We start from the raw sequence: 115,343 nt of genomic DNA, 5'->3' as shown, positions 1-115,343 counted from the left end.
TACGACCAGACGCCGCCAGCCGCCGCTCTCCGCCGAGCCGATCGTGAACGCCGCCTCCGCAGGGTCGCTCGGCCCGGCGCATTCCCCCGTGGTGCCCGGCATCTGGTACGTCGCCCGCAGCAGGTACCGCCCCGGTTCGTGTACCGGCCACCGGGCCGCCACCGCAGCGCCGTCAGCCGTCGCGGCCATCGTCTCGAAGGCGGGGCCGGCAGAGCCGCTCTCGGTCACCAACTCGAAGTCGAGGGTCGCGCCCGTCGCCAGCTCGCGCGAGTCGGCACTCAGGGCCGCGGCGTAACCTTCGCCGAACGTGACGAGCGCGAAGCCCGCTGACCCGACCGGCTTCCCGTCCCGGGTGAGCGTCATCGACACCGTACCGTCAGGTGTCGACGCCAGCCGGCACGACCGGGCGGCCTGATTTGTCACCGACAGTGCGAGCCGAACCGGTTCGCCGGGCGAGAAGTGCGGCTTGGCCGCATTGATCGTCAACGTCGTCGCCGGCCGGCGGGGCTCTGCCGATGGCACCCCCTCCGGCGCCGCGACGGCCATCTGGGCGGCCGGAGCCATCGCGAGCAAACTGAATCCGACGACGGTTCCCGCCCGCCGCAAGAACCGCAGAACTGATCGAGGAAACACCACAACTCCCGAAAAGTCTAGACCTGAACCACCTGCACCGATGCGGATTCACTGGGCACGGGCATAACGGTAGACAGCGACGGCTCTCGGGTAATCACGGTTCTGTGCCAATCCGGCGCGACCCTGGCCAATGTTGAACCTGCTTCCACCTCCCCTTGCGGTCGGGCGGACCGCAAGGTCGGACGCGGCGCGTGTGCGCCGTGCGGTTCAGGCCGAAAAGGTTCAGTGCACCGGGTGCGGTCACACCAGGCGGGATGTCCCTGGTCAGGGGGTTGCAGCGCTGGTTCGTGAACCCCTATGCCATTCGTCGTGCACTGACTTCGGCGAAGTGGCAGGCCGACGGGTGCGGCTCGACGGCCCGGAGCACGAGCTGCGGCTCCTGGGTGGCGCAGACCTCCTGCGCCTTCCAGCACCGGGTGCGGAACCGGCAGCCCGACGGCGGGTTGGCCGGCGACGGTACGTCCCCGTCGAGCCGGATGACCTCGCGGTGCGCCCGCGCCTTCGGGTCCGGCACCGGCACCGCCGAGAGCAGCGCCTGGGTGTACGGGTGGGTCGGCCGCTCGTAGATCTCGTCCTCGGTACCGATCTCCACGATCTTGCCCAGGTACATCACCGCGACCCGGTCCGCGATGTGCCGGACCACCGACAGGTCGTGCGCGATGAAGATGTAGGAGAGGCCCAGTTCGTCCTGGAGGCTCTCCAGCAGGTTGATCACCTGGGCCTGGATCGACACGTCCAGCGCCGACACCGGCTCGTCGCAGACGATCACCTCGGGCTTCAGCGCGAGGGCCCGGGCGATCCCGATCCGCTGCCGCTGCCCGCCGGAGAACTGGTGCGGGTACCGGTTGATGTGCTCCGGGTTCAGCCCGACCAGCTCCAGCAGCTCCTGCACCCGCTGCCGGCGGGCGCCACGCGGCGCCGCGTCCGGGTGGATGTCGAACGGCTCGCCGATGATGTCGCCGACCGTCATCCGCGGGTTCAACGAGGTGTACGGGTCCTGCATGACCATCTGCACGTTCCGGCGCATCCGGCGCAGCGCCGCGCCGGAGAGCTTGAACATGTCCCGGCCCTCCAGCATCGCCCGGCCGGCGGTCGGCGTCTCCAGCCGCATCAGCAGCTTGGCCAGGGTCGACTTGCCACAGCCGGACTCGCCGACGATCCCGAGGGTCTCGCCCCGGCGCAGTTCGAAGCTGACCCCGTCGACCGCCTTGACCGCGCCGATCTGCCGTTTGAAGACGATGCCCTGGGAGATCGGGAAGTGCTTGACGACGTTCTCGACCCGCAGCACCGTCTCGCCGCGCGGCTTGACCGGTGCGGTCGGCCCGGTGCCGCCGGAGCCGTACCGCGGGTTCGTCGGATCAGATGCGGCCATCGAGGACCTCCTGGGCGAGGTGACAGGCGCTGGTCCGGCCGTCGCCGAGCGACCGGACGGCCGGTACGACGTCGACGCACTCCTGCCGGGCGTACGGGCAGCGCGGGTGGAAGGGGCATCCGCTGGGGATCCGCATCAGGTTGGGCGGCAGGCCCTTGATGGTGGTCAGCCGCTGCCCCTTGTGGTCGAGCCGCGGAATCGACTCCAGCAACCCCTTGGTGTACGGGTGCGCCGGTGCCTCGTACAGCGAGTGCACGTCGGCGTGCTCGACGATCCGGCCGGCGTACATCACGGCGATCCGGTCGGCCACGTCGGCGACGACCCCGAGGTCGTGGGTGATCAGGATCATCGCCATGTCCAGGTCCCGGCGGAGTTCGCCGAGCAGATCCATGATCTGGGCCTGCACGGTCACGTCCAGCGCGGTGGTGGGCTCGTCGGCGATCAGCACCGCCGGGTCGAGCGCCAGCGACATCGCGATCATGACCCGCTGGCGCATGCCGCCGGAGAACTGGTGCGGGTAGTCGCCGATCCGCTGTTTCGCGGCCGGGATCTTGACCAGTTCCATCAGCTCGATCGCCCGGCGCTTGGCCTGGGCCCGGGACAGCCCCTCGCGCAGCCGCAGCATCTCGCCGATCTGCCAGCCGACCGGGAAGACCGGGTTCAGCGCGGAGAGCGCGTCCTGGAAGATCATCGAGATCTGTTTTCCGCGTACCTTCCGGCGCTCCTCCTCGGGGAGCTTCAGCAGGTCGGTACCGCGGTAGAGGATCTGCCCGCCCGGGATGACCGCCGGTGGCATGTCCAGGATGCCCATGATCGCCTGGGCGGTCACCGACTTGCCGGAGCCGGACTCGCCGAGTACCGCCAGGGTCTCCCCGGCGTCCAGGTGGTACGAGACGCCGTTGATCACCTTGGCCACACCGTCCCGGGTGCGGAACTCGACGAAGAGGTCCCGTACCTCCAGCAGGTGCCCGCCGTCGCCACCGGCCGCCGCCGTCGCGACGGCACCCTGCCGGCCGAATTGGTCGCTCATCTGATTCACCGCAGCTTCGGGTCGAAGGCGTCGCGGATCGCGTCGCCGAGCATGATGAAGGCCAGTACGGTCAGCGCCAGGAAGGTCGACGGCACCACCAGCGGGATCGCCGACTCCCGCATGTGCGTCCGGCCGGCGTCGATGTCGATGCCCCAGGAGATGGTCGGCGCCCTCAGGCCGATGCCGAGGAACGAGAGCGTCGCCTCGGCGGCGATGAACGAGCCGAGCGCGATGGTCAGTACCACGATCACCGGGGCCAGCGAGTTGGGCAGGATGTGCCGCCACATGGTCCGGCCGTTGCCGGCGCCGAGCATCCGGGCCGCCGCCACGTAGTCCTGCTGCTTGGCGCTGATCACCGAGGAGCGGATCACCCGGGCGGCGGTGGTCCAGCCGAGGATCGAGAGTACGAAGATCACCGCGATGATCCGGACGTTCGGGCTGTCGCTGCTGATCCGCTTGAGCATCACGATCGCGGCGAGCAGCAGCGGGATGCCGAGTACCACGTCGATCACCCGGGACAGCGCCGCGTCGATCCACCGGCCGAAGTAGCCGGCGAGCATGCCGACGGTGATCGCGATCAGCCCGGTGACCAGCGCGGAGAACGCGCCGACCAGCAGCGATGCCCGAGCACCGAAAACCGAACGGGCGTAGATGTCGCAGCCCTGGAAGTCGTACCCGAAGGGGGCGCCGCCGCCGGGGCCGGCGTGCTGCCGGGCCAGCGTGCAGTCGTGCGGGTCGTTCGAGGTGAACAGGCCGGGGAAGGCCGCCATCGCGGTGACCGCCAGGACCAGTACCAGCGAGATCCAGAAGATCGGGTTGCGGCGCAGGTCGCGCCAGGCGTCGCCGGCCAGGCTGCGCGGCCGGGCGGCCGGGTCGGCCTTGCCGCCGCTCATCTCCGCCGCCGCGACGGTTTCCAGCTCACTCATCCCAGTTCCTCACTCGTACCGGATGCGGGGGTCGAGGACGGCGTAGAGGACGTCCACCACGAGGTTCGACACCAGATAGACCACGACCAGCACGCTGACCAGGCCGACCACCAGCGGGCCGTCCTCGGTCTTGATGCCGCGGAAGAGGTTGAACCCGACTCCCGGGATGTTGAAGACGCCCTCGGTGATGATCGCGCCGCTCATCAGGTTGCCGAGTTCGACGCCGAGGAAGGTGATCACCGGGATCAGCGAGTTCCGGAGTACGTGCACGCTGACGATGCGCCGGATCGGCAGCCCCTTGGCCTTCGCGGTCCGTACGTAGTCCGAGCGCAGGTTCTCGGCCACCGAGGTACGGGTCAGTCGCAGCGCGGTGGCCAGCGACAGGGAGCCGAGCACGATGCCGGGTAGCAGTAGGGCGTAGATGCTGGGCTCCGAGCCGGCGGTCGGCGGGAAGAGCGGCAGCTTGACGCCGAGGAAGTACTGGGCGAGCGGCGCCAGCACGATGGTGGGGATGCCCAGCACCAGCAGGGTCAGCGCCAGGGTGGCGTTGTCGAAGATGCCGCCCCTGCGGAGCCCGGCGATGATCCCGGCGGTGACGCCGACCAGGATCGCCACCAGCAGCCCGATGATCGCCAGTTTCACCGTGACCGGCCACGCCTGGGCCAGCATGTCGCTGATCTTCCGGCCGGTGAGCGAGTCGCCGAGGTCGCCCCGGAGCAGGTTGCCGACGTAGTCGACATAGCGGTAGAAGAAGCCGCCGACGCCGGTCTGGTCGAGGTGGAACTTCTCGGTCAGGTACGCCCGCTGCGCCTCGCTGACCGGGCGCTCACCGGCGAGTGCCTGGATGGGATCACCCTGTCCGGCGAACATCAGCGCGTAGACGATCAGAGTGGTCCCGAAGAAGGCCAGGACCATCTGAAGCAGGCGCCGCACGAGGTAGCGGAACATGCTTGCCTACTCTCCGTGGGAATGGCTGGGGCGCGGTGCGTGCGGGAGAAACGGTCCGGGCCACCCGAGGAGTTACCGGGTGGCCCGGAGCGGCCGTGCGGTCAGCTCAGCTGACGACCTCGATCTTGGTCATGTCGACGACCTGGAAGAGGTCGACCTCGACGTTCTTGACCCGGGTCGAGTGCGCGTAGACGTTCTGGCCGAACCGGAGCGGGATCACCGGCATCTCGGCGGCCAGGATGTCCTCGGCCTGCTGGTACTTCTTGACCGCCTCGTCCGGGGTCGCGGCGGCCGTACCCTCCTGCACCAGCCGGTCGAAGTCCGGGTTGCTGTACCCGTAGTAGTTCGACGAGCCGTTGGTGGTGTACAGCGGGCCGAGGTAGTTCTCCATCGACGGGTAGTCCATCAGCCAGCCCAGCCGGATCAGGCCGACCGGCTGCTTGTTGTCGACCTTGGTCAGCAGGTCCGAGAACTTCGGCTCGGCCGCACCGACGCACTCCACGCCCAGGTTGGCCTTGAGCTGGTTGCAGGTCGCGTCGACCCAGTCCTTGTGCCCACCGTCACCGTTGTAGGTGATCTTCAGCTCGGCAGGCCCACCGGCGGCCTGGTACAGCTCCTTGGCCTTGGCCGGGTTGAACTCGCAGGACTCGCCGCAGGTGTCGTCGCGGTAGCCGGCGACCACCGGGGAGACGAACGAGCGCGCCGAGATCTGCGACTCCTTGAAGATCGACCTGGTGATCTCGTCCCGGTCGATCGCCATGGAGACCGCCTTGCGCACGTCCGGCTTGCTGAACTCCTTCTGGAACGTGGGGAAGGCCACGAACTGGAAGGACGAGGCGGGGCTCTGCTGGAACCGGTCGCCCAGGTCCGTCGCCGCGGTGCTCAGGCTCTCGGTCGGTACGGTCACGTCCACGTCGAGGTTGTCCGACAGCACGTCCGCGTACGCCGCGGTGAGCTGCTGGTAGATCCGGAACTCGGCGCCGGCGATCTTCGGCTTCTCACCCGGGTACGCGTCGTAGCGCTCGACCTCGACCTTGGCGTCGTGCTGCCAGGTGCCCTTCATCTTGAAGGGGCCGTTGCCGATCGGGGCGTCCTCGAAGCCGTCCTTGATCACGCCGGGCGCCGAGAAGGCCGCCGCCGGCAGCGGGTAGAACGCCGTGTAGCCGAGCACCGTCTTGAACTCGGCGTACGGCTTCGCCAGCGTCACGGTGAAGGTCAGGTCGTCGACCTTCTTCAGCCCGGTCAGCGTGTCGCTCTTCGGCTCCGGCGCCTTCTGCGGGCCGTCGCCGTCCGGGTCGGTCGACTGGAGGTCCTCGTAGCCGGCGATCTTCTCGAAGAAGTAGCTGTTGCCCTGGCCGTTCGGCGCGTAGGCACCGTAGTTCCAGGCGTTGAGGTAGCTGTCCGCGGTCACCTTCTCGCCGTCGTGGAAGGTGTAGCCGTCCTTCAGCTTGATCGTCCAGGTCACGTTGTCGGTCGACGTCACGGACTCCGCGGCGACCTCGTACGGCTTGTTCTGCTCGTCGTAGTCGACCAGCGGGGTGAACAGGGCGGACAGCACCTGGTTACCGCTCGAGTCGTTGGTGTTGGTGGAAATCAGGTGCTGTGGTTCCGCGATCTGGACCGAAACCGTCGCATTCGGGTCGCTCTCCCCCGAGTCGCCGCCACTGCCACAGGCCGCGAGGCCGAGGGTCGCGGCAAGGGGGAGGGCGGTCCAGGCGGCGAGCCTACGAACCTGCATTGAGCCTCCTTGTCTCCTTACGCTGAGCAGTCGTCACCACACAGAGGTAACGCTGTGCAACGCTTGGCAAAGGTAGGTCGTAGCGGTACGCCTGGCCAAACTGGATGATTACAAATCAGTAACACAAGGTGTCGGCAAGACTTGCGCGCATCCGCTCTGAGCTGCTAACGCGCCTTCGGCTCGGTTGATGGGCCGATTCGGTCATCTAGAACTTTTAGCCACGATTAGCCTTGCGGGAACACGCTGAGTGCGATGATTTGGCGGCGAAGATTGGTCCGCATTCGCCTAGATCGGCCCTTCCATAATGTGGACAACTCCACAAGATCTTACTTAGCGTGACCAAGGACACGGTTACTTATAGTTAACGCGAGGTGTCGGACGCCCGGCCGACCGGGCCTTGGCCGAGTGGCCGATCCCGGTACCGGCCAGCCGGGTGCCGGGGCGTCCGGCCGGATCGCGTGAGACGATCTGGCTGTGACGGCCACCCTTCTCGACGGCAAAGCGACCGCGGCACACATCAAGGACGAACTGCGCGACCGGGTGAAGGCGCTGGCCGAGCGAGGCGTCGTGCCGGGGCTGGGTACGGTGCTGGTCGGCGAGGACCCCGGCTCCCAGGCGTACGTCAACGGCAAGCACCGGGACTGCGCCGAGGTGGGGATCGCCTCGATCCGCCGTGAGCTGCCGGCCGACGCCACTCAGGAACAGGTCGACGCCACGGTCGCCGAACTCAACGCCGACCCGGCCTGCCACGGCTACATCGTGCAGCTCCCGCTCCCGGCCCACCTGGACACCCAGCGGGTACTGGAGATGATCGACCCGGACAAGGACGCCGACGGGCTGCACCCGGTCAACCTCGGCCGGCTCGTACTCGGTTATCCCGGCCCGCTGCCCTGCACCCCGCGCGGCATCGTCGAGCTGCTCCGCCGGCACGAGGTGCCGCTGCGCGGCGCCGAGGTGGCGGTGGTCGGCCGGGGCAACACGGTCGGCCGGCCACTCGGGCTGCTGCTGACCCGGCGCAGCGAGAACGCGACAGTGACGCTCTGCCACACCGGCACCCTCGACCTGGCCGCGCACACCCGGGCCGCCGACATCGTGATCGTGGCGGCCGGAGTGCCGGGCCTGCTCACCGCCGACATGGTGCGCCCCGGCGCGGTGGTGGTCGACGTCGGGATCACCCGGGTGATCGGCGCGGACGGCAAGGGCCGCTACACCGGCGACGTCGGCCCCGACGTCGCCGAGGTGGCCGGCAAGCTGGTGCCGATGCCGGGCGGAGTCGGTCCGATGACCCGGGCGATGCTGCTGACCAACGTGGTGGAACGGGCCGAAGCCGAGCTGGAGCCGGCCGAACAGGGCTGACCCGGACTGGCAGCGCCCGGCCCGTCGATCCGTGACCGGGAAGGGCTGTCCCGGACTGGCCGGTCCGGCCCGCCGATCCGGGCGGGGCAGCCGCACCACCTTGTCGTCGCCGAGCCGGGATTCGGACCAGGGCGGGGTTGTGGACCCGGGCGGGTGCCGGCCGGTGCGGGTGTGAGCGACGGCAGGCAATTCCGCCCCTGGCCAGAACCGAACACTCCTGGCTGATACCGTCCGGAAATAACCAGACGGGTAGCAGGGAGTGGGACGACCATGGGCAAAAAGGTCACCGTAGTCGGTGCCGGCTTCTACGGCTCGACGACCGCGCAGCGCCTGGCGGAGTACGACGTCTTCGACACTGTCGTGATCACCGACATCATCGAGGGCAAGCCCGAGGGCATCGCGCTGGACCTCAACCAGTCGCGCCCGGTGGAGGGCTTCGAGACCAGGGTCGTCGGTGTGACGACCGGCAAGAACGGCGAGGGCTACGAGCAGCTCGAGGGCTCCGACGTCGTCGTGATCACCGCCGGGCTGCCCCGCAAGCCGGGGATGAGCCGGATGGACCTGCTGGAGACCAACGCCCGGATCGTCCGGCAGGTCGCCGAGAACGTCGCCAAGTACGCCCCGAACGCCGTGGTCATCGTCGTCTCCAACCCGCTGGACGAGATGACCGCGCTGGCCCAGATCGCCACCCAGTTCCCGCGCAACCGGGTGCTCGGCCAGGCCGGCATGCTCGACACCGCCCGGTTCACCAACTTCGTCGCCGAGGCGCTCGGCGTGCAGGTCGGCTCGGTGCGGACCCTCACCCTCGGCTCGCACGGCGACACGATGGTGCCGGTGCCGTCCCGCAGCACCGTCGACGGCAAGCCGCTGCGCGACGTGATGCCGGCGGAGCAGATCGAGGAGCTGGTGGTACGCACCCGCAACGGTGGGGCCGAGGTGGTCGCGCTGCTCAAGACCGGTTCGGCGTACTACGCCCCGTCGGCCGCCGCCGCCCGGATGGCGCGGGCCGTGGCGACCGACTCCGGCGAGGTGATGCCGGTCTGCGCCTGGGTCGACGGCGAGTTCGGCATCTCCGGTGTCTACCTGGGCGTCGAGGCCGAGATCGGCCGGGAGGGCGTACGCCGGATCGTGGAGACGCCGCTGGACGCCGACGAGATCGACAGCCTGAAGGCCGCCGCCGAGGCGGTCCGGGCCAAGCAGGGCGACATCGCCAACATGTGAGCTGTCAGCGGCGAAGCGCGGGGCCCGGCGTGCGGTGGTACGCCGGGCCCCGCGCTTTCCGCTCTCCCGCCGACCCGGGTCGGGTGTCAGCGCAGGGGGAAGGAGTCCTGGTGCTCGGTCACCTGGTAGGTCGGTCCGGCGGTCGCCCGGGTGTGCGCGGCGGCGGTGGCGGCCGGGGTCTCCTGGCTGAGTACGGAGATGCCCGGCTCACCGGCGAGCACGACGAACTCGGCGGCGGTCCGTACCGTGGCGGTGGGCGCCCAGACGGTGTCGACCAGCCGCAGCGAGCTGAGCATCCGCTCCGGGGTCACGTCGCAGACCACGTAACCGCGCTGGTTGTCGATGTACTTCCAGTGCGGGCTCTCCGCCATGATCGGGTCGTACGTGCGGTGGAAGGCGGCGGTGTCGGAGTTGCCGCCAGAGGTGATCGACGTACCGGTGATCTCGGCGCCGACCACCGGTGAGGCCGGGTCGTCGAAGTCCGGCTTCAGGTCGCAGACCCAGGTGCAGTGCCGGTCTCCGGTGAGTACCACCGGGTTGTCCACCTGGCCGGAGCCGAAGAACTCCAGCAACCGGCGGCGCTGTGCCCGGTAGCCGTCCCAGTTGTCCAGGTCGAAGGTCTGCCCGGGACCGGCCTGGCGGTCGTTGGACGCCCACATCACCTGGTTGGCCAGCAGGTTCCACCGGCTGCCGGACGACCGCAGCCCGTGCACCAGCCAGCGCTCCTGCTCCGGCCCGGTCATCGACAGTTCGGGGTTCTGCGCGTCGGCCAGCGTTGCCGGCTGGTCGCTGCGGTACTGCCGGGTGTCCAGCACGTGCACGCTGGCGAGGTCACCGAAGCGCAGCCGCCGGTAGAGCCGCAGGTCGAGGCCGCGCGGCAGGGCCGACCGGCGCAGCGGCATGTGCTCGTAGTACGCCTGGAAGGCCGCCTTTCGCCGGGCCCGGAACGCCTCCGGGGTCTGTAGCGCCGGGTCCTGCGGGATCTCGTCGGCCCAGTTGTTGTCCAGCTCGTGGTCGTCGAAGGTGACGATCCACGGCACCGCCCCGTGCGCCCGTTGCAGATCCGGGTCGGTCTTGTACTGCGCGTGCTGGTTGCGGTAGTCGGTCAGCGAGTACGGCTCGTCGGTGCCCTGGTGCACCCGGTACGCCGCCGGGTTCGGCCGGTTCTCGTAGATGTAGTCGCCGAGGAACGCGACGAAGGCCAGATCCTCCTCGGCCAGGTGCTGGTGCGCGGTGTACGCCCCGGCCTGGTAGTCCTGGCAGCTCGCGAACGCGAACCGCAGCCGCCGGGGCCGGGCGTGCGCGCTCGGTGCGGTCCGGGTCCGGCCGACCGGGGAGACCTCCTGACCGGCCCGGAACCGGTAGTGGTATTCGGTGTCCGCGCGCAGCCCGGAGACCTCGACGTGCACCGAGTGGGCCAGCTCGGCGGAGGCCAGCGCGGTGCCCTTGCGGCGGATCCGGCGGAACCGCTCGTCCTCGGCGACCTCCCAGTGCACCGGCACCGGCCGGTCCGGCATGCCGCCGCCGAGCAGCGGCTGTGGGGCGAGGCGGGTCCAGAGCACCACGCCGTCCGGCAGCGGATCGCCGGAGGCGACCCCGAGGGTGAAGAGGCCGGTCGGCAGCGGCCCGCCCGCGCTGGACGGGATGTGCGCGGCGGCGCCGTCCGAGTTGAGCAGCATCGGTCCGACCACGAGGCCGGCGGTCGCGGCACCGGCCGCCGAGACGAAGCGTCGGCGGTTGAACGGGTACGGAGAAGTCATGCCATCGATGCTGCTGAGCTGGTGCGAAGCACGCCACCCCCGACAATCGACCTGAAGCAGTACTACAGCGGAACGAAGGGTGTACTCAGGTGCGGAGTGCCCAGCGTGGCGGACGGTCGGGCGGCCAGTTCGGTGAGCATCCGCTCCCGCGAGGCCCGGGCGGTGACCGGGTCGTCCTCGTGCGCGTACGGCAGTTCGGGGGCGAGCAGTTGCACCGCGTGTACCAGCAGGTCGCCGGTGAGCAGTAGGGAGTGGTCGGCGTGTTCGACCAGTACCGACTGGTGCCCGGGGGTGTGGCCGGGGGTGGCCAGGATTCGGATTCCGGGTCCGAGCCGGGTGTCGCCGTCGAGCGGGTCGAGCTGGCCGGCGGCGGTGAGCGGGTCGAGCAGGTAGCCGGTCACCCCGGACGGGTCGTACCGGCGGAACGCGGCGATCTCGGCCCGTTGCAGCAGGTAGCGGGCGTTGCGGAAGTACGGCGTACCGGCCGGGCCGGTGACCGCCCAGCCGATGTGGTCGGTGTGCAGGTGGGTGAGTACCACCGTGTCGACCTGCTCGGGTGCGATGCCGGCGGCGGCGAGTTCGGCCGGCAGCCGGCCCGGCACCGGCGCCCAGCTCCGGGCGGGGGCGTCGGCGGGGCCGATGCCGGCGTCGATCATGATCACTCGGCCGGCGGCCGGGCCGTCGTCGACGCGGAGCGCGAAGCAGCGGAACGGCAGCCGCCACTGCCCGTCGGCGGTCACCGCGCCCGGGTCGCGTTCGTCGGCCAGCCGCCAGTGTGCGGCGGTCGCGGTCGGGAACGCCTCGGTGCGGGGCTGGAAGAACAATCCCTCGGCGTCCGGCAGCGCGACGACGGTGATCGGACCCACGGAACGACTGAGCATGGCAGGCAGTGTAGGGGTCCCCGACGCTCTCCAGTACGCTCGTACTGCTAGAGCAGATGTCCCGGAGAGGAGCGCCGGCCGATGGCGAAGATCAAGGTTACGAACCCCGTGGTTGAAATCGACGGCGACGAGATGACCCGGATCATCTGGAAGCAGATCCGCGACCAGTTGATCCTGCCGTACCTCGACGTCGACCTGCACTACTACGACCTGTCGATCCAGTACCGCGACGAGACCGACGACCAGGTGACGGTCGACGCGGCGAACGCGATCAAGCAGCATGGCGTCGGCGTCAAGTGCGCCACCATCACCCCGGACGAGGCCCGGGTCGAGGAGTTCGGCCTCAAGAAGATGTGGCGGTCGCCGAACGGCACGATCCGGAACATCCTCGGCGGCGTGGTCTTCCGCGAGCCGATCATCATGTCCAACGTGCCGCGGCTGGTACCGGGCTGGACCAAGCCGATCATCATCGGCCGGCACGCGCACGGCGACCAGTACAAGGCGACCGACTTCGTGGTGCCGGGGCCGGGCACGGTCACCATCACGTACACCCCGACCGACGGCGGCGCCCCGGTCGAGATGGAGGTCGCGAACTTCCCGGGTGGCGGCGTCACGATGGGGATGTACAACTTCGACGACTCGATTCGGGACTTCGCCCGGGCCTCCTTCCGGTACGGCCTGGACCGTGGCTACCCGGTCTACCTGTCCACCAAGAACACCATCCTCAAGGCGTACGACGGCCGGTTCAAGGACCTCTTCGCCGAGGTCTTCGAGGCGGAGTTCTCGGCGGAGTTCGCCGCCGCCGGGATCACCTACGAGCACCGGCTGATCGACGACATGGTCGCCGCCGCGCTGAAGTGGGAGGGCGGCTTCGTCTGGGCCTGCAAGAACTACGACGGTGACGTGCAGTCCGACACCGTGGCGCAGGGCTTCGGCTCGCTGGGCCTGATGACCTCGGTGCTGATGACCCCGGACGGCCGTACGGTCGAGGCCGAGGCGGCGCACGGCACGGTCACCCGGCACTACCGGCAGTGGCAGAAGGGCGAGAAGACCTCGACCAACCCGATCGCGTCGATCTTCGCCTGGACCCGTGGCCTGGCGCACCGGGGCAAGCTGGACGGTACCCCCGAGGTGGCCCGGTTCGCCGAGGCCCTGGAGCAGGTCTGCGTGCAGACCGTCGAGGGTGGCCAGATGACCAAGGACCTGGCCCTGCTCATCTCCCGCGACGCCCCCTGGCTCACCACCGACGAGTTCATGTCCGCCCTGGACCACAACCTGGCCCGCAAACTCGCCGCCTGACGACGCCCTCTGTCGATCTTGACGACTTGTCGTCGTTCCCGCGACGACAAGTCGTCAACATCCACCCGGCAATCCCGCGTACTGCGTCCAAGATCGGTCGGTTTGTGCCGTTACCGGTGGGTGGGCGCTCTCGTTGGACAGGGTGGACGTGATGCCAGTCGCGTCCAGGAAGACCGGCCCGGTCGAGGCCGCCGCGAGAGGTCCGTACCGGATGGAACGGTCTTCCCGGCTGTTGCGCACAGCCGGCCGTCCCTTCCCTGCGGGGGGCCCTGTCCCGGGCCCCCCGCGCCCTCATTTCCGGGCGGCTCCGGCACCGCTCACTCCTCGGGCGGGCCGAGCGTCACCCGGCCGTCCTCGGCCACCTGCCAGTCCGGATTGTGCGCGACCTCCCAGAGCAGGTCGTTCGGGTCCGCGAAGTGCCCGTGGTAGCCGCCGAAGGCGGCGTGCTGGCCGGACTTGACCACCGTCGCCCCGGCGGCGGCGGCCTGCGCCAGTATCCGGTCCACCTCCGCCGGGCTCTCGACGTTGTGCGACAGGGTGAAGCCGGTCGGCGCGGGCAGCAGCGGCGTCCCGGCACCGAGGTCGGCGGCGAACGCCTCCGCCTCGAAGAGCCCGAGCATCACTCCCGGGGCCACCTGGAAGAAGAGGATCTCGTCCGGTACGTCCAGGGTCGGCGTCCAGCCCAGCCCGTCCACGTAGAAGTCCCGGGCCCGGTCCAGGTCCCGGGTGGCCACCGTGACGAAGTGCACGCGTTGCTCCATGACCCATCATTGTCCGACCCGTCGGCGGCCGGCGGTACCGGGTTCGTCGAGTTGCCCGGCCGAGCCCGAGCAATCGCCCGGCCGAGCCCGAGCGATTACCCGGCCCGTCGAACCCGGCCCGTCGAACCCGGTACCGCCGGCCCGGCCGGGGTGGGGTCAACCCTGGCTGTCGGTGCGCTGGCCCCCCTCCGCCCCGCCCGACGGCTCCGGGCGGTGCCCCGCGCACGCCTGCTCGGCGGCCTTGAAACTCTCCGACTGCGGGTCGAGGTCGGACCCGCCCTCGATCCGGATCCCGCCGTCCGCCCCCGGATCCGGGAACCTCGGGACGCCGTTCTCCCGCATGCAGCGGGCGTACTCCCGCATCTTCTGCTGCGCCTGCGGGTCCAGTTTCGGCGGCTCACCCCCGTTGGGCAGGTACTCCTTGCACTTCTGCTGTGCCGCCTCCATCTTCGCCCGGTCCGCGCCCTCCGGCGCCCGCATCCGGATCGCCCCGCCCTCGATCTCCGGATCGGGGAAGTCCGGTACCCCGTTGTCCCGCATGCACTGGCCGAAGCGGCGAGCCCGCTCGGCCTCGTCGACCGGTGCCGGTCCCGCGCTACCGCTGGCGCTGGCGGCGGGACCGCCGGCCGTGGCGATCTCCGGGTCCTGGTCGGCCCCGCCGCACCCGGCCACGCCACCCAGTAGCAGCAGACCGAGCAGCAGACCGGTCCTGATCCGCATCGTGGTACACCTCCGTTCGGCCGGACGGTCGCCGGCCGTACCGAGTAGAGCCGGCGGCACCTTTCCCGGGCGTCACGGAAAGCGTTGACACCCCGGTTACCTGGCCCGGGTCACCATGGGCGGATGCGGATCCTGCTGGTCGAGGACGAACGGCTGCTCGCCGACACGGTGGCCCAGGGGCTGCGCCGGGACGCCCACGCGGTCGACGTGGTGCACGACGGCGGTGCCGCGCTGGAGCGGGTCGGCGTGCACGACTACGACGTGGTGGTGCTCGACCGTGACCTGCCGGTGGTGCACGGCGACGAGGTCTGCCGGGCGATCGTCCGGCACGACTCCCCGGTCCGGGTGCTGATGCTGACCGCCGCCGCCGGGATCGACGACCGGGTCACCGGGCTGGCCCTGGGCGCGGACGACTACCTGCCGAAGCCGTTCGCGTTCCGGGAACTGGCCGCCCGGGTGGCGGCGCTCGGCCGCCGGGCCCGGTCGGCCGCGCCGCCGGTGCTGGAACGTGCCGGGGTACGCCTCGACCCGTACCGCCGCGAGGTCTACCGGGACGGCCGGTACGTCCCGCTGTCCCGCAAGGAGTTCGCGGTACTCGCCGAGCTGCTCCGCGCCGACGGTGCCGCGGTCTCCGCCGAACAACTGCTGGAGAAGGCCTGGGACGAGCACGCCGACCCGTTCACCCACGCGGTACGGATGGCGATCCTCAAGCTGCGCCGCAAGCTCGGCGACCCGCCGATCGTGCTGACCGAGCCGGGAGTGGGGTACCGGATCCCGTGAGACGCCTCTCGCCGGCCAGGCTGACCATCCGGGCCCGGCTCACCCTGGTCTACGGCGGGTTGTTCCTGCTCGCCGGCCTGCTGCTGCTCGGCGTGACGTACGCCCTGATGTCGCAGCGGCTGCCGCAGAACTCCACCTTCACCTTCAACCGGGTCGGACCGCCCTCCGGGAGTCCGACGCCGTCGCCCGAGATGGGGGTCGACGCCATCGCCCCGGCCCGGGACGGCGAGGTCGGGCTGCCGTCGGCGGACGAGATGGAGCAGGTGACCCGGGCAACCGGCCAGGCCCGACAGGACGCCCTGGAGGCGCTGCTCACCCAGGGCGGGATCGCGCTGGTGGTGGTCGGTGCCGCCGCGACCGCCTTCGGCTGGTTGATCGCCGGCCGGCTGCTCCAGCCGCTGCACCGGGTCACCGAGACGGCCCGGCGGATCGCCAGCGCGCCGGACGCCGACCGTGGCCTGCACGAACGGATCGCGCTGACCGGTCCGCCGGACGAGATCAGGGAACTCGCCGACACCTTCGACCTGATGCTGGCCCGGCTGGACCACGCGTTCGACAGCCAACGGCGGTTCATCGGCAACGCGTCGCACGAACTGCGTACCCCGCTGACGTTGAACCGGACCCTGCTGGAGGTGCTGGTCGTCCCCGACTCGGCCTCGCCCGAGTTGCGCCAGCTCGGCAGTACGCTGCTGGCGGTCAACGCCCGGCACGAACGGCTGATCGACGGACTCCTGCTGCTGGCCCGATCGGAGCACGAGGTGGCCGAACGCTCCTATGTGGATCTGGCGGACGTGGTGGAACACGTCGTCGCGCAGGTGCCCCCCGGCCCGGTGACCGTACGCGCCGAGGCGGCCGAGGCGCCCACCACCGGCAGTTCGGTGCTGCTGGAACGACTGGTGCAGAACCTGGTCGAGAACGGCGTCCGGCACAACGTCCCCGAGCACGGCTGGGTACGGGTCGGCAGCGGTACCGGCCCGGACGGCACGGTGTGGGTCCGGGTGGAGAACACCGGGCCGGTGGTGGCCCGGTATGAGATAGCGAGCCTCTTCGAACCGTTCCGGCGGCTCGGCGGCGACCGGCTCGCCGGCAACCCGCCCGGCGCAGGGCTGGGGCTGTCGATCGTACGGGCGGTCGCCCGGGCGCACGGCGGCACGGTGGACGCCGAACCTCGCCCCGGCGGCGGCCTGGTGGTCACGGTCACCCTGCCCACGGCCGGCTGACCGGCTCCGCCGCCGCCGGATCACCGCGTCGGTTACCAGCGTGTGTGGTGCCGGCCAGCGAGCGCAGCCCGTCGGCCAGGCCACCCGCCTGGCGTGGCGACAGCACGAGTACGGCACAGGGCTCGTTCGGGTCATCGGCGTCGTCGTAGGCCTCCACGAGGACCGTGGCGGGCGTACCCTGCGGCAGGCTCGGACCGCTGACGAACGCGGCGAGCCGAAGCGGCTCGTGACCCACGGGTTCGATGGTGTGCACGCGGGACATGTGCAGACCGGTGGGGTTGGCCGAGGTGACCGGGCAGGACGCCGAACACCAGGGCGGATGTGCCACGGAGTTGGTGATCACTTCTCCTCCATCTGGTTCGGGCCATCCGCTCGCCCGACGTCGGGTGGTGCGGGTGGCCATGCGATGTGTCCATTTGAGGGTGCGACCTGCGGACGGGCGGGCCTGTGTCGAGCGGAGTATGCGTGACATGTATTCGCGGCATCGTCGTATGCACGTAGAGTGATAGACCATCCGTAGATGTAACGGAGTCACGTCCACGATGAGCCGGGCAGAGCGATGACGAACCGAACCGTGCGCTACTGCCGTTGCGGGACCCGCCTCGCCCGAGACAACCGGCAACACCAGTGCGCGGCCTGCCAGTCGAAGACGCGCGGTCTCGCGGCCGGCCCGCCAGACGTACCCGTCAACTTCTGGGACACCGATGAGATGCGGGATGCCCTCGCAACCTGGAACATGGGGCAGGTCATCGCCGCCTATCGGCATCATCGCTTCCACGGTCGAACCATCCGACAGGAGATTGTCGCCGGCTGGGTGGGCATCACCCAGGCTCAGTTGAGCCGGATCGAGGGTGGATCGGCGATGAAGGACCTGGACAGGCTGGCGCGGTGGGCGAGGACGCTCGGCATCCCGGCCGGCCTACTCTGGTTCAAGCTGCCGGAGCAGTCTGCGCGCGAGGCCGACGAGCAGATCGGGCGCCATCCCGAGGCAGGCGGGAGTGGAGATGGGCAGGAGCATGCCCGTGGGACATCATCATCGGGGGTCGAGGATATGCACCGCCGCGAGCTGCTGCGCCTGCTGAGCCTTGCCGCACCGGCCCTGACGGCGGCTGACCTGGAGGATCGGCTCGACCTGGACCGGCTGGAGTACGTCGCCGCCGACCCGCGACGGCTGGACGCGGCAGCCCTGGACGCGTACGGCGCGGTGAATCGTCAACTATGGACGGTGTTCAGCTCGGCAAAGCGCAAGAGCACCGTCTTGCCGCTGGTCTCGCAGCAGCTAGACACCTTGTTCGGCGCGTTGTATGAGGCGCGCGGGACCGCGACCCGCAGCCGCCTCTGCGGGCTGAGTGGCGACCTTCTCCAGCTTGCCGGAGAGGTGCTTTTCGACGGCAACCACTATGTCGACGCCGCCAACTATTACGTCTCGGCGGCCGTCGCCGGTCGGGAGGCGACCGACTTCGACCTGTGGGCCTGTGCCATGACCCGGCATGCCTTCATCAGCGTCTACGAGCGACAGCCGGCGCACGCTCTTTCGATGCTGGACGTCGCCGGCCGACTGGCGTCGCGCGGTGACGCGGGGCTCTCCACGAGGTACTGGATCGACGCCGTCCTCGCGGAAGCTGCTGCTGGTGTCGGTGATCTGGACTCGTGTGCCCGTGCTCTCGACCGGGCGGAACGCGTGGCCGGGCTGGGCGGCCAGTTCCAGAACGGCGGGTGGCTCCGGTTCGACGGCTCACGCCTGGCAGAGCAACGAGGTACCTGTTACGTCCAACTCCGGCGGCCGGATCTCGCGGAGCCCGCTCTCCTGGAAGCCCTCGACAAGGATCTTTCCCTTCGTCGTCACGGCGGCGTACTCGTCGATCTCGCCCATGTCGGGGTGCAGCTTCGGGACCCTGATCGCCTGGTCATGTACGCGGACGCGGCCCTCGTCGTCGCCCGACAGACCGGATCAGGTGTCCTCACCCGTAGGCTCCACGGGTTGCGGAGACAGCTGGGATTACTTACCACCGATCGACATGTCGGTCGGATCGACCGTGAGATCGGCCAGTTCGCCGAGCCCGACAGTGAGGAGCAGCGCATGCCAGACGAGCCGGGGCGGGCCTTCCGGGAGGCGTGGATCGCCGGTGTCCACCGGCACTACCCGGGGGAGCCGAAGCCGGGGTACGTCGCGCCATGGGCGGAAACCCCCGACTGGGAGCGGGCAAGCGCGGCGGCTGTCGAGGAGCAGGTGCGTGCCTTCGTCGCTGCCACGGACGGTCGTACCGCGAGGTTGAGCCGGGAGCAGAAGAGCCGGTTCGTCGCGCTCTGCTGGATCGGCCAGATCTTCAGACACTTCCCCGACCCGAAGCCGGCGTACGTGGCGGACTGGCCGGATCTGCCGCCGTGGCAGCGGGAGACCGACGCCGACATCTTCGAGAGCATCGAGCAGCGCCGAGGTTGAGAAAGACCCGCGCGCTATCGAACGCTCGTTGAATCACGGCATTGCTGGTGCCAACTCGGCAGTGGCGCAGACCACGGCTCGCGCCTCGCGACTCACCTGAGGCGAATCCTCGTCACGGGCCGGCTCAGGCCAGTTTCCGGAACTCGGCCAGCCCGCCGTCGAACAGGAAGTCGGTGGTCTGGGTCAACACGATCGCGATCAGGTCCCGGTCTGGGTCGGTGAACCAGGAGGTGCCGTAGCCACCGGTCCAGCCGTAGCCGCCGGGGACCGGGGACGCCTCGTCGGGGGTGACGGCGACGGAGACGCAGTAGCCCCAGCCGTAGCCGTCGAGCACCGGGCCACCGGCGGCGATCTGCTCCGGTGTCAGGTGGTTGCTGGTGATCAGCTCGACCGAGTGCTCCGACAGCAGCCGCCGGCCCTGGTGCACCCCCTTGCGCAGCAGCAGGCGGGCGAAGGCCAGATAGTCCGGCGCGGTCGAGACCAGCCCGTTCGCGCCGGACGGAAAGGCCGGCGGCGCCGCCCACTCGCCCGGACCGGAGACCTCTTGCTCGGCCGGGGCGCCGGTCGCCGGATCGCCCGCGTAGAGCCCGGCGAGCCGGTCGGCGTGCGCGGCGGGCACCGTGAAACCGGTGTCGACCATGCCGAGCGGTGCGAAGATCCGGTCGGCGAGGAACTCCGGCAGGGACCGGCCGGCGGCCCGGGCCACCAGCACGCCCAGCACCTCGGCGGCCGAGTCGTATTGCCAGTGCTCGCCGGGCTGGTGCATCAGCGGCAGGGTGCCGAAGCGTCGGAGCCACTCGTCCGGTCCGTGCGGGGTGCGCGGATCGGGCGGCCCGATCGCCAGCCCCAGCGCGTCGGTGGCGGTGACGATCGGGTACCCCGGTTGGAAGCTCGGCTCGAAGAGCAGGCCGTGCCCCATCCGGAAGGTCAGCAGGTCCTCGACGGTGCTCGGCCGCGCGGCCGGCGCGGTGTCGTCGAGCGGGCCGTCGAGCCGGCGCAGCACTCCCCGCCCGGCCAACTCGGGCAGCAGCCGGTCGACCGGCTCGTCCAGCGCCAGCCGACCCTCCTCGACCAGCATCATGGTGGCGACCCCGAGTACCGGCTTGGTCATCGAGGTGATCCGGAAAATGGTGTCGGGGCGCATCGGGGCGGTGCCGCCGAGCGTCAGCGTGCCGATCGGGTCGATCCGCGCCTGGTCGCCCCGGGCCACCACCGTGACCAGGCCGGGCAGGTCGGCACGGGCGACCCGGGCCGCCATCGCCGCGTGCAGCCGGTCCGGCGTGGTCGAGTCGGTCATGGCGGGCAGCCTACGACCCGGCACCGACAAAAAGCGGATGGGCGTACCGGGTTCAGCCGGCGTTGCGCAGCAGTTGGGCGGCCCGCTCCGGTGGGATGTCGTTGACGAAGACCCCCATCGCCGACTCCGAACCGGCCAGGTATTTCAGCTTGTCCGCCGCCCGCCGGATGCTGAACACCTGGAGGTGCAGGTGTGCCAGGGCCGGGTCGGCGTGCACCGGTGCCTGGTGCCAGGCCGAGATGTACGGCAGCGGCCGGTCGAAGAGCCGGTCGAGCCGGCGCAGCAGGTCCAGGTAGAGCGGTCCGAAGGCGTCCCGCTCGGCGTCGTCCAGCGCCGGGATGTCCGGTACCGGCCGGTGCGGCGCGACGTGCACCTCGAACGGCCAGCGGGCGGCGGCCGGCACGTACGCCGTCCAGTGCTCGTTGGCCAGCACCACCCGCTCTCCGGCGGCCCGTTCGGCGGCGAGTACGTCGGCGTAGAGGTTGCGCCCGCCGGTGCGTTCCGCGTGCCGCCGCGCGGCGGTCAGCATCGCCCGGCTGCGCGGCGGCAGGAACGGGTACGCGTAGATCTGGCCGTGCGGGTGGTGCAGGGTCACCCCGATCTCCACCCCCCGGTTCTCGAAGCAGAACACCTGCTCCACCCCGGGTAGCCCGGACAGCGCGGCGGTACGGTCGGCGAGCGCCTCCAGCACGGTACGCACCCGGCGCGGCGGCAGGGTGCCGAACGAGGCGGAGTGGTCGGCGGTGAAACAGACCACCTCGCACCGCCCCGTCCCCGGCCGAACCGCCGTGTACGGGGTGATCTGGCCGGGCGGGTCACCGGGCCGGTCACTGAAGGACGGGAAGCGGTTCTCGAAGACCACCACGTCGTAGTCGTACGCCGGGATCTCGCTGGATCGCTCCGGAGTGGACGGACACAGCGGGCACTGGTCGCTCGGCGGCAGGAAGATCCGGCCCTGCCGGTGCGCGGCGACCGCGACCCACTCGTCGACCAGTGGGTCGTACCGGAGCTGCGAGGCGGGTGGCGGCGGCGGCAGGTCCCGCCGGTCCGGCCCCTCCCGGACCGCGTCCGGGCGCTCGTCGAAGTAGATCAGCTCGCGTCCGTCGGCCAGCTCGACCGCCATCCGCCTCACAGCGCAGCCTCACAGCACAGCTTCACGGCGCCACCTCACAGCACAGCCTCACAACGCCACCTCACAGCACGGCCTCACGGCGCCACCTCAGACAGCAGGCTCACGGGGTTACCTCACAGAGCAGTAGTTCTGATACGTGTGCCCGGACGGTCTCGCGGGCCGGGTCGGGCAGGCCGGTGTCGGAGACCACGGTGTGCGCCTCGGCCAGTTCGGCGAAGGAAGAGATGCCGACCGTCGCCCACTTGGTGGAGTCGGCCAGCACCACCAGTCGGTCGGCCGCGGCCAGCAGTGCCCGGTTGGTCTCCGCCTCCAGCAGGTTCGGGGTGCTGAACCCGGCCCGCTCGCTCATCCCGTGCACGCCGAGGAAGACCAGGTCGAGGTGGAGCGAGCGGATGGTGGCCACCGCCACCGGCCCGACCAGCGCGTCGGACGGGGTCCGGATCCCGCCGGTGAGCACCACCGTCTGGTCGGGTCGGCCGGACCGGTGCAGGACCTCGGCGACCGGGATCGAGTTGGTCACCACGGTCAGCGCCGGTACCCCGGCCAGCCGGCGGGCGAGTTCGGCGGTGGTCGTACCCGCGGAGAGCGCGATCGCCATCCCGGGGGTGACCAGCCGGGCGGCCTCGGCCGCGATGGCGGCCTTCTCGGTGCGCTGCCGCACCGACTTGGCCGCGAAGCCCGGCTCGTCGGTCGAGCCGGGCCGGGCGGTGGTCGCCCCGCCGTGCACCTTGGCCAGCAGGCCGCGTTCGGCCAGCGCCTCCAGGTCGCGCCGGATGGTCATGTCGGAGACGCCGAACTCGCCGGCCAGCTCGGTCACCCGGACCCCGCCGGCGGTGCGGACCCGGTCGAGGATCGCCTCCTGGCGCTGCTGGGCCAGCATCAGGCCGCCCCGTCCGCCAGCACCGCCTCGGTCAGCACCGCGACGCCGTGTGGCTCGGCCTCGGCCAGCACCGCGACATCGCGCGGCTCGGCCTCGGCCAGCACCGCGACGCCATGCGGCTCGACCTGGGTCGGCCCGGACCATCGGGTGCCGGTCAGCAGGTCGGTCCCGGCCGCGTCGACCTCCGCCGGCCGGTCGGAGCGGTTGAGCAGGAAGAGGTACGACCGCCCGTCCGGGTGCCGTCGCCGGATCTGCTCCACCCCGGGTACGGCCGGTCCGGCTGGCCCGGCACCGGCCTCGTCCGCGACCCGGGCCAGCAGCCGGCCGAGGGCGGTCTGCTCCAGCCGGGTGCCCAGATACCAGGCGGTGCCGCCGCCGTCCCCGGCCCGGCGGGTGATCGCCGGACCGCCGGTGACCGGCCCGTTGTCGTACCTGACCAGCACCTCGGCGTCCGGTGCGGCCAGCGCCTCGGTCCAGACCGCTGCCGAGGTGCCGTCGTCCAGGCGTACCGTGCCGGCGGTGGGGAGCGGGAAGAACTCCTCGACCCGGATGCCGAGCAGCTCGGCGAAGGCACCGGGCAGGGGCGCCGGGCGGACCCGGTCGCACTCGTCGACCAGCCCGCTGTACGGGCCGACCACCAGGGTGCCGCCGGAGTGGACGTACCCGGACAGGTTGGCGGTCGCGGCGTCGTCGACCAGGTAGAGCGCGGGGGCGAGTACCAGCTTGTAGCCGGTCAGGTCGGCGTCCGGCCGGGCCAGGTCGGCGGTGATCCCGGCCCGCCACAGCGCGCTGTGCCAGCGGCGGATCTCGTCGAAGGCCACCATGTCGGTGCTCGGCTGGTTGGCCGCCTCCTGGGCCCAGACGCTGGAATAGTCCAGCAGTACCGCGACCTCGGCCTCGGTGCGGGAGCCCTCGATCTCGGCCAGCGCCCGCAGGTGTCGGCCGAGCTGCGCCACCTCGCGCCAGATCTTCGAGTCGGTGCCGGCGTGCGGCAGCATCGCCGAGTGCCACTTCTCCGAGCCGGCCCGGCTGGCCCGCCACTGGAAGAAGAGCGCCCCCTCGGAGCCCCGGGCAACGTGCGCCAGCGCGTCCCGGACGAGCTGCCCGGCCGGCTTGGCCAGGTTGCGCGGCTGCCAGTTGACCGCGCTGGTGGAGTGCTCCATCAACAGCCACGGGCCGCCGGCCAGCGACCGGCTCAGGTCGGCGGCGAAGGCGATCTGGGCCGGCGGTTCGAGCGGGTACTCGCCGAGCAGGTAGTGGTCGTTGGAGAGCAGCCGGTCCGGGCCGGTCAGTTCCCGGCCCCAGGCCCAGTAGTCCAGGTTGACGCAGCTCGCGGTCATCAGGTTGGTGGTGACCGGTACGCCGGGGGAGAGTCGGTGCAGCGCGTCCCGTTCGGCGGCGAAGCAGGCCAGGTGCTCGTCCGAGCTGAACCGCTTGAAGTCCAGCACCTGAGCGGGGTTGGCCGAGGTCGGGGTGGCCCGGGGCGGCTGCACCTGCGCCCAGTCGGTGTACGTCTGCGACCAGAACGCCGTACCCCAGGCCGCGTTGAGGCCGTCGAGGTCGGCGTACCGGTGCCGGAGCCAGCCGCGGAACGCCTCGGCCGAGGTGTCGCAGTAGCAGTGCGCGTTGTGGCAGGCGTACTCGTTGTGTACGTGCCAGACCGCCAGGGCCGGGTGCGCGGCGTAGCGCCGGGCGAGCCGCTCGGTCAGCGCCAGCGCGGCCTGCCGGTAGACCGGTGAACTGGCGCAGATCGCCTGCCGGCTGCCGTACGTCAGCCGCCGCCCGTCCGGGTCCACCGGCAGCGTCTCCGGGTGGGCGTGGGAGAACCAGGGCGGTGGCGAGGCGGTGGCGGTGGCCAGGCAGACCCTGATCCCGCCGGCGTGCAGCAGGTCCATGATCCGGTCCAGCCGGTCGAAGTCGTACCGCCCGGGGGCCGGTTCGAGCCAGGCCCAGGCGAAGACGCCGACGGTGACCAGGTTGACCCCGGCCTCCCGCATCAGCGCCACGTCCTGCGGCCAGACCTCCTCGGGCCACTGTTCCGGGTTGTAGTCCCCGCCGTAGCTCAGGCCCTCGACGTTCGGCACCAGAGCGCCCACACCGCCTCCAACGCGCTCGCACGCAATCCAACAGATACGCACACTAGCGCCCGGGCGAGTACCCGCGTAAGTGGTGTACCTGCGGCGGGGCGGCGGGGTAGGGGGTAGCGGCGCGTCAGGCGGGTTGCATGCGGGACTCGACCCAGCCGGTCTCGGTCAGGTGTGCGAGCAGCAGTCGTACGCACTCCTCCACCGTCAGGTCGGTGGTGTCGAGCACCAGGTCGGCGTCGGTCGGCTCCTCGTACGGGTCGTCGATGCCGGTCATCCCGGTGAGCTGGCCGGCCCGGGCGCGCGCGTACAGGCCCTTGCGGTCCCGCCGCTCGCAGACCGCCAGCGGGGTGGCCACGTGCACCAGTACGAATCCGGCCCCGGCCGACCGGGCCATCTCCCGGGCGATCGACCGGGCCCGGTGGTAGGGCGCGATCGGGCAGCAGATGGCGAGACCCCGGTGCCGGGCGACCTCGGCGGCGACCCAGCCGATCCGGCGTACGTTCAGATCCCGGTCCGCCCGGCTGAAGCCCAGCCCGGCGGAGAGTTCCCGGCGGACCACGTCACCGTCGAGCAGGGTGATCGTGCGGTCCCCGCTCTCCCGCAGCGCGTCCGCCAGCCCCCGGGCGATGGTCGACTTGCCCGAGCCGGAGAGCCCGGTGAAGAAGACCACCAGACCCCGGTGCCGGCGGGGCGGCCGGGCCCGGGTCAGCTCCTTGGCGACCGTAGGCGGGGTGTGCCACTCCGGCAGCGGGAAGCCCCGGTCGAGCAGGTCCTCGATCTCCTCCTGGGCCAGCGGCAGCCGCCGGTTGCGCGGCGGGATGTCGTCCCGCCACCGCCACTGGCCGTCCCGGTTGTCGTAGGCCAGCTCACGGGGGACCAGCATGCGCAGCCCGCCACCGGTGAGCATCTCGGTGGTGGAGAGCACGTGGGTCACGCCGTACGCCCGGGCCACCCGGGCCCGGAGCAGCGCGTCCCAGATGTCGTCGCCGCGCCGGGCGATCGGCACCGCGACGATGGTGGCCGGGGGCATCCGGTCCCGGGCCCCGAAGATGCTCCGGACCAGGACCTCCGGCGGCAGCCCGTCCGGGCTGGTGTTGGCGACCGGGATCAGGATGAGCAGGTGGGCGGCGAGCGTCCGGACCGCGTGGGCGATCTGCGCGAGCTGCGGCCGGTGCAGCGGGCGGTCGGCGATCACCCCGAGCACCCGGCCCGGCGGCAGCAGCTCCCGGACCTCGGCCGGGGCCCGGCGGAGCCGCTGGAACGGGCCGTGCCCGCCGTCGCCGATCCGGCGTACCGGGCCGCCGACGCCGAACCAGCCCTGGGTGGTGGGCCAGAGGTCGGCGACCTCCAGCAGCGCGGTCGGCGCCCCCTCCGGGTCGGTGAGGACCAGGCCACGCTCCACCGGGTTGTTCAGGTCGAGGCCGCTGACCAGGTCGGCCGGGACCTGGAGGGTCACCGGTACCGGCCAGGAGGAGCCGTCGGCGAGCCGGCCGCGCCGGGCCACCGAGGTCAGGTCGGCCCGGCCCATGAAACCGGCGAGCGGGGCGTACGCTCCGGAGAGCAGCAACTCCAGGTCGGCCAGCTCATACGGGCGCGGCGTGTACGCCGGAGCGTCACGCAGCAACTCATCGGGCAGCACCCACCCGTTGCTCATCCGCACCCCCAACTCCCGGCCGGCCGGCACACAGTTTCTCAGCCGGCTGCCGATCGGTCGAGACCGCCACTCCCGTTTGGACGCCTGGATCGGTCGCGCCCTGTTCGGTCGGTGGCCATCAGGAGGTTACCCAACCGGGCGTGGCCCGGCGGCGCTGGACGAAGGTCCCACCCCGGCCCCTAGGGGAAGCGGCTGCCGGCGCCCGCCGATTCAGGGTACTTCCAGGGTGGTTTCCGGACCTCCGAGGTGTGCCTCCGGCCCTACCCTGGCACCGTGACACTGATCGCGACCCAGTCGCTGACCAAGACGTACGGCAATCGGGTGACCGCGTTGTCCGACCTGACGGTCACCGTCGAGCCGGGCATCGTCGGTCTGGTCGGAGCCAACGGTGCGGGCAAGTCGACCTTTATCAAGATCATGCTCGGCCTGCTGGAGCCGACCGGCGGAGAGGCCCGGGTACTCGGCCTCGATCCGACGGTGGACGGGCACCAGGTCCGGGCCCGGGTCGGCTACATGCCCGAGCACGACTGCCTGCCGCCGGACCTGTCGGCCGCGGAGTTCGTCACGCATATGGGACGAATGAGCGGGCTGCCCAAGACGACCGCCCGGGAGCGGGCCTCCGAGACGCTGCGGCACGTCGGCCTCTACGAGGAGCGCTACCGCCAGGTCGGCGGCTACTCCACCGGCATGAAACAGCGGGTCAAGCTGGCCCAGGCGCTGGTGCACGACCCGGACCTGCTGCTGCTCGACGAGCCGACCAACGGGCTGGACCCGGCCGGCCGGGACGCCATGCTCGGGCTGATCGAGCGGATCGGCACCGAGTTCGGCATCTCGGTGCTGGTCTGCTCGCACCTGCTCGGCGAGGTCGAACGGATCTGCGACGCGCTCGTCGCGATCGAGGGCGGCCGGCTGCTCCGGTCGGCACAACTCTCCGACATGACCGCGGTGACCGAGGTGCTCTCGGTGGAGGTGAGCGAGGGCACCGACGAGTTGGCCGCCCGGCTCGCCGCCGTCGGCCTGCCCGTCCGCCGGGACAACCGGCTGCTGCTGGTACCCGTACTCGACCCGGATTCCGCCGGTGTCGGGGCGGGGGACTCGGCACTCGACAAGACGTACGACCTGATTCTGGCCGCGGTGGCCGAGCTGGACCTGCCGCTGCACCGGCTCGACCAGCGGCGGCACCGGGTCGTCGAACTCTTCGCCACCGACCCGGCCCGGGTTTCCGAGTCGACCGGTGCCGGCACCGCCCTGGAGGGCGCCAGATGACCACGCTCGACGCTCCGCAGACCGACCGCCCGGCCGGGGTCATCCACGACATCGGCTACCAGCGGTACGACGGCGCCCGGCTCGGCCGGCGGCACCTGGTCGGCGCGCTCTACCTGCACAGCCTGCGTACCGCCTTCGGCCTCGGCCGCACCATCAAGGCGAAGATCTTCCCCTGGCTGATCGTCGGGGTGGTCGGGATGATCGCCGCGGTGCTGACCGCGATCCGGGCCCAGACCGGTGAGGCGGCGCTGGGCTACGCGGAGTTCCCCGAGATGCTCAGCGTGCTGATCATCTTCTTCACCGCCATCGTCGCGCCCGAACTCGCCTCCCGGGACCTGCACAGCGGGGTACTGCCGCTGTACTTCGCCCGACCGCTGCACCGTTCGGACTACGCGCTGGTCAAGCTGGCCGCGCTGACCTCGGCGACGTTCCTGCTGCTCGGCGTACCGCTGACGGTGATGTTCGCGGGTGCCGCGTTCATGGTCGACGGCATCGGGGCGGTCTGGGACGAACTCGGTGACTTCCTGCCGGCGCTCGGCTATGTCGCCGTACACGCGATCGTCTACTCCGTGCTGGCACTGCTGGTCGCCTCCCTGGTCCGGCGCCGGGCCGTCGCGGCCGGGGCGATCGTCGGGGCGTTCCTGCTGACCAGCCCGGTGGTCGTGGTGCTGTCGGTGCTGCCGTACGAGGCGGCGAGCCAGCTCGGCGGACTGGCCAGCCCGGTCACCCTGGTCAGCGGGATCGGGGACTGGGCGTTCGAGCGGAGCGGTGAGGTCGGGGTCGGCCCGTACGGCCCGCTGTACGGCCTGGTCGCGCTCGGCCTGGTCGTCGCCGGAGCCCTGCTGCTGCTCGCCCGCTACCGGAAGGTCGCCGCTAAATGAGTAACGTGGAACTGGCCGGGGTCTCCCGCTGGTACGGCAACGTGGTGGCCGTCAACGACGTGTCGATGAACCTCGGCTCCGGCGTGACCGGGCTGCTCGGGCCGAACGGTGCCGGCAAGACCACCGTGCTGCACATGATGGCCGGGTTCCTGGCCCCCTCCAAGGGCACGGTGACCCTCGACGGCGAACCCACCTGGGGCAACCCGGCGGTCTACCGGCGACTCGGCCTGGTCACCGAGCGGGAGTCGGTCTACGACTTCCTCAGCGCGTACGAGTTCGCGCTGGCCAGTGCCCAGTTGCACCGGCTGGCCCAGCCGGAGGCGGCGGCCCGGCGGGCGCTCGAACTGGTCGAGCTGACCGATGCGCAGGACCGCCGGATCGGCACGTACTCCAAGGGCATGCGCCAGCGGGCCCGGGTCGCCGCCGCCCTGGTGCACGACCCGGAGGTACTGCTGCTGGACGAGCCGTTCAACGGGATGGACCCGAGGCAGCGGCTGCACATGATGGAGCTGCTGCACTCGCTCGGCGAGCAGGGTCGGACGATCCTGTTCAGCTCGCACATCCTGGAGGAGGTCGAGCAGGTCTCCGGCACCGTCCAGGTGATCGTCTCGGGCCGGCTGGCCGCCTCCGGCGACTTCCGGACCATCCGGCGGCTGATGACCAACCGGCCGCACGTCTTCGCGGTGCAGTCCAGCGACGACCGGCGGCTGGCAGTGGAGTTGATCGGCCAGCCCTCGGTGAACGGGGTGGACGTCACCCGGGACGGGTTGACCGTCCGGGCCGGCGACTACGGCAGCTTCACCCGGGCGCTACCGAAGATCGCGCTGGCCTCCGGCATCCGGGTACGCCGGCTGCTGCCCTCGGACGAGTCCCTGGAGAGCGTGTTCTCCTACCTGGTGGAGGCGTGAGGGCCGTGAGCGCGAGGAGTGAGCCGGTTTTGCGAGCCCCGCAGTCGCGAACGAAGGAGTGACATGTCGACTGTTACCTGGATCACCGCGCGTGGGCTCTTCGGGCGGCGCCGGTTCCTGCTGCTCTTCCCGTTGCCGGTGCTGCTGGTCGGGCTGGCCGTGCTGGCCCGGTCGGCCGGCGTCGACCCGGGCCAGTGGGGCCAACCGGTCGTGTACGGGCTGGGGCTGGGCGTCCTGCTCCCGGTCACCGCGCTGATCGTCGGTACCGGGGTGCTCGGTTCCGAGATCGACGACGGCACACTGCTGCACATCCTGACCAAGCCGCTGCCCCGGTGGCAGATCGTACTGCCGAAGCTGGCCGTGGCGACCGGGGTCACCGCGCTGACCGTGGCCGTACCGCTCTACGTCGCCGGGGTGCTGGTCGACTCCGTACGCTTCGGGCTCGGGCTGGCTGCCGCGAGCGCGGTCGGCGCGCTGGCGTACTCGGCGTTCTTCCTGGCCCTGAGCCTGCTGACCCGGCGTCCGGTGCTGCTCGGCCTGGTGTACGTGCTGATCTGGGAGGGCCTGCTCAACAGCATCGTCAGCGGTACCAGGGTGCTGTCGGTGCAGCACTACGTGGTGACCCTGACCGACCGGATCGCGCCGACGGCGCTGCTGGACGGGTCGGTGTCGCTGCCGGTGGCGATCGTGATGAGTGCGGTCTTCACGGTCGGCTTCACGCTGCTGGCGATCCGCCGGCTGCGTACGTTCAGCGTGGCCGGCGAGACGAGCTGAGCCGGCCGGGGTGGCGGTCCCGCACTCAGGACCGCCACCCCGGCCAGTTCCGGCGATCGGCGAAGCCCGCCCGCCGATAGATCCCGACGCGGCTAGGCGAGGCCGAAGAAGCGGGCGATTCCCCGGGCGTGCCCGACGGCGACCGCCTGCCGGAAGTCCGCGCGGGCGAGCAGGGCGGCGTCGGCGGCGCGGTCGATGAAGAGGTTCTCGGTGAGCATCGCCGACATCGCGGTCTCCCGGAGGACCTGGAAGTTCGCCGTCTTCTGGCCACGATCCGTGATCGATCCGAGGGTCCGCATGTTGCTCAGCACGGCCGCGTGTACGTCGTCCTGGAGCCGCTGGGTCGCGGCGCCGGCAGTGGGGTAGATGTAGCTCTCGAAGCCGGTGCCGCCACCGGCGTTGATGTGGATGCTGACGAAGATGTTGGCGCCCCAGGAGTTGGCGTCGCTGCTCCGATAGCTCAGGCTGCGGGTGATGTCCGTGGTGCGGGACATCCGGATCGAGACGTCCCAACTGCTCTCCAGGACGGTGCGGGTGCGCAGCGCGATGTCGAGGGTCAGGGCCTTCTCCTGTAGGCCGTTTCCTACCGCGCCGGCGTCGGTCCCGCCGTGTCCGGGGTCGAGATAGATCTTGGGCGGTGCCGCCTGGGCGGGGCTGGCGAGCAGGGGTGCGGCGGCGATCCCGGCGGCCGCGGCCAACAGGGTTCGTCTGCGCATGAGGGGTGTGCCGGACATGGGTTCCTCCCCGGGGGTGTGTGGGTGGACGATGCCGAACCACGGGTGATGGAGAACGGATGGGTGGTGCCGTTCGGTCGCGCGTCCGGATAGAAACGCCACGGCCCGTTACCCGGTAGGCAACGAGCCGATAATTTTCAGCGAGCGCCGCGATGGCGTAGATTTTCGACATCAAACGGCGTCGATGTCAAGACCGACCTTCGGCGGACACGCCGTTGTCGGGTCGTGGCCGGGCGTCAGCCGTACGCTTCGGGCTCGGGGTGGCTGCCGCGAGTGCGGTCGGCGCGCTGGCGTACTCGGCGTTCTTCCTGGCCCTGAGCCTGCTGACCCGGCGTCCGGTGCTGCTCGGCCTGGTGTACGTGCTGATCTGGGAGGGCCTGCTCGGCAACATCGTCTCCGGCACCAGGGTGCTGTCGGTGCAGCACTACGTGGTGACCCTGACCGACCGGATCGCGCCGACGGCGTTGCTGGACGGGTCGGTGTCGCTGCCGGTGGCGATCGTGATGAGCGCGGTCTTCACGGTCGGCTTCACCCCGCTGGCGATCCGCCGGCTGCGTACGTTCAGCGTGGCCGGCGAGACGAGCTGAGGCCGCTTCCGCACCGAGGGCGCGGGTCGGATCCACCTTCGTCGTACCCGTCGAATAGCGTGCCTTTCGATGGACGACAGAGTGGACGTGTGGACCGCCGCGGCCGGGCCGGTGAGCCGTGAGTGACGAACTGGTCGCCCTGCTCGGTTCGGCTCCGCCGGCCGTGCTGGCGTCGTTGCTGAGCCGCAGTACCCGGGCCCGGGAGGCGATCGAGTCGACCCTGGAGCTGCCGGCGGCGTTCGCCCAGGCGGTGCTCGCCAGCGGTGCCGGGGAGGCGCTGGCGGCCCTGGTCCGGAACTCGGCATTCGTCCGACAGCACCGGGACAGCGCGCTGCGGGTGGCGGCCAGCGGCGACGCACGGCTCTGCGTCGAGCTGCTGCGGCACACCGACGACGAGGAGATCCGGAGGACCGTGCTCGACAATGCCGATCCGGCCGATCCGGGTTGGCAGGTTCCGGACAGCCCGGTCAGGTTCGCGGAGTCCCTGAGCTGGCGCAGGGTCGATGCGCTTGCCGGGCATACCCCGGATCCCGAGATCGACCGCGAGTACCTTCGCAGGATCCACCACTGGCAGGCGCAGGTGCCGGTGGTGACCAACCTGTGGCGGTGGCACGGCCGGGTGGAGGCAGCGGCGGCGCTCGGCGCTGGCATCCTCTCCCCGATCGTGGCCGAGCTGGTCGGCGCCGCCCTGGCGGAGCCCACCGACGAGCAGGGCGGCGCCGAGCAGTCCGGCGACGGGCCGCGTGGCGGCGAGCGGAATGGCGACGACGACACGTACCCGACGACAGCCTGGGATCGCCAGGTCGCTGCTATACGAGATCCACAGTGGTCGGTACGGCTGCTCCGCGAACTCGACGACTGGGCCGACGAACGCCGGTTGCCGGCCGAGCACCGGATCGACTGGCCCGCCGTCCTGGCCGAGCACGTCGACACGCCGTTCGGCGAGAACGCGACCAGATCGCTGCTCGGCCGCAGCGACTGTCCGGACGAGTTCCTGGTCGGCGTGGGTGGGCGGCCGTTGCTGCCGTACCTCGCCGAACGTCGGCGCGGGGTCGGTCCGGCGGTGCTCGCTGCCTTCATCCGCGGCCCCCGGGGAAGCGGGCAGACCGATCCGGATCTGGCCCGGGTGGTGCGGACCGGTCTCGACCAGGGGACGGTCACCGTCGACGAGATATTGGAGATCGTCACCCCGATGGCCACCCTGTGCGCCGTCATCGACGACGATCCCGACCAGGGGCCGGGGTCGGTCGCCCTCCGGGATGCGGTGGGTGCCCGGATCGCCGCCGTACTCGGCACCGATCCGGGGGCGTGGCGGGCGCTCTGGAAGCTGCTGCCCCGTTGGCGCCGGACCCTGGACCGGTTGCTCGACGCGTCGGTCAGGCAGGCGGACCGGACCGCCGAGTGGGCCGACGCCGAGCCGGCGCCGGTGCCGTCCGCACAGCTCGGGGCCGACCCGCCACGGATGAGCGCTGCCCGAGCCATGTTGCGCGCCCTGGTCGCCGCCTGCCCCGTCGAGGTACGCGTCGACGTACTGCCGGTGCTGGACGACCGGGCGGTGTTCGACCTGCTCGCCGCCGGGTCGGTGGAGCCCGAGCTGGTCAGCGCCCTGCTCGACCGCCGGGACCTGCGGTGTCTGCGGTTGCTGGCCTGCGCCCGTGACCTGCCGGTCGCGCAGCGGGAGCGGCTGCTGGCCCTCGGCGACCCGGAGGTGCACGCCGCGCTCTTCTTCCAGCTTGACGAGGCGGATCTGGGGCGGCGCCGGCAGATCGTCGTCGGGTCGCGCCGGTTCGACCGCGACGACTCCAGCCGGGTACCACTCGGCGCCCCGCTCCGCGACCTCTGCTTCGGCCGTGGCCCGTTCGCGGGGAAGGGCCGATCGTGGCGGAGGCTCGCCCCGTTGGTCGACTCGGGGGACGAGGACGTCGCCATCGAGCTGCTGCGGTCCGTCAGGATACCGACCGAGCTGCTGCAACTGCGGCTGCTCCTCGCGGTGGCCGAGCGCGACGGCGTCGCCGCGGCGCGGCGGGTGCTCGCCGCCGACCTCGGCGAGCGCGGCACGCGGGCGGCTCCGTGGCTGGTCGGGGCCCGTGCCGCCGCCGAGTCGGCGCTGTCGCCGACCGAGCAGGACGGTGGTGACGCCGCCGCCCTGGGCCGGTTGTCGGCGGCGGTCGCCGACCGGAGCGGTCCAGACGCCTGGATCCGCCGCCTGCGCGCCCTGGCCACGGTGAGCGCGGCCGAGGAACTCAACCTGACGGTGGAGCGCCACACCGTCGACGATGAGCTGCTCCGCAGGGAGCAGGCGCGCGAGCCGTTCCCGGTGTACGTGGTCAGGTACCTGCGCGAGCTGCCCGACTGCCGGTTGCCGCTCGACTCGGTGCTGACCGCCACCCACCCGGCGGCCGACGTCCTGCGAGCCGGCGCGGGCGCCGGATGGTGGCGGGAGTCCGACAACCCACTGCCCCAGATGTGCCAGGACACCCTCGGCGACAACGCGGACGCCTGGCAGCTCGCCGTCGAACTCGTCGAGGACTTTGCCGGCACGGTCCCCGAACTCCTGTCCACCGCCGCCGCGACTGTCTCGGTGACCGGGGCCGGGGCACCGGCGGCCGGTCGGTGAGGGCGCCGTCAGCCGGTGTTGCGCATCCCGGCGGCGATGCCGTTGACGGTGGTGAGCAGGGCGCGTTCCAGCGCCGTACCGTCGCCGGGGGCGCGTCGGCCGCCCGGAGCGGTGGCCACGGCCCGGCCGGCGGCGCCCGAGTCGCGGTACTGCCGCAGCAGCGCCACCTGGAGGTGGTGCAGCGGTTCCAGGTAGGTGTCCCGGACGGCGAGGGTGCGTTGCAGCACCGGGGAGTTCTCCAGCAGCGCGGGGGAGGCGGTGATCGCCAGCACCTCCTGCTTGGTCAGCTCGTACTCCGCCTCGATCATGTGGAAGATCGGGTGCAGCGGCTCCGGCACCAGGGTCTCGACGTACCGGCGGGCGATGTTCAGGTCGGTCTTGCTCAGCATCATCTCGACGTTCGACAGGAACGTGCCGAAGAAGTGCCACGCCCGGTGCATCTCGGCCAGCACGTCGGCCATCCCGGCCTCGCGGGCGGCGGCCAGCCCCGAGCCGACCCCGAACCAGCCGGGGACGATCTGCCGGGTCTGGGTCCAGCCGAAGACCCACGGGATGGCGCGCAGCCCGGCCAGTCCCGCCCCGGTGTTCGGCCGCTTCGCCGGCCGGGAGCCGATGTTGAGCGCGCCGAGCAGCTCGGTCGGGGTGGAGGCCCAGAAGTAGGCCGGCAGGTCCGGATTTTCCACCAGCGAGCGGTAGCGCCGGTAGGCGGCGCCGGAGACCACGTCCATGGTGGCGTCCCAGCGGTCCAGCGCCTCGGCGGGCTGCCGGGGCGTGGTGTGCAGCAGCGTGCTCTGCAACACCGCCGCCAGGGTCAGCTCCAGGTTCTCCCGGGCCAGCGAGGGCAGGGTGTACTTGTCGGAGATGACCTCACCCTGCTCGGTCACCTTGATCTCGCCGTCCAGCGTCCCGTACGGCTGGGCGAGGATCGCCTCGTGGGTGGGGCCGCCGCCCCGGCCGACCGTACCGCCCCGGCCGTGGAAGAGCCGCAGCCGTACGTTGTGTCGGGCGGCCACGTCCCGCAGCGCCCGCTGGGCCCGGTGGATGGACCACTGCGAGGTGGTGATCCCGGCCTCCTTGTTGGAGTCGGAGTAGCCGAGCATCACCTCCTGCACGTCGCCCCGGGCCGCCACGATCGCCCGGTACGCCGGCAGCGACAGCATCTCGTCCAGCAGCTCGCCCCCGGCGTCCAGCTCGGCGGGGGTCTCCAGCAGCGGCACGAAGCCGATCCGGGCCCGCCCGGTGTGCACGTCGACCAGCCCGGCCTCCCGGGCCAGCACCACGGCGGCGAGTACGTCGTCCACGCCCAGCGTCATCGAGATGATGTACGACTCGATCACCTCGACGCCGAACCGCTCCTGCACCTCACGGACGGTGCCGAAGACGTCGAAGGTCTTCCGGGCCGGCTCGGTCAGCGGAGTGTCCATGGTGGAGAGCGGGCGCCGGCCGGTCAGCTCCTCGGCGAGCAACTTGGTCCGCTCGGTCCGGCTCAGCGAAGCGTAGTCCGGCACCTCGCCGACCTGGGTGTAGAACTGGGAGAGCACCACGTGGTGTGCCTCGGCGTGCTCCCGGATGTCCATCGTCGCCAGGTGCGGCCCGAAGGCGGCGACAGTACGGATCGCCGAGGCGAGCCGGCCGACGGCGGTGAGCTGGCCGGAGTTGCGGGCCAGCGAGGCGCGCATCAACTCCAGGTCGGCGAGCAGGTCGGCGGAGCCCCGGTAGTCCCGCCCCGGCACGTGCGCGGTGCCCTGGTTGAGCCGGCGGCGGGTGTTGGCCAGCTTGGCCCGTACGCAGCGCGCCTTGAGCCGGTACGGCTCCTCGGCGTTCACCCGGCGGAACCGGGCCGCCACCTCGGGGAGCGCGTCCAGGTCCTTGGCGAGGCTGGCGGAGAGGTCGAGGCTGACCCCGCGCAGCCGGCGGGAGACCGAGATCTCGTTGATCAGCGCCTCCATCGCCGCCTCGGTCGCCTGGATGCCGTGCTCGTACTGGATCAGCAGCACGTCCCGGGTGACCTGCGGGGTGACGAACGGGTTGCCGTCCCGGTCACCGCCGATCCAGGTGCCGAAGGTCAGCGGCCGGGCCGTCGGCGCGGTCTCCACGCCCAGCCCGCGCAGCGTGTCGGCCAGGTCGTCGAGCACCTGCGGCGCCGCCTCGGCAAAGAGGTCGCGCAGGTAGTAGATGGCGTTGCGGGCCTCGTCGGTCGGGTCCGGCCGGTCGAGCCGCAGCTCGTCGGTCTGCCATAGCAGGTCGAGCAGTTCGGCGAGGCGCCGGCTGGCCGGGCCCTCGTCGCTGGCGCCGTAGAGGATCGCGGCGGCGGCCTCGGCGTCGAGTTCGTCGGCGACGGCGCGCAGCTTGGAGAGGATCGATCGGCGGGCCGCCTCGGTGGGGTGGGCGGTGAAGACCGGCCGGACGGAGAGCCGGCGGGCGACCGAGGCGATCTCCTCGGGTGCCACCCCGCGTTCCCGGATCAGCCGGGCGGCCTGGTCGAGCCAGCCGCCGTGCGCGGCCCGCTGCCGGCGCAGGTCCCGCGACCGGTGCACCTGTTCGGTGATGTTGGCCAGGTGGAAGTAGGTGGAGAAGGCCCGGGCCAGCTTGGTGCCGGTGGTCACGTCCATCGCGCCGAGCCGCTGGGCGGCCGCCTCCGCGTCGTGCCGGACCAGGGCGCGGACCTCCTCGACCAGGTCGAGCAGGGGCGGGCCCTCCTGGCGGGCGAGGGTCTGGCCGAGGAGCTTGCCGAGCCGGCGGATGTCGGCCCGCAACGCGGCGTCGGGCCCGTCGTGATCATGCTGGTCGGTCACCGTGCGCTCCTTGATCGAGTACGGAGGACAGCGTTGTCCGACACAGTGGATGTTATCGGCGGCCGGTCCCGGAACGCTAACGAGGCTCGTGCCGTACTGGTCGGCCACGGATACTGGTAGAGCCTATCCGGCGGCGACAAAACGTACGTTATGTCGAGTCCCGGGGCGAAGTCGCCGGTGATCGTTAGCTTGCTCACGCGGCGGCGAGCAACGGCCAGCGGCGGATCCCGGTCCGGATCTCCCCCGTCGGAGTGCTGGTCGAACGCACTCCGCCAGATCCGAGCCGGGACCCGCCCGCGCAGGAGGGGCCGGGCGGCCACCGCACCCGCCCGTCGCCGGCACGTACCTCCGGAGAACCGGAGGTCGCGCCCCCTCCCCGGAATGAGACGCCCGAGCGGAGCGGCGGGGTTGTCGTCCCGGTCCTGCCGAAAACGGCAGCCGGCTCGGGTACCGGGCGTGGCCCGGGGTTTGTCGGGCTCAGGGGATAGGCTTGACAGCGGCGTTGAGGAGGGGCACTTCCGGCACGGCAACGCCCCGGTTCCTGCCTCACCCCGCACCCCCCGCCCGCACCGGGCGTGGGGCACTTTCCGCGTGCCCATCTGCAAGGTTGTGATCTGCGTGCTCACCGGTCTGCTCACCGCCGCGCTCCGCGATCCCGCGCTCGCCCGGGCCCGCTCGTTGGCCCGCACCGGCGGCGCGGACGCCGACGGGCTCGACCTCACCGCCCCGCCCGCGCTGCGGCCGTTCCTGGTCGCCGCCGTGGCGGCCGGTGAGCAGGCGGGTGGCGCCGGGCGTCCGGTGCTGGCGGTCACCGCCACCACCCGGGAGGCCGACGACCTGGCCGCCGCGCTGGGCAGCCTGCTGCCGCCGGAGCAGGTCATGGTCTATCCGGCCTGGGAGACGCTGCCGCACGAGCGGCTCTCGCCCCGGTCCGACACCGTCGGGCGGCGACTCGGTGTGCTGCGCCGGCTGGCCCACCCCGAGCTGGACGAGCACGACGGGCCGGTACGTGTCGTCGTCGCGCCGGTCCGCTCGGTGCTGCAACCGCAGCTCAAGGGGCTGGGCGACCTGGAGCCGGTACGGCTGGCCGTCGGCGCCGGGGCCGGGCTGGAGCAGACCGCCCGCCGGCTCACCGACCTGGCGTACGCCCGGGTGGACCTGGTCACCAAGCGGGGCGAGTACGCCGTCCGGGGCGGCATCCTCGACGTCTTCCCGCCCACCGACGAGCACCCGTCCCGGGTCGAGTTCTGGGGCGACGAGGTGGAGGAGATCCGCACCTTCGCCGTCGCCGACCAGCGGACCATCGAGGCGGTGCCGGCGCTCTGGGCGCCGCCCTGTCGGGAGCTGCTGCTCACCGACGCGGTTCGGCACCGGGCCGCCGAGCTGGCCGAGGAGCATCCGGAGCTGGCCGAGATCCTGGACAAGCTCGCCGAGGGGATCCCGGTCGAGGGGATGGAGTCGCTCGCCCCGGCCCTGATCGGTGCGGACTCGCTCGAACTCGTGCTGCACTGCATGCCGGCCGGCAGCCACGTACTGCTCTGTGACCCGGAGCGGATCCGGACCCGGGCGCACGACCTGGTGCGTACCTCGGCGGAGTTCCTGGAGGCGAGCTGGGCCGCAGCCGCCGTCGGCGGCCAGGCCCCGGTGGACCTCGGCGCCGCCGCCTTCAAGACCCTGGCCGAGGTACGCGCCACCGCCGCGACCCTGGGCCAGCCCTGGTGGTCGGCGTCGCCGTTCGGCCTGGTCGAGGCCGCCCCCGGGCCGGCGGCCACGATCGAACCGTGGGCGGTGGAGCCGGAGCCCGAGGTGACGGTGACCCCGGACGCGGGCGAGTCGGTGGCGCTGGCGGCCCAGCCGGTGCCGCTCTACCACGGCGAGACCGCCCGGGTGGTCGACGACCTGAAGCGCTGGGTCGGTGACGGCTGGGGGGTGGCGCTGGTCTTCGAGGGGCACGGGCCGGCGCAGCGCGCCGTCGAGGTGCTCCGGGACGCCGGGCTCGGTGCCGCGCTGACCGAGACCGTGCCGACCCCGCCCGCCGCCGGTGAGCTGGTGGTGGCCTGCGGCTCGCTCAACCACGGCTTCCTGGACACCGCCTCCCGGGTCGCGGTGGTGACCGGCAACGACATCACCGGCGGCCGGGGCTCGTCGACCCGGGACATGCGCAAGATGCCGAGCCGGCGGCGCAACACCATCGACCCGCTGGAGCTGCGGGCCGGCGACTACGTGGTGCACGAGCAGCACGGCATCGGCCGGTACGTCGAGCTGGTTCAGCGCACCGTCAACGGCGCCGACCGGGAGTACCTGGTCATCGAGTACGCGGCCAGCAAGCGCGGCCAGCCCGGTGACCGGCTCTTCGTCCCCACCGACCAGCTCGACCAGCTCTCCCGTTACGTCGGAGGCGAGGCGCCCACCCTGCACAAGATGGGCGGCAGCGAGTGGCAGAAGGCCAAGGCGCGGGCCCGCAAGGCGGTACGCGAGATCGCCGCCCAGCTCGTCCAGCTCTACGCCGCCCGCAAGGCGTCCAAGGGGCACGCCTTCGCCCCGGACACTCCGTGGCAGCGGGAGTTGGAGGACGCTTTTCCGTACACCGAGACGCCGGACCAGCTCGCGGCGATCGAGGAGGTCAAGCGGGACATGGAGCAGTCGGTGCCGATGGACCGGCTGATCTGCGGCGACGTGGGCTACGGCAAGACCGAGATCGCGGTCCGGGCCGCCTTCAAGGCGGTGCAGGACGGCAAGCAGGTGGCCGTACTGGTCCCGACCACGCTGCTGGCCCAGCAGCACTACAACACCTTCGCCGAGCGGATGGGGCAGTTCCCGGTGCAGATCCGGCAACTGTCCCGGTTCCAGACCCCGAAGGAGGCCGAGCGGACCCTGGAGGCAGCCGCCGACGGCAGCGCGGACATCGTGATCGGTACCCACCGGCTGCTCCAGTCGGCGACCCGGTTCAAGCAGCTCGGCATGGTGGTGGTGGACGAGGAGCAGCGGTTCGGGGTGGAGCACAAGGAGCACCTGAAGACGCTGCGTACCGCCGTGGACGTGTTGACCATGTCGGCGACGCCGATCCCGCGCACCCTGGAGATGGCGATCACCGGCATCCGGGAGATGTCGACCATCGCCACCCCGCCGGAGGAGCGGCACCCGGTGTTGACCTTCGTCGGGGCGTACGACGACAAGCAGGTCGCCGCCGCGATCCACCGGGAGCTGCTCCGCGACGGCCAGGTCTTCTACCTGCACAACCGGGTCGAGTCGATCGACCGGGCGGCCCGGCGGATCCGCGAACTCGTTCCCGAGGCGAGAGTCGCCGTCGCGCACGGCCAGATGGGCGAGGACGCCCTGGAGAAGGTCATGGTCGGCTTCTGGGAGAAGGAATACGACGTCCTGGTCTGCACCACGATCGTGGAGTCCGGCATCGACATCCCGAACGCCAACACGCTGATCGTGGAGCGGGCCGACCTGCTCGGGCTGGCCCAGTTGCACCAGATCCGGGGCCGGGTCGGCCGGGGACGGGAGCGGGCGTACGCCTATTTCCTCTACCCGCCGGAGAAGCCGCTGACCGAGCACGCGCACGAGCGGCTGGCCACCATCGCCCAGCACACCGAGCTGGGCGCCGGGATGTACGTGGCGATGAAGGACCTGGAGATCCGGGGCGCTGGCAACCTGCTCGGCGGCGAGCAGTCCGGGCACATCGAAGGGGTGGGTTTCGACCTCTACGTCCGGATGGTCGGCGAGGCGGTGCAGGCGTTCAAGGGCGAGCGGCCGGAGGAGGAGGTCGACATCAAGATCGACCTGCCGGTCGACGCGCACCTGCCGCACGACTACATCGGGGTGGAGCGGCTGCGCCTGGAGATGTACCGCAAGCTCGCCGAGTCCCGCGACGCCACCCGGCTGGCCGAGGTGGTCGCCGAGATGACCGACCGGTACGGCGAGCCGCCCGAGCAGGTCGGCAACCTGGTGGCGGTGGCCCGGTTCCGGCTGCTGGCCCGGGCGTACGGGCTCACCGACGTCTCGGCCCAGGGGCGGCACCTGCGGTTCTCCCCGCTGCCGCTGCCGGACTCGAAGCAGCTCCGGCTCAAGCGCTACCACCCGGACGCGGTCTACAAGTCGGCGACCGACCAGGTCAGCGTGCCGCGCCCGGCGACCCGCCGGATCGGCGGCGAGCCGCTGCGCGACCAGGCGCTGCTGGACTGGTGCGCCCAACTCCTCCGCGACGTGCTGGGTGAGCGCGAGGAGTGAGCCGGTTTTGCGAGCCCCGCAGTCGTGAGCGAAGAGGGCAGGGTGATCCCGTGCCGGCATCGGGAAGGTGATCCGGCGCCGGCAGTGGGAAGGTGACCCCGTGCCGGCAGCGGTTAGCGGTGCGTGAGAGAGTGTCGAGCATGCAGCGTGCCCGTCGTCTGGCTTCGATCGCGGTCATTGCCGTGCTCGGCACCACCGTTCTCTCCGCCTGCCGGTCCGACTCCAGCGTCGCCGTCTACCTCGGGGATAAGAAGATCACCGAGGACGAGGTGACCTCGGTGCTCGACGACGTCCGGAGCAAGGTGCCGCCGGGTGGGCACGAGCCGGGCGCCACGCCCGCGCCGGACGCTCCCGAGGTGAAGGCGCCGGCCCGGGCCCAGGTGGTCGGCACCCTGGTGATGCGGGAGGTCTGCCTCAAGCTCGCCGCCGACAAGGGCTTCACGCCGTCCGAGCAGGCCCCGATCGAGCAGGTCGCCCAGGCGACCGGGCTGCCGGCGGACTCGCGCTACGTGCGACTCTTCTCCGAGCTGGACGCCTGCCGGGCCGGCATTCCGGTGGCCCAGCCGGTCGCGCCGACCCAGGAGGAGCTGATGGACGTGGTGGCCCGGGGCCGGGTCGCCGGGGTGATCCCGGAGGAGGCCAAGGACGCCGAGGCCGGGCAGCAGCTCGACGGCGACGTGCTGCGCCGCGCGCTGGCCATGCGGAACACCCTGGTCGAGGCGCTGGAGAACTCCGACCTGACGGTCAACCCGCGCTACCGGCCGCTGGAATACCCGGTGCTGACCTTCTCGGACGGCAGCCCGGCGCTGGTCATCCCGATCGGCCAGTCCGGCGCCGACACCGTGATCGACGCCCGCTGAGCGGCGCCCGACCCACCGCGCGAACCACCGGCCGTGCCGCGATTGACCCCGCCCTCGACCAAGAACCTGCCGTCGACCAGTTCCCCCGGCCGATGACCGGCGTACTGCCCGGTCCGGCCGGTCGGATCGTGCTGCTGGTCACCTCGCCCCGGCTGCCGGCCGGGCTGCTGACCGCGCCCGCCTGGGACGTCGTACGCGGCTTTCCGGTGCTGGCCGGCGCGGAGAGCGAACTGGCCACGGCGGTACGCGCGGCCGGCGCCGAGGTGACGGTCACCGGGACTCCGGTACCGGACCTGCTCGGCACGGTCGCCTCGCACGGTACGGCGGTCTGGCTGGCCGGTCCGGCCGGCGACGAGGAACTGGCCCGGGAGCTGGGGCTGCGGCTGGCCCGCCAACCCGGGCTGGCCGAGCTGGAGCTGATGTACGGCTCCTGGGACCCACCCGGCGCCCGGCTGCTCGACGCGGTCGCGGTGATGGACCGGCTCGCCTCGCCCGGCGGTGACCCGTGGAAGCGGGCCCAGACCCACGCCTCCCTGGCGCAATATCTGCTGGAGGAGTGCTACGAGGCGTACGACGCGATTGCCGCGAACGATCTCGTCGCGCTCCGCGAGGAGTTGGGGGACGTGCTGTTGCAGGTGGTGCTGCACGCCCGGCTGGCGGAGAACCTGCCCGAGGACGAGCGCTGGTCGATCGACGACGTGGCCGGTGGCCTGGTGGCGAAGATGGTCCGGCGCAACCCGCACGTCTTCGCGGGTACCGAGGTCGGCGGCATCGACGAGATCATCGAGAACTGGGAGCGGATCAAGCGGGCCGAGAAGCCCCGGGCCTCCGCGCTGGACGGGGTGGCGCTCTCCCAGCCGGCGCTGGCGCTGGCGGCGAAGATACTGCACCGGGTCGACCGGTCCGGGCTCGACCTGCCGCCGCCGAAGCCGCCGGCCGGGGCGGACGAGACGGTCCGGCTGGGCGCGAACCTGCTGGAGACGGTGGCCCGGGCCCAGGCGGCGGGGCTGGACGCCGAGGCGGCGCTGCGCCAGGCGACCCTGGACTACGCGGCCACGGTCCGCGCGGCCGAACAGGATTCCGTACCGCCGTCCTGATCTCGGGGCGGGCATGCCTCGGGGGCAGCGGGTGGGTGGTCAGCGCTTGGGGCGGAGCGTGTCGACCCGGGCCACCGACTCGTCGATCCGCGCCTCGGTGAGCCGGCCGGAGCGGACCAGCCGGACGACGTTGTCGAGGGTCTGGCCGACGACGTTCGGGTCGTACTCCTGCTGGTTGCCGAAGACCAGCAGGTCGACGCCGGCCTCCAGGGCCAGCGCGACCGCCTCGTCCCGGCCGAACCGGCTGCTGATCGCCACGGCCTGCATGTCGTCGCTGACCACCGGGCCGCGCCAGCCGAGCCGGCCGCGCAGCAGGTCGGTGACGACCGCCCGGGACAGCGAGGCCGGCCGGTCCGGGTCGAGCTTCCGGTTGAGTACGTGGCCGACCAGCACCGAGTCGGCCGCGCCCTTGGCGATCAGCTTCTGGAACGGTTCGAGTTCGGTCTCCCGCCAGGAGTCGCTGACGTCCACGACGGCGAAGTCGGTGTTCCCGGTCGCGCTGCCCAGCCCCGGAAAGTGCTTCAGCGACGTCCGTACTCCGGCGGCCCGGTGCACCCGTACCTCCTCGGCCGCGTTCCGGACCACCACGTCGGGGTTGGCGGAGAAGCTGCGTTCGAGCTTGCCGACGGCGGGACTGTCCGGACGGACGTCCAGGTCGACCACTGGTGCGTAGTTGAGGTTGACCCCGATCGAGTTGAGGCTCCGCACGAGTCCGTCCGCCCAGGCCCGGGTGGTCGGGATCGAGTCCGCCCGGCCGATCTCCGCCTCCGACTGGGTGGCCGGGAAGCCGTTCTCGGGGTTGAGCCGGGCGACCTGGCCGCCCTCCTGGTCGATCGAGACGAGCAGCCGGCCGGGCGACGCCTGTTTCAGGGCCTTCACCAGCGCGGTCACCTGGCCCGGCGAGCTGATGTTGCGGACGGCGTCGGTCTTCAGGTCGCGGTCGAAGAGGATGACGCCGCCGAGCCCCTCCCGGATCGCGTTGACGACCCATCCGGCCTCGGCCGCCTGCTGGCCCTGGAAGCCGACCACCAGCAGGCTGGCGATCTTGCGGCGGAGCGCCGTCTCGCCGCGCCGGGCCGGGCCGGGTTGCCGGGACGGGGTGGCCGCGAGCCGGGCCGGGGTCCGGCCCGAGCCGCAGCCGGCGGTACCGGCCGCCACCGCGGCCGAGCCGAAGCCGGCGAGCAGCAGCCGGCGGCTGAGGCGAGCATCCTTCACCTGACCCACGCTACGGTCGGTGACCAGGGCCGCGCGGCACAATGCCAGCACCGGCATCATCACCGACTGCCGGCACACCAGCATCGTCACCGAACGCCGGCACCGGCATCGTCACCGAACGCCGGGGCACCGGGATCGTCACCTGCGGTCCGGGCGGTGGCGGTCTCCGTCGAGGTCCGGTCGCGGCGCCGACGGCCCGCGCTCAGGCCGACGGCGATGCCGACCGCCGCCACCAGTACCCCGGCGGCCTGCCCGGGATCCGGCAGCCGACCGGCCTGGACCGCCGCGGTGAGCAGGGTGGCGATCGGCATCACCCCGACGAGTACGCCGGCCCGTTCCACGCCGAGCTGGCGCAGCCCGGTGAACCAGGCGAGGAAGGCGATCACGGTCATCATCGCCGCCAGATAGCCGAACGCGGCTGCCTCGGTCGGGGTGGGCAGCCGCCACCGGGACAGCTCACCCGCCGGGATCGCCGCCAACAGCAGCAGTGGTACGGCCAGCGCGCAACTGTACGCCGCGACGCGTACCGGCCCGAGTCGGGGCAGTACGGCGGCGGCCAGCAGCGAGAATGCGATCTCGCCGCCGAACGCCCCGAGCGAGGCGACGATGCCGGTCGCGTCCGCCCGTCCGCTGCCCTGCACCAGTGCGGTACCGGCGACGACGATGCCGGCCGCCCCGACCAGCCGGAGTGCCGGCCGGCGTCCACCGGTGAGCGGACCGAGCAGGGCGAGCCCGAGCGGCGCGGCACCGATGAAGGTACCCACCACTGCCGGGTCGGCGTGCGGCAGCGCGACCAGGATGCAGGCGTTGAATCCGGCCATCCCGGTCAGCGCGAGCGCGGTCAGCACGACCAGTTCCCGCCGGTTCGGCCGGCCGGGCGGGGGTGTGCCGCCGGCCAGCAGTCCGGGAAAGCGGCGGACCAGGGCGAACAGCACGGCGGCGGCCACGGCGTACCGGGCTGCCTGGCCGGTGAGGTGTGGATAGTCGAGGACCAGTTGGCTGATCGAGACGGAGCTGCCGACCAGCACCATCCCGCTGACGCAGAGCAGTACCGCGACCGGGTTCGAGACCTTCACCCGACCGACGCTAGGACCGGATTGGTCCATGGGACAGGGCCAAACCAAGGCATCATGACAGGGCCATTGCATTAACCACCGCCACTGCGGCGGGCGGATCGAGTCGATGTGCCGGCCGACGGGGCGAGAACTGATCGTCTAGGTTTTCCCCATGCCACCATTCGTCCCGCTCGCCGAACGGATCGTCGACGCGCTGCTGGCCAGCGACCCCGACCTGGCCTCGTCGGTCGGTGAACACGGTGTCGACGACCAGTTGCCGGACCGGTCCGCCGACGCGGTGGCCGGTCGGGTGGCGATGCTGCGGGACGCCGCGCACGCGCTCTCCGAGGTGGACGCCGAGGAGCTGGACGTACCGGAGCGGGTCGACCACGCCGTGCTCACCGCACTGGTCGACCGGGGGATCTTCGAGCTGACCGAGGTGCGGTCGCACGAGTGGAACCCGCTGGTGTACAACCCGGGGCCGCTGCTGCACGCGCTGGTCGCCCGGCCGTTCGCCCCGGCCGACGTACGGCTGACCAGCCTGGCCGGGCGGCTGGCCGCCGTACCCGACGCGCTGGCGACGGCCCGGGCCGTGCTCCGCGACGTACCCCGGATCCACGCCGAGACCGCCGTCGGGCAGTTCGAGGGCGCGGCGGCGCTGGTCCGGGACCAGGTGCCGGCCCTGCTGGCCGAGGCGCCCGGCCTGCGCGACACGGTCGAGCCGGTCGCCCGGGCGGCCATCCGCGAGCTGACCGGGTTCGCCGACCGGCTCCGCGCCGGACTGCGCGACGACGCCGGGCCGGGCCGGGACCCCCGGCTGGGGCGGCGGCTCTGGGAGGCGCGGCTCTGGCACACCCTGGACACCGAACTCGGCGCCCGGCAGGTGCTCGACTCGGCCTGGGCGAACCTGGAGCGGGTCACCGAGGAGATCCGGGCGGCGGCGGTCGAGCTGGTCGGCGGCCCGGCCTCGGACGAGACGGTACGCCAGGCGTTGACCCTGCTCGCCGACGAGCACCCGGACAACTCCTCGGTGGTGCCGCTGGCCCGGACCACCCTGGACGAGGTGCGCGACTTCGTCGCCGACACCGAACTGGTGTCGCTGGTCGACGACGCCTGCGTGATCAGGGAGATGCCCGAGCACGACCGGGGCGTCGCGGTCGCGTACTGCGACGCGCCGGGGCCGCTGGAGGTCGCCGCGGTACCGACGTACTACTGCATCGCGCCGACTCCGGCGGACTGGTCGGCGGCCCGGGTGGAGTCGTTCTTCCGGGAGTACAACGACCACATGATCCGCAACCTGACCGTGCACGAGGCGGTACCGGGGCACTTCCTCCAGTTGGCGCACGCCCGGCGTTACCGGGGCAGCAGTCGGGCCCGCGCGCTCGGCCACTCGGGGCCGTTCATCGAGGGCTGGGCGGTCTACGCCGAGGAGGCGATGGTCGCGCACGGGTTCGGCGGCCTGGCCGTGCGGTTGCAGCAGCTCAAGATGCAGCTCCGGATGACCATCAACGCGATCCTCGACCAGTTGACGCACTGCGAGGAGCTGTCCGAGTCCGACGGGCTGGCGCTGATGACCGGGCGGGGCTTCCAGGAGGAGGGCGAGGCGGCCGGCAAGTGGCGTCGGGCCCTGCTCACCTCGACCCAGCTCTCCACCTATTTCGTCGGCTACCACCAGGTCGCCGGGGTCGCCGCGCGCCGGCCGACCGGGGTGCCGGTCCGGCAGTGGCACGACGCGATGCTGGCGCACGGCTCACCGTCGCCACGCCACCTGCCCGAGCTGCTCGGCCTGGACGAAGACGACCTGGCCTGAGGCACGACCTGACCTGAGGCACGACCCGCCCTGAGGCAGGACCCGGCGTGAGGCAGGACCCGCCCTGAGGCAGGACCCGCCCTGAGGCAGGACCCGGCGTGAGGTCAGGCGGGCGGCTGACCCGCCTCGGCGCGCCGGTCGACGAGTCCGGCACCGGCGGGCAGGTCGAAGGCGTCGCTCTGCACCGCGTCCCGGTAGCGGCTCAGCGCCACCTCCAGTTCGGTGCCGTCGACCGTACCGGTGAAGCTGCCCAACGCGCCCTCGCTGGTGATGCAGGCGTCGAAGCCGACCGCCGGGGCGTCGCTGAGCTGGTCGACCTCCACACAGGTGGCGTGCCGCCCGGCGACGGTGGTGTCGTACTGCCGGATCGTCGCGTCCGGATCGAGCGCGGCGGAGGTGAGCAGGCCGACCACCACCGGCGGGGTGACCAGACCCCGCTTGTTCATGTCGGCGAAGATCGTGATCGACGGCTTGGCGTTGGCCGGCGGAGGCGCGGTGAGCGTGCAGGTCGGTTTCCGGGTAGTGGTGTCGCAGGCCGTGGTCGCGTCCGTGGTGACCGTCAACTTCCCGCCCGGATAGGTGTACGCCGCGCGCAACGGGTCCTGCGACTGCGAGATCGAGGCGTGCTGCCCGCCCGGGAGCTGGTAGTCGGCCGAGTAGGTCAGCTCGGTGGACCGGTCGAGCCGGGCGGCCAGGTCGTTGACCAGATCTGCCCGGCCGATCACCCGACCGGCGTCGTCCAGCGTCTGGCACCCGGAGACCGTCAGGATGGAAATGATCGCCCCCGCGAGTACCCGGAGTGAGATCGACACAGCCGGCATGGCCCACAGCCTTCACGATCGGGTCAAGCGCGCGCAAACCGGTTCCCACGTACGCGAAGGAAGTCCACAAATGTCGGACGCCCTCGCGGCCGGGCGGCCGGGCCCGGAGGCAGCGCCCGGAGCTACGGACCCGACCGATAGGCTGCCTGCGGAAGCCTCAGCCGCACCGTCGCGACGGGGACGGACCGCCATCGACTATCGATGGATCGACTTCAATTTCTGAGGAGCAGGACAGTGGCCACCATCGAGGGAATCGTCGCCCGGGAGATTCTCGACTCGCGCGGCAACCCGACCGTCGAGGTCGAGGTCGGGCTCGACGACGGTACGGTCGCCCGCGCCGCGGTGCCGTCCGGCGCGTCCACCGGAGCCTTCGAGGCGATCGAGCTGCGCGACGGCGACAAGGACCGCTACAACGGCAAGGGCGTCGAGAAGGCGGTCGCCAACATCGAGGACCGGATCGTCGACCAGCTCGTCGGCTACGAGGCCAGCGAGCAGCGGCTGATCGACCAGAAGATGCTCGACATCGACGGCACCGACGACAAGTCGGAGCTGGGCGCCAACGCCATCCTCGGGGTCTCGCTGGCGGTGGCCAAGGCGGCGGCGAACAGCGCCGAGCTGAGCCTCTTCCGCTATCTGGGCGGCCCGCACGCGCACCTGCTGCCGGTGCCGATGATGAACATCCTCAACGGTGGCGCGCACGCCGACTCCAACGTCGACGTGCAGGAGTTCATGATTGCCCCGATCGGCGCGCCGTCGTTCCGCGAGGCGCTGCGCTCGGGCGCCGAGGTCTACCACGCGCTCAAGTCGGTGCTGAAGAAGAAGGGCCTGGCCACCGGCCTCGGCGACGAGGGTGGCTTCGCCCCCGACCTGCCGACCAACTCCACCGCGCTCGACCTGATCGCCGAGGCGGTCGAGAAGGCCGGCTACCGGGTCGGCACCGACATCGTCTTCGCGCTCGACGTGGCCGCCACCGAGTTCTTCTCCGACGGGGTCTACACCTTCGAGGGCGGCACCAAGACGGCGGACGAGATGACCGCCTATTACCACAAGCTGGCCGACGACTACCCGATCGTCTCCATCGAGGACCCGCTCTCCGAGGACGACTGGTCCGGCTGGGCCGGGCTGACCGCCTCGGTCGGCGAGCGGATCCAGATCGTCGGCGACGACCTCTTCGTCACCAACCCGCAGCGGATCGCCCGGGGCATCGCCGAGCAGACCGCGAACGCCGTACTGGTCAAGGTGAACCAGATCGGTTCGTTGACCGAGACCTTCGAGGCGGTCGACATGGCGCACCGGGCCGGCTTCAAGTGCATGATGAGCCACCGTTCCGGCGAGACCGAGGACACCACCATCGCCGACCTGGCGGTGGCGACCGGCTGCGGCCAGATCAAGACCGGTGCGCCGGCCCGCTCCGACCGGGTGGCGAAATACAACCAGCTCCTCCGGATCGAGGAGGAGCTGGCCGACGCGGCGCGGTACGCGGGTACGAGCGCGTTTCCGCGTTACCGTTCCAACTGACGGGTCAGCCTTCGGGGGAGGGGTGCGACGGCGATGACGCAACGCCGTACGCCGAGCGGGCAGGGCCCGGCTCGACGGCCGGATCGTGGTAGCCGGTCCGGGACGTCCCGGACCGGCCGCACCTCGGGTCGGGAGTCGGGATCCCGGGCCGAGCCACGGCAGGGCCAGGCCCGCTCCTCCGGAGCTTCCCGCTCCTCCGGAGCTTCCCGCTCCTCCGGAGCTTCCCGGTCGACCGGATCGGCCCGGTCGTCCAGCACCGGCCGGGGCGCCGACGGCTCCCGCTCGGGGAACCGGCCCGCGGCGGCCCGCCGGACCGTCGCCGCCCGGGCGGTGAAGCGGACGTACGCCCAGCAGCCCCGGCGCTACACCGGCCGGGCGACCGTGCTCGCCGGGGTGCTGGTGGCGCTCGCGCTGGCATACACCTATCCGGTCCGGGTCTATCTCAACCAGCAGTCCGACATCGCCCGGATCGAGGCGGCCCAGCAGGCGCAGCGGGAACTCATCGGTGACCTGACCGAGGAGGCGGCGCTCTGGGACGACCCCGAATACGTGAAGATCCAGGCGAGGGAGCGGTTCTTCATGGTGCTGCCCGGCGAGTCGCCGCTGGTGGTGCTCGTCGACCGCAAGGGCGCGGCGCGGGACGCCGGAGTCGATCCGAAGGCGGCCGAACGGGCTCCACAGCCGTGGTACGACACCCTCTGGTCCAGCGTGCAGGCGGCCAACGAGCCGGATCGGGCCGGCCGGTGAGCCGTTCCGACCCGGTCGGCGTACCCGATGCGGTGGGTCGTCCCAGCGCGGAGCCGGCGGCGGCCGGCGTGCCGGCACCGGTGCGGGAGCCGGCCACCGACGCGGACCTGGCGGCGGTCGCCGCCCAACTCGGCCGGACCCCGCGCGGCACCCGGGCGGTGGCGCACCGCTGCCCGTGCGGCCAGCCCGACGTGGTGGAGACCACCCCCCGGCTCGCCGACGGCACGCCCTTTCCCACGCTCTTCTACCTGACCTGCCCACGAGCGGTGGCCGGGTGCAGCCGGCTGGAGTCCGCCGGGGTGATGCGCCAGATGCAGGACCGGCTGGCCACCGACCCGGAGCTGGCCCAGCGCTATCAGGCGGCGCACCGGGACTACCTGGCCCGGCGGGAGGCGATCGGCGGCGTGCCGGAGATCGACGGGATCTCGGCCGGTGGCATGCCGGGTCGGGTGAAGTGCCTGCACGTGCACCTCGGGCACGCGCTGGCCGCCGGCCCCGGGGTCAACCCGTTCGGGGACGAGGTGCTGGAGCTGCTCGAACAGTGGTGGGCCGACGGCCCGTGCGTGCAGCCGGCGCCCTCGGCCCGGTCGGCGGAGCCGGCCGGATGACCGGCGGCGAACCGGCGCCCGTCCCACCCGATCAGCCGCCGGAGATCCCGGCCGAACCGGCGCCCGTCCCACCCGATCAGCCGCCGGAGATCCCGGCCGAACAGGCGCCGGAGGTCCTGGCCGAGCAGCCGCCGGAGGTCCCGGCCGAGCTGGTCATCCGGCGGGCCCGGACCGCCGACGTACGGGGGATCCGGGAGCTGATCGACACCTACAGCCCGGAGCGGCGACTGCTCAGCAAGGCCACCGTCACGCTCTACGAGGACGTCCAGGAGTTCTGGGTCGCGGTCGACCCGGCGGACGGCACGGTGGTCGGCTGCGGTGCCCTGCACGTGATGTGGGAGGACCTGGCCGAGATCCGGACGGTGGCGGTGCACCCGGCGTACCGGGGGCGCAAGATCGGCCAGCGGATCGTGGCGGAGCTGCTGACCACCGCTCGGGAGCTGGGCGTCGCCCGGGTCTTCGTACTCACCTTCGAGACCGGGTTCTTCGGTGCCTTCGGGTTCGTCGAGATCGACGGGGCCCCGGTGCCGCAGGCGGTCTTCGAGCAGTTGCTCCGCTCGTACGACGAGGGCGTCGCCGAGTTCCTCGGACTGGAACGGGTCAAGCCGAACACCCTCGGCAACTCCCGGATGCTGCTCCGGCTCTGAGCGCTCCGGACAGCGAGTTCCTTGTATGCTTTGCTGCGTCGACCACCTGGCCGTGGCAGAGGAGCAGTGAGCGGACAAGTAGCGAGCAAACCGCATGCGAGCAGCAAGGCAGCGGTCCTCGACGCCATCCGGGCGGCCGGCACGATCAGCCGGGTGGGCCTGATCAACGCCACCGGGTTCACCGCACCCACGATTTCCAACCTGGTCCGCAAACTCATCAACGAGGGTCTGGTCGTCGAGACCGGCCGTGCGGAGTCGACCGGGGGTAAGCGCCGGATCCTGCTCCAGCTCAACCACGCCGCCCGGTACGCGGTGGGTGTGCACCTGGACGACGGCGTGCTGACGTACGTCCTGACCAACCTCGCCGGGGTCGCGGTGGCCCGGATCGCCCGGCCGGGTGCCGGCGCCGAGGAACCGCCGGGCGTGGTGGCCCGGATCGCGGCCGAGATAGCGACGCTGATCGAGAGCGTCGGTGTGGAGCGTGCCCGGGTACTCGGTCTCGGCCTGGTCCTCCCCGGTCCGTCCATGCGGCAGTGGGAGGGGTTCCCGCTCGGCCCGGAGCTGGAGCGGGCGACGACGTTACCTGTCGTACTCGACAACGACGCGACCGCCGCGGCGCTGGGCGAGCACTGGGCCGGCGGGTTCGGGGCCGCCAGCGCGGCGGCAGCGCTCTACATGGGGAGCGGGATCGGCGCCGGGCTGGTCCTCAACGGCATCACCTACCGGGGTCCGCGGGGCAACGCGGGCGAGCTGGGGCACATCTGTGTACACGCCGACGGCCCGCGCTGCTGGTGTGGTGCCCGCGGCTGTGTGGAGGCGGTCGCCGGTCCGGCGGCGGTGGTCACGGCCGGGCGTGCGGACGCGTCACTGGCCCGGGCGGTGGGCCTGCGAGGCGGCGCGGAGCAGTCCTCGGTGGCGACGGATTTCGCCACGATCAGTCGCGCCGCCCGGCGGGGCGAGCCGCGGGCGCTGGCGCTGCTGGAGAGTTCCGCCCGGTATGTCGGGACGGCCACCCGCACCCTGGTCAACATCATGGATCTGGAGGTCGTCGTACTGACCGGGCCGAGCTTCGCCGTTGCCGGCTCGGTGTACCTTCCGGTCGTACGGCAGGAATTGCACGGGTTCCCCGCCCGTTCCGCGCCCACCGTGGACGTGCGGCTGTCGCGGTCCGCCGCGACGGCCTGTGCCATCGGTGCGGCCACCCTCGTGCTGGAGTCCGAGCTGGTTCCCCTGCGGCAGGGGCTTCGGCTGCCGGGACCTCTCGACTCCGAGCCCGTGCCGGTCACCGAGCCGGCCGGCTGAGCCCGGACCAGGCGGGGAGGTTGGATGGGAGCCACGAGCGCGGTCGGGCTGGTGCTCGCCCGGCCACCCCGACTGCTCGGCGCGGAGCCCTTCTTCATGGAGTTCATCGCCGGCATCGAGGAACGGCTCGCGGAGCACGGGCGGTCGGTGCTGTTGCACATCGTCGCCAACCACAGCGCGGAGATCGCGGCGTACCGGCGGTGGGCTCAGCAGCAACTCGTCGACGCCGTCGTACTGGTGAATCCGACCGTCGACGACACCCGACCTGCGATCCTGGGCGAACTCGGCCTACCCGTCGTCGTGGCGGGCGAGGCCGCCGCCGGCACCCCGGCCGTACGCCGGGACGACGTCGGGTCGGTCCGGGCGGCGCTCGCGCACCTGCTCGACCTGGGGCATCGCCGGATCGCGCGGGTCAGCGGCCCCGAGACTCTGCGGCACACCCGGACCCGTACCGCCGCCCTGCTGAAGGCGGTGCGGTCGGCCGGCGTCACCGCCGAGCTGGTGGCGGGTGACTACTCGGAGGAGTCGGGCGCGAAGCTCACCACCGTGTTGCTGGGCCGTCCCGAGCCGCCCAGCGCGATCATCTACGACAACGACCTGATGGCCCTTGCCGGCCTCAACGCCGCCAAGGAACTGGGCCTGGAGATTCCCCGCGACCTCAGCCTGATCGCCTGGGACGACTCCAGCCTGTGCCGGCTGGCGTCACCGCCACTCACCACGATGAGTCTCGACGTGCACCTCTTCGGTGACCTGGTGGCCGAGTCCGTGCTGCGGCTGATCGAGGGGCAGCCGGTCGCGCAGCGGTGGTGCGCGACCGAGAGCGTCGTCGCCCGGGGGACGACCGCGGCACCCGGCCCGCAACACCGGACGCACTTGACTTAGTGAGCTTAATAAAGAAAGCTCCTTCACGCGCTCCCATTGATGGTCACCTCTTTCTGTCAGAGGAGATCCTCATGAAACGTCGTCCTGCCCTGCTCGCTGCCGGCGCGGTGTCCACGCTGGTCGTCGCCGGTCTGGTGGCAAGCACGTACCCGGCGTCCGCCGCGACCGCCGGCTGTTCGGTGACCTACACCGTGCAGAGCCAGTGGTCCGGTGGGTTCACCGGCAACATCTCCATCACCAACCTCGGCTCGCCGGTACCGAGCTGGACGTTGACCTTCGACTTCCCGGACCCCAACCAACGCGTCAGCCAGGGCTGGAGCGCCACCTGGTCGCAGTCCGGCGCGCGCGTCTCGGCCGCCAGCCTGGGCTGGAACGGTTCGCTGGGCACCGGCGGATCGACCGCGATCGGCTTCGTCGGCTCGTGGAGTGGCACCAACACGGTGCCCGCCTCGTTCGCGCTCAACGGCACGACCTGTACCGGCGCGATCACGTCGCCGTCCGCCGGTCCGCCGACCACGACGCCACCGACCACGGCTCCGCCCACCACCCCACCGCCCAGCACGCCCCCGCCCGCTGGTGCGGCGCCCGCCCTGCGCGTCTCCGGCAACCGGCTGGTGACGGCCGCCGGGGCGACCTACCGGTTGCTCGGGGTCAACCGGGCCAGCGGCGAGTTCGCCTGCGTACAGGGCAAGGGGATGTGGGACAGCGGGCCGGTGGACCAGGCTTCGGTCGACGCGATGAAGACCTGGAACATCCGCGCCGTCCGGATCCCGTTGAACGAGGACTGCTGGCTGGGGCTCTCGGGCACACCCAGCGGCGCCACCTACCAGCAGGCGGTCAAGGACTACGTGAACCTGCTGGTCGCCAACGGAATCAACCCGATCCTCGACCTGCACTGGACGCACGGCAGCTACACCGGCAACATCTCGGCCTGCGCCGACGTCAACGCCACCTGCCAGAAGCCGATGCCGAGCCGGCAGTACACCCCGCGGTTCTGGACCGGCGTGGCGAACGCCTTCAAGGGCAACGACGCCGTGCTCTTCGACCTGTTCAACGAGCCGTACCCGGACGCCGCCAACAACTGGTCGGACATGTCCGCCGCGTGGCGGTGCCTGCGCGACGGCGGCACCTGCACCGGGATCGGGTACGAGGTGGCCGGCATGCAGGACCTGGTCGACGCGGTACGCGCCACCGGGGCCGGCAACGTGCTGCTGGTCGCCGGCCTGACCTGGACCAACGACCTGACCCAGTGGCTGACCTACAAGCCGACCGATCCGCGCGGCAACATCGTGGCGTCGTGGCACTCGTACAACTTCAACGCCTGCGTCACCGAGCCCTGCTGGAACAGCCAGCTCGCGCCGGTCGCCGCCCAGGTACCGGTGCACGCCGGTGAGATCGGCCAGGACACCTGCGCGCACGACTACCTCGACCGGGTGATGACCTGGCTCGACTCGCAGCGGATCGGATACACCGCGTGGACCTGGAACCCATGGGGATGCAGCGGCGGCAACGTGCTCATCCAGGACTACGACGGCACTCCGACCAGCACCTACGGCGAAGGCTACCGGGCACACCTGCTGACCGTGACTCCATGAGGGAGCGAGTGACTCCATGAACGAACAGACGGACTCCGTGCAGAACCGGACGGCGACGCCGCGCGAACCCCTCTGGTACGCCGTGATCACCGCGCTCGCCGCGGTCCTGGCCATTGCCTTCACGGCGGTCTCTCCCGCCGCACCCGCGCTGTCGGCCGCCGCACCGATCAGGATCATGCCGCTCGGCGACTCGATCACCGCAGGTCCCGGCTGCTGGCGCGCCCTGCTCTGGAACCAACTCCGGACGGCCGGCTACTCGAACATCGACTTCGTCGGCAGCGCCTCCGACGGAGGCAGTTGCAACTACGGGTTCTCGTACGACGCCGACCACGAGGGCCACGGCGGCTTCTCCGCCGTCGGCATCGCCGACAACAACCAGCTTCCGCCGTGGTTGAACGCGGCGGACCCGGACATCGTCGTGATGCATCTGGGCACGAACGACCTGTGGGGCGGCTGGCAGTCGATGGACACCATCATGGCCGCGTACACCAAGCTGATCGGCCAGATGCGGGCGAACAACCCGGACATGAAGATCGTCGTGGCGCAGATCATCCCGCACCACGGCTGCGAGACCTGCCCGGCCGACACGGTGACGCTGAACAACCGGATTCCTGGCTGGGCCGCCGGGTTGACCACCGCCCGCTCGCCCATCGTGGTGGTGGACCAGTGGACGGGCTTCAACGCCGGCACGGACACCAACGACGGAGTACACCCGGTCGAGTCCGGCTTCCGCAAGATGGCCAACCGCTTCTACCCGGCGGTGGCCCAGCTTCTCGGCGGTGTCGTCCCCACCCCCGGGACGACCACCCCGCCCGTCCCGCCGACCACCCCGCCGAGCGCCGGCGGCTGCACGGCCACCTACCGGATCGTGAGCCAGTGGAGCGGCGGGTTCCAGGGCGAGGTGAGCGTGCGCAACGGCCGGTCGACGGCTAGCACGGCGTGGACCGCGACGTTCAGCCTGGCCAGCGGCCAGCAGATCAGTCAGGCGTGGAACGCCACGGTAACCCAGACGGGCGCGACGGTGACGGCCCGCAACCTGAGCTGGAACGGCGCCCTGCCGGCTGGTGGCTCGACCAGCTTCGGCTTCCTGGCCTCCGGCAACGGCAGCTCCGCACCGGCCGTCACCTGCACCCTGAGCTGACGGCGCGGGTACGGGTCCGGTGCCGCCGGACCCGTACCCGACCGGACTCCCCGCCGGCACTCGCCCGCCGGTGGTCCCCGCGTCCCACCCACACGGCCACGGGTCGGCCGCCCCGCCGACCAGCTTGTCCACCTTCGGCCCGGCACACCGCCCGCGCCCCAGCCGTCGTCGGACCGACGCTGGACGCTGTTGCCGCGACGACAGGCGGTCGCGGTGCCTCCGAGGACGTAGGGTGAAGATCGTGAAGAACCGGGTGGCCGCGATCGACTGCGGCACGAACTCGATCCGGCTGCTCGTGGCCGACGTGCCGGACCCGTCCGCCGGGCCGGGGGCCGAGCTGGGCGAGGTCGTCCGCCGGATGGAGATCGTCCGGCTGGGGCAGGACCTCGACCGGACCGGCCGGCTCGCCCCGGAGGCGCTGGAACGGACCCGGCAGGCGCTGGTGGGCTACGCGGACGCGATCGAGTCGCTCGGCGTCTCCCGGGTACGCATGTGCGCCACCTCCGCCTCCCGGGACGCCTCCAACGCGGGCGAGTTCCGCTCGATGGTGGTGGACACGCTCGGCGTCGAGCCGGAGGTGGTGACCGGCGACGAGGAGGCCCGACTCTCCTTCACCGGTGCCGTACGCGGGCTGGGCGACGACGTCCGGGCGCCGTACCTGGTGGTCGACATCGGCGGCGGCTCCACCGAGTTCGTGGTCGGCGGCCGGCCGCCCGGTGGCGGCGCGGCGGCGGTGGACGCGGCGGTGTCGGTGGACATCGGCTGCGTCCGGATGACGGAACGGCACCTGCACGGTGACCCGCCGACGCCGGAGCAGCTGGCGGCGGCCGAGGCGGACATCACGGCGGTGGTGGACCGGGCACTGTCGGCGGTGCCGGGGCGGGAGGCGGCCACCCTGATCGGGCTGGCCGGCTCGGTGACCACGGTCGCCGGGATCGCGCTGGGCCTGCCGGAGTACCGCCCGGACCGGATCCACCACGCCCGCATCCCGTACGCCGACGTGGTGACGGTGACCGGCGACCTGCTGGCCCGGTCGTCGGCGGAGCGGCTGACCATCGCGGTGATGCACCCCGGCCGGGCCGACGTGATCGGTGCCGGTGCGCTCGTGCTGAGGATCGTCATGGAGCGGGCCGGGATGACCTCGGTGATCGCCAGCGAGCGGGACATCCTCGACGGCATCGCCTACAGCCTCGTGGAGGTCCTGGGATAGGCGTTGGCCCTGCCTGTGGCCGATATGATTTCGATATGGTCACCACGGTGAATCTTCCCGAGGAGCTGCACGAGCGGCTCAAGCGGCTCACCGAGCACCAGCACCGCTCGATGAACGCCACGATCGTGGTGGCGCTGGAGGAGTACGTCTCGGCGCACACCCGCCGGGCCAAGGTGCGGGGTCTCGCGCGGGACATCGCCGAGCGTGACGCCGAACTGCTGCGGCGGCTGGCGGAGTGACGAACTACCTGGACGTCGACGACCTCGTGGAGATCGCCTCGATCGTACTGGGTGAGCCGCCGCAGGGTGCGTGACCCCGGGCTGCTCTCGTCGTCGGCGGTCCGCCCGGCAACGGTGGCGTTCGGTCAGGAGGCGTACCCGGAGTTGTGGGAGAAAGCGGCAGCGCTGCTGCACTCGATCTGTATGAACCACGCACTGATCGACGGGAACAAGCGGTTCGCCTGGGCAGGCGCCCGAGTCTTCCTCGCCCTCAACGACGTGCCGCTCAGGGGATGTCGACGTGGACGAGGCCGAAGCTCTGGTGATGGCGGTGGCGAGCGGTGCGATGATCGAGGTCAATGACATCGCCCGTGAGCTTCGGAAGCTGTATCTTCGACATTGTTGACGTGCCCATGCTGCCGGCGTGGCGAATTCGGCCAGTCGCACACGCCGGCAGCCGGTTCAGCCCGCCCGCAGGACGACGATCTCCGGGTGGGCGCCGGAGAGGCTGATCGGGCGGCGGTTCCGTACCGTCAGCCCGGCCGCATCCGCGGCCGGCAACTCGCCGTCCACGTCGGAGACGAGCAGCACCGCCCGGCCACCCGTGCGCAGCACCCGGCGCAGCTCCGCCCAGAACCGCCGTTGCCGCCGGGCCAGGATGCCGGCGAACGGCACCTGCCGGTTCCACGGCGGGTTGGTGACCATCAGGTCGACCACCCCGTCCGGCAGCGGGATCCGTCCGGCGTCCGCCACCATCCAACCGACCGGTGCGTCCCCGCCGTTGCCGGCGGCGATCGCGACCACGGCCCGGTCGATGTCACCGCCCACGATGGACAGAGCACCACCGGACAGGCTGGCCTCGACCGGTATCGTCCCAGCACCGCAACAGGGGTCGAGGAGCAGATCGCCGTCGCGTGGCCCGGCGAGCCGGACCAGTGCGGCGGCGACCGGCGGGTGCAGGCTGCCCGGCCGGGACACCCGACGGTACGCGCGGCGGTGCAGCGGCCGGTCCGCGATCCGGAGCGCCACCAGGGCCCGGTCGTCGACGACGGTGACCCGCCAGGAGAGCCCGCCCGGCGGTGGCGCCAGCCCACCCCGGCGGCTGTGATAGGGCAACCCGAGCGCGGCGGCGAGCGGCTCGCCAACCGCGTCCTCCAGGTCGAAGCGGGTGTAGTTGCGCCGCCCGAGAAACGATGCCGACACGTCGACCCCGGACGCCGGGCGCTGCTGGCCACCGCAGCGGCGTCGGGCGGTCAGCAACTCCCGTACCGGCAGCGCCGCCGCAGCCTTGCCCAACAATCGCAGGTTGGCCCGGCTCCGGCCGATCCCGTACACCACCGTGCCGACCAGGAACACGTCGTCGGCGCAGCGTAGCTCCAGTACCTCGGGACCGGGATCGGTGCTGTCGAACCACACCTCGCGGTGCCCGACCGCACTGACCCGACCCAGTCCCCGCGTTCGTATCTCCTCGGCCACCACCGGCTCGATGCCCCGCACCGTACGCGCCACCAGGCGCGCGGTCGTCACGACGTGACGACGGTGCCAGGACGCGGTGTGGCCCCGGTGCGCGCACGCACCGGCAACCGAAAGATCATCTGATCTTCTCCCACGTCGCGACTCGGGGCGACGCGACGCCGCCCCGCATCGCTGGCGAGGGGTTATTCCGCAACCCGCCAGCGGTCGCGTCAGACGAGGAAGAAGAAACTCATGGGGCGGAGCGTACCAAGCCGCCGGTTGCCGCGCGGGCGGGTTTTCACCCCGGCGCCGGGTCGCTCCGGAGCCGCCTGTAGAGCTGCTTGGTGGTTCAGGAACGGGCCATCACCGGCACCCGTACGAGATGAGCGCCGAGTCCGTCGCCGGAGCCGAGCGCCCTGCCGAGTGGTCCGGCGGATCAGGCGGTCGGTGCCCAGGTCAGTGAGGTCGGCCGCCGACCGGCGGTGACGTACTCGACAACGGCGCGACGGGCGGTCGCGACGGTCACCCGGGCGAGTTCGCCGGGCACCGTGACCAGGCCAGTGTCGGGCGACTCCAGGACGGTGATGGGTACGCCGGGCTCCAGTTCGACGGCGTACCTGCCGTCGGTCGTCCAGCGCAGTGCCGCGCGGTCCACGTCGATGTCGACGTCCACCCGCAACTCCGCCGACCCGTCGGCCGGTCCGAACCAGAGCACCTGGCCGGACCCGCCGTAGGACATGATCGACTCGGCCTGCTCATCGAACCGCTCGCCCGCATCGGCAGGGCCGGACAGGTCGGTCCGATGACCGTGGAAGTCCCACATCACGAACGTCAAGGCCGGATCCTTTCGCCGGTACCGGTATAGGTCGTGCGCCACCAGGTCTCTCCGCTGTCACGCGTCACCCACACCGTCAGTCGTGACCCGACGGGCAGGATTGAGGGCAGGATCGCCGCATGACCATTCATGTTCGCGGTCCCGCTCGTTGGTGCCGCACACGGTGTTGTCAACGACCAGGTCGGCGCTGGTGATGCTCTCCTGCCACGGATGCGGCCCGGGCTCGACGCCGTCGACCAGCAGCCCGGCGCGGTGCATCAGGTAGTCCCAGACCAGCCCGAGGAGTACCGCGTCCTGCGCGCGCACGGCCCGGTGCGTGGCGGTGAGCCGGGCGGCCGTGCCGTCGACCGGATCGGGCCGCAGCCGCAGTTCGACGGTGCTGGGCTCGGCGTCGGGAACCACCGCCGTCGCGCCGGGCGCGACCGTCCAGCGCCAGGTCGCGGTGTAGCCGTCCGCCGGATCCGGCCCGCCGCGCCCGGGGCCGAGCCGGATCTCCAGTGCGCCGGCCGGGAGGACCAGTTCGGCAGCGTCCGGCACGGCGCCGAAGCAGTCGGCGGGCCGGCCGAGCAGCGCGGCCGCCGGCCCGATGGCGGTCCGGAATTCTCGGCGTACGTCGACACGCCGCTCGGCCACCCGACCGCGTCCCTGGGCCTCGTCCGGGTCGACACCTCGGGCCCTGGCTGCGGCGGCCCGCAGGTTGGCGGTCTGCGGATCCGGGTTCGCCGAGCTGACCAGGTGCACCATCGCCCACCCGGCGGCCGAGTCGGGCTTGGGCGTCCAGCCGGTGGAGGGTAGGTCGTCGCCGTGGAGGGTACGGATCCCGATGTCCTCGTGCACCGGCCAGACCAGCACCTCGTACTGCTCCGGTGGAGCCGTCGGGGCGGCGGGTACGTGGTCCGGCCGGCGGTCGCGGGCTCGGACGCGTACCCGGAGCAGCCCGGGATCGGGCAGTACGGCGATGCTCCGGAGCCCGTCGGGGGCGTCGCCCATCAGGCCGTACACGGTCATCCGGCCCTCCGGGCACCAGAGGGTGGCCTCGGTCGCGGCGTCCCAGCCCGCGTCGCCGGCCTCGTCCGGCGGCTGGGCCAGCACTGTCACCCGGGCCGCGACGTATCCGGTGTGCGGCCCGGTCATCACGGTCAGGCCACCGTTCCCGACCAGATGCACCAGTTCGTCCCCGACGGTGTAGAGCGGCAGTTCGGTGTCGCCCGGCGCGGTGACGACGAGAAACTGGTGGTGCGAGACGAAAAGCTCGGCGAACTCCGACACGTTTCCCCGCTTCCCCGTTCCCCGTTTCGTGATCTCAGCCGGCCGGTCGCGGATCGGGGTAGCTCACCCCGCTGAGCCGTTCCGACACCTCCCAGAGCCGGGCCGCCGCCGCGTCGTCCAGGGCCCGGCGGGGGAGCTTTGCCGGAGCGGGTCCACCGTGGAGTTCGCCGAAGCCGTCCGGCCCGTAGTATCCGGCACCCTCGGCCGCCGGGCTGGTCGCGGCGTAGACGGCGGGCAGGGCGCCGCCCGGGATCTCCTGCCACACCCACGGTACGAGATAGAGCAGCCGGTTCCGGATCCGGTTGAGCCGCACCGACCGCCCGCCGTGGGTCGGCCCGGTCACCTGGAGGTTGGTGATCGTCGCGCCCGGATGGGCGGCGTTGCTGTGGATTCCCCACCCGCCGAGCGTGCTCCGCCGCTGGAGTTCCCGGGCGAAGGCCAGCATGGCGAGCTTGGAGAGCCCGTACGCCCGCACCGGCTGGTAGTGGCGCTCACCCTGGAGGTTGTCGAAGTCGAACCGCCCGAGGCGGCTCATCATGCTGCTGATCGACACCACCCGGGCGGCACCGGCGGCGCGGAGCAGCGGAAGCAGGTGACCGGTCAGCGCGAAGTGCCCGAGATAGTTGGTGGCGAACTGGAGTTCGTGGCCGTCCCCGGTGAGCGCCCGGCGGCGCGGCGCCATGATCCCGGCGTTGTTGACCAGGATGTCGACCGGGCGGCCCTGCTCGGTCAGGGCCGTGCCGAACGCGGCGACGCTGGCCAGCGACGTCAGGTCGAGGCGCCGGAGGGTGAGCTTCGCGCCGGGCACCTCGGCGCGGATCTCGGCGATGGCCCGGTCGCCCCTGGCCTCGTCCCGTACCGCGAGGGTCACCTCCGCGCCGGCCCGGGCGAGCCGGTGACTGACGCCGAACCCGATCCCACTGTTGGCCCCGGTCACCACCACGAGCTTGCCGGCCAGATCCGGTACGTCGATGTCAGGCGTGCGGTGCGGCATCCGACCAGTATCGATGCTGACGCGCCCCGCTGGAGGACCGGCGCGGCACCGTCCGGGCGCGGCCGGCGTTTCCGGCGGCGCTTACGCGGCGTTCACCGCTGCCCGGGCACCTCGGCGAGGAAGGACTGCCAGGCGGCCGGGCGGAAGGTCAGCGTGCCACCGTCACGGTTTTCGAAGCTGAAGGACGAGTACGTCCATCGGTGGGATGTCGGGTGGGTGGGCGGTGGCGACGGGTTGCCAGCCCCAGTGTTGGTAGACGTGGCGAGCTGGCGCGGCGGGGTTTGAGCACAGTGTCGCCAGGTGTTCTGGCCGGTCATCGAGCAGGGTGTTCAACAGCTGTGTGCCGACTCCCTGACCGCGATGTGGCCGGCGTACGGCGAGTTCGATGACGGCGAACTTGGTGTGTCCCTTGGTCTCGGTAGGTTCGTGGTCGGTGTCTGGCCACCATTCGTCGGCGGAGAAGGCGTGGCCGTAGGCGTAGCCGACCACTTCGGTGTCGATCTCCGCGATGACGAGGGCGAACCCGGGCTGGGAGGACTCCTCGGCGAACCGTTGTACGTAGGCGGCGACGTGCTCGTCGGTTTCCAGGTATGGCGGTTCGGCGTAGACCTCCCGGTAGAGGTCTACGAAGTGCGGCCGATAGCGCGGCAGGTCGGTCGTTTCGAGGCGGCGGATGTGTGGTTGGTTGGTCACGCAGGATGCCCGGTGTCCTGGAGTGCGTGGACTTGTCCGAGAAGATCACGGGCGGCTGGCGTGGTGGATGCTTGAAGCTGGTGGCAGAACTCGCGCAGCCGGGCGTGGGCCCGGCCGGAGCGGACCTCTTCGAACAGTGGCAGCACTGGGGCCACGATGTGGCAGGCGCGGGTCTGGTCGCCTTCGGTCAGCAGCGACAGGCCGAGGCGGACGCTGTAGTAGGCCCGGTTGCGCTGGAACTTGGCTCCCAGACCGTCGACAGCCGCCTGCATGGCGGTGGCGGCCTGGTCGGGTCGGCCGAGGTAGCCGCTGGCGGTGGCGCGGCGGGCGGCGAGTTCCGCTGTGTCGAAGAAGGCAAGCCAGTGCGGGTCTTCCCCGCCGATGTCGGGGTGGAAGACGTGGTAGGCGCGGTGCATCGCGTTGCGTGAGGCGGTGGCGTCGCCGAGCTGTGCCCAGCAGACGGCCTCGCGCGCCGCAAGCAGTGCGGCCAGGCGCGGCGGTGCCCAGCCGGCGGCTCGGCGTTGCGCGAGCTGGATGAGCTGGATGGCCTCGCGGGGGCGTCCCTGGTAGCGCGATAGCGTGTTCATGCTCGCGAGGGTGAGGACTTCCAGGTTGAGGTCGTCGGCGAGTTGAGCGGCGCGAAGCGCTTCACCGTAGTAGAACCTGGCGTCTTCGTAGCGGCCGGCGTCGAAGTGGAGCCAGCCGGCCATCTCAGCCATCTCGCCGTACGCGGATTGAAGCTCGCGGCCGGTCGGCTCGTTGTAGTCGGCCTGGTTGAGCAGGCTGTCGACCTTGCTCAGGCACCACTGGGCGGCTTGGCAGACGGCCTCGCCGCCGATCTGATCGTCGAGGGTGTACAACTCGGGCACCATGAGTCGAATCTGGCGTGCCCCGTCGGCGGTGACGTATGTCTGGACCTCGCCGAGTACGGCCGCGAACGGCACGGCCAGCGAGGCGCTGACCAGCGTCCGGCGCTTCATCGGCTCGGCCTCCTCGTTCCCCTGCACGCCCAGGGTATCCCCAGACCAAGCCGGGACGGGAGCGAGCCCGGCGAGCAGGCGCGGCGCGCCGAGAGCGTCCACGATCTGGCTGATGGTGCGGATGTCGAAGCACCTACTCGTGCCGCTCATCAGCCGGGAGATGTGCGCCTGGGACAGGCCGGTCAGCTCGGCCAACTGCGTCTGCGACGCACCGGTCTCGTTGGCCACGGCGGTCAGCACGGTTTGCCAGTTCCACTGGCTCAACGCCCGACGCATGTCCGCGGTGAACCACACCTGCGGAGGCATCTGCACCGTCGGTGCCGGCATCCCCCGGCGGCCGGAGATGCACGGAGAGCAGTGTAGTGCGGTGTTGTAGCGGCTCAGCGGTGTACCGCAGTCCTGGCAGCGGCGGTCGCGCTCCGACATGCGCATCCTCCCCGTGACCACCGGCTATACGGCGACGCATAGCCGCCTCTCACATCGATGTGTAGCTGCCGTGTGGGGCCGTAGGCGACTGTACGCATTGTGTCGCGAACCTGGTCGATGCGCGACCGGGGACGCACACCAGCGAGCGCGACCTTGCCGCCGGACGCCGACAGGGCTGCGACGGTAAGCGTCGGGCGGACGCGCTGCGGCCGATGCCGCTGGCGCGTCCGCCATCCAAGAAAATCATGGCCCCGGCGGGGCTGCGCTTGACGGCGGAAGGGGCCGTGGTCATGACAACTGCCGTGGACGAGCCGATCACCGTACGCTTTGAGGCACGTGGCGTCTTGGCTGTTCATCACCCGGCCGACGACGGCCTGTGCGTCGGGTGCCTGGATTTTGCCCGTCTGGCGATGTGGCCGTGCCCGCGCGCCGCCGACGCGGCGAGCTTCCTGGCCCGCCGGGCGCGCGGCGTGGCGAAGGTCCACATCGGGCGCCGCAGCGGGCTGGAGATCCCGAACGGCCCCCGTGTGCAGCCGTCGCTGACGGTAGATCAGCTTGAGCAGGTTCTGGTCGGGCTGTGGGAGCTGCGATGAGATCGCATCCTGCCTCGCCGCGAAGCATGATCGCCGTCATCGGGCCGCCCGGCTCAGGAAAGACCAGCGTTGTCACGGCGCTCGCAGCGCACGAGCGAGTGTCGGTGTTCCGGCTGCGCGAGGCGATTCGGTGCTGTCCGGATCTGCTGGCCGACCTGCCTCCCAGCACCGATCCGCTTGGCTGGATCAGCGACGAAGCCGTCGTCGAGGTTCTTCGGGGGATGTTCCTGGAACACCGCTTTCCGACGGGCGGTGAGCCGATCCTGCTGGACAACTTCCCCGGCACCGCAAGCCAACTGCGCCATCTCGCCTCCATCGCCACCTCCCTCGGCCGGCGCCTGAACATTCTGGAGTTACGGGCCAATGCGCCCACCCTAGCCGCGCGGGTAGCGGCCAGAAGGGTGTGCCGAAGTTGCGGGCCGGATCGTCACGCCCCTGCTCGGCCAGCCGCTTCCGATCCGGCGCGATGCGCCCTGTGCGGCGGTGTACTGAAGCGCCGCGACACCGACAACCCCCATATCCACGCGCTTCGCCTGGCCCGCTACCTGTGCAACCGGCCGAAGATCGCCGCAGCGGCTGCCCGGCTGCACATCCCGCACCTGGTCCTACCCGCCGGCCACTCCGCGCCCATGGCGTCTCGTCTGGCGAGGTGCCTGGTAGCCGTCCTGACCGATCCCGCCCCGGCCTATCGAGCCGCGTCTCACCCAGGGAGCCCGAAGTGACCACTGTCCTGCCTATGCCCGCCCTGCGCCGCGACCGCGCGGCGGTGACCGACGCCTACGGCAACGCCCGCCTGCCCGCCTCAGCCTTCGGTACCCACCCCAACCGGATCGACAAGATCCCGTACGGGCGCTTTCGCAACGTCTACCTCTACATCACTGAGGCCTGCCAACTGCGCTGCGAGCACTGCAACATGGGCGAGCGCCTGGAACGGGCGCTGAAGATGCCATACGAGGCGGTGATGAAGACGCTGACCACCTGGCGGCAGATGGGCGGCTCGAAGCTGACCATCCTGGGCGGCGAGCCCACCCTGCACCCCGACTACACCCCGATCATCCGCAACGCCAAGGCACTCGGCTACGAGCACGTCATCACCACCAGCAACGGCCTCGGCCCGGCCGCGAAGAAGTTCGCCCAGATGGAGCCCGAGGACTTCTCGTACGTGCAGATCAGCCTCGACGGCGGTAGCTCGGAAACCCACGACCAGGTACGCGGCGCGGGCACCTTCGAGCAGGCCCTCGGCACGGTCGCCGAGCTGTGCCGGCGCGGCTTCGACACCCGCATTATCTGCACGGTGAACAAGGCCAACCTCGGCGACTGCCTGAACCTCCTGGACATCGCCGACGAACTGGGCGCGTCGCTGGTCAAGTACCACGTCTTCTCCGTGATCGGGTCCGGACACGGAGCCGCCGAGTGGGGCGTCCAGCCCGCCGAATGGATCGACTTCTACGAGCAGCTCGAACGGGTCGGCTCAGGCCACAAGACCCGTATCTGGTACCAGCCCACCTACGCCCGCCGCGAGCGCATGACACAGTACGCCGCCGATGGCTACCGAGGCTGCATCGGACGCACCCTCGACCGGATCTCGATCTTCCCGGACGGGCGGGCCTACGTGTGCTCGTTCCTGTTCGACACCGACCTGCACTTCGCCAACATGATCGACGGCAAGGTCGTCCTCAACAAAGACGCCAACGAATTCGACCTGTTCGCCCAGGTGCTCACCAAGGCGAGCTGCGGATCGTGCAAGGTCAGCGGCTCCTGCATGGGCGGCTGCCCCGCCGAGGAACTGGTCATGGGCGCGGCCTCGTGCGCCGTCGAGCCGGACATCGTGCCCGTGTGCCGCCTCTGGAAAGCCGATGTGCCCACCGGCCCGGCAACCTGACCAGGCCGCTTACCCAGCAAAGAATGCAACCTGCGTCACCACCGTGAGGCAGCCCCATCCACGATCAACAGGGAGTCACTCATGGGCCGCTACCAGGCATGCATCGACCTGCACCTCATCCTGCGCGACGAACACGGCCGCGTCCTGCTCGGCGAGCGCCAGAACACCGGCTGGGCAGACGGACAGCTCGGCCTGCCCTCCGGTCACCTTGAAGACGGCGAGTCCGCCCGCGCGGGCGCGGCACGGGAAGCCGAAGAGGAGATCGGCGTTCTCATCAAATCCGACGAGCTGCGGCTGGTGCACCTCATGCACCACTACACCAACTCCGGCCGCGTCGCCCTGTTCTTCGAGGCAGGCTCCTGGACCGGCGAGATCACCAACACTGAGCCGGACAAGTGCGCAGGCTGGAACTTCTACGACCTGGCCGACCTGCCCGCCAACGTGGTGCCCTACGTGGCCGAGGCGCTGCGCCACGTGGCCGCCGGGCAACGGTATTCAGAGCGGGGCTGGTAGCCGTGACGCCAGCGACGGGACCAGATCTGGCGTGCTTCGGCTACCTCGCCTACGCCCAGGTCTTCGGCGTCACCGCCTACCCGGCCGCCAACAGCGGAACCCAGGTCACCCAGATCATCCCGTCGCTGGCCGGAGACGCGCCCATCGCCGCGCTCACCGCACGGCAGCTTGGAACCCGCGCCAACCTCGTCAGCAACCCGGTCAGCCTCGACCCCGCCGGCCTGGCCGTGCTGCACACCCTCGACACGATCGGCGTGGCTCATCAAGCCGTACCCCTCGCGATGTCCGGGCCGGGCACACCCCAGTTGACCATCGTGACCGACGAGGCGGGCACCCGAACCTGGTTCGCCTGGCTCGGCACCGCCACCGACCAACTCAACGCCGCCGACCCGACACCGCTCACCACGGCACGCCTCGCCTACGTCGACTGCTATCGCATCATCGACCTCGCGGCAGCTGCCGCGATCACCGCCAGCCAGGCACCACTGCTGCTCAACCTCGGCGGTGACCCGCTATCCGAAGCCGTGGCATCGGCCGCGAACAATCGTCATGTCGCGTACGTGCAGACCAACCTCGACGAAGCCAACGCCGACCAAGCCGACAGCCTCGCCACCGCGCTTCACGAGCGGATCGCCGCCGACGCCATCGTCATCACGCTCGGCAAGCACGGCGCGTTCGCCCGCACTGCCACCGGCACGGCTCACGTCAGCGCACCGAGCATGGCCATCCGTCACACCCATGGCGCCGGAGCCGCCTTCTCCGGCGGCCTCGCCCACGCCCACCTCCGCGGGGCCGGGCTCGCCGAAGCCCTGCACGCAGCCTGCGCCATCGCAACCGCCCACTGCGCAGCCGTCAGGCACATCCCCCAGCAACGCACCCACATCAGCCTCGTAAAGGAGGACCTGCCGTGACCACTGCCGCCCCGAGCACCTACACCGAGATGTTCAGCCCGCTGTCAGGGCTGGACTGGGACGATCTTCCCTCTGTCAACGCTGCCGCTACACAGCTCCTCGACCGGCTCGCCGCCGATCGGGCGATCCTGGCCGACCTCATGCAACGAGTCCCGGACGACGCCCACCTAGCCAGGCTGTGCGAGCACTACGACATCCTCGACAAGCTCGTTCTGCATGACGATCCGACCGGATGGCGGCTGCGCCTGCATGTCTTCCTCGACGGCTACTTCGACCGGCCGCACAACCACCGCTGGACCTACACCAGCCGCATCCTGACCGGCTCCTACACCCACACCCTCTACCGCACCGACCACGACTTCACCGACCAGGTAGACGTATCGGCGCTGACTCCCAGCATGATCCGCACCGAGGAGCGCGGCGACACCTACACGCTGCACCACAGCATGATCCACTCGGTGACCGCGCACGGCGAGACCGTGACCCTGATCGTGCGCGGGCCCGCTGTCAAGGAGCGCTTCGTCGTCACCGATCGCGCCACCGGTCAAGCCTGGTGGCAGTACGGAGCTGCCAGCGAGACACCGCAAGCCGCCGCAGCCAAGCGCATGAGCGACAACCAACTGCGCGAGCGCATTTCCGCGCTACAGGCATCCGGCATCTTTGCGACGCCGAACCACCGCTGAGCGGTCTCCCGATCACCCGGCCCTTGGCCGTGTCCAGACTCCGCAGGCGGTCGCGTTCGGCTGACACAGAGGTGTAGGTCCCGGGCGTGGCCTGCGGGGGTCGCCGGTCGGTGGAGGCCGGCGACCCCTTCCCACTCCGGGAGGTCATGATGCCGTCCGTCGTACGCCCGCACCTGCCGCAGCGGCCGATCTGGCTCTGCCGGGCCTGTGTCCGGCCGTGGCCCTGCCCGGTGGCCCGCTCCACCCTGACGGTCGAATACTCGGCCGATCCGGTCGGCCTGCACGTCTATCTCGCGACGATGCTCCAGGACGCGGTCGACGATCTCTACCGGTTGAACCCGCAGCCCGGCCCCGACCCGGCCGCCATGTACGCCCGGTTCCTCGCCTGGGCCAGGCCACGGCTGCGCCTCGCCGGCTCGTACAGTCCGTTGATGGCGGGAAGCGCGGTGCCGGAGCGGTTGCGGTGGGCGGTCGATCTCCTGAAGGTGGCGCCCGGTGACCAACTGCTGGAGATCGGCTGCGGCAACGGCGTCGCGGTGTCGCTGGTCTGCGATCGGCTGGTCGACGGGCGGATCACCGCGATCGACCGCTCACCGGCCGCGATCCAGCAGGCGGAGCGGCGCAACCTCGACCACATCGCGGCGGGGCGGGCCGTCGTCCGGCTGGGCGCGCTGGAGGAGTCCGAACTGGACGGACAGCGGTTCGACAAGATCTTCGCCGTCAACGTCAACCTGTTCTGGACCCGGTCGCCCGCCACCGAACTCACCCTGCTGCGGCGACTCCTGCGCCCGACCGGCGGGCTCTATCTGTGCTACGAGCCGCCGGCGGCGACCCGGGTCGCGGAGCTGGTGAAACGGTTGCCGGCGACACTGGCGGAGCACGGCTTCGCCGCCACCGCCGTCACCTCGGCAACCACCCGGACCGCATCCCTGCTCTGTGTCGCCGGACACCTGACGCCCCCGGACCAGCGGTAGGGCCACGGACCGGCGGTAGGGCCACGTGGCAGCGGCAGGGCCACCGGACAGCGGTAGGCCACGGGACTGCGGTAGCGCACGCGGCAGCGGCGGGCTACCGGGCGGCCGGGCTCAACCTGTGAAGCCGCCGATACATCCGGGCATGTCGGGGTCCTGGGCGACCGCGTTCACCAGCAGCGCGCTGCACTGTGCGACGGTACGCAGCTCGTCGTCGGAGAGCCGGTCCAGGATCCGGCGCATCTTCTCCGCGCCGGCCGTCGCGAACCGGTCGACCAGGTCGTGCCCCGGCCCGCTCAGCTCGATCCGGCGTACCCGGCGGTCGTGCGGGTCCTCGCGGCGGGTGACCAGGCCCTGCGCGACCAGCCGGTCCACCATCCCGGTCATGGTGGCCAGGCTCACACCCATCGCCGTACTGAGTTCCTGGCCGGCGATGCTGCCGTGGGCCGAGAGCACCAGCAACGCCTTGAGCTGCGGTAACGTCAGGTGCAACGTGAACAGCGGATTCGCCGGGTCGTTGGCGAAAAGGTGCTGCATCTCTCGTTGCGTCTCCATGATCTGGGCGATGAGATTGTCCCGGTCACCCATCGATTCCTCCAGAGCACGAGACGGCGGCGACGGTCAGCCGCAACGCGGCCATGCCCCCCGCGGTCAGCGGAGGTTACCAGGCAGGCGCCGCCCCCAGAATACTTCGCTACGGGCGAACTGTTAGTGTCGGCCTAACTTTATTTCACGGGGAGAAGGAGCGAGCCGCATGTCCGTGGCCGTCCAACCTGACGCCGGGAGCGACAAGCTCGATCCCGGTGTCCTGAGAGTCGCCGGTGTGGTGGTGCTCGGCGCCATCATGTCCATCCTCGACGTCACCGTCGTCAGCGTCGCGCTGCCGACCTTCCAGCGCGAGTTCGACGCCAGCTACGCCACCGTCGCCTGGACGATGACCGCGTACACGCTGGCCCTGGCCACCGTGATCCCGATCACCGGCTGGGCGGCCGACCGGTTCGGCACCAAGCGCCTCTACCTGCTGTCCCTGGTGCTGTTCCTCGGCGGTTCGGCACTGTGCAGCGTGGCCTGGGACATCGGCCCACTGATCGTCTTCCGGGCGCTCCAGGGTCTCGGCGGCGGCATGCTGATGCCGCTCGGCATGACGATCATGACCCGCGCCGCCGGCCCGCACCGGGTCGGCCGGGTGATGGCCGTGCTCGGCGTACCCATGCTGCTCGGCCCGATCGGCGGCCCGATCCTCGGCGGCTGGCTGATCGAGGCGGTCTCCTGGCACTGGATCTTCCTGATCAACGTGCCGGTCGGCATCATCGCCTTCGTCCTCGCGCTGCGGGTGCTGCCCAAGGACGAGCCGCACCCCTCCGAGTCCTTCGACTTCGTCGGCATGCTGCTGCTCTCGCCGGGTCTTGCGCTGTTCCTCTACGGCGTCTCCTCGATCCCGGAGGCCGGCACCGTGGCCGCCGCCAAGGTGCTGTTCCCGGCGATCGTCGGCCTGGTCCTGATCATCGCGTTCGTCTTCCACGCGCTGCGCAAGGACCACCCGCTGATCGACCTGGGGCTGTTCAAGAACCGCAACCTCACCATCTCGGTCGTCACGATGACGCTGTTCACCATGGCGTTCATGGGCGCGATGCTGCTGCTGCCCAGCTACTTCCTCCAGGTACGCGGCGAGGGCACCCTCGACGCCGGCCTGCTGCTGGCGCCGCAGGGCATCGGCGCGATGCTCACCATGCCGATCGCCGGCCGGCTGACCGACCGGATCGGTCCGGGCAAGCTGGTGCTCGGTGGCATCGTGCTGATCGCCCTCGGGCTCTCCCCGTTCACCCAGATCACCGCCGACAGCTCGTACGGGCTGCTCCTCGGTGGGCTGTTCGTGATGGGCATGGGGATGGGCATGACCATGATGCCGATGATGTCGGCGGCGATGGCCAGCCTCACCCACCAGCAGGTGGCCCGCGGCTCCACGATGATGAACATCGTCCAGCAGACCGCCGGGTCGATCGGTACCGCCGTGATGTCCGTCATCCTCACCAACCGGGTGCTGGAGAGCCAGGCGGCCACCGCGTACAGCGCGGTCACCCAGGGGCGGGTGCCACGCGAGCAGGTACCGCCGGAGGTGCTCACCCAGGGGCAGGCGTCGCTGGCCGACGCGTTCGGCCAGACGTACATCATCGCGCTGGTGCTGATCGTCCTCTGCGTCGTCCCGGCGCTGCTGCTGCCGCGCAAGCGGATCGAGCCCGCGACGCCGGAGCAGGCCGAGACGCCGGTCCCGGTCGCCATGCACTGAACCTTCTCCACCCCACTGCGGTCCGTCGCCGCCCTTCCGCCACCGGCGGGAGGGCGGCGCCAGTTGTGCCGAGCCCGTGCCGCACGCCATCCGCCACGCTACTGCCGCGTTGGCGGTACTGCGCATTGAATAGTAGTATCACCGACGTGGACACGACCCAGTTGCTCAAAGGCGTGCTGGATCTCGCGGTCCTGGCCGTGCTGAAGGACGAGGACGGCTACGGCTACGACATCATGCGCCGGCTCCGCTCCGCCGGCCTCGACGAGATCGGCGACGCCTCCGTCTACGGCACGCTCCGCCGGCTCTTCCAGGCCGGTCTGCTCACCACCTACGTGGTGCCCAGCGAGTCGGGCCCCCATCGCAAGTACTACGCGCTCAACCCGGCGGGGCGGGACCAGCTCCTCCGGTCCGGCAAGATCTGGCGCTCCTTCGCCACCACCATGGACACGCTGCTCGACGACAAGGGGATGGCGGCATGACCGTGACCGAGCAGGAGATCGCCCGGTACGTCGGGCAGGTCCGCGAGGCGCTGGCCGACCTGCCACCGGCCGTCCGCGACGAGTTGCTCGAAGACCTTCCCGAGCACCTCGCCGAGGTGGCCGCCGAGGGGGAGGGATCACTCCACGAGCGGCTCGGCCCGCCCGAGGCGTACGCGATGGAGCTGCGCAACGCCGCCGGGGTCACCGTGCCGGCCGCCACGCCCAACCTCGACCAGCGGATCGGCGCGGCGGTCCGCAAGGGGCGGGAGCGGGTCCACGCCGCCGACACCCGGCTCGGCCCGGTCCTCGGCTACCCCCGGCTCAGCGACTTCCTCCGGCTGCTCCGCCCCGCCTGGTGGATCCTGCGCGGCTACCTCGCCGCGATGCTGATCACAGTGCTGCTGACCGGCACCTCGTTCGGCCTGCTGCCCCGGCTCGGCGGCAGCAGCCTGGCCGCACTGCTGCTGCTCGCCGTGACCATCACCGGGTCGATCTGGCTCGGCCGGCGCACCGACCGGATGGGCCGGCGCCCGAGGCTGGTCCTCAACCTGGGCGCGGCGCTGCTGGTCCTGTTCGGCCTGGCCGGCTTCGCCGAGCTGGACAGCCGGGCCGGCGGTGGCGGCAACCCGATCCCCTACGAGCAGGTCTACACCGACCAGTACGGCGGAGTGCAGGACGTCTACGTCTACGACGGCCAGGGCCGGCTGCTGGAGGGGGTACGCCTCTTCGACCAGAACGGTCAGCCGATCCGGTTGGGGAGCGCGTGGTGCGCCGAGGCGCAGCAGCGCTACGAGACCATGCCGGATTACGGCGACCTGAGCCGGATGACCTACCCGTACTGCCCGGAGGGTGCGCCGTTCCGGTTCGGACCGACCACCCCACCGGCCACGGGACCGGTCACACCGGCCGTGCCGACCGACCCGTCGGCCACCCCGGACGGCACCGCGCCGCCGGCCACTCCGAGCGGTGCGGCGGCGACCGTCACCCCGAGCGGCGGGCCGACCCCGAGTCCCACTCCGACCGACTAGACCGCGAACCCGCTCCCCCGGGGCGGTCGACGACGTGGCGTACACCTCGGCAACAGGAGGTGTACGCCACGTCGCTGTTGGCTTCCGTCCCCTCGCTGGGCGTGGCAGGCTACCCGAACACCCGGCACGCAAGACCCGGACCACCGGACTTTGGGTGGGTAGAACTCTGCGACCAGCCAACGATGACTGACCGACAGGAGGGCCACCGATGGGCGAGATGGTGAGTTACCGGAGTAACGGGGGGACCAGCGAGGGCTACCTGGCGCTGCCGCCCGGCGGCGCGACCGGTCCGGCCGTCATCGTCATCCAGGAGTGGTGGGGACTGGTGCCGCACATCACGTCGGTCGCCGACCGGTTCGCCGAGGCCGGCTTCGTGGCGCTCGCCCCCGACCTCTACCACGGCGCCACCACCACCGAGCCCGACCAGGCCGGCAAGCTCCTGATGGGCCTCGCCATGGACCAGGCCGCCCGGGACATCGCCGGTGCCGCCGACTATCTGGCGGAGCGGCCCGAGGCGGCCGGCGACAAGGTCGGCTGCGTCGGCTTCTGCGCGGGCGGCAGCCTCGCACTCTGGTCGGCCACGCTCTCCGAGCGGATCGTCGCCACCGCCGGCTTCTATCCGGTACTGCCCTGGGAGCGGATGCGCCCCGAGTGGTCCGACTACGCCGGCAAGGCCGCCGTGATCCACTGCTCGGAGGAGGACGGCACCTCGGCCGCCGACGGGGTGAAGGCGGCCCGCCAGGCGATCGAGGCGGCCGGCGGTGACTGCACCACCCACGACTACCCCGGTACCCGGCACGCGTTCTTCAACGACGACCGGCCGGAGGTCTTCGACCAGCGGGCGGCGGCCAGCGCCTGGGCCCGTACCCTGGAACTTTTCCGGGCCCGACTTGGCTGAACCGCACCGAACCGCCGGATCCGACCGGCGGTCGCGTACCCCCGGGGACGTGCTCGCCCGCGCGGCGCGGGCGGGCGACCTGGCCGAGGTGGACGGCGCCGTCGCCGACTGCTTCGCCTGCCCCCGGCTGGTCGCCTGGCGGGAGGAGGTCGCCGCCGTCCGCCGGGCCGCCTTCCGCGACCAGGAATACTGGGGCCGCCCGGTCCCCGGCTTCGGCGTCGCCGACGCCCGGATCGCCATCCTCGGGCTGGCCCCGGCCGCGCACGGCGGCAACCGGACCGGGCGGATCTTCACCGGTGACCGCTCCGGCGACGTGCTCTTCGCCGCGCTGCACCGGGCCGGTCTGGCCAACCAGCCGACCAGCGTCGCCGCCGACGACGGCCTCGCGCTGCGACACACCCGGATCGCCGCCGCCGTCCGCTGCGCCCCGCCGGACAACAAGCCCACCCCGGCGGAGCGGGACACCTGCGCGCCCTGGCTGCACCGGGAGATCGACCTGATCAGACCCACCCTGCGCGTCGTGGTCACGCTCGGTGCGTTCGCCTGGGCGGCGTGGTGGCCGGTGCTCCGCCGGGTGTACGGCCTGCGCCCGCCCACCCCGCGACCCGCGTTCGGGCATGGGGCACACTGGTCCGGAGGCGAGGCCGCCCCGCAGCTGCTCGGCTGTTACCACGTCAGCCAGCAGAACACCTTTACCGGGCGGCTCACACCGACAATGCTGGACGAGGTGTTCGCCCGGGCCCGGCACCTGGCCGGGCTGGAGGACTCCCACTAAGACGGCTCAGGAGGGCGGTGTGATGACCGACGGGCACTCCGGTCGTGCCCGCCCGGCACCGCACCCGCCCCGGTCCAGCCTCACCGCCGGCCTGCTCCGGACGCTCTGGCCGCTGGCGGCGGTCGCCGGGCTGCTGGCGCTGGCCGCACTCGCCGCCGCGCACTCGTCGATCGGGTTCACCCGGGTCGAGCCGCCGGCCGACCTCGTGCCGACGATCGAGCAGCCGGCCCAGCCCGCCGGGGTGGAGCAGCCGACCGGCAGCGCCGCGCCCGGTCAGCCCGGCAACTACCTGCCCGACTGGGTCCCGATGGTCGGCACCGTGCTCTGCGGCGCGGTGGTGGTGGCGGTACTGGCCGCGCTGCTCTGGGCGCTGGCCCGGGACCTGCTGCGCCGCCGCCGGGGGCTGGTCCGCCCGGGCGCCCGGAAGCTCCGCTCCGCCGAGCAGACCGCCGAGGAGGTGGTCGCCGCGCTCGACGCCGGACTGGTCGACCTCTCCGACAGCGACGCCGACCCGCGCAAGGCGGTGATCGCCTGCTGGGTACGCCTGGAGCAGGCCGCCGCCGCGGCCGGGGTCGAACGCCGGCCCGGGGACACCCCGACCGACCTGGTCACCCGGCTGCTCGGCGCCGGCCGGCCGGTCAGCGCCGACGTGCTGGCCGCGTTCGCCGACGTCTACCGCGAGGCCCGGTACGCCACGCACACCGTCGACGAGCGGATGCGCGCCCAGGCCCTGGCCGCACTGCGCCGACTGCGTACCGAACTCACCTCCGGCGGTGGCCGGGTGGGGGCGGACCGCGAGCGGGCGCAGGCCGAGGGCAGGCCCGGGTGAGCGGATCCAGCGCCAGCATCTTCGACCTGCTCCAGGACGAGGAGGAGCAGCAGCCGACGGCCGTCCGCCGGCGCGGTCGGGTAGCCGGCTGGCTGCGGCTCGGACTGGCCGCGGCCGGTCTCGCCGCGGCGGTCGTACTCGGGCTGCGCATGGTCGGGGTCGGGGTCTCCGTCGCCGCCGTCTTCGCCGGCTTCCTCGCCCTGCTGCTGCTGCGCCGGCTCGCCCGGACCCTCGCCCCGCCACCACCGGTGCCGATCCGGCTCCGCCGCCCCGCCGACCACGGCGAGGAGGACGGCAGCTACAACTGGACCGTCCGGGACGCCCTGGGCAGCTCGGTCAACCGCTGGGAGGCCAAACTGAGCTGGTCGCAGGGGGAGCCGGAGCGGTTCGCCCGGGCGGTACTGCCGGTGCTCGGCGAACTCGTCGACGAGCTGCTCCGGCAGCGGCACGGCGTCACCCGGGCCACCGACCCGGAGCGGGCCCGGGCGCTGCTCGGCGAGCCACTGTGGAACTTTCTCGACACGCCTCCCAAGCGCACCCCGGCGCCGCGCGACCTCGCGGCGATCGTCGCCACATTGGAGAAGCTATGACAGACGCGGACCAGGTCAGCACATTCGACGTGGGTCGGCTGGCGCAGGCCGTACTCGACCAGGTCGGCACGGTCGTGGTGGGCAAGCGGGACGCGCTGGAGCTGGTGCTGGCCGGCATTCTGGCCGGCGGGCACGTGCTGCTGGAGGACCTGCCGGGGCTCGGCAAGACGCTGACCGCGCGCTCCTTCGCCCAGGCGCTCGGGCTCGACTTCCGGCGGTTGCAGTTCACCCCCGACCTGCTCCCCGCCGACGTCACCGGTTCGTTCCTCTACGACCAGCGCACCGCCGACTTCAGTTTCCGGGCCGGGCCGGTCTTCACCAACCTGCTGCTGGCAGACGAGATCAACCGTACGCCGCCGAAGACCCAGGCGGCGCTGCTGGAGGCGATGCAGGAGAAGCAGGTCTCGGTCGAGGGCGTCACCTACCGGCTGGACCCGCCGTTCCACGTGATCGCCACCGCCAACCCGATCGAGTACGAGGGCACCTATCCGCTGCCGGAGGCGCAGCTCGACCGGTTCCTGCTCCGGGTCTCGTTCGGCTATCCGGGCCCGGAGGAGGAGTGGGACGTACTCCGCCGTCGGATGGCCCGCCGCCAGGAGGAGGCGGAGCTGAAACCGGTGGTGAACGCCGAGCTGCTCCGGGGCATGCAGGCGGCCCTGGAGGACGTGGTGGTGGAGGACTCGATCGGCCGCTACATCGTGGCGCTGACCGCCGCCACCCGGGAGCACGCCTCCGTACTCGTCGGCGCCTCGCCCCGGGGCTCGCTCGCCCTGCTGCTGCTGGCCCGGGCGATCGCCGCGTTCGCCGGCCGCGACTACGTGATCCCGGAGGACGTCAAGGCGGTCGCGGTGCCGGTGCTCGCACACCGGATCACGCTGCGCCCGGAGATGTGGCTGCGCCGGGTCGACCCGTCGTTCGTGGTCAACGAGGTGCTGGAGACCACGCCCGCGCCGGCCAGCGGTGCGCTGCCCAGCTATGCCGCCGGCCCGGCCGGGGCACGCGCGACGTGAGTTCCACCGGCCCGACCCTGCGACCCGCCGTCCCCGGACAGCGGGCGGTCGCCCCTGCCGTGTCGGCGTCGCCCGGGTACGGCCCGGTGCCGGACTGGGTCTCCACCCGGGCACTCGGCCGGGCGGTACTGCTCACCGGGCTCTTCCTGGTGGCCGGTGCGCTGCTCGGCCGGATCGACCTGGTGGTGCTGGCCGCCCCGTTCGCGCTCGGCACCGCGTACGCGCTGCGCCGCCGTCCGGTCCGGCCGCCGGAGATCGGGATCGGGGCCGAGGACACCAACCTGGTCGAGGGGGGCGCGCTGCTCGCCGGGATCAGCGTCGGCAACCGCGACGAGGTCGGCTACGACCTGGTACTGGTCCGTACCGTGGTCTCGTCCTGGCTGCGGATCGACGAGGTCCGGTTCGCGTCCGACGGTCCCGGGGCGGACGGCCCGGCCCCGGCGGACGGGTCCGACGAGGCCACCCGGCCCGGCCGCCGGGACGCCACCGACCGCCCCTACGGCTTCACCGTGCCGGGCGGCACCGTCGCCGACCTGGAACTGCGCGGCGGGACGCTGCGCTGGGGCCGGCACTCGCTCGGGCCGGCGGCGGTGCGGGCGATCGCCTGCGACGGGCTGCTGGCGAGTCAGACCGTGCTCAGCGAGGCCCGCGCGGTGCCGGTCTATCCGGTCACCGAGCCGTTCGACGCGGACGAGGCGATGCCCCGGGCCGCCGGACTGGTCGGCGGGCACCGGTCCCGGCGCCCGGGCGAGGGCGGCGAGCTGGCCGGGGTACGCATCTTCGGGCCGGGGGACCGGCTGCGCCGGATCGACTGGCGGGTCTCGCTGCGGGCCCGGCAACTGCACGTGGCGGCGATGCTCTCCGACCGGGACGCCGAGGTGGTGCTGCTGCTCGACGTGCTGGCCGAGGCGGGCCGCTCGGGTGGGATCCGGGGCAGCGCCTCGGTGCTGGACACCTGCGTCCGGGCCGCCGCCGCGATCGCCGAGCACTACCTGCACCGGGGCGACCGGGTCTCGCTGCTGGAATACGGTCCGTCGGCCCGTCGACTCCGCCCGGCGACCGGCCGGCGGCAATACCTGACCCTGCTGGAGTGGCTGCTCGACGTCCGGGTCGAACAGTCCCCGCACGAGCCGTACGACCAGGTCTTCGGCCCGCACCTGCTCTCCTCGAACGCCCTGGTGGTGGTGCTCACCCCGCTGGTGGACGCCCGCTCGGCGGCGATGCTGGCCCGGCTGGCCCGGTCCGGCCGGTTCGTGGTGGCGGTGGACACCCTGCCGCCGTCGGCGGTACCGCCGAAGCGGGGCCAGTGGACCGAGCTGGCGCACCGGCTCTGGCGGCTGGACCGGGACACCACGATCGGGCAGCTCCGCGAGCACGGGGTGCCGGTGGTCACCTGGGCCGGGGCCGGCAGCCTCGACCTGGTACTCCGGGACGTCGCCCGGCTCGCCTCCGCACCCCGGCCGGCGCTGCGGTGAGGGCCGGCGTGTCGAACGGAGCGCCGCCGTGGTGAACCGGGTCAAGGAGTTCTACACCGCGATCGGCCGGATCACCCTGGTGCCGCTGCTGGTCCGGTGTGGTGTCTTCCTCTGCGCGCTGCTGGCGCTGCTGCTGGCGTACCCGGCCGGGTCGTCCGAACCCCGGCTGCTCGGCCTGCTGGTGGTGGCGGCGCTGGCGCCCGCGATCGCGCCCCGGCGGAACTGGCCCACCCTGGTACTGCTGGCCGCGGCCGGCGCCTGGGTGGTGGCCACCGGCTGGTACGACCAGCGGGTGGAGCTGTGGCGACTGCTCGCCCTGGCCACCTTCCTCTACCTGACCCACACCCTCGCGGCGCTCGCCGCCCTGCTGTCGTACGACGCGGTGGTCGCCCCCGAGGTGCTGGCCCGGTGGGTGACCCGGGCGCTGGGTGTCGCACTCGCCTCGGCGGTGCTCTCGGTGCCGCTGCTGGCCATCGACGGGCAGTTGGGCGACCGGGGTTCCGTCGTCGTGCTGCTCGGCGGCCTCGCCCTGGCCGTCTGCGCCGCCGCACTGCTCGGCTGGCTGTTCCGCCGCAGGTAGCGATAGCGGCTGCTGTTCCGCCGTGGATAGCGGCCGGCTGGCTGTTCCGCCGCAGATGGCGGCGGCTGTTGCTGTCCCGCTGCCGGTAGCGGGCGGCTGCCGTTCCGCCGCAGGTGGCGGGCGGTTTCCGGGGTTCGACCGGTCCCGGCGACACGATCAGCGCAAACTGGGGTAACGCGGGTCACCTGGCGTCGTCAATCACAGAAGGGGCATCTGGCCGGCATCCGGAGCCGGGTGGGGGAAGGATGGAGGCGTGAATCCGCAGCGGATCCTTGTGGTGGGCGCCGGTCACGTCGGCCTGTACGCGGCCCTGCGCCTGTCGAAGAAGCTCCGGTCGTGGGAGGCCGAGGTCATCGTCGTCGACCCGCAGCCCCACATGACGTACCAGCCCTTCCTGCCCGAGGCGGCTGCCGGCAACATCTCGCCCCGGCACTCCGTGGTGCCGCTCCGGCGCGAGTTGCGGCGCTGCACCATCGTCTCGGGCTCGGTCAGCCGGATCGAGCACGACCGGAAGACCGCCATCGTGCAGCCGATCATCGGCCCGGCCCGGGAGATCCAGTACGACCACATCGTGGTGGCGCCCGGCTCGGTCTCCCGTACCCTGCCCATCCCCGGACTGGCGGAGCGGGGCATCGGGTTCAAGACCATCGGTGAGGCGATCTTCCTGCGCAACCACGTGCTGGACCGGTTGGACGTGGCCGCCGCCACCACCGACCCGGAGACCCGGCGCTGCGCGCTGACATTCGTCTTCGTCGGCGGCGGCTACGCCGGCATCGAGGCGCTGGCCGAGATGGAGGACATGGCCCGGGACGCCCTGAAGTACTACCCGGAGCTGAAGCCCGACGACATGCGCTGGGTGCTGGTCGAGGCGACCCTGCGGGTACTGCCCGAGGTCGACCGGGACATGGGCGCGTACACGGTCGCGCAGTTGTTGAAGCGGAAGATGGACATCCGGCTGGAGACCCGACTGGAGTCCTGTGTGGACGGGCTGGTCCGGCTCTCCGACGGGGACAGCTTCCGGGCCGACACCATCGTCTGGACCGCCGGGGTGAAGCCGGCGCCGATGCTGGCCCAGACCGACCTGCCCCGGGACGAGCGGGGCCGGATCACCTGCCTGCCGACCCTCCAGGTGGTCGACGGCGACCGGATCGTCGACGGGGCGTGGAGCGCCGGTGACTGCGCGGCGGTGCCGGACCTGACCGGCCCGCCCGGGGCGTACTGCTCGCCGAGTGCCCAGCACGCGGTCCGGCAGGCGGCGCGGATGGCCGACAACATCCGGGCGGTGATCCGGGGCCGGGTGCCGGTGGACTACAAGCACAAGCACGCCGGCAGCGTGGCCAGTCTCGGCCTGCACAAGGGGGTCGCCCAGGTCTACGGGATCAAGCTCAAGGGGCTGCCGGCCTGGTTCATGCACCGGACGTACCACATGAGCCGGATCCCGTCGCTGAACCGCAAGGTACGGGTGATCGTGGACTGGACGCTCGCCTTCGTACTCCGTCGCGAGGTGGTCGCGCTGGGCCAGTTGCACGACCCCCGGGAGGAGTTCGTCGAGGCGAGCACGGCGGCGGGCAGCCGGGCCGGCGACCGCCGCCCGGTCTGACCCCGAGTACAGCGCCCGGCCCGGCGTCCGGGCCGGGCAGCGGGCTCGGGTCAGACCCGCCAGGTCCAGGCGTCGGCCACCCGGGTACCGGGGCCGAGCAGCGACTCCAGGGTGGTACGCAGGCTCGCCACGTACGGGGCGTCGTCGGCGAGTACGACGCAGGAGGCGCCCCAGAACTCGATGTCCTGGCGGGCCCGGTCCCGCTGCTCCTGGCTGATCACCGGCACGCTGCCGTTCTTGGCCACGTCGGCGAGCAGTTGTGAGGTGGGCTGCTTGTAGGTGCCCATCGACGCCTGGCCGCCGGCCGCGTACGGGCCGATGAAGAAGCCCTCCGGCAGCGCGAACGACGCGTCGGTGGCGGCTGACCAGCGCATCGGCCAGGGTTCCTGCGGGGTCGGCAGCGGCACCGGCACCAGTACGCCGTTCGGCTCGACACAGTCCCGCCAGTGCCCGTCGGCGATGAACTGCGGCAGCGGCGGCCGGGCGGCGGTCGGGATCTGGGCCGGGAAGATCGGCAGCAGCGCGATGACCGCTGCCAGCGGCACCATGACCCGTACCGGCCGCTCCGGCGCGGCCAGTCCCCGGTCGACGGCGAGTACCAGCACGGTGGCGATCAGCGGAAGCAGCGCCAGGGCGAACCGCATCGGCAGCGCGCCGTCCACCACGGGCAGCCCCAACAGCAGTGAGTACGGTCCGGTGATCCCGGTCTGCTCCTTGTCGACCACGATCGTCGGCCCGAGCGAGAGCGCCGCCATCACGACGCCGGAGGTGACACAGGCGACGACCATCGGCCGGCGGATCAGCCAGCCGGCGGCGAGAACGGCGGCCAGCAGGAGCGGCCAGCCGAGGAAGGTGTTGTATTCGGCCGGTCCGGTGGTCAGCCGGGCGGCCTCGGGCGAGCCGGCGATCGACATCGGGGAGATCGCCGACCAGCTCGCCAGGTCGGCGTAGAAGTAGTGCGGGCTGAACATGCCGTTCGGCACGCTCTGCGGCCCGGCGAACTGGAACCAGAGCGGGTACGCCAGCACCGGCAGGGCCAGCGCGACCGCCAGTGCCATCCCGGCGAGGAATCCGGGGGCCACCCGGCGGGCCACCGACCAGTTCGCGGCGGCGTACGCCAGGGTGAAGACGACCAGGGCGACGGCGGCCAGGAAGAGCGTCTCCTCGCCGACGAAGACCTGCACCGTCACCCCGGCGGCGAGCCCGACCGCCGAGGTGACCACCCGCCGCCAGTCGATCCCCGGCCGGTCCGGCCGGGCTTGCGGGTCGGCCGCCCGGACCATCCGGACGACCAGCCAGACCAGCACCGGCACCAGCCACTGCGCGGTCATGTGCAGATGGCTGTTGGACTGGGAGATGATCCCCGGCCCGAAGCCGCAGAGCCCGGCGCCGAGCGCGGCGGCCGGCAGCCGGGCGCCGAGCAGCCGGGTGAAGAGCAGATACCAGGCGATCGCGGTACCGGCCAGGTTGCCGGCGGCGAGCAGCGCGAAGGTGACCGGTGCCCCGAAGGCCAGCGTGATCGGCGCGAACACCATGCCGAGGGCGATGACCGTGGTGTTGGCCATCAGGTTCACCCCGTCGGGGGCGTTGAGCCGGTCGCTCAACAGGGTGAAGTCGCCGTGCAGCACCCGGGAGTCGACGGCCAGGAACCATTCGTAGAGGGCCTGGTCCTCCGGATTGAGCGCCAGCACCCGGGCGCCCGGGTCCGGCCACAGCCCGGCGGTGAGCCAGCCGGCGAGGACGACGAAGAGCAGGCACACCGCCAGGTCGGACCCGTTCCGGTGCAGCGCGCCCTGCCAGCGCCCCCGGAAGGACCTGGTCGGCCCGGGGATGCTGGCGGTCGTGGCCGGGCCGGAGTCGGCGTCCTGCGCCGCGCGGGCTGTGCTGGTCACGACAGTGACCCTAGTGCCGATCCGGGAACGGGGTGCGCCCGGTGGGGCTGCACCCGCTACCGTGGCAGGCACCAGGACCGAGGAATTTCGGCGCCTGCCCGGGTGGTGGAAAGGCAGACACGGCCGCCTTAAAAGCGGCTGCCGCAAGGCGTGCGGGTTCGACCCCCGCCCCGGGCACAATCCGCGCTGTTGACCGGCCCGACCCCTCTGCCAGGTGGCCGAGTGACGTGGATCTCCACAACCTCGCCGGGGCGCATTACCCTGGATAGGGCACGGGCACTGTGCACCGACCCTTTCAGGAGGCTTGACAAAGTGAAGACGTCCAATCCGGTGCTGGCCCGACTCGGCCAGGCGGCCGAGCGGGAGCGGGCGTCGGGGTACGCCCCGGCCGGCGCATACGGGCAGCCCGGCTACGGGCAGCCGTACCCGACGGATGCGGGCTACCCGGCCGCGCCGCCCACCGTACAGCCGATGTCCATCGACGACGTCGTCGTCAAGACCGTCACCCTGCTCGGCATCACCGGGCTCTCCGCCGCGTTCGCCTGGCTGCTGGTGCCGGACGCGCTCGTCGGCGCGGCCTGGATCGGCGCCGCCGTCGTCGGGCTGGTGCTCGGCCTGGTGATCTCGTTCATGCGGATCGCCAACCCGGCGCTGGTGATCGCGTACGCCGTCGTCGAGGGCGTCTTCGTCGGCATGGTCAGCAAGTTCTTCGAGGTCATCGCCGGCTACCAGGGCATCGTCCTCCAGGCGGTGATCGCCACCTTCGGCGTCTTCTTCCTGATGGCCGGGCTCTACAAGGCCAAGGCGATCCGGGCGACGCCGAAGTTCATCCGTGGCGTGATCGCCGCCACGGTCGGCATCTTCGCGGTCATCTTGATCAACTTCGTGCTGTCGCTCTTCGGCGTCGAGACCGGGCTCCGTGACGGCGGCCCGATCGCCATCGGGTTCAGCCTGATCTGCATCGTGATCGCCTCGCTCAGCTTCATCCTCAGCTTCCACGAGGTGGAGGAGGGCGTGCGGATGGGCCTGCCGCGCCGCTACTCCTGGACTGCCGCCTTCGGCATCCTGGTCAGCCTGGTCTGGCTCTACATCGAGATCCTGCGGTTGCTCAGCTACTTCCAGGGCGACGACTGACCCTCGTCCCGTGACCGGCGCGACCCGCGCGCCGGCCAACTCCGCGACGCCCGTTCCCCGACTTCCGGGGGGCGGGCGTCCGCCGTTGGGCGATGGATCGGCGGCGACGGAAATGTCTGCTTTGCTAGCATCGGGCGTGCGGAGCGCGAACCCGGTACTGACCCGGCTGGACGACACCGCCCGGGCGGAACGGCAGGTACTCGGCGTCGGGGCGACCCGGCCGATGACCGTCGACGACGTGGTGGTGCGTACCGTCGGCCTGCTGCTGCTGACCGGGGCCACCGGGGCGGTCGCCTGGACGTACGTGACCGACGGCTGGGCCGCGCCGGCCGCGCTCGGTTCGGCGCTGGCCGGGCTGGTACTGGCCCTGGTGATCTCGTTCCGGCGGATCACCAACCCGGTCCTGATCGCCGGGTACGCGGTGCTCCAGGGGGTGCTGCTGGGCGTCGCCAGCCGGGGCTTCGAGGCGGTCTACCCCGGCATCGTGGTGCAGGCCGTGGTCGGCACCTTCGGAGTCTTCGTCGGGATGGCGGTGCTCTACGGGCTGCGGGTGCTCCGCGCCACGCCCCGGTTCACCCGGCTGGTGGTCGGGGCGCTGATCGGGGTGGTGGTGCTGAGTCTGGTCAACCTCGCCGTCTATCTGATCGCCGGCCGGCAGGCCCTGGTGGTCTACAGCACCGGCAGCAAGGTCGGCTGGTTGCCGTACGTCTTCGCGCTGGTCGCCATCACGGTCGGCGCGCTGACCTTCGTACTCGACTTCGACCTGGTGGAGCGGGGGGTCCGGGACGGCCTGCCGGTCCGGTACGCCTGGTTCTGCGCGTTCGGAATACTGGTCGGTCTGATCTTCCTCTACTGGCAGATCCTCCGTTTGCTCAGCTACGTACGGCGCTGAGCCGACCGTAAACTCGCCGTGATGAACGCGCCCGAACCCGCCCGCCCGGCCGAGTCGCTGGTCCGCCAGCTCGACCTGCTCGTCGGTCAGGTGGGGCACTGGACCCCGCCGCGCTGGGCGGCACCGGGCCCGTCCGGTGGGCCGGCCCGGGCCGACCTGGTGCACCGGCTCGTCCAGTTCCTCGCCGACCTGGGCGCGGACGCGGCCGGGGAGCCACGGCGGCCGGTACCCCGGTTGGAGAACGACCTGGCCCTGCCCGACCAGCTCCGGGTGGTGGTGGCGGACCTGGTCGGCGCGGATCCGCCGGCGCCGGTGCTGGCCGGCGCCGCCGACCAGGTGGCGACCGTCCGACAGGCGCTCTGACCAGGGCGGACCGTTCGACCTGGGCCGGCGGGTCGGCTCAGCACTCCGGCCTGACCGGCACCACCAAGGCGGACGGCTGCCGCCGGGCAGACCCCACCACTCAGGCTCGGCTCAGCTCAGCCGCTCCAGCACCATCGCCATGCCCTGGCCGCCGCCGACGCACATGGTCTCCAGCCCGATGGTCCGGTCGTGCCAGTCCAGGGCGTTGAGCAGAGTACCGGTGATCCGGGCGCCGGTCATCCCGAACGGGTGCCCGACCGCGATCGCCCCGCCCATCACGTTGAGCTTCTCCAGCGGGATGTCGAGCTGCCGGTACGACGGGATCACCTGCGCCGCGAACGCCTCGTTGATCTCGACCAGGTCGACGTCGTCGATGGTCATCCCGGCCCGCCGCAACGCCTGCCGGGACGCCTCGACCGGGCCGAGTCCCATGATCTCCGGGGAGAGCGCGGTCACCCCGGTGGAGACGATCCGGGCCAGCGGAGTGATCTCCAGCTCCCGGGCCCGCTCCGCGCTCATGATGATCACCGCCGCCGCGCCGTCGTTGAGCGGGCAGCAGTTGCCGGCGGTGATCCGGCCGTCGGGGCGGAACACCGGCTTCAGCCCGGCCACCCCGTCCAGGGTCACCCCCGGGCGTGGCCCGTCGTCGGAGTCGACCCACTCGCCGGAGGGGAGGGTGACCGGGGTTATCTCCCGGGCCCAGAAGCCGTCGGCGATGGCCTTCTCCGCGAGATTCTGGCTGCGTACGCCGAACTCGTCCATGTCGGCCCGGGTCACGTCGTACGCCTGGGCGAGGTTCTCGGCGGTCTGGCCCATCGCCAGGTAGACGTCGGGCAGTCCACCGTCGAGCCGGGGGTCGGTCCAGACCGGTGTGCCAGCCTCGGTACGGGCCGCCGAGCGGGCCCGGGCCGCGTCGAACCTCGGGTTCTGCCAGCCGCCGCCGACGAGTTCCTGCGCCTCGGGCGGGAGGGTGTCGGAGTTGCCCCGGACGTACCGGGAGACGCACTCCACGCCGGCCGAGACGAAGACGTCACCCTCACCGGCCCGGATCGCGTGCAACGCCATCCGGGTGGTCTGCAACGAGGAGGCGCAGTATCGGGTCAGGGTGGCCCCGGGCACCGTGTCCAGGCCGAGCAGCGTGGCCACCACCCGGGCCATGTTGAAGCCCTGCTCGCCGCCGGGCAGCCCGCAGCCGAGATAGAGGTCGTCGATCTGGGTCGGGTCGAGCTGCGGCACCTTGTCGAGCGCGGCCTGGACGATCGTCGCGGCCAGGTCGTCCGCGCGCAGTTCGCGCAGGGAGCCCTTGTAGGCCCGGCCGATCGGGGAGCGGGCGGTCGCGACGACAACGGCTTCGCGGGGGGACGCGGTCGACATGAACCAACGTTAACCCGGTTCGGTCCCGTGGTCACCAGCGGGCGCACCCGCGGTCGATCCGCTGGATCCGCGTCCCCTTCCGGAGGGCGGTGCCGGGCTTCCGTCCGGGCTGCCCGGCCCGGGGCCGTACGGGATGGCGGAGACCAGTTCCTCGACGAACCGGTCGGGGTGGTGGTCGAGGAGTTCGTCGCCGGCCGTACCGAGGAAGGCGACCAGGAATGCCCGGTAGAAGCAGGCTCCGAGGAAGAGGTTGGCCAGCGCCACCGGGTTGGCCGTGGGCGCGATCCGGCCCAACTCCCGCTCCCGCCGGAGGTACTCCGCGAAGTAGGCGTTCGCGTGCTGCGGCCCGGCGCCCATCCGGCGGAACAGCTCGCGCTGCCGGTCGAGCAGCACCGGTTCGGCGAAGAGCGCCATGGCGAGCTGGCCGGAGTCGGAATAGACCCGGAGCATCTCGTGGCCGAGGTCGGTCAACCGCCCCGGTACGGTGCCGCTGCCCGCCTGTTCCGGCAGCCGGATCATCAGCCCGATGAACGGGGCGAGCCGAATCCGCATCACGGCGAGGAAGAGGTCCTCCTTGCCGGTGAAGTGCTTGTAGAGGGCGGCCTCGGAGTAGCCGGCGACCCGGGCGATCTCCTTCGTCGTGGTGTGCGCCAGGCCCCGCTCCCGGATCACCGTGGAGGCGGCGGCCAGGATGCGCTCCCGGGTCGTCTCGCCTCGTCTTCTCGTGGTCATCGCCCTCGTTCCGTCGGCTGCCGCGGAGGTGCTGACCCGGCGGAGGTGCCGAGTCGGCTCGCTTGACAGGTGGTGAGTGTTCACTACTCTAGTGGTAAGTGAGCACTCACTAACCCCTCGGAAGCTGGGAGAGCGACATGAAACTCACGGTCTTCGCGGCCAGCGGCGGCATCGGCCGGCACCTGCTCCGGCAGGCCGTCGCCGCCGGCCACGACGTGACAGCGGTGGTACGCAGTCCGGCCAGCCTGGCCGGCGAGCCCGAGGGCGTACGGGTGATTCCGGCCGACCTGACCAACCCCGATCCGGCGGTACTGGCCGACGCCGTCGACAAGGCCGACGCAGTGCTCTCCGGCCTCGGTCCCCGGTCGATGGCCGACAGCGGGGTCGCCTCCCGGGGTACCCGCGAGATCGTCGCCGCGATGCGGACCCGGGGCGTACGCCGGATCGTCGTGGTCAGCGCCGCCCCGATCTCCACCGTCGCCGCTCCGGGTCGCCCCAAACCGCCCCCCGACCCGGGCGAGGGACCGCTGATGCGCTACCTGCTGAGTCCGATCACCAAGACCGTGCTCCGGAAGCACTACGTCGACCTGGCGGCGATGGAGGAACTGCTCCGGGACAGCGGCGACCTGGACTGGACCGTCGTACGGCCGCCCCGGCTCACCGACAAGCCACTGACCGGCGTCTACCGGACGGCGTACGGGCGGAGTGTCCGGGGCGGGATGATCGTGCCGCGCGCCGACGTCGCGCACTGCATGCTGCGGACCCTCGAACAGCCGGAGACGATCCGGCAGGCGGTCGCCGTCGCCACCTGACCTCGGGCCGGGGCGGACCCGACGACCGCTAGGGGCTGTCTCGCGGATCTCTGGCGGGCTGCGGCGGGCCCAGACGGCGCCCGGCGGCGTTGGAGGTTCGCCCAGATACAACACCGGTATCCGGACAAACCTCCGCCTTGCCGGATCACCGCCTGGACTCCGCCTCGCTCCACCGAGATCCGCGAGACAGCCCCTAGTCCGTCGGACGTCAGGCCGGCACCACCGCTGCCGGGTGCCGGGGTGGACGGGACTACCGCTGCCGGGTGCCGGCGGCGGCCCGGGCCACGGCGGGGAGCAGGGCGTGCGCCCAGACCCGGTAGCCGTCGGCCGACGGGTGGTAGCCGTCGTGGCAGAGCGTGCCGGCGTCGGCCCGGAACACCGGGCCGGTCTCGGCGGCCAGGTCCACGACCGCGCCGCCGGCCTCCAGCACGGCGACGGCCTGCGCCCGGGCGGTCTGCCGGCCCCACCAGCCGGCGATCTGCCGCAGCGGCGGTGCGATGGCCCGAACCGCGCCGAGGTCGGGACAGGTGCCGACCACCACCCGGACCTGGGCGCCGCGCAGCCGGCGCACCGCCGCGCCGAGGTAGGCCGCCGCCTCGCCCGGCCGGCGCAGCCCCACCACGTCGTTCGCGCCGACCAGGATCACCGCGACGTCCGGGCGCTCGCCGAGCAGTGCCCGGGCCACCTGCGTCGCCAGGTCGGTGGAGCGGGAGCCGGAGACGCCGACGCTGGAGAGCCAGACCTGACGCTCACCGCCGCCGGCCGGCCCGGCTCCCTCGGAGAGCAGCCGGGCGAGCTGCCCGCCGACCGTGTCGTCGGCCCGGTCCACCCCGACCCCGAGCGCGGCCGAGTCGCCGAGCAGGACCAGCCGGAGCGGCGGCGCCCCGGCCCGGCCGACCGTGGAGCGCAGGGCCAGGCCCAGTTCCGGGCGGGCGTACCGGCGGTTGCGGGCCACGAACGCCTCGCCGGCCAGTAACGCGATCCCGCCGACCGTACCGGCGAGCAGCGTGACCGCGGCCCCCCGGGCGATCCGGGTCGCCATCCCGTATGTCGCCGTGCCGCTCGTCGTGTCGAGTCCCGTCATCAAGCCCGTTCCTCTACTGGGGTCGTCGCCTCGTCCAGCGGTGCCGGTGTCTCCGGTGGGCCTCCAGTCTCTCCCGCCCGAGGGTGGCCGAACCAGGCCCCACGGCGGCGGAGCTGTGCCCACCGCCCGCCCGGGCCGTGCTCGCGGCCACCGACCCGGACACCCCGGACCTCCGTACCGGCATGCCGGGCCGCCTCCTGCGCCGCCGCCGGCAGCGACCGTACGCCCTGGTCGGCGGTGAGCGACGGCCGCCGGGGACCGGCACCGAGTGCGGCCAGTACGGTCGGCAGCAGGGCAGCCGCCGCGATCGCGTACCCCTCGGCGGAGGGGTGGAAGTGGTCCCAGGCGAACATCCGGGTCGGTTCGGCCGCGAACCGGGGACCGAGCAGGTCACCCAGGGAGACCGTCAGGCCACCGGCCTCGACCACCGCGACGGTCTGCGCGGCGGCCAGTTGCCGGCTCCACCGCCGGGCCAGCCAGCGCAACGGCGGCTTGATCGGCTGGATCGCACCGAGGTCGGGGCAGGTGCCGACCACCACCTGGGCGCCGGCGGCCCGCAGGTCGCGTACCGCCTCGACGAGGTAGCGGACCGCCACCGAATGCGGCGTACGGTTCGTCACGTCGTTGCCGCCGATCAGGATCACCGCCAGGTCCGGCTTGCGCTCCAGCGCCGCGTCGACCTGCGGGCGCAGCCCCGCGGAGAGGCAACCGACCACGGCGAAGCGGTAGAGCCGGACCGGTCGGCGCAACCGGCGGGAGGTGCCGGTGGCGAGCAGCGCCCCGGGCGTCTCCCGGGGCCGGTGCACCCCGTAACCGGCGGCGGACGAGTCACCCAGGATCACCATCGTGATCGGCTCGCCCGGGAACTTGGCACCGTAGACGCCGTCACCGCGCGGCGGCGGGGCCTCGGCCAGCGGGATCACCCGACGGGCCTGCCGGGCCTGCCCGATCAGCAGCCCGTACCCGGCGGCGGTGGTGAGCGCGGTCAGCCCCACACCCAGCGCCGTCGCCTTTGCCACCCACCGGACGACCGGCCAGGCCGACCGCTCCCGCCGGGCCGACTCCGCCCGCCGCGCCGTCTGGTGCTGCCCCGCCGTCGGGTGCTGCCACGCCGACCGCCGCGGTTGCCACCGCGACGACAGGTTCCGCTGCCGCGACCGCTGTCGCCGTGTCGATCCGGCCGGACTCATCATGTGCCGCACGAGAAACCCCTGGCTTCAGCCATGGGGAGGAGAGGGCGGTCAGGGGTGGTGTTGGTTGTCGGCATGTCGTCGACTCCAATACGGAGAAACTGTCGGATGCGGCTGGGATGCTTCCCGGTGTGGGCGAGACGGTGCGGTACACCTACCGGTTGCGTCCCGGCGCGACCGCGGAGGCTGCGCTGTTGGCTGAGTGGGGGCGGTGTCGCTGGCTGTGGAACGAGGCCGTCCACCAACAGCGATCCGGGTGTAGGCCGACCTTCTGCAAGCTGTCGAAGCTGCTGACCGAGGCACGGGCCCGCTCCTCGTGGCTGGGGGACGGGTCCCAGGTCGCCCAGCAGCAGACGTTGCGTACTTACGCTCTGGCCCTCCAGCACTCCTTCAAGGTGAAGGGACGGGGTCGGCCGAGGGTCAAGCGGCGTAAGGACTCCCTGCCCAGCCTGGAATACACCACGCGCGGGTTCTCGATCCGTGACCGTCGGCTGCGGCTGCCCGGCGGCGTCAGCATTCCGGTCGTGTGGTCCCGTGAGCTGCCGTCCGACCCGACCAGCGTCCGGATCTACCAGGACACACTCGGACACTGGTACGCCTCCTTCGTCGTGCGCCGCGAGTTCACACCCGCGCCCGAGGCTGAGGGGGCGATCGGGGTCGACTGGGGTGTCACGACGACCGCGACCACAACGGATGGGGCCTACGACCTGCCGTACCACGGCCGCCGGAAACGGTGCGCCGCCGAACTTGCCAGGGCGCATCGCCGGATGGCCCGGCGTCGCAGGACGAAGGGCGCCCCGCCGTCGAACGGCTACCTGCGGGCCAAGCGGCAGGCGGCGAAGGTCGCGAAGAAGGCGGCCCGGCAGAACACCCACGACGCCCGGGTCTGGGCGAAGAAGGTCGTCGACAACCACACGACCATCGCCGTCGAGGACTTCAAACCGACATTCCTGGCGAAATCCCGGATGGCTCGCAGGGCCGCTGATGCGGCGATCGGTGCGGCGAAGCGGGAGCTGGTCGACCGTGGCTTGCGGGCGGGCCGGAAGGTGGTGTTGGTGCCGCCCGGCTACACCACGATGACCTGCTCGCAGTGCGGTACGAGAGCCAAGCACCGCCTCGGGCTGGGTGTCAGAGTCTTCCGGTGCGACACCTGCGGCTACACCGCCTGCCGCGACCGGAACGCCGCGAGGACGATCCTCGCCACGGCAGAACGCGGCCGTGCTGGTGCCGACGACGTAAGACATGCGATCACCTCCTTCCGCGATGGTGGTCGGGTGCGGTCCGAGCCAAAAATCCCCCGGCTTCCAGCCGCAGGGAAGCGTTAACCGATCATGATGCCGGTCGCCGCCCACGTCCCGGCGGCCGGGCCGGTCACTTTTCCGGTCGGGCCGGTCGGGTCCCCGAGGCCCGGGCCGGCCGGACTCCGCCGGAGAACGGCAACCCCTACGATTCAGATGATGGAGACCGACTGCCTGTTCTGCCGGATCGTCGCGGGCGAGATCCCGGCCACCGTCGTCCGGGAGACCGACACCACGCTCGCGTTCCGGGACATCGCCCCGAAGGCGCCGGTGCACGTGCTGGTGATCCCGAAGGAGCACTACGCCGACGTGGTGACCCTGACCGAGGCCGATCCCGGGCTGGCCGGCGACGTACTCGGCACCGCGGCCGTGGTGGCCGAGACCGAAGGGCTGGTCGCCGACGGCTTCCGGCTGATCTTCAACACCGGCCCGTACGGCGGGCAGGAGGTCTTCCACGCCCACGCTCACGTGCTCGGCGGCGAGCCGCTGGGGCCGATGCTGGCCCGCTGAGCGCGCTTCCACCAGCCGCTCTCCGGGGTGGGTCGTGCCGTTGCACCGATCCGCCCCGCCGGGCCAGGTGGGGCAGACATAAGATCCGTGATCTTGGTGGGTGGGACCGTGGGCGAGGGGGGATCGTGACCGAGGGAAACCGGCAGTTCGAGCGGCTGGTCCGGCAGGCGCAGGCCGAGTCCCGGATTCCGGCGGTCTCGGCCGCGCTGCACCGGGCCGACCGGCCGCTCTGGACCTGCACGGTCGGCACCAGCGGCAACGACGCCCCGCTGGGCCCGGGCACGGCGTTCCGGATCGGCTCGGTGACGAAGACCTTCACCGCCGTACTCGCGTTGCAGTGCCGGGACGACGAACTGCTCGACCTGGACGACCCGATCGGGGCGCACCTCGACGTACCGGCGCACGGCGAACTGACCGTACGCCGGCTGCTGTCGCACACCTCCGGGGTGCAGCGGGAGCCGTACGGCGACGTGTGGGACACCCTGCACAGCCCGGATCTCGACGAGTTCCTCGCCGACCTGGCCCGGGCCGAACGGGTGCTGCCGCCGGCCCGCCGGTTCCACTACTCCAACCTCGGCGCCGCGCTGCTCGGCCAGGCGGTCGCCAAGGTACGGGGCGGCACCTGGGCGGAGGTGCTCGCCGACCGGGTCCTCGCCCCGCTCGGGCTGGCCGACACCGCCCCGCACCCACCGGCGGGCGCGGCGACCGGGTTCCTGGTCGACGCCTACTCGGACCACGCCCGGCCGGAGCCGAACACCGACCTCGGCGCGGTCGGGCCGGCGGCCCAGCTCTGGAGTACCGCACCCGACATGGCCCGCTGGGCGGCGTTCCTGGCCGACCCGGCGGCGCTGGACCCGGCCGGCGCGGTGCTCCGGCCGAGCACCCTCGACGAGATGCGCTGGCCGCTGGCGGTGACCGACGAGTCGCTCTGGACCGCCGGGTTCGGGCTCGGCCTGATCCTGGTGCCCCAGCGGGACGCCTCGGGTGCCGCCGAGCGGATCCTGCACGTCGGCCACGACGGCGCGATGCCCGGCTTCCTTGCCAGCGTCTACGGCCGGCGGGGCGGCCCCGGCACCCCGGGCGCGATGGGCTGCGCGGTGCTCGGCTCCTCCGGCATCGGCGTCGCGGTGAACGAGCTGGCGCACCAGATCCTGGCCGCCTCGGCCGAGGACGATCCCGCCGACATCGTGCCGTGGACCCCGGGCGAGCCGGCTCCGGAGCCGTACCGCGGGCTGCTCGGTCACTGGTGGGGCGAGGGTTTCGAGTACGTCTTCTCGTGGCGGGACGGCGCGCTGCGGGCCCGGGGTACGGCCGACCCGGCCGGCAAGCCGCCGGCGGTCTTCGCACCGCTGCCGGACCGGCCGGACGTGCTGCGTACGGTCTCCGGCCGGGAGGTCGGCGAGCTGCTCCGGCTGACCCGGGACGACCGGGGCGAGGTGGTCCGGATGCACTGGGCCACCTACCGCTTCACCCGGCACCAGGAGACCTTCGACCGCTTCGACTTCCGCGCGGGCTGACGGTTCTGCCCGGGTTCCGGGCGCCCGCCCCGCGAACCGGCCGGGGGCGCTGGCGGTGCGGGAGAGCGGCGGGCGGCTTTCGGCGACTGTTACCTGAGAGGCGCTACGTCCGTCGGGTTACGCACCTGGTGTCCAGGTCAGCGGTTGTCCGACCCCGCTTCCGTGTGCGGGTTTGGCTTGGGGCGCCCGTCCCAGGAGGGGTGCCGTGGGGCGGCCGCTCACCATCACCGGCGGCGGCTTCCTCGCCCGCCCGGGGTGGCGGGGCCGGTGCGAACGGGCGCCGGCGGCCGGGCCGCCCCGGTCCCCGGGTCTCCGGCGCCGACCGATCGTGGGACGACCTGCCCAGGCCGGTGGAGACTGGCGGAAATGGGCAGCGTGCCGTCGGCGTTGAACGGATACGATGACTCCAACGTCCGCACCTCGCGCGACCAGCCGGGAAGCTCCCGGCGGCGCAGCGGCACCGAGATCGGAAGCAGGTGGCACAGGGCCTCGGGCCCGACCCATGACCGGTACCCCACCCCCCGGGCAGGCCCGGGTGCAGACCAGGATCACGGTTCCAGACCCCAAGATCATGGTTAATCTGCTCGGCGCGGGCGACGAGATCCTGCGACTCATCGAGCGGTCGATCCCCAGTGACGTGCACGTCCGGGGAAACGAGATCACCCTCACCGGTGCCCCTGCCGACAACGCCCTCGCGGAGCGGCTCTTCACCGAGCTGCTCGAGCTGATCGAGAAGGGCGAGACACTGACCACCGACGCCGTACGGCGTACTCTCGGCATGATCGAGCAGGGCGGCACCGAGCGCCCGGCCGAGGTGCTGACGCTCAACATCCTGTCCCGGCGCGGCCGGACCATCCGGCCCAAGACGCTGGGCCAGAAGCGCTACGTCGACGCGATCGACGGCAAGACCATCGTCTTCGGCATCGGTCCGGCTGGCACCGGCAAGACCTACCTGGCGATGGCCAAGGCCGTGCAGGCGCTCCAGGCCAAGCAGGTGAACCGGATCATCCTGACCCGGCCGGCGGTCGAGGCGGGCGAGCGACTCGGCTTCCTGCCCGGCACCCTGCACGAGAAGATCGACCCCTACCTGCGCCCGCTCTACGACGCGCTGCACGACATGCTCGACCCGGACTCGATCCCGAAGCTGATGGCCGCCGGGACGATCGAGGTCGCGCCGCTGGCATATATGAGGGGCCGAACGTTGAATGATGCCTTCATCATTCTCGACGAGGCGCAGAACACCACGCCTGAGCAGATGAAGATGTTCCTGACCCGGCTGGGCTTCGGCTCCAAGATCGTGGTCACCGGCGACGTCACCCAGGTCGACCTCCCGGGCGGCACCACCAGCGGGCTGCGGGCCGTACGCGAGATCCTGGAGGGGGTGGAGGACGTGCACTTCTCCCAACTCTCCAGCTCCGACGTCGTGCGGCACCGGCTGGTCAGTGACATCGTGGACGCGTACGCCCGGTGGGACGCCGAGCGGGAGTCCCAGCAGCAGGGCCAGGGCGTGCACGCCGTACCGGGGCGGACCGCGCACGGCGGCCGGGCCGGCCGGCGCCGCTAGGCAGTCACCAGAGCAGCCGACAGTGCAGTCACCACCACCACAGCTTCCGACAGTGCATCAGGGGAACCAGTTGTCCATCGAGATCGCCAACGAGTCGGGGAGCGCCGTCGACACCGACGCGGTGCTCTCCGTCGCCCGGCACGCCCTCGACGAGATGGGGGTGAACTCCCTCGCCGAGCTGTCGGTGCTGCTCGTCGACGTCGACTACATGACCGAGCTGAACCACCGCTGGATGGGTGGGGACGGCCCGACCGACGTACTCGCCTTTCCGATGGACGAGGGCAGCGTCGACCACGGGCCGGGCGAGGTCAACGGCGGTGAGCCGGCCCTCCTCGGCGACATCGTGCTCTGCCCGGAGGTCGCCGCCAAGCAGGCCGCCACCGCCGGGCACTCGGCCGCCGACGAGTTGCACCTGCTGACCGTGCACGGCGTGTTGCACCTGCTCGGCTACGACCACGCCGAACCTGAGGAGGAACGGGAGATGTTCGCGTTACAGGCGCGGCTCCTGGACAGCTGGCGCGCGACGCGGGCCCAGTGATGCCTGACCATTTAGCCGCGCTGCCCGCGTCGCTGGCGTCGTCCGCCAGCGCCCCGGGTGGCCTACCCGATCTCGCACTGCTGTTCTTCGCCGCCGGCCTGGTGGTGCTCGCCGGGATCTTCGCGATGGCTGACGCCGCGCTCGGCGCCGTCTCCCCGGCCCAGGCCGGCGAGCTGGCCCGGGACGGCGTACGCGGCGCGCGTACCCTCCAGGTCGTCGCCGCCGACGCGGTCCGGCACATCAACCTGTTGCTGTTGCTGCGACTGCTCTGCGAACTGACCGCGACCGTCCTGGTCGCGCTGGTCGCGGTGGACACCTTCGGCGCCGGCTGGACCGCCGCCCTGGTCACCGCGGGCGCGATGACCGTGGTCAGCTTCGTGGTGGTCGGCGTGGCGCCGCGCACCATCGGCCGGCAGCACGCCTACACGGTCGGCCGGGTCACCGCGCCGCTGGTCCGCTGGCTGGGCCGGGTGCTGAACCCGCTTGCCTCGCTGCTGATCCTGATCGGCAACGCGGTGACGCCGGGGCGCGGCTTCCGGGAGGGCCCGTTCGCCACCCAGGTCGAGCTGCGCGAGCTGGTCGACCTCGCCGAGCAGCGCGGCGTCGTGGAGCACGGCGAACGGCAGATGATCCACTCCGTCTTCGCGCTCGGCGAGACCATCGTCCGCGAGGTGATGGTGCCGCGTACCGAGATGGTCTGGATCGAGGCGCACAAGAAGCTGCCGCAGGCGCTGGTGCTCTTCCTCCGCTCCGGCTTCTCCCGGATCCCGGTGATCGGCGACAGCGTCGACGACGTGCTCGGGGTGCTCTACCTCAAGGACGTGATCCGGCAGACCCAGGGCGACGATCCCGCCGCTGCCGGGCGGCCGGTCTCCGAGGTGATGCGCAGCGCCACCTTCGTACCCGAGTCGAAGCCGGTCGACGACCTGCTCTCCGAGATGCAGGCGGCCCGCACCCACATGGTGATCGTCGTCGACGAGTACGGCGGCACCGGTGGGCTGGTCACCATCGAGGACATCCTGGAGGAGATCGTCGGCGAGATCACCGACGAGTACGACGTCGAGCGCCCGCCGGTCGAGCGCCTCGACGACGACCAGGTGCGGGTCACCGCCCGGTTGCCGGTCGAGGACCTCGGCGAGCTGTTCGACGTCGAGTTGCCGGCCGACGAGGTGGAGACGGTCGGCGGGCTGCTCGCCCAGGCCCTCGGCCGGGTGCCGTTGCCCGGTGCCTCGGCCGACGTGGGCGGGCTGCGGTTGATCGCCGAGGGCACCACCGGCCGGCGCAACCACATCGACTCCGTACTGGTCCGCCGGCTCACCGAGGCCGACGGGCCGGAGCAGCAGCAGACGCGTACCGACCCCGAGTCGCGGGGCGCACAGAGCACCCGGGAGCAGCACTCCCGGGCCGAGGAGAGGCAACCCGCAGATGCCTGAGCCGTCCACCGTGCCGACCGCCCCGCTCGGCGGGCACACCCCGTCGGCGACGGTCGAGCTGACCGCCGAGGACACCAAGCTGGTGGTCCTGGCCCGGGGTGCCCGGGGCCGGATCGGCGCGGTGGAGGGCGCGGCAGTACGCGACCAGGACGGCCGGACGTACGCCGCCGCCAGCGTCTCGCTGCCGTCGCTGACCGTTACCGCGTTGCAGCTCGCGGTCGCCTCGGCGGTCGCCGCCGGAGCCACCCGGCTGGAGGCCGGCGCGGTGGTGACCGAGGCGTCGACGCTGGACGGCGCCGGGCACGCCGCCGTCCGCGACCTCGCGACCGACGCGCCGATCCACGTCGCCGCCCCGGACGGCACCCTGCTCGGCACGGTGCTGGAGTGACCGCACCGCACTCCGGCCGCCGGCCGACCCGCCAGCGATCGACCGACGAAACGGCTGGCCAGCGATCGGCCGGCGAGACGACCCGCCAGCGGTCGACCGACGAAACGGCTGGCCAGCGGTCGACCGACGAAACGGCTGGCCAGCGGTCGACCGGCGAGGCGACAGGCCAGCGGTCGACCGGCCAGCGATCGACCGGCGAGGCGGCTGGTCGCGCGTCGGCCCGCCCGCGCCAGGAGGCCGGTTACCGGGCCGGGTTCGCCTGCTTCGTCGGGCGGCCGAACGCCGGCAAGTCGACGCTGACCAACGCGATCGTCGGGCAGAAGATCGCCATCACCTCCAACAAGCCACAGACCACCCGGCACGTGATCCGGGCCGTACTGCACCGGCCGGACTCGCAGCTCGTCCTGGTGGACACGCCGGGGCTGCACCGGCCGCGTACGCTGCTCGGCGAGCGGCTCAACGACCTGGTGCGGCAGACCTGGAGCGAGGTCGACGTGATCGGCCTCTGCATTCCGGCGGACGAGCCGATCGGCCGGGGCGACCGGTTCATCACCGGCGAGCTGGCCGAGCTGAAGGCCAAGGTACTGGCGGTGGTGACCAAGACCGACCTGGTGGACCGGAAACGGCTGGCCGAGCAGTTGCTCGCGGTCAGCGAGCTGGGCGACTTCGCCGAGGTGGTACCGGTCAGCGCGGTCTCCGGCCACCAGGTGGACATCCTGGTCGACGTGATGACCGGCTACCTGCCGTCGTCGCCGCAGCTCTATCCGGACGACATGCTCACCGACGAGCCGGAGCAGATCCTGGTCGCCGAGCTGATCCGGGAGGCGGCCCTGGAGGGGGTCCGGGACGAGTTGCCGCACTCGATCGCGGTGGTGGTCGAGGAGATGATCCCCGAGGACCGGCTGATGAAGATCTACGCCGACGTCTACGTGGAACGCTCCAGCCAGAAGGCGATCGTGATCGGGGCACGGGCCAGCCGGCTCAAGGAGGTCGGCATCCGGGCCCGGCAGCAGATCGAGGAGCTGCTCGGCACCCGGGTCTATCTCGACCTGCACGTCCGGGTGGCCAAGGACTGGCAGCGGGATCCGAAGCAGCTCCGCAAGCTCGGCTTCTGAGCCCGCCCGCCGACCGGCCCGCCGGGTCGGCCCACGTCAGCGGCGAGGTCCGGGTGGGGAAGGGGAGGCGCGGATGCCGGCACGGCTACTGGTCACCGGCTCGGCCGGGCGGGTCGGGCGGCTGCTCCGGCCCCGGCTGGCCGGCCCGGAGCGGATCCTGCGGCTGCTCGACGTCGCCGACCAGCCACCGGCGGCGCCGGGCGAACCGGTGGAGATCGTCCGCGCCGACCTCTTCGACCCGGCGGCGCTGGCGGCGGCCTGTTCCGGGGTCGACGCCGTACTGCACCTGGCCGCGATTCCCGGCGAGGAGACCTTCGCGGAGCTGCTCCGGCTGAACGTGGCGGGTACCCAGAGCCTGCTGGAGGCGGCCCGCGCCGCCGGCGTACCCCGGGTGCTGCTCGCCTCGTCGATCCACGCGGTCGGCTGGTACCGGCGGGCCGACGTCGCGCACCCCACGCCGGCCCAGCACGGCAGCAGCCCGGAGCCGTCCGGCGTACCGGCACCGACCGGGGCGGACGGGGTGCCGGCGGCGGTGCCGCCCCGCCCGGACACCTACTACGGGTGGTCCAAGGCGGCCGTCGAGTCGCTCGGCAGCCTCTACGCCGACCGGTTCGGCATGACCGTCTTCGCGCTCCGGCTCGGCGCCTGCTTCGCCGAACCACCCGGGGTGAGCGGTCTGGAGAACTGGATCTCCCCGGACGACTGCGCACGGCTGGTCGACGCCTGCCTGCGGGCGGACGCCACCGGCTTCCGGCTGCTCTGGGGGATCAGCCGGAACAGCCGGCGCTGGTGCTCGCTGGCCGAGGGGCGGGAGATCGGGTACGAGCCCGAGGACGACGCCGAGTGGTACGCCGACCGGGCCCGCCCGCTCGACGGCGAAGCCGAAACCGCCGGTCTGCTCGGCGCCCAGTTCTGCGGCTACCCGCTCGGCGAGCGGCGCTGACCTCCGGGGCAGGTCCGGCGCAGCTTGGGTGTTTGATCCGGTAGGCGTACCCGAGGGTGGGTCCGGGTCATTCGCCGCGAATTTCCGGAAGGTTCATCTCACAACTTTCCCGGAATCCGTTGTACGGCCGGGCATCCGGGGTAGGAAGGCACCCTGTCACCTCCTCCCCGGCAAATCCTGCCCCTCGTCCCCGGCAACAAGTCAGGCTGATGCGAAACCGGTACTACGACCTGCTCCGCTCCCTTGCCATCGTCCGTGTCGTCGTCTACCACGTCACCGGTTGGGCCTTCCTCACCCTGGCGTTCCCGGCCATGTCGGTGATGTTCGCGCTCGCCGGGGCGTTGATGGCCAGCTCCCTCGACCGCTGGGGCCCCTCGGCCGTCGGCCGTCGGCTGCGTCGGCTGCTGCCGTCGCTCTGGCTGCTGGCCCTGATCTTCGTACCCGCAATGCTGCTCACCGGACTGGCGCCGTCCTGGCGACTGGTGTTCTGGGCGGTGCCGCTGGCCGACGCACCCTCCAACGGGTGGGGCGCGCTGGCGTTGAGCGTGGTCTGGTACCTGCGCGACTACCTGTGGTTCGTCCTCGTCTCGCCGCTGGCCCGCTGGCTGTTCCGGCGCTGGCCGGTGCCGACGCTGCTCGCGCCGTACCTGCTGCTCGGCGTCGTCGAGTTCGGCTATCCCGACGCACCGGGACCGCTCCGCGACTTCGGGCTCTACTTTGGAGCCTGGCTGCTCGGCTTCGCCCAGCACGACGGGCTGCTGCGCCGGATCTCCCGCCGGCTGCTGGTGGCGATCGCGGTACCGGTCGGCGCCGCCGGCCTCGCCTGGATCCTCACCCACCAGGGGCCGCGCGGCTACGACCTGAACGACGTACCGCTGGGCAACGCGCTCTGGTCCGTCGCCTTCATAATGCTGGTCTTCGGGCTGGCCCCGTCGGCCGTCGCCTGGGTCGACCGCTGGGCGCCGCTCGACCGCGCGGTGACCGTGTTGAACAGCCGGGCGCTGACCGTCTATCTCTGGCACATGCCCTTCGTGATCTCCCTCAACGGGCTGCTCTCCGGGCTGGGGCTGGCCCATTCCTCCGCGCTCGGCCTGGCGGCCCGGTTGGCCGCCGTCGCGGTGCTGGTGGCGGTCGCGGTCGCGCTCTTCGGCTGGGTCGAGGACCTGGCGGCCCGGCGCCCGCCGTGCATGCTGCCCGGCGGCACCGTCCGGGCGCCGGCCGGCGTCGCCGCGCCGCCGGTCCGGGAGGCCCCCGCGCGGAGTACGCCGGCCGGCGAGCCCGCCAGCCTCAGTCCGACCGGACGGTGATCCGGCCCTAGCTCGATCGGAGGTGATGCGGGCGCAGTTCGACCGGACGGTCGATCCCGGGCGCAGTTCGACCGGACGTGCTGCGGCCTCAGCTCGACCGGAGGACGGTGATCCGGCTCAGGTCGATCGCAGGGTGATGCTGCCGCTGCCGGTCTGCATGTCGAGTACGGAGGTCGCGGCCGGGTCGTTCGGCACCTTCAGGTCGGTGCTGCCCGACTCGGCGTGTGCCCGTACCTGGTAGCCGCCGGCTGGGACGGTCAGGTCGATCGAGCCGCTCGACGCATTGGCCTGGACCGAGCTGGCGGCGGCGAGGGTCAGCGAGATGTCGCCGGAACCGGTCTGCGCGTTCACCTTTCCGGCGCCCAGCGAGCGTCCCTCGATCGACCCTGAGCCGGTACGCGCCGACACGGCGCCGGGTACCCGGTTGAGCGTGATGTCCCCGGAGCCGGTCTCGGCGCGTACGGTACCGCTGGCGTCGGTCACCGAGATGTCGCCGGAGCCGACCTTGATGTCCACCTCGGTCAGCGCGGTCAGGGTGACGTCTCCGGAGCCGTTCTCGCCGCGCAGCGGGATGCCGGCCGGGGCGAGGACGTCGTACGACACCCCGCAGTGTCGGCCGCAGTCGGTGTCCAGGATGAGCTTCGTGCCCTCGATCCGGTAGGTGGCGCCGTTCGGCTCGGCGCCGCGGTACTGCACCACCCGCTTGATCCGGACGTTCTGCACGGCTCCGGTGCGTACCGTCACGTCCCCGGCGCCGGGTAGTACCTCGATCTCGGTGATCTTCACTTCCTCGGTGCGGTCGTAGGTGAGGCGCTGTTCGGCGAGGCCGTTGCAGCCGGCCAGGGCGATCAGGGTGGCCAGGGCGAGCCCGCCGGTAAGGGCGGTGGTCCGGGAAACGAGCATGGCCGAAGGCTATGGCGGCGGCGGCCCGCCGGGCATCCGGGTCCGCCACCGACCCACCCCGATCCCGACCCTGAGAATGGTCTCAGGGTCGCGCCCAGGGACACCGCACGTCCGCGAGGATGCGCCGGCAGGCGACAATGGGCGGGTGCCCGGGTACCGCCGACAGCTCTACCGCGACGACGCGCTGGTGCTGCGCGTCCAGAAACTCGGCGAGTCCGACCGGATCATCACCCTGCTGACCCGCCGGCACGGTCGGCTGCGCGCGGTCGCCCGAGGCGTACGCCGGACCACTTCGCGGTTCGGTGCCCGGCTGGAGCCGTTCGGCCACGTCGACCTCCAGATCGCCGGTGACCCAAAGGGCGAGCAGGGCAGTTCGCTGCACTCGATCAGCCAGGTCGAGGGGATCCAGCTCTACGGCAAGGCGCTCGTCACCGACTATCCCCGTTACACGGCGGCGAGTGCGATCGCCGAGACGGCGGAGCGGCTCACCCCGGTCGAGCGGGAGCCGTCGCTGCGGCTGTTCCAGCTCACCCTGGGCGGGCTGCGCGCACTGGCCGACGGTGAGCACGCCAGCACCCTGGTGCTGGACGCCTACCTGCTGCGCGGAATGGGGTTGGCCGGCTGGGCACCGGCGTTGGTCGCCTGCGCCGTCTGCGGTACGCCGGGCCGGCACGGCGCGTTCTCCGTACCCGCCGGGGGTTGTGTCTGCCCGGACTGCCGGCCGCCCGGCGCCGCCCATCCGGCGCCGGCCACCCTCGACCTGATGGCGGCACTCGCCTCCGGGGACTGGCGGACCGCCGACGCCGCCGATTCGCCGCACCGCCGGGAGTGCAGCGGGCTGGTGGCGGCGCACCTGCAATGGCATCTGGAGCGGGGGTTACGCTCGTTGCCGCTGGTCGACAGGGGATCGACCGGTGAGCGTACGGAACGGGCCCGGCACGCCCCGCGCCCCGACCCGGCGGACGTAGCGAAGGAAGCACAGTGATCCGAGCGATGACCAACCGAGCCGGTCGGCAGCCGGTGCCACCGACCCCGCATCCGTCCGGGGCCCGTCCTCCGGCGCTGCCGGCCGAGGCGCTGCCGAAGCACGTGGCGGTGGTGATGGACGGCAACGGGCGGTGGGCCAAGCAGCGCGGACTGCCCCGGACCAAGGGTCACGAGCAGGGCGAATACTCCCTCTTCGACACGATCGAGGGCGCGATCGAACTCGGCGTCCGCTATCTTTCCGCGTACGCCTTCTCGACGGAGAACTGGCGGCGCTCGCCGGACGAGGTGCGCTTCCTGATGGGCTTCAACCGGGAGGTCATCCGGCGCCGCCGGGACCAGTTGGTGGACCTCGGGGTCCGGGTGGTCTGGTCCGGCCGGACCGGTCGGCTCTGGAAGAGCGTGATCTCGGAGTTGCAGACGGCCGAGGAGATGTCCCAGGGCAACTCGACGCTGACCCTCCAGTTCTGCGTCAACTACGGCGGGCAGGCCGAGATCGCCGACGCCGCCGCCGCGATCGCCCGGGACGTCGCCGCCGGCAAGGTCGACCCGGGCAAGGTCAACGAGAAGATGATCTCGCGGTACCTCTACCACCCCGAGGTGCCGCCGGTCGACATGTTCCTCCGCCCCTCCGGCGAACAGCGCATCTCCAACTTCCTGCTCTGGCAGAGCGCGTACGCCGAGCTGGTCTACCTGGACACCCTCTGGCCGGACTTCGACCGCCGCCACCTCTGGTACGCCTGCGAGCTGTACGCCCAGCGGGACCGCCGGTTCGGCGGCGCCCTGCCCAACCCGGTCGCACCCGGACCGGCACACGGCTGAACTCCGAGCCAGAAAACAGGCGCACGGCTGAGCAGAAAACAGGTGCACCCGGGGAACGCCCGGGTTATGGTTCAGGCATGCGGTACTGACACCCCTTCATCCGAGCCGACCCGCCCGCCTGTTCCGCGCGGCGCGGGTGCGAGCGCTCCGGGCGTCCGTACCGTTCCGCCTTCTTCGGCGACCCGTCACCCGTCGGTGGCACCTCCGCGAACGGACTCCCGGGATCCCATTCCCGCCGCGCCGCTGCCGTGAGCAGGGCGGTCCCGACCAGGAGGAGAGAACACCGTATGCCTGCCAATCGAAAGTCCAGCAAGAACACCCGCCGTACCGGAACCGGCTCACCGGCCCGGGCTGGCCGCCCGGCGGACGAGTCGGTCGAACTCGCCGCCCCGATCGTGTTGCCGGGTGACGACACCCCGACGGCCCAGCCACCGGCGGCGCCGAAGGCCGGCCCGCCGATCCGGAACGGCGGCGGCCCGGGCGGGGTCGGACGTGGCCGGGGCGCCGCGTCGTCCCGCCGGTACGCCTTCCGGCGTAGCTGAGCCGGCCCCGGCTGCCGCGATCGCGTCGAGCCCCGCAAAGGTCCCACCGTCCAACTACCGCACCTTCTCCGGCCTTCCCCTGTGGTTCGTCCTGGCCACAGGGGAAGTCGGGGTGCACCCGCCGCGCGGTTCGGGGTTGAAAGGTTCACTGTGGACGGCCCGGGTCCCGGTCTCCGCCGGCGTATCCGGGTGCGGTACCCGGCAACCCGGCGCGCCGGTGCATTGGACCGGCCGGTCGAGCCACTCCCGACCGGCCTGCCGCCGGGGCTGATCCAGTGTGATACTTACTCGACTTCCGGTGACGGGGTGCTGGACCACGGGGCGGTGGAGGGTCGGGATGACGGGCGAGGCTGCCGGGGCGCAACCGCTCCGGCCCACCGATCCACGCCGACTCGGCCCGTGTGAGCTGGTCGGTCGGTTGGGCGAGGGCGGCATGGGCACCGTCTACCTGGCGCGGCTGGCCGACGGGCGTACGGTCGCGGTCAAGGTGATCCGGCCGGACCTGGCGCACGACGCCGAGTTCCGGCGCCGCTTCCGGGGCGAGGTGAAGCGGGCCCGGCAGGTGCCACCGTTCTGCACCGCCGAGGTGCTCGACGCCGACCCCGACCACGATCCGCCCTACCTGGTCGTCGAGTACGTCGACGGACCCAGCCTCGCCACCGTGGTCGCCGACGGTGGCCCGCTGACCCCGGGCAACCTCTACGGGCTGGCGGTCGGGATGGCGACCGCGCTGACCGCGATCCACGGCGCCGGGGTGATCCACCGCGACCTCAAGCCGAGCAACGTACTGCTGCCGCCGGGCAGCCCGAAGGTGATCGACTTCGGGATCGCCCGCGCGATGCACGGCACCGCCGCCGGCACCCGTACCGACCAGGTGATCGGCACGGTGGCGTACATGGCGCCGGAACGGTTCGAGTCGGCGACCAAGGGCACACTCACGCCGGCTGCGGACGTCTTCGCCTGGGGTGCCGTGGTGGCGTACGCCGGCACCGGGCGTACCCCGTTCGCGGCCGAGACGCCGGCCGCGACCGCCGTACGGATCGTGACCGAGGAGCCCGATCTCGACGGGTTGACCGCGCCTCTCCGCGAACTGGTCGAACTGGCGCTGGCCAAGGAGCCGCACCGCCGGCCGACCACCCGTGACCTGCTGGACCGGCTGCTGACCGGTGGGCCGGACCGGGCCGGCCAGGCCGCCGAGACGCTGGTCGGGCAACCGGACCTGCTGGCCGCGGTCGAGCAGGCCCAGGCCGCCACCGACCAGCGCCCGCTGGCCGAGACCGTGCTGGTCGGAGGCCAGGCCGCGCGGACCACCCCACTACCCGGCACGCCGGGGGCGGCCGGATCCGCCCCGGCAGCCGTGGCCGTGCCGGGGACACCGGCCGGAGCGGTCCGCCCGGCGCTACCCGGGCAGCCGGTGGCGCCTGCTTCGCCTGCTGCGCCTGCTTCGCCTGCTGCGTCTGTGGTGTCTGCTGCGCCTACCGCGTCTGTGGTGTCTGCTGCGCCTACCGCGTCTGTGGTGTCTGCTGCGCCTACCGCGTCTGCGGTGCCTGCCACCTCTGCCGCGCCGGGTCGTCGGGGCGGCGGCCGGTGGGGGACGCTCGCCAGCGCGCTTTTCGCGCTCGTCGGACTGCTGGGCGCGGCGGTCAGCGTCGGCTACGCCAGTGGGCTGTTGCCACCGGGCGGGGAGCGGGGAGCGGCCAGCCAGTCACCGGATCCGCGGGCCAACGCCGCTGGCCCGGGCGCCACGATCGGTGGCCCGACCGGGCCGGCCGGCTCCACGCCGACCGGTACCGACCCGTCCGGCGGGACGGCTCCGCTCGGCCGGGTGGTGGTGGCAGACCCGCTGACCAGGTCGGACCGGTGGCTGCCGAGGACGGACGAGCGGCACCGGGTCGGGTGCGAGTTCGACGGCGGGCTGGTGGTGTCGAAGCGGAGCGACGGCCCGTACCGGTGCCCGGGACCGCAGGAGACCTGGGCCGACGTACGGGTGGACGTCGACGTGACCCTGGTCGAGCCGACCAGTTGCGCCGGGATCTGGTACCGGTTCACCGACGCGCAGGGCGGGTACGTGCTGCGGGTCTGTGCCGACGGGTACCACCTGATGCGGCACGGGTCCGACACGGCGAGCGAGGCCGGCGAATTCCCGTACCCGGCGGACCGGCGGCCGACCGGCCGGATCCGGGTCGGAGTGGTCGCCGACGGCGAGGAACTGCGCTTCTACCAGGACGGTCGGCAGATCGGCACGGCCCGGGACAGTGCGCCGGTGGCCGGCCGGGTGGTGCTCGGCATCTTCTCCGATCCGGCCTCCGACCAGACCCGGGAGCCGTCCTACCGGGTCGCGTTCGGAAACATCGAGATCGCCACCCTGGACTGACCCTGCGGGTGGCGGTGCCCCTGCGGGTGGCGGTGTCGGCCCGGCCGGATCAGCCGACCAGTGGGCGGAAGGTGCCGAGTGCGACGCTGACCGCGAGCGCGCCGCCGGCCAGCGCCGCAGCCCCGGCGACCAGGGCGGCGTCGGCGGCGGTGAACCGCTGCCGGCGGGCCGACGTACGCGGCGAACCCGAGTCGAAGCCGCGGGCGTCCATCGCGGTGGCCAGTCGGGTACCCCGGCGGATCGCCCCGACCAGCAGCGCGAACGCGGTCGAGCCGAACAGTCGCAGCCGGGTCAGCGGGTTCCGCCCGGCGTCGATGCCCCGGGCCCGGCGGGCCAGGCTCAACATCCGCCACTCCAGCGCGAGCAGCGGTACGAGCCGGAACGCGGCCAGCGCCCCGATCGCGAACCGGGGCGGGGCCTTGACGTTCTGGACCAGCGCGTCGGTCAGGTCGGTCGGATCGGTGGTCGCGAAGACCAGTACGCCGGGCAGCGCCACCGCGATCACCCGCAGCGCCATGCCCAGCGCGGTGCCGAGTACTCCGGTGGTGACCGCCACCGGCCCGGCCTGCCAGAGCAGGCTGCCGGTCCGCTCGGCGGCGAAGAGCACCAGGGTGCAGAGGATGCCGAGGGCGCTGAGCAGCAGTGGCCAGGCCCGCCGGGCCAGTGCCGAATATCGGATTCCGAAGAGCGGCACCACGGCCAGCTCGAAACCGATCGCCACCGCCGGGGCCACCGGGTCCACCGTGGCGATCAGCGCGACGGAGACGACCAGCGCGGCGGCGACCTTGGCCACCGGGTTGCGCCGGGCCAGCGGTGCGTCGGGGGCGGCGATCGGCTGGTACGGGATCACCCGGTCCGCCCCGCCGATCCGGTGCCGGCCCGCCCCGCCGCTGCTCCGCCCGCCCGCCCCGCCACTGCTCCGCTCGCCGGACCCGTCGCCGCTCCGCCGACCCGTTCCGTCGCTGCTCCGCCCGCCGGATCCGTTGCTGCTCCGCCGGCCCGCCCTGCCGGTCGGCCGCTACCCGGCTCCGCCGCCCCGTGGCCACCCGGCTTCGCCGCCTCGTGGACGTCGCCTGCGCCGAGCCGGATCGTCCGGTCGGCCAGCGCGGTGACGAAGTCGGCGTCGTGGGTGACGGTGACGATGCCGTGCCCGCCGTCCCGCAGCCCGGCGAGCAGGTCGACCAGTTCGAGCCAGGTACGCCGGTCCTGGCCGAAGGTCGGCTCGTCCAGTACCAGCAGCCGGGGCGCGGTGGCCAGCGCCGTCGCCACGCTCAGCCGCCGCGCCTGGCCACCCGAGAGGGTGTACGGGTTGGCCGCCGCCAACGAGTCCAGTCGGAGCCGGACCAGCAACTCGTCCACCACCGACCGGACCAGCGCCTCCGGCTGACCGGTCCGGCGCGGCCCGAGCGCCAGCTCGTCGAAGACCGTGGTCTGGACGAACTGGTGCTCCGGGTCCTGGAAGACCGATCCGATCCGGCCGGCCAGCACCGGTGCCCGCCACCGGTACGGTGCGATGCCGGCGTGCCGGCCGGCCAGTGCCTCGGTGGCCGACAGCCGGCCGGTGCCGGGCCGGAGCAGCCCGCCGAGCAGCAGCGCCAGGGTGGACTTGCCGGCACCGTTCGGGCCGAGCACGGCGAGCGTCTCGCCGGCGCGTACCCGCAGGTCGGTGCTTTCCAGCCGGGGCGGCAGGCCGAGCCGGTCGGCGGCGAGCAACAGGTCACCGGGGCCGGCGGTGGCCCGGCGCGGTGCCGGCGGCGGCCCCGGCACCCAGACCCCGGCGGCGGCCAGCGCCGCGCCGTGCCTCGCGAAGACCTCCGCCGGAGCGCCGTCGGCTCGCACCCCACCACCCGGCTCCAGCACCACCACCCGGTCGACCAGCGGCAGCGCCTCCGACACCCGGTGCTCGACCAGGATCAGCGTGGTGTCGTCGTCGACCGCCGACCGGACCGCGTCCCGGACCAGCGTGGCGCCGGCCGGGTCCAGGTTGGCGGTCGGCTCGTCGAGCAGCAGCAGTCCGGGCCGGAGCGCCAACACCCCGGCCAGGGCGAGCCGCTGCTGCTCGCCACCGGAGAGTGCGGCGGTGGACCGGTCGAGGCCGTACGGGAAGCCGACCCGGTGAAGCGCTTCGGTGACGCGGCGCCAGATCTCCTCCGCCGGTACGCCCCGGTTCTCCAGCCCGAACGCCACGTCGTCGCCGGCCCGGGCCATCACGAGCTGGGTCTCCGGATCCTGGAAGACGATGCCGACCCGCTCCCGGGCCTTGCGCGGGTCGAGCCCGTCGATCTCGACGGTGCCCTCCTGCTCGCCGGAGTCCTCGGCGAGCAGCCCGGCCAGTGCCGCCAGCAGGGTGCTCTTGCCCGCACCGGAGGCGCCGAGCAGGAGTATCCGCTCGCCGTGCCCGATCCGCAGGTCGACGTCGCGGACCGCCCAGGCCCGCCGGCCGGCGTGCCGCCAACCGAAGCCGCGCAGCCGTACCTCGCTCACGGCGTCACCACGCTCACTACGTCACCACGCTCACTACGTCACCAGCGGGTCGGCGCCGCTCAGACGGCGGTACGTTCGCGGCCGGCCGGGAACCGGTCCAGCGCACCGGTCTGGGCCAGCGCGCGGGTGAGCGCCCAGCCGCCGGCACCGGCCACGATCGCCGAGCTGAGCACGGTGAACAGGAAGACCGGTAGCCGGTACGAGTCGAAGTCGTACTCGGAGTAGTAGCGGATCTGGTCGAAGATCGCGGCGGCGAGCCCGGCCAGCAGGCCGGAGCCGACCGCCACCGGCAGCCGGAACGAGCGGTACCCGACGGCGAGGAACGCCGCCTCGGCGCCGACGCCCTGGGCGACCCCCTGGAGGATCGCGACGGTACCCCACTGGCTGCCCAGCAGCACCGAGACGAAGGCGGCGAGGAACTCGCAGTACAGTGCGGCGCCCGGCTTGCGGATCACCAGGCCGCCGAGCACCCCGGGCACCAGCCAGATGCCGTAGATGACCGCCTGGGCCGGCGGGAAGAACGTGAACGCACCCTCGGTGGCGCTCCAGACCAGGTTCCAGGCCCAGAAGATGACCCCGAACGCGACCGCGATGACCGAGGCGACGACGATGTCGACGGTGCGCCATCTGGTGGTGGTGGACGAAGTCATGAGCATGCCTCCCAGTCGCGTGGCGAACCAGGCAAGACGCACGCCGCAACCCGGGGTCGGCCCGGACTGCGGCGCGGCTGGAGACTCGACCGAACTCCCTGCGCTGGCATTACCCAGATCAGGTTCGAGGGTCTGCGGGTGTGTCACCCGCACTCTCAGCGCTGTGCGCTCCCCTGTCGGATGTGCTGTTGTTCCGCAGACGGTACACCGGATGCCGCTGCGCCGACAGCGGCGGAACCGGCGGATGTGGTGGTGCCCACCCCGTCACGGGATAGGGTGGATGGCCCAGATCAACATCTCGAAGGGACCCGTGACCGTGACACTCAGCCCCGAGGGCTATCTCGACGAGGTCACCGAGACGATCGGGCGGGTGGCGGCGGCTGCCCGGGACGGCGTACGCCGGGCGGCCGACCTGGTCACCGACGCGCTCCGGGCCGGCGGTGTGGTGCAGGCGTTCGGTACCGGCCACTCGGAGGCGCTGGCCATGGAGATCGCCGGTCGGGCCGGGGGGCTGGTCCCGACGAACCGGATCGCGCTGCGGGATCTGGTGCTGCGCGGTGGCGAGCCGGTCGACATCCTCGGCCCCACCCTGGAGCGGGACCCGACCGTGGCCCGCCGGCTCTACGAGCTGACCCCGATCGACCCCCGGGACGTCTTCGTGATCGCCTCGAACTCCGGGGTGAACGGCACCATCGTCGAGTTCGCGTCGCTGGTCAAGGAGCGCGGCCACGGGCTGGTCGCGATCACCTCCGGGCAGCACTCGGCCCGGGTCCCGTCCCGGCACCCGTCCGGCCGCAAGCTGAGCGATCTCGCCGACGTGGTACTCGACAACGGCGCCCCGTACGGCGACGCGTCGCTGCCGCTGCCTGGTGGCGGTGCGGTCGGTGCGGTGTCGTCGATCACCGCCGCGCTGCTCGCCCAGCAGGTGGTGGTGGAGGTGGTCCGCCGGCTGGTCGAGGCGGGGGAGACGCCCCCGGTCTACCTCTCGGCCAACATCCCGGACAGCGACGAGCACAACCACACCCTGGAAGCCCGGTACGCCGGCCGCATCCGCCGGGGCGCCTGACAAGGAACCCGCCGGGGCGCCTGACAAGGGACCCGGACGGGGCGCCTGACCTCGCCGGATCCGATCTCCCCACGCCGCCCGGTCCACTGCCGGTGCGGCCTCTCGGGGCTCCTGACCCTGCCGGATCCGATCTCCCGACGCCGCCCGGTCCGCTGCCGGTGCGGCCTCCGGGCACGCCTTCGAGGCGGTCGCGTTTCACCCACGGCCGGTCAGGGCACACTGCTCCGAACTCCGACCGGTTGGGGAGGTGGCGCAGGTGGCCGTCGAGACGGAAAAGCAGCGTTGGCAGCGTAACTTCGCCGACCTGTTGCAGGAGTTGCGGGTGGCGCAGACGGGGGTGCAGATCCTGTTCGCCTTCCTGCTCACCCTGCCCTTCAGTAACGGCTTTCCACGGGCCACCACGTTCCAGAAGGACACCTACGTGGTCGCGCTGCTGTCGGCGGCGGCGGCCACCGCCTTGATCATCTCCCCGGTCGCCTTCCACCAGGCGCTCTTCCGACGGGGGCGCAAGCCGGAACTGGTCCGGTTCGCGCACGCCATGGCGAGCGGCGGACTGGCCTTCATGCTGATCTCGATGGTCAGCTCGGTGCTGCTGATCACCGACTTCCTGCTGCCCCGGCCGGTGGCGTTCGTACTCAGCGGGCTGACCGCGATCTGGTTCCTGACCTTCTGGGCCGCGCTGCCGTTCCTGCGCCGCAACTGGGGTGAGCCCGAGGAGGACGACGACGAGCCGGTCGCCGCCCGCCCCGACGCCGTCGAGTGAGCGTACTCCGCCCGCACTGTGTCATCACTCTGTGCAATCCATACTGGACAGTAAATGTGTTCGTTTGATCGGCCTGTCTACTGTGGCTGATCGGAGGAACCATGCCAGCTAGGCGCCACTTTTTTGATCATTGGCATCTTCACCCGGGCGGGTCGCCCCCTACACGCGGACCCCTGACGGAGAGTTATACGCGGGAAGGACAACTACGGACTGCGAGAGGCGAGGATGAGCGAGGTTCTGGGGGGACTGTCGACCGGGAGTTCGGTGGCAGTGCTGGTGGGCCTGATCGGGGGGTTGGGGCTGCTGGTTCGGGGCTTTCTGCGGTACCGCAGCCGGGTGCAGGCGGAACGGGAGTGGTCGGCGCGGACCCGGGCCCGGACCATGGGCCTGATCCGGCTGGTCGGCGGCCACTCCGCCGACGTACGGATCGACGAGCGGGACCGCGACGGGCACCGGGTCGTGGAACTGCGGGGCCTGCGTCGAACAGACGGGGGCGAGGCGGCATGAGCGAGCGAATCATTCTGCTCGGTCGGGCGGCTCGGGACGGCGCCGAGGTGACGGCATGAGGAGCGGGGACAACGCGGTGGTGCGGGCCGAGTCGGCCGCCCGGTTGGGGGACCGGGGCCAGGCCGAGTCCGAGGTGAGCTTCGAGGCGTTCTGCCAGCGGAACTTCGTGCTGGTCGAGCGCTTCCTGCTCGCCCAGTGCGCGGACCGGGGGCTGGTCGAGGACGCCGTACAGGAGGCGTTCATCACCGCGCGGGACAAGTGGGAGCAGATCCGCGACTACGAGAAGCCGCTGGCCTGGATGTACAAGACCGCCCGCTACAAGCTGCTGGTACTGCACCGGCGCCGCCGGCAGGACGTGACGGTCAGCCTGGAGGAGATACCGCCGGAGCGGCTCGCCGAACCGGCCGACCCGGCGGAGGCCCGGGAACTGTTGCGCGGCTGGCTGCCCAGACTGCCGCCCCGGCAGGCCGAGGTCTTCGTACTGGCACTGGACGGCTGGTCCGACCACGAGATCGCGGCCATCCTCGGCATCGCGTACAACACGGTGCGGACGTACCGGCAGGAGGCTCGGCGTCGGTTGAAGGAACTCGCCCAGCAGGCGGGCTTCGATGCGCCCTCCGGGAGGGAACGGGGATGAACCTGGACGACATCCTGTCGTTGGCCTCGGACCGGACGCTGAGCGAACTGGAGCGGGCCCGGGCCCGCCGGGCCACCCGCCGGGTACAGCAGGAATACCAGCGGGCGGTCTCCGAGGGCCGCGACCTGACCGACGACATCGAGGTACGCGATCCGCTGGCCACCGACACCGACGAGGCGGCCCGGATCACCCGGGCGGCCGAGCTGGCCAAGCTCGGTACCGTGACCTGGACCCGGGCCAGCGGAGGGCTGACCTGGTCGGACGAGATGGCCCTGATCCTCGGCTATCCGCCCGGCAGCCTCCGGCACTCGGTCGCGGCGCTGACCCGGCTGGTCCACCCCGACGACGTCGACGGGGTACGCGAGGCGGTCGAGTCGGTGTGGCGGGACCGGACCGTCCGGGAGACGACCTGCCGGGTGATCCGCCCGGACCGGGTCACCCGGTACGTGCACTGCTACCTGGAGTACGTCGTCGACGGGGAGAACCGGCCGTCCGGCATCATCGCCACCGCCCGGGACATCACCGAACTCGAACTCGCCCGCCAGGAGCAGGCGCGACTGGCCCGCCGACGGGAGACGGTGCAACTGGAGCTGGCCGGGCGGGACCCGGTCACCGGGCTCTTCCACCGGGCGAGGTTCGCCGACGAGATCGACACCGCCCAGCGGGGCGGACCGGGTGTGCTGCTGGTGGTGGCCGTCGAGCCGGTCGGCCCGGCCGTCGCGCCCGGCGCCGGTCCCGGCCTCGGCCTCGGCGTCGACGCCGGGATCGAGGGCGAGCCGGACGGCGACGCGGACGAGCAGGAGCGGCTGGCGGTGGCGGTCGCCCAGGTCGTCCGCCGGGTCGCCCGCCGCTCCGACGTCTGCGGGCTGACCGGTCCGAACGAGTTCGGGGTACTGATGCAGCGGACCACGCTGAGTTCGGCCACCGCGCTCGCCGAGTCCATCATCGACGGTATCCGGTCCCAGTCCTTCGTGCTGGGCCGGACCCGGGTGGTCGACGCCTGGGGCGGCCTGGTCCGCTACCAGGGGCGGGACGGCAGCCGCGGCGTCGACCTGATCGTGGACGCGGAGACGGCCTGGCGCCGGGCCCGGGCGACCGGCGTCGACCGGGTCGCCCTGGACCAGCCGGCGGCCGAGGACGAGCGCCGGGAGCTGTGCCGGAGCCGGGTACGGGCGACGGTGGCGGAGAACCGTTTCACGCTCTTCACCCAGCCGATCCTCGACCTGCGGCTCAACCAGATCACCCGGCAGGAGATCCTGCTCCGGGTGGTCGACGACGCCGGGCGGGCGTATTCCGCGTCCACCCTGCTCGGTGACGCGGAGCGGCTGGACGAGATCCTGCCGATCGACCGGTGGGTGATCGACCGCACCATCGAACTCATCGCCCGGGGCTCGCGTACCTCGCACTACCAGGTGAACCTCTCCGGGCGTTCGCTCGGCGACCCGCACCTGCTGGAGCGGGTACAACAGCGGCTCCAGCAGTACGACGTCGATCCCGGCCAGATCACCTTCGAGATCACCGAGACGGCCCGGATCGGCAACCTGACCGAGGCGCACAACTTCGCGTACGGGATCCGCCAGCTCGGCTGTCAGCTCGCCCTCGACGACTTCGGGTCGGGGCACGTGCCGTTCGCCTTCCTTACCTACTTCCCGGTGGACCTGGTGAAGGTGGGTGGCGAGTTCATCGCCGGGATCGAGCACTCGGTGGCGAACCGGGGCATCGTACGGTCGATCGTCGAGATGTGCCGCACGTTGGGCATCCGGACCGCGGCCGAGCACGTGGAGGACGAGGCCACCATGGATCTGCTCCGGGACTACGGGGTGGACTTCGCCCAGGGGTACCTGGTCGGCAAGCCCAAGCCGGTGACCAGCCCGGCGCGTACCCTGCCGGCCTCAGCCGAGCCCGAGGCCGACCCGGAGCGGGAGTTGCGGGCCGCCACCGGATAGCCCGACCGACCGTCGGCCGGCTCGACCCGTCCCGGCGTAGCCCGTCCCGGGGCAGCCCGGCACCGAGCCGGCCGACGGCGAACGGTCGATGGTCGATGGTCGACGGCGGACGCGGACAGCGGACGGCCGACGGCGAACGGTCGATGGTCGATGGTCGACCG

At 71.9% G+C, this 115,343-nt stretch carries 102 protein-coding genes, 1 tRNA gene, 4 pseudogenes and 1 riboswitch (1 of these 108 cut by a window edge); of the genes and pseudogenes, 70 read left to right on the top strand and 37 right to left on the bottom strand.

Features of this window, described 5'->3' with window-relative positions:
- The 6 genes from Pma05_RS26955 to Pma05_RS26930 form a co-directional block, all read right to left on the bottom strand.
- Positions 1-363, bottom strand: the start of a protein-coding gene (locus tag Pma05_RS26955) for a VWD domain-containing protein (RefSeq protein ID WP_203860262.1). The gene continues 2,436 nt to the left of window position 1, outside the view; only the first 363 of its 2,799 coding nucleotides appear in the window; it begins with the start codon at positions 361-363; its stop codon lies off the left edge, out of view.
- Between the two features lie 565 nt (positions 364-928).
- Positions 929-2,005 (bottom strand): ABC transporter ATP-binding protein, encoded by a 1,077-nt coding sequence (locus Pma05_RS26950; protein ID WP_203860261.1) that lies wholly within the window; start codon positions 2,003-2,005, stop codon positions 929-931.
- Positions 1,992-3,035 (bottom strand): ABC transporter ATP-binding protein, encoded by a 1,044-nt coding sequence (locus Pma05_RS26945; protein WP_203860260.1) that lies wholly within the window; start codon positions 3,033-3,035, stop codon positions 1,992-1,994. Before Pma05_RS26945 ends, Pma05_RS26950 begins: the two co-directional genes overlap by 14 nt.
- A gap of 5 nt (positions 3,036-3,040) precedes the next feature.
- A complete protein-coding gene (locus Pma05_RS26940; RefSeq protein ID WP_203860259.1) occupies positions 3,041-3,961 on the bottom strand; it encodes an ABC transporter permease in 921 nt (306 codons plus the stop codon).
- 9 nt (positions 3,962-3,970) lie between these two features.
- On the bottom strand, positions 3,971-4,909 hold the full coding sequence (locus tag Pma05_RS26935; RefSeq protein WP_203860258.1) for an ABC transporter permease: 939 nt from the start codon (positions 4,907-4,909) through the stop codon (positions 3,971-3,973).
- 106 nt (positions 4,910-5,015) lie between these two features.
- Positions 5,016-6,647, bottom strand: coding sequence for a peptide ABC transporter substrate-binding protein (locus tag Pma05_RS26930; RefSeq protein WP_203860257.1), 1,632 nt, complete (start codon positions 6,645-6,647; stop codon positions 5,016-5,018).
- A gap of 474 nt (positions 6,648-7,121) precedes the next feature.
- Between Pma05_RS26930 and Pma05_RS26925 the strand changes: the two genes are divergently transcribed.
- Together Pma05_RS26925 and mdh are read left to right on the top strand one after the other, a co-directional pair.
- Positions 7,122-8,003 (top strand): bifunctional methylenetetrahydrofolate dehydrogenase/methenyltetrahydrofolate cyclohydrolase, encoded by an 882-nt coding sequence (locus tag Pma05_RS26925; protein ID WP_203860256.1) that lies wholly within the window; start codon positions 7,122-7,124, stop codon positions 8,001-8,003.
- A 270-nt stretch (positions 8,004-8,273) separates the two neighbouring features.
- Positions 8,274-9,224 (top strand): malate dehydrogenase, encoded by a 951-nt coding sequence (mdh, locus tag Pma05_RS26920; RefSeq protein ID WP_203860255.1) that lies wholly within the window; start codon positions 8,274-8,276, stop codon positions 9,222-9,224.
- 86 nt (positions 9,225-9,310) lie between these two features.
- On the opposite strand, the gene Pma05_RS26915 is transcribed toward mdh, so the two are convergent.
- Positions 9,311-10,984, bottom strand: coding sequence for an alkaline phosphatase D family protein (locus Pma05_RS26915; RefSeq protein WP_203860254.1), 1,674 nt, complete (start codon positions 10,982-10,984; stop codon positions 9,311-9,313).
- A 62-nt stretch (positions 10,985-11,046) separates the two neighbouring features.
- Positions 11,047-11,865: an MBL fold metallo-hydrolase gene (locus Pma05_RS26910; protein ID WP_203860253.1), complete on the bottom strand. Its 819-nt coding sequence runs from the start codon at positions 11,863-11,865 to the stop codon at positions 11,047-11,049.
- Positions 11,866-11,946: 81 nt separating this feature from the next.
- On the opposite strand from Pma05_RS26910, the gene Pma05_RS26905 reads away from it, so the two are divergent.
- Positions 11,947-13,164 (top strand): NADP-dependent isocitrate dehydrogenase, encoded by a 1,218-nt coding sequence (locus Pma05_RS26905; RefSeq protein ID WP_203860252.1) that lies wholly within the window; start codon positions 11,947-11,949, stop codon positions 13,162-13,164.
- A 317-nt stretch (positions 13,165-13,481) separates the two neighbouring features.
- Here Pma05_RS26905 and Pma05_RS26900 read toward each other — a convergent pair whose 3' ends face one another.
- Entirely contained in the window at positions 13,482-13,925 is a 444-nt protein-coding gene (locus Pma05_RS26900; RefSeq protein ID WP_203860251.1) for a VOC family protein, read from the bottom strand.
- A gap of 156 nt (positions 13,926-14,081) precedes the next feature.
- The gene (locus tag Pma05_RS26895) at positions 14,082-14,645 is read right to left on the bottom strand and encodes a hypothetical protein (RefSeq protein ID WP_239313145.1); all 564 of its coding nucleotides are present in this window, start codon (positions 14,643-14,645) and stop codon (positions 14,082-14,084) included.
- 123 nt (positions 14,646-14,768) lie between these two features.
- Here Pma05_RS26895 and Pma05_RS26890 point away from each other — a divergent pair, with 123 nt between their 5' ends.
- Positions 14,769-15,425: a response regulator transcription factor gene (locus Pma05_RS26890; protein ID WP_203860250.1), complete on the top strand. Its 657-nt coding sequence runs from the start codon at positions 14,769-14,771 to the stop codon at positions 15,423-15,425.
- The gene (locus Pma05_RS26885) at positions 15,422-16,645 is read left to right on the top strand and encodes a sensor histidine kinase (protein WP_239313142.1); all 1,224 of its coding nucleotides are present in this window, start codon (positions 15,422-15,424) and stop codon (positions 16,643-16,645) included. Before Pma05_RS26890 ends, Pma05_RS26885 begins: the two co-directional genes overlap by 4 nt.
- Here Pma05_RS26885 and Pma05_RS26880 read toward each other — a convergent pair.
- The gene (locus Pma05_RS26880) at positions 16,623-16,988 is read right to left on the bottom strand and encodes a hypothetical protein (RefSeq protein ID WP_203860249.1); all 366 of its coding nucleotides are present in this window, start codon (positions 16,986-16,988) and stop codon (positions 16,623-16,625) included. The two genes, Pma05_RS26885 and Pma05_RS26880, sit on opposite strands and share 23 nt — an antisense overlap.
- 216 nt (positions 16,989-17,204) lie before the next feature.
- Here Pma05_RS26880 and Pma05_RS44415 point away from each other — a divergent pair.
- Positions 17,205-18,659, top strand: a pseudogene (locus Pma05_RS44415) (helix-turn-helix domain-containing protein); the annotation flags it as partial.
- Positions 18,660-18,725: 66 nt separating this feature from the next.
- Positions 18,726-19,088, top strand: a complete 363-nt coding sequence (locus Pma05_RS43805) for a hypothetical protein (RefSeq protein WP_203860304.1) — start codon at positions 18,726-18,728, stop codon at positions 19,086-19,088.
- 124 nt (positions 19,089-19,212) lie between these two features.
- Here Pma05_RS43805 and Pma05_RS26865 read toward each other — a convergent pair whose 3' ends face one another.
- The 5 genes from Pma05_RS26865 to cysC form a co-directional block, all read right to left on the bottom strand.
- On the bottom strand, positions 19,213-20,385 hold the full coding sequence (locus Pma05_RS26865) for a serine hydrolase domain-containing protein (RefSeq protein WP_203860248.1): 1,173 nt from the start codon (positions 20,383-20,385) through the stop codon (positions 19,213-19,215).
- A 52-nt stretch (positions 20,386-20,437) separates the two neighbouring features.
- On the bottom strand, positions 20,438-21,508 hold the full coding sequence (gene galT, locus Pma05_RS26860; RefSeq protein WP_372441566.1) for a galactose-1-phosphate uridylyltransferase: 1,071 nt from the start codon (positions 21,506-21,508) through the stop codon (positions 20,438-20,440).
- 109 nt (positions 21,509-21,617) lie between these two features.
- Positions 21,618-22,397 carry a DeoR/GlpR family DNA-binding transcription regulator gene (locus Pma05_RS26855; RefSeq protein WP_203860246.1) on the bottom strand — a complete coding sequence of 260 codons (780 nt, stop codon included), beginning with the start codon at positions 22,395-22,397 and terminating at the stop codon, positions 21,618-21,620.
- Entirely contained in the window at positions 22,397-24,493 is a 2,097-nt protein-coding gene (locus Pma05_RS26850) for a beta-galactosidase (protein WP_239313137.1), read from the bottom strand. The genes Pma05_RS26855 and Pma05_RS26850 overlap by 1 nt, the downstream gene beginning before the upstream one ends.
- Before the next feature lie 115 nt (positions 24,494-24,608).
- Positions 24,609-26,138, bottom strand: coding sequence for an adenylyl-sulfate kinase (gene cysC / locus Pma05_RS26845; RefSeq protein ID WP_203860245.1), 1,530 nt, complete (start codon positions 26,136-26,138; stop codon positions 24,609-24,611).
- A 273-nt stretch (positions 26,139-26,411) separates the two neighbouring features.
- On the opposite strand from cysC, the gene Pma05_RS26840 reads away from it, so the two are divergent.
- The 4 genes from Pma05_RS26840 to Pma05_RS26825 all read left to right on the top strand — a co-directional run bounded on the left by Pma05_RS26840 (position 26,412) and on the right by Pma05_RS26825 (position 29,967).
- Complete coding sequence (locus Pma05_RS26840; protein WP_203860244.1) at positions 26,412-27,404, top strand: ABC transporter ATP-binding protein; 993 nt, start codon at positions 26,412-26,414, stop codon at positions 27,402-27,404.
- Positions 27,401-28,285, top strand: coding sequence for an ABC transporter permease (locus Pma05_RS26835; protein WP_203860243.1), 885 nt, complete (start codon positions 27,401-27,403; stop codon positions 28,283-28,285). The genes Pma05_RS26840 and Pma05_RS26835 overlap by 4 nt, the downstream gene beginning before the upstream one ends.
- Positions 28,282-29,193, top strand: coding sequence for an ABC transporter ATP-binding protein (locus tag Pma05_RS26830; protein ID WP_203860242.1), 912 nt, complete (start codon positions 28,282-28,284; stop codon positions 29,191-29,193). Before Pma05_RS26835 ends, Pma05_RS26830 begins: the two co-directional genes overlap by 4 nt.
- Positions 29,194-29,256: 63 nt before the next feature.
- Positions 29,257-29,967 (top strand): ABC transporter permease, encoded by a 711-nt coding sequence (locus Pma05_RS26825; RefSeq protein ID WP_203860241.1) that lies wholly within the window; start codon positions 29,257-29,259, stop codon positions 29,965-29,967.
- A 92-nt stretch (positions 29,968-30,059) separates the two neighbouring features.
- Here Pma05_RS26825 and Pma05_RS26820 read toward each other — a convergent pair whose 3' ends face one another.
- Positions 30,060-30,701 (bottom strand): N-acetylmuramoyl-L-alanine amidase, encoded by a 642-nt coding sequence (locus Pma05_RS26820; protein WP_239313134.1) that lies wholly within the window; start codon positions 30,699-30,701, stop codon positions 30,060-30,062.
- 233 nt (positions 30,702-30,934) lie between these two features.
- On the opposite strand from Pma05_RS26820, the pseudogene Pma05_RS26815 reads away from it, so the two are divergent.
- Positions 30,935-31,288: pseudogene (locus Pma05_RS26815) on the top strand (ABC transporter permease); the annotation flags it as partial.
- Positions 31,289-31,406: 118 nt separating this feature from the next.
- The gene (locus Pma05_RS26810) at positions 31,407-33,905 is read left to right on the top strand and encodes a hypothetical protein (protein WP_203860240.1); all 2,499 of its coding nucleotides are present in this window, start codon (positions 31,407-31,409) and stop codon (positions 33,903-33,905) included.
- A gap of 8 nt (positions 33,906-33,913) precedes the next feature.
- Here Pma05_RS26810 and ppc read toward each other — a convergent pair whose 3' ends face one another.
- On the bottom strand, positions 33,914-36,700 hold the full coding sequence (gene ppc, locus Pma05_RS26805) for a phosphoenolpyruvate carboxylase (RefSeq protein WP_203860239.1): 2,787 nt from the start codon (positions 36,698-36,700) through the stop codon (positions 33,914-33,916).
- Between the two features lie 618 nt (positions 36,701-37,318).
- Between ppc and mfd the strand changes: the two genes are divergently transcribed.
- The 3 genes from mfd to Pma05_RS26790 all read left to right on the top strand — a co-directional run bounded on the left by mfd (position 37,319) and on the right by Pma05_RS26790 (position 42,893).
- Positions 37,319-40,936: a transcription-repair coupling factor gene (mfd, locus tag Pma05_RS26800; RefSeq protein ID WP_203860238.1), complete on the top strand. Its 3,618-nt coding sequence runs from the start codon at positions 37,319-37,321 to the stop codon at positions 40,934-40,936.
- Positions 40,937-41,076: 140 nt separating this feature from the next.
- Positions 41,077-41,796: a hypothetical protein gene (locus tag Pma05_RS26795; RefSeq protein WP_203860237.1), complete on the top strand. Its 720-nt coding sequence runs from the start codon at positions 41,077-41,079 to the stop codon at positions 41,794-41,796.
- Between the two features lie 92 nt (positions 41,797-41,888).
- Positions 41,889-42,893 (top strand): nucleoside triphosphate pyrophosphohydrolase, encoded by a 1,005-nt coding sequence (locus tag Pma05_RS26790; protein WP_203860236.1) that lies wholly within the window; start codon positions 41,889-41,891, stop codon positions 42,891-42,893.
- Between the two features lie 39 nt (positions 42,894-42,932).
- Here Pma05_RS26790 and Pma05_RS26785 read toward each other — a convergent pair whose 3' ends face one another.
- Together Pma05_RS26785 and Pma05_RS26780 are read right to left on the bottom strand one after the other, a co-directional pair.
- Complete coding sequence (locus Pma05_RS26785) at positions 42,933-44,108, bottom strand: glycoside hydrolase family 3 N-terminal domain-containing protein (protein WP_239313131.1); 1,176 nt, start codon at positions 44,106-44,108, stop codon at positions 42,933-42,935.
- Between the two features lie 86 nt (positions 44,109-44,194).
- Positions 44,195-45,184: a DMT family transporter gene (locus tag Pma05_RS26780; protein ID WP_203860235.1), complete on the bottom strand. Its 990-nt coding sequence runs from the start codon at positions 45,182-45,184 to the stop codon at positions 44,195-44,197.
- A gap of 151 nt (positions 45,185-45,335) precedes the next feature.
- On the opposite strand from Pma05_RS26780, the gene Pma05_RS26775 reads away from it, so the two are divergent.
- Positions 45,336-46,973: a DUF885 domain-containing protein gene (locus tag Pma05_RS26775; protein WP_203860234.1), complete on the top strand. Its 1,638-nt coding sequence runs from the start codon at positions 45,336-45,338 to the stop codon at positions 46,971-46,973.
- Positions 46,974-47,077: 104 nt separating this feature from the next.
- Here Pma05_RS26775 and Pma05_RS26770 read toward each other — a convergent pair whose 3' ends face one another.
- Positions 47,078-47,794: a hypothetical protein gene (locus Pma05_RS26770; protein WP_203860233.1), complete on the bottom strand. Its 717-nt coding sequence runs from the start codon at positions 47,792-47,794 to the stop codon at positions 47,078-47,080.
- A 234-nt stretch (positions 47,795-48,028) separates the two neighbouring features.
- Between Pma05_RS26770 and eno the strand changes: the two genes are divergently transcribed.
- From eno to Pma05_RS43800, 11 genes and pseudogenes are all read left to right on the top strand, one after another.
- Positions 48,029-49,312 (top strand): phosphopyruvate hydratase, encoded by a 1,284-nt coding sequence (gene eno, locus Pma05_RS26765; protein ID WP_203860232.1) that lies wholly within the window; start codon positions 48,029-48,031, stop codon positions 49,310-49,312.
- 33 nt (positions 49,313-49,345) lie between these two features.
- Positions 49,346-50,059 (top strand): FtsB family cell division protein, encoded by a 714-nt coding sequence (locus Pma05_RS26760; RefSeq protein ID WP_203860231.1) that lies wholly within the window; start codon positions 49,346-49,348, stop codon positions 50,057-50,059.
- Between the two features lie 32 nt (positions 50,060-50,091).
- Positions 50,092-50,667 (top strand): DUF501 domain-containing protein, encoded by a 576-nt coding sequence (locus Pma05_RS26755; protein WP_203860301.1) that lies wholly within the window; start codon positions 50,092-50,094, stop codon positions 50,665-50,667.
- 149 nt (positions 50,668-50,816) lie between these two features.
- Positions 50,817-51,314 (top strand): amino-acid N-acetyltransferase, encoded by a 498-nt coding sequence (locus Pma05_RS26750; protein WP_239313175.1) that lies wholly within the window; start codon positions 50,817-50,819, stop codon positions 51,312-51,314.
- 66 nt (positions 51,315-51,380) lie between these two features.
- Positions 51,381-52,616, top strand: a complete 1,236-nt coding sequence (locus Pma05_RS26745; protein ID WP_203860229.1) for an ROK family transcriptional regulator — start codon at positions 51,381-51,383, stop codon at positions 52,614-52,616.
- Positions 52,617-52,640: 24 nt separating this feature from the next.
- Positions 52,641-53,498, top strand: coding sequence for a LacI family DNA-binding transcriptional regulator (locus tag Pma05_RS26740; RefSeq protein WP_203860228.1), 858 nt, complete (start codon positions 52,641-52,643; stop codon positions 53,496-53,498).
- Between the two features lie 71 nt (positions 53,499-53,569).
- Complete coding sequence (locus Pma05_RS26735; RefSeq protein ID WP_203860227.1) at positions 53,570-55,093, top strand: cellulase family glycosylhydrolase; 1,524 nt, start codon at positions 53,570-53,572, stop codon at positions 55,091-55,093.
- 16 nt (positions 55,094-55,109) lie between these two features.
- Positions 55,110-56,234, top strand: a complete 1,125-nt coding sequence (locus tag Pma05_RS26730; protein WP_203860226.1) for a cellulose binding domain-containing protein — start codon at positions 55,110-55,112, stop codon at positions 56,232-56,234.
- Positions 56,235-56,487: 253 nt separating this feature from the next.
- Entirely contained in the window at positions 56,488-57,444 is a 957-nt protein-coding gene (locus Pma05_RS26725; protein WP_203860300.1) for a Ppx/GppA phosphatase family protein, read from the top strand.
- A 47-nt stretch (positions 57,445-57,491) separates the two neighbouring features.
- Positions 57,492-57,683 carry a FitA-like ribbon-helix-helix domain-containing protein gene (locus Pma05_RS26720; RefSeq protein ID WP_239313128.1) on the top strand — a complete coding sequence of 64 codons (192 nt, stop codon included), beginning with the start codon at positions 57,492-57,494 and terminating at the stop codon, positions 57,681-57,683.
- A 51-nt stretch (positions 57,684-57,734) separates the two neighbouring features.
- A pseudogene (locus Pma05_RS43800) lies at positions 57,735-57,869 on the top strand (death-on-curing protein); the annotation flags it as partial.
- A gap of 255 nt (positions 57,870-58,124) precedes the next feature.
- Here the strand turns inward: Pma05_RS43800 and Pma05_RS26710 are convergent.
- The 6 genes from Pma05_RS26710 to Pma05_RS26685 form a co-directional block, all read right to left on the bottom strand.
- A complete protein-coding gene (locus Pma05_RS26710; RefSeq protein WP_203860224.1) occupies positions 58,125-59,189 on the bottom strand; it encodes a methyltransferase domain-containing protein in 1,065 nt (354 codons plus the stop codon).
- Between the two features lie 364 nt (positions 59,190-59,553).
- Positions 59,554-59,943, bottom strand: a complete 390-nt coding sequence (locus Pma05_RS26705; protein WP_239313173.1) for an Imm1 family immunity protein — start codon at positions 59,941-59,943, stop codon at positions 59,554-59,556.
- A 66-nt stretch (positions 59,944-60,009) separates the two neighbouring features.
- On the bottom strand, positions 60,010-61,221 hold the full coding sequence (locus Pma05_RS26700) for a hypothetical protein (RefSeq protein WP_203860222.1): 1,212 nt from the start codon (positions 61,219-61,221) through the stop codon (positions 60,010-60,012).
- Between the two features lie 34 nt (positions 61,222-61,255).
- Complete coding sequence (locus Pma05_RS26695) at positions 61,256-62,215, bottom strand: SDR family oxidoreductase (RefSeq protein WP_203860221.1); 960 nt, start codon at positions 62,213-62,215, stop codon at positions 61,256-61,258.
- A 162-nt stretch (positions 62,216-62,377) separates the two neighbouring features.
- Positions 62,378-62,908, bottom strand: a complete 531-nt coding sequence (locus Pma05_RS26690; RefSeq protein WP_203860220.1) for a GNAT family N-acetyltransferase — start codon at positions 62,906-62,908, stop codon at positions 62,378-62,380.
- A complete protein-coding gene (locus tag Pma05_RS26685; protein WP_486357912.1) occupies positions 62,905-64,164 on the bottom strand; it encodes a helix-turn-helix domain-containing protein in 1,260 nt (419 codons plus the stop codon). The genes Pma05_RS26690 and Pma05_RS26685 overlap by 4 nt, the downstream gene beginning before the upstream one ends.
- Positions 64,165-64,616: 452 nt before the next feature.
- Between Pma05_RS26685 and Pma05_RS26680 the strand changes: the two genes are divergently transcribed.
- The 7 genes from Pma05_RS26680 (at position 64,617) to Pma05_RS26650 (ending at position 69,870) form a co-directional block, all read left to right on the top strand.
- On the top strand, positions 64,617-64,907 hold the full coding sequence (locus Pma05_RS26680) for a hypothetical protein (RefSeq protein ID WP_203860218.1): 291 nt from the start codon (positions 64,617-64,619) through the stop codon (positions 64,905-64,907).
- A gap of 26 nt (positions 64,908-64,933) precedes the next feature.
- Entirely contained in the window at positions 64,934-65,629 is a 696-nt protein-coding gene (locus Pma05_RS26675; protein WP_203860217.1) for an AAA family ATPase, read from the top strand.
- A complete protein-coding gene (locus Pma05_RS26670) occupies positions 65,626-66,789 on the top strand; it encodes a radical SAM/SPASM domain-containing protein (protein ID WP_203860216.1) in 1,164 nt (387 codons plus the stop codon). Before Pma05_RS26675 ends, Pma05_RS26670 begins: the two co-directional genes overlap by 4 nt.
- 81 nt (positions 66,790-66,870) lie before the next feature.
- On the top strand, positions 66,871-67,302 hold the full coding sequence (locus tag Pma05_RS26665) for an NUDIX hydrolase (RefSeq protein WP_203860215.1): 432 nt from the start codon (positions 66,871-66,873) through the stop codon (positions 67,300-67,302).
- A gap of 2 nt (positions 67,303-67,304) precedes the next feature.
- Positions 67,305-68,213 (top strand): carbohydrate kinase family protein, encoded by a 909-nt coding sequence (locus Pma05_RS26660; protein ID WP_203860214.1) that lies wholly within the window; start codon positions 67,305-67,307, stop codon positions 68,211-68,213.
- The gene (locus Pma05_RS26655) at positions 68,210-68,896 is read left to right on the top strand and encodes a hypothetical protein (protein WP_203860213.1); all 687 of its coding nucleotides are present in this window, start codon (positions 68,210-68,212) and stop codon (positions 68,894-68,896) included. The genes Pma05_RS26660 and Pma05_RS26655 overlap by 4 nt, the downstream gene beginning before the upstream one ends.
- Before the next feature lie 149 nt (positions 68,897-69,045).
- The gene (locus tag Pma05_RS26650) at positions 69,046-69,870 is read left to right on the top strand and encodes an SAM-dependent methyltransferase (RefSeq protein WP_203860212.1); all 825 of its coding nucleotides are present in this window, start codon (positions 69,046-69,048) and stop codon (positions 69,868-69,870) included.
- A 111-nt stretch (positions 69,871-69,981) separates the two neighbouring features.
- Here the strand turns inward: Pma05_RS26650 and Pma05_RS26645 are convergent, their stop codons facing one another.
- Positions 69,982-70,455, bottom strand: coding sequence for a MarR family transcriptional regulator (locus Pma05_RS26645; RefSeq protein ID WP_203860211.1), 474 nt, complete (start codon positions 70,453-70,455; stop codon positions 69,982-69,984).
- Between the two features lie 166 nt (positions 70,456-70,621).
- Between Pma05_RS26645 and Pma05_RS26640 the strand changes: the two genes are divergently transcribed.
- The 11 genes from Pma05_RS26640 to Pma05_RS26590 all read left to right on the top strand — a co-directional run bounded on the left by Pma05_RS26640 (position 70,622) and on the right by Pma05_RS26590 (position 81,418).
- Positions 70,622-72,154, top strand: a complete 1,533-nt coding sequence (locus tag Pma05_RS26640; RefSeq protein WP_203860210.1) for a DHA2 family efflux MFS transporter permease subunit — start codon at positions 70,622-70,624, stop codon at positions 72,152-72,154.
- Positions 72,155-72,300: 146 nt separating this feature from the next.
- The gene (locus tag Pma05_RS26635) at positions 72,301-72,633 is read left to right on the top strand and encodes a PadR family transcriptional regulator (RefSeq protein ID WP_203860209.1); all 333 of its coding nucleotides are present in this window, start codon (positions 72,301-72,303) and stop codon (positions 72,631-72,633) included.
- A complete protein-coding gene (locus Pma05_RS26630; RefSeq protein ID WP_203860208.1) occupies positions 72,630-73,661 on the top strand; it encodes an HAAS signaling domain-containing protein in 1,032 nt (343 codons plus the stop codon). Before Pma05_RS26635 ends, Pma05_RS26630 begins: the two co-directional genes overlap by 4 nt.
- A gap of 208 nt (positions 73,662-73,869) precedes the next feature.
- Entirely contained in the window at positions 73,870-74,559 is a 690-nt protein-coding gene (locus Pma05_RS26625) for a dienelactone hydrolase family protein (protein ID WP_203860207.1), read from the top strand.
- 49 nt (positions 74,560-74,608) lie between these two features.
- Positions 74,609-75,334 carry a uracil-DNA glycosylase gene (locus Pma05_RS26620; protein WP_203860206.1) on the top strand — a complete coding sequence of 242 codons (726 nt, stop codon included), beginning with the start codon at positions 74,609-74,611 and terminating at the stop codon, positions 75,332-75,334.
- Positions 75,335-75,356: 22 nt separating this feature from the next.
- A complete protein-coding gene (locus tag Pma05_RS26615; protein ID WP_203860205.1) occupies positions 75,357-76,163 on the top strand; it encodes a DUF4129 domain-containing protein in 807 nt (268 codons plus the stop codon).
- A complete protein-coding gene (locus Pma05_RS26610) occupies positions 76,160-76,753 on the top strand; it encodes a hypothetical protein (RefSeq protein ID WP_203860204.1) in 594 nt (197 codons plus the stop codon). Before Pma05_RS26615 ends, Pma05_RS26610 begins: the two co-directional genes overlap by 4 nt.
- Positions 76,750-77,763 carry an AAA family ATPase gene (locus tag Pma05_RS26605; RefSeq protein WP_203860203.1) on the top strand — a complete coding sequence of 338 codons (1,014 nt, stop codon included), beginning with the start codon at positions 76,750-76,752 and terminating at the stop codon, positions 77,761-77,763. Before Pma05_RS26610 ends, Pma05_RS26605 begins: the two co-directional genes overlap by 4 nt.
- Before the next feature lie 59 nt (positions 77,764-77,822).
- Positions 77,823-79,238, top strand: coding sequence for a DUF58 domain-containing protein (locus tag Pma05_RS26600; protein ID WP_203860299.1), 1,416 nt, complete (start codon positions 77,823-77,825; stop codon positions 79,236-79,238).
- A gap of 28 nt (positions 79,239-79,266) precedes the next feature.
- Positions 79,267-79,818, top strand: coding sequence for a hypothetical protein (locus Pma05_RS26595; protein WP_203860202.1), 552 nt, complete (start codon positions 79,267-79,269; stop codon positions 79,816-79,818).
- A 253-nt stretch (positions 79,819-80,071) separates the two neighbouring features.
- A complete protein-coding gene (locus Pma05_RS26590) occupies positions 80,072-81,418 on the top strand; it encodes an NAD(P)/FAD-dependent oxidoreductase (protein ID WP_203860201.1) in 1,347 nt (448 codons plus the stop codon).
- Positions 81,419-81,468: 50 nt separating this feature from the next.
- Here the strand turns inward: Pma05_RS26590 and Pma05_RS26585 are convergent, their stop codons facing one another.
- Positions 81,469-83,310 carry a hypothetical protein gene (locus Pma05_RS26585; protein ID WP_239313125.1) on the bottom strand — a complete coding sequence of 614 codons (1,842 nt, stop codon included), beginning with the start codon at positions 83,308-83,310 and terminating at the stop codon, positions 81,469-81,471.
- Positions 83,311-83,406: 96 nt separating this feature from the next.
- Here Pma05_RS26585 and Pma05_RS26580 point away from each other — a divergent pair.
- The 4 genes from Pma05_RS26580 to Pma05_RS26565 all read left to right on the top strand — a co-directional run bounded on the left by Pma05_RS26580 (position 83,407) and on the right by Pma05_RS26565 (position 85,699).
- Positions 83,407-83,487: transfer RNA gene (locus Pma05_RS26580), tRNA-Leu, on the top strand.
- A 135-nt stretch (positions 83,488-83,622) separates the two neighbouring features.
- Positions 83,623-84,444 carry a Bax inhibitor-1/YccA family protein gene (locus Pma05_RS26575; RefSeq protein ID WP_203860200.1) on the top strand — a complete coding sequence of 274 codons (822 nt, stop codon included), beginning with the start codon at positions 83,623-83,625 and terminating at the stop codon, positions 84,442-84,444.
- Positions 84,445-84,580: 136 nt separating this feature from the next.
- Positions 84,581-85,336, top strand: coding sequence for a Bax inhibitor-1/YccA family protein (locus Pma05_RS26570; protein ID WP_203860199.1), 756 nt, complete (start codon positions 84,581-84,583; stop codon positions 85,334-85,336).
- Between the two features lie 21 nt (positions 85,337-85,357).
- A complete protein-coding gene (locus tag Pma05_RS26565; RefSeq protein WP_203860198.1) occupies positions 85,358-85,699 on the top strand; it encodes a hypothetical protein in 342 nt (113 codons plus the stop codon).
- A 111-nt stretch (positions 85,700-85,810) separates the two neighbouring features.
- On the opposite strand, the gene Pma05_RS26560 is transcribed toward Pma05_RS26565, so the two are convergent.
- Together Pma05_RS26560 and Pma05_RS26555 are read right to left on the bottom strand one after the other, a co-directional pair.
- Positions 85,811-87,073 carry an acetyl-CoA C-acetyltransferase gene (locus Pma05_RS26560; RefSeq protein WP_203860197.1) on the bottom strand — a complete coding sequence of 421 codons (1,263 nt, stop codon included), beginning with the start codon at positions 87,071-87,073 and terminating at the stop codon, positions 85,811-85,813.
- Positions 87,074-87,082: 9 nt separating this feature from the next.
- Positions 87,083-87,805 carry a TetR/AcrR family transcriptional regulator gene (locus tag Pma05_RS26555; RefSeq protein ID WP_203860196.1) on the bottom strand — a complete coding sequence of 241 codons (723 nt, stop codon included), beginning with the start codon at positions 87,803-87,805 and terminating at the stop codon, positions 87,083-87,085.
- 137 nt (positions 87,806-87,942) lie between these two features.
- Here Pma05_RS26555 and Pma05_RS26550 point away from each other — a divergent pair, with 137 nt between their 5' ends.
- The gene (locus tag Pma05_RS26550; RefSeq protein ID WP_203860195.1) at positions 87,943-88,617 is read left to right on the top strand and encodes an NAD(P)-dependent oxidoreductase; all 675 of its coding nucleotides are present in this window, start codon (positions 87,943-87,945) and stop codon (positions 88,615-88,617) included.
- 250 nt (positions 88,618-88,867) lie between these two features.
- Here Pma05_RS26550 and Pma05_RS26545 read toward each other — a convergent pair whose 3' ends face one another.
- Positions 88,868-89,659: an SGNH/GDSL hydrolase family protein gene (locus Pma05_RS26545; protein WP_239313166.1), complete on the bottom strand. Its 792-nt coding sequence runs from the start codon at positions 89,657-89,659 to the stop codon at positions 88,868-88,870.
- Between the two features lie 41 nt (positions 89,660-89,700).
- A complete protein-coding gene (locus tag Pma05_RS26540) occupies positions 89,701-90,720 on the bottom strand; it encodes an SGNH/GDSL hydrolase family protein (RefSeq protein WP_203860193.1) in 1,020 nt (339 codons plus the stop codon).
- A gap of 302 nt (positions 90,721-91,022) precedes the next feature.
- Between Pma05_RS26540 and Pma05_RS26535 the strand changes: the two genes are divergently transcribed.
- From Pma05_RS26535 to Pma05_RS26490, 10 genes are all read left to right on the top strand, one after another.
- Positions 91,023-92,216, top strand: a complete 1,194-nt coding sequence (locus Pma05_RS26535; RefSeq protein ID WP_203860192.1) for an RNA-guided endonuclease InsQ/TnpB family protein — start codon at positions 91,023-91,025, stop codon at positions 92,214-92,216.
- A gap of 129 nt (positions 92,217-92,345) precedes the next feature.
- Positions 92,346-92,699: a histidine triad nucleotide-binding protein gene (locus tag Pma05_RS26530; protein WP_203860191.1), complete on the top strand. Its 354-nt coding sequence runs from the start codon at positions 92,346-92,348 to the stop codon at positions 92,697-92,699.
- A gap of 125 nt (positions 92,700-92,824) precedes the next feature.
- Positions 92,825-94,216, top strand: a complete 1,392-nt coding sequence (locus Pma05_RS26525; protein ID WP_203860190.1) for a serine hydrolase domain-containing protein — start codon at positions 92,825-92,827, stop codon at positions 94,214-94,216.
- 502 nt (positions 94,217-94,718) lie between these two features.
- Positions 94,719-95,780, top strand: a complete 1,062-nt coding sequence (locus tag Pma05_RS26520; protein WP_203860189.1) for a PhoH family protein — start codon at positions 94,719-94,721, stop codon at positions 95,778-95,780.
- A 70-nt stretch (positions 95,781-95,850) separates the two neighbouring features.
- Positions 95,851-96,318 (top strand): rRNA maturation RNase YbeY, encoded by a 468-nt coding sequence (gene ybeY, locus Pma05_RS26515; RefSeq protein ID WP_203860297.1) that lies wholly within the window; start codon positions 95,851-95,853, stop codon positions 96,316-96,318.
- Complete coding sequence (locus Pma05_RS26510) at positions 96,318-97,751, top strand: hemolysin family protein (RefSeq protein ID WP_203860188.1); 1,434 nt, start codon at positions 96,318-96,320, stop codon at positions 97,749-97,751. The genes ybeY and Pma05_RS26510 overlap by 1 nt, the downstream gene beginning before the upstream one ends.
- Positions 97,744-98,139, top strand: coding sequence for a cytidine deaminase-like protein (locus Pma05_RS26505; protein WP_203860187.1), 396 nt, complete (start codon positions 97,744-97,746; stop codon positions 98,137-98,139). The genes Pma05_RS26510 and Pma05_RS26505 overlap by 8 nt, the downstream gene beginning before the upstream one ends.
- Positions 98,136-99,254: a GTPase Era gene (gene era, locus Pma05_RS26500; protein WP_239313123.1), complete on the top strand. Its 1,119-nt coding sequence runs from the start codon at positions 98,136-98,138 to the stop codon at positions 99,252-99,254. The genes Pma05_RS26505 and era overlap by 4 nt, the downstream gene beginning before the upstream one ends.
- Before the next feature lie 73 nt (positions 99,255-99,327).
- Positions 99,328-100,197 (top strand): NAD-dependent epimerase/dehydratase family protein, encoded by an 870-nt coding sequence (locus Pma05_RS26495; RefSeq protein WP_203860186.1) that lies wholly within the window; start codon positions 99,328-99,330, stop codon positions 100,195-100,197.
- 209 nt (positions 100,198-100,406) lie between these two features.
- Complete coding sequence (locus tag Pma05_RS26490) at positions 100,407-101,504, top strand: acyltransferase family protein (RefSeq protein ID WP_203860185.1); 1,098 nt, start codon at positions 100,407-100,409, stop codon at positions 101,502-101,504.
- A 117-nt stretch (positions 101,505-101,621) separates the two neighbouring features.
- Here the strand turns inward: Pma05_RS26490 and Pma05_RS26485 are convergent, their stop codons facing one another.
- Entirely contained in the window at positions 101,622-102,407 is a 786-nt protein-coding gene (locus Pma05_RS26485; protein ID WP_203860184.1) for a DUF4097 family beta strand repeat-containing protein, read from the bottom strand.
- A 145-nt stretch (positions 102,408-102,552) separates the two neighbouring features.
- Between Pma05_RS26485 and recO the strand changes: the two genes are divergently transcribed.
- The 4 genes from recO to Pma05_RS26465 all read left to right on the top strand — a co-directional run bounded on the left by recO (position 102,553) and on the right by Pma05_RS26465 (position 107,129).
- Entirely contained in the window at positions 102,553-103,392 is an 840-nt protein-coding gene (gene recO / locus Pma05_RS26480; RefSeq protein WP_203860183.1) for a DNA repair protein RecO, read from the top strand.
- 8 nt (positions 103,393-103,400) lie between these two features.
- Positions 103,401-104,213: an isoprenyl transferase gene (locus Pma05_RS26475; protein ID WP_203860182.1), complete on the top strand. Its 813-nt coding sequence runs from the start codon at positions 103,401-103,403 to the stop codon at positions 104,211-104,213.
- Between the two features lie 287 nt (positions 104,214-104,500).
- Entirely contained in the window at positions 104,501-104,755 is a 255-nt protein-coding gene (locus Pma05_RS26470) for a hypothetical protein (protein WP_203860181.1), read from the top strand.
- A 337-nt stretch (positions 104,756-105,092) separates the two neighbouring features.
- Positions 105,093-107,129: a serine/threonine-protein kinase gene (locus tag Pma05_RS26465; protein WP_203860180.1), complete on the top strand. Its 2,037-nt coding sequence runs from the start codon at positions 105,093-105,095 to the stop codon at positions 107,127-107,129.
- A 49-nt stretch (positions 107,130-107,178) separates the two neighbouring features.
- Here the strand turns inward: Pma05_RS26465 and Pma05_RS26460 are convergent, their stop codons facing one another.
- From Pma05_RS26460 to Pma05_RS26450, 3 genes and pseudogenes are all read right to left on the bottom strand, one after another.
- On the bottom strand, positions 107,179-107,979 hold the full coding sequence (locus Pma05_RS26460) for an energy-coupling factor transporter transmembrane component T family protein (RefSeq protein WP_203860179.1): 801 nt from the start codon (positions 107,977-107,979) through the stop codon (positions 107,179-107,181).
- Between the two features lie 230 nt (positions 107,980-108,209).
- A pseudogene (locus tag Pma05_RS26455) lies at positions 108,210-109,613 on the bottom strand (ABC transporter ATP-binding protein); the annotation flags it as partial.
- 59 nt (positions 109,614-109,672) lie between these two features.
- Positions 109,673-110,263 (bottom strand): ECF transporter S component, encoded by a 591-nt coding sequence (locus Pma05_RS26450; RefSeq protein ID WP_203860178.1) that lies wholly within the window; start codon positions 110,261-110,263, stop codon positions 109,673-109,675.
- Between the two features lie 77 nt (positions 110,264-110,340).
- Positions 110,341-110,448: riboswitch (TPP riboswitch) on the bottom strand.
- Between the two features lie 131 nt (positions 110,449-110,579).
- Between Pma05_RS26450 and Pma05_RS26445 the strand changes: the two genes are divergently transcribed.
- The 5 genes from Pma05_RS26445 (at position 110,580) to Pma05_RS43560 (ending at position 115,182) form a co-directional block, all read left to right on the top strand.
- Positions 110,580-111,329, top strand: coding sequence for a sugar isomerase domain-containing protein (locus tag Pma05_RS26445; RefSeq protein WP_203860296.1), 750 nt, complete (start codon positions 110,580-110,582; stop codon positions 111,327-111,329).
- A 256-nt stretch (positions 111,330-111,585) separates the two neighbouring features.
- Positions 111,586-112,092, top strand: coding sequence for a DUF6328 family protein (locus Pma05_RS26440; protein ID WP_203860177.1), 507 nt, complete (start codon positions 111,586-111,588; stop codon positions 112,090-112,092).
- 225 nt (positions 112,093-112,317) lie between these two features.
- Positions 112,318-112,599, top strand: a complete 282-nt coding sequence (locus Pma05_RS26435) for a hypothetical protein (RefSeq protein WP_203860176.1) — start codon at positions 112,318-112,320, stop codon at positions 112,597-112,599.
- A 55-nt stretch (positions 112,600-112,654) separates the two neighbouring features.
- Positions 112,655-113,236, top strand: a complete 582-nt coding sequence (locus tag Pma05_RS26430; RefSeq protein ID WP_203860175.1) for an RNA polymerase sigma factor — start codon at positions 112,655-112,657, stop codon at positions 113,234-113,236.
- Positions 113,233-115,182, top strand: a complete 1,950-nt coding sequence (locus tag Pma05_RS43560; protein WP_203860174.1) for an EAL domain-containing protein — start codon at positions 113,233-113,235, stop codon at positions 115,180-115,182. Before Pma05_RS26430 ends, Pma05_RS43560 begins: the two co-directional genes overlap by 4 nt.
- Positions 115,183-115,343: the final 161 nt, after the last annotated feature.

The organism is Plantactinospora mayteni, assembly GCF_016862935.1.
In the GTDB taxonomy this organism is placed as follows: domain Bacteria; phylum Actinomycetota; class Actinomycetes; order Mycobacteriales; family Micromonosporaceae; genus Plantactinospora; species Plantactinospora mayteni.
This window is presented reverse-complemented; position numbering and strand designations above follow the sequence as displayed.

Excerpts from the sequence above, each read along its gene's own strand:
- Pma05_RS26790 (WP_203860236.1), top strand. The coding sequence starts at position 41,889 with ATGACCGGCGTACTGCCCGGTCCGGCCGGTCGGATCGTGCTGCTGGTC.
- Pma05_RS26695 (WP_203860221.1), bottom strand. The coding sequence starts at position 62,215 with ATGCCGCACCGCACGCCTGACATCGACGTACCGGATCTGGCCGGCAAG.
- Pma05_RS26675 (WP_203860217.1), top strand. The coding sequence starts at position 64,934 with ATGATCGCCGTCATCGGGCCGCCCGGCTCAGGAAAGACCAGCGTTGTC.
- mdh (WP_203860255.1), top strand. The coding sequence starts at position 8,274 with ATGGGCAAAAAGGTCACCGTAGTCGGTGCCGGCTTCTACGGCTCGACG.
- Pma05_RS26895 (WP_239313145.1), bottom strand. The coding sequence starts at position 14,645 with ATGCGGATCAGGACCGGTCTGCTGCTCGGTCTGCTGCTACTGGGTGGC.
- Pma05_RS26910 (WP_203860253.1), bottom strand. The coding sequence starts at position 11,865 with ATGCTCAGTCGTTCCGTGGGTCCGATCACCGTCGTCGCGCTGCCGGAC.
- Pma05_RS26775 (WP_203860234.1), top strand. The coding sequence starts at position 45,336 with ATGCCACCATTCGTCCCGCTCGCCGAACGGATCGTCGACGCGCTGCTG.
- Pma05_RS26545 (WP_239313166.1), bottom strand. The coding sequence starts at position 89,659 with ATGGCGACCCGGATCGCCCGGGGGGCCGCGGTCACGCTGCTCGCCGGT.
- Pma05_RS26685 (WP_486357912.1), bottom strand. The coding sequence starts at position 64,164 with ATGCGTCGGGCGTTGAGCCAGTGGAACTGGCAAACCGTGCTGACCGCC.
- Pma05_RS26770 (WP_203860233.1), bottom strand. The coding sequence starts at position 47,794 with ATGCCGGCTGTGTCGATCTCACTCCGGGTACTCGCGGGGGCGATCATT.
- Pma05_RS26905 (WP_203860252.1), top strand. The coding sequence starts at position 11,947 with ATGGCGAAGATCAAGGTTACGAACCCCGTGGTTGAAATCGACGGCGAC.
- Pma05_RS26450 (WP_203860178.1), bottom strand. The coding sequence starts at position 110,263 with ATGACTTCGTCCACCACCACCAGATGGCGCACCGTCGACATCGTCGTC.
- Pma05_RS26625 (WP_203860207.1), top strand. The coding sequence starts at position 73,870 with ATGGGCGAGATGGTGAGTTACCGGAGTAACGGGGGGACCAGCGAGGGC.
- Pma05_RS26470 (WP_203860181.1), top strand. The coding sequence starts at position 104,501 with ATGCCTGCCAATCGAAAGTCCAGCAAGAACACCCGCCGTACCGGAACC.
- Pma05_RS26945 (WP_203860260.1), bottom strand. The coding sequence starts at position 3,035 with ATGAGCGACCAATTCGGCCGGCAGGGTGCCGTCGCGACGGCGGCGGCC.
- Pma05_RS26940 (WP_203860259.1), bottom strand. The coding sequence starts at position 3,961 with ATGAGTGAGCTGGAAACCGTCGCGGCGGCGGAGATGAGCGGCGGCAAG.
- Pma05_RS26730 (WP_203860226.1), top strand. The coding sequence starts at position 55,110 with ATGAACGAACAGACGGACTCCGTGCAGAACCGGACGGCGACGCCGCGC.
- Pma05_RS26510 (WP_203860188.1), top strand. The coding sequence starts at position 96,318 with ATGCCTGACCATTTAGCCGCGCTGCCCGCGTCGCTGGCGTCGTCCGCC.
- Pma05_RS26550 (WP_203860195.1), top strand. The coding sequence starts at position 87,943 with ATGAAACTCACGGTCTTCGCGGCCAGCGGCGGCATCGGCCGGCACCTG.
- Pma05_RS26830 (WP_203860242.1), top strand. The coding sequence starts at position 28,282 with ATGAGTAACGTGGAACTGGCCGGGGTCTCCCGCTGGTACGGCAACGTG.
- Pma05_RS26490 (WP_203860185.1), top strand. The coding sequence starts at position 100,407 with ATGCGAAACCGGTACTACGACCTGCTCCGCTCCCTTGCCATCGTCCGT.
- Pma05_RS26555 (WP_203860196.1), bottom strand. The coding sequence starts at position 87,805 with ATGACCACGAGAAGACGAGGCGAGACGACCCGGGAGCGCATCCTGGCC.
- Pma05_RS26565 (WP_203860198.1), top strand. The coding sequence starts at position 85,358 with ATGAACGCGCCCGAACCCGCCCGCCCGGCCGAGTCGCTGGTCCGCCAG.
- Pma05_RS26485 (WP_203860184.1), bottom strand. The coding sequence starts at position 102,407 with ATGCTCGTTTCCCGGACCACCGCCCTTACCGGCGGGCTCGCCCTGGCC.
- Pma05_RS26645 (WP_203860211.1), bottom strand. The coding sequence starts at position 70,455 with ATGGGTGACCGGGACAATCTCATCGCCCAGATCATGGAGACGCAACGA.
- Pma05_RS26560 (WP_203860197.1), bottom strand. The coding sequence starts at position 87,073 with ATGTCGACCGCGTCCCCCCGCGAAGCCGTTGTCGTCGCGACCGCCCGC.
- Pma05_RS26950 (WP_203860261.1), bottom strand. The coding sequence starts at position 2,005 with ATGGCCGCATCTGATCCGACGAACCCGCGGTACGGCTCCGGCGGCACC.
- Pma05_RS26495 (WP_203860186.1), top strand. The coding sequence starts at position 99,328 with ATGCCGGCACGGCTACTGGTCACCGGCTCGGCCGGGCGGGTCGGGCGG.
- Pma05_RS26435 (WP_203860176.1), top strand. The coding sequence starts at position 112,318 with ATGAGCGAGGTTCTGGGGGGACTGTCGACCGGGAGTTCGGTGGCAGTG.
- Pma05_RS26740 (WP_203860228.1), top strand. The coding sequence starts at position 52,641 with ATGGGAGCCACGAGCGCGGTCGGGCTGGTGCTCGCCCGGCCACCCCGA.
- Pma05_RS26520 (WP_203860189.1), top strand. The coding sequence starts at position 94,719 with ATGACCGGTACCCCACCCCCCGGGCAGGCCCGGGTGCAGACCAGGATC.
- Pma05_RS26825 (WP_203860241.1), top strand. The coding sequence starts at position 29,257 with ATGTCGACTGTTACCTGGATCACCGCGCGTGGGCTCTTCGGGCGGCGC.
- Pma05_RS26930 (WP_203860257.1), bottom strand. The coding sequence starts at position 6,647 with ATGCAGGTTCGTAGGCTCGCCGCCTGGACCGCCCTCCCCCTTGCCGCG.
- Pma05_RS26835 (WP_203860243.1), top strand. The coding sequence starts at position 27,401 with ATGACCACGCTCGACGCTCCGCAGACCGACCGCCCGGCCGGGGTCATC.
- cysC (WP_203860245.1), bottom strand. The coding sequence starts at position 26,138 with ATGAGCAACGGGTGGGTGCTGCCCGATGAGTTGCTGCGTGACGCTCCG.
- Pma05_RS26465 (WP_203860180.1), top strand. The coding sequence starts at position 105,093 with ATGACGGGCGAGGCTGCCGGGGCGCAACCGCTCCGGCCCACCGATCCA.
- Pma05_RS26760 (WP_203860231.1), top strand. The coding sequence starts at position 49,346 with ATGACGCAACGCCGTACGCCGAGCGGGCAGGGCCCGGCTCGACGGCCG.
- Pma05_RS26795 (WP_203860237.1), top strand. The coding sequence starts at position 41,077 with ATGCAGCGTGCCCGTCGTCTGGCTTCGATCGCGGTCATTGCCGTGCTC.
- Pma05_RS43560 (WP_203860174.1), top strand. The coding sequence starts at position 113,233 with ATGAACCTGGACGACATCCTGTCGTTGGCCTCGGACCGGACGCTGAGC.
- Pma05_RS26865 (WP_203860248.1), bottom strand. The coding sequence starts at position 20,385 with ATGACCGACTCGACCACGCCGGACCGGCTGCACGCGGCGATGGCGGCC.
- Pma05_RS26615 (WP_203860205.1), top strand. The coding sequence starts at position 75,357 with ATGACCGACGGGCACTCCGGTCGTGCCCGCCCGGCACCGCACCCGCCC.
- Pma05_RS26475 (WP_203860182.1), top strand. The coding sequence starts at position 103,401 with ATGACCAACCGAGCCGGTCGGCAGCCGGTGCCACCGACCCCGCATCCG.
- Pma05_RS26630 (WP_203860208.1), top strand. The coding sequence starts at position 72,630 with ATGACCGTGACCGAGCAGGAGATCGCCCGGTACGTCGGGCAGGTCCGC.
- Pma05_RS26605 (WP_203860203.1), top strand. The coding sequence starts at position 76,750 with ATGACAGACGCGGACCAGGTCAGCACATTCGACGTGGGTCGGCTGGCG.
- Pma05_RS26820 (WP_239313134.1), bottom strand. The coding sequence starts at position 30,701 with ATGTCCGGCACACCCCTCATGCGCAGACGAACCCTGTTGGCCGCGGCC.
- Pma05_RS26900 (WP_203860251.1), bottom strand. The coding sequence starts at position 13,925 with ATGGAGCAACGCGTGCACTTCGTCACGGTGGCCACCCGGGACCTGGAC.
- Pma05_RS26735 (WP_203860227.1), top strand. The coding sequence starts at position 53,570 with ATGAAACGTCGTCCTGCCCTGCTCGCTGCCGGCGCGGTGTCCACGCTG.
- Pma05_RS26505 (WP_203860187.1), top strand. The coding sequence starts at position 97,744 with ATGCCTGAGCCGTCCACCGTGCCGACCGCCCCGCTCGGCGGGCACACC.
- Pma05_RS26915 (WP_203860254.1), bottom strand. The coding sequence starts at position 10,984 with ATGACTTCTCCGTACCCGTTCAACCGCCGACGCTTCGTCTCGGCGGCC.
- Pma05_RS43805 (WP_203860304.1), top strand. The coding sequence starts at position 18,726 with ATGCCAGACGAGCCGGGGCGGGCCTTCCGGGAGGCGTGGATCGCCGGT.
- Pma05_RS26935 (WP_203860258.1), bottom strand. The coding sequence starts at position 4,909 with ATGTTCCGCTACCTCGTGCGGCGCCTGCTTCAGATGGTCCTGGCCTTC.
- Pma05_RS26640 (WP_203860210.1), top strand. The coding sequence starts at position 70,622 with ATGTCCGTGGCCGTCCAACCTGACGCCGGGAGCGACAAGCTCGATCCC.
- Pma05_RS26665 (WP_203860215.1), top strand. The coding sequence starts at position 66,871 with ATGGGCCGCTACCAGGCATGCATCGACCTGCACCTCATCCTGCGCGAC.
- galT (WP_372441566.1), bottom strand. The coding sequence starts at position 21,508 with ATGGCGGTCGAGCTGGCCGACGGACGCGAGCTGATCTACTTCGACGAG.
- Pma05_RS26430 (WP_203860175.1), top strand. The coding sequence starts at position 112,655 with ATGAGGAGCGGGGACAACGCGGTGGTGCGGGCCGAGTCGGCCGCCCGG.
- Pma05_RS26890 (WP_203860250.1), top strand. The coding sequence starts at position 14,769 with ATGCGGATCCTGCTGGTCGAGGACGAACGGCTGCTCGCCGACACGGTG.
- Pma05_RS26650 (WP_203860212.1), top strand. The coding sequence starts at position 69,046 with ATGCCGTCCGTCGTACGCCCGCACCTGCCGCAGCGGCCGATCTGGCTC.
- Pma05_RS26530 (WP_203860191.1), top strand. The coding sequence starts at position 92,346 with ATGATGGAGACCGACTGCCTGTTCTGCCGGATCGTCGCGGGCGAGATC.
- Pma05_RS26855 (WP_203860246.1), bottom strand. The coding sequence starts at position 22,397 with ATGCTGGCCCAGCAGCGCCAGGAGGCGATCCTCGACCGGGTCCGCACC.